This is a genomic window from Streptomyces sp. NPDC037013, assembly GCF_055607265.1.
Genome location: NZ_JBVJRV010000002.1, coordinates 109,767 through 222,013, shown reverse-complemented (window position 1 = coordinate 222,013; position 112,247 = coordinate 109,767). Strand labels below are relative to the sequence as shown.

104 protein-coding genes, 4 tRNA genes and 2 pseudogenes (2 of these 110 cut by a window edge) are annotated in these 112,247 nt (G+C 70.0%); 24 read left to right on the top strand and 86 right to left on the bottom strand.

The features are described 5' to 3' along the window. From rpmC to ACZ7DY_RS06020, 25 genes are all read right to left on the bottom strand, one after another. Positions 1–187, bottom strand: the 5' portion of a protein-coding gene (rpmC, locus tag ACZ7DY_RS06140; protein WP_006347226.1) for a 50S ribosomal protein L29. Its footprint begins 38 nt before the window's first position; only the first 187 of its 225 coding nucleotides appear in the window; the start codon lies at positions 185–187; the stop codon falls past the left edge of the window. Continuing rightward, on the bottom strand, positions 187–606 hold the full coding sequence (gene rplP, locus ACZ7DY_RS06135; RefSeq protein ID WP_055698227.1) for a 50S ribosomal protein L16: 420 nt from the start codon (positions 604–606) through the stop codon (positions 187–189). Before rplP ends, rpmC begins: the two co-directional genes overlap by 1 nt. A 5-nt stretch (positions 607–611) precedes the next feature. Then, a complete protein-coding gene (gene rpsC, locus ACZ7DY_RS06130) occupies positions 612–1,445 on the bottom strand; it encodes a 30S ribosomal protein S3 (protein WP_055564829.1) in 834 nt (277 codons plus the stop codon). Further along, positions 1,445–1,792 carry a 50S ribosomal protein L22 gene (gene rplV, locus ACZ7DY_RS06125; RefSeq protein ID WP_004571827.1) on the bottom strand — a complete coding sequence of 116 codons (348 nt, stop codon included), beginning with the start codon at positions 1,790–1,792 and terminating at the stop codon, positions 1,445–1,447. The genes rpsC and rplV overlap by 1 nt, the downstream gene beginning before the upstream one ends. A gap of 41 nt (positions 1,793–1,833) precedes the next feature. Beyond that, positions 1,834–2,115: a 30S ribosomal protein S19 gene (gene rpsS / locus ACZ7DY_RS06120; protein ID WP_030782571.1), complete on the bottom strand. Its 282-nt coding sequence runs from the start codon at positions 2,113–2,115 to the stop codon at positions 1,834–1,836. 12 nt (positions 2,116–2,127) lie between these two features. Beyond that, positions 2,128–2,964 (bottom strand): 50S ribosomal protein L2, encoded by an 837-nt coding sequence (rplB, locus tag ACZ7DY_RS06115; RefSeq protein WP_355803847.1) that lies wholly within the window; start codon positions 2,962–2,964, stop codon positions 2,128–2,130. A 39-nt stretch (positions 2,965–3,003) separates the two neighbouring features. Next, positions 3,004–3,423, bottom strand: a complete 420-nt coding sequence (gene rplW / locus ACZ7DY_RS06110; protein ID WP_055564827.1) for a 50S ribosomal protein L23 — start codon at positions 3,421–3,423, stop codon at positions 3,004–3,006. Continuing rightward, entirely contained in the window at positions 3,423–4,076 is a 654-nt protein-coding gene (rplD, locus tag ACZ7DY_RS06105; protein ID WP_150171088.1) for a 50S ribosomal protein L4, read from the bottom strand. Before rplD ends, rplW begins: the two co-directional genes overlap by 1 nt. Before the next feature lie 8 nt (positions 4,077–4,084). Then, complete coding sequence (gene rplC / locus ACZ7DY_RS06100; RefSeq protein WP_030782583.1) at positions 4,085–4,729, bottom strand: 50S ribosomal protein L3; 645 nt, start codon at positions 4,727–4,729, stop codon at positions 4,085–4,087. Between the two features lie 14 nt (positions 4,730–4,743). Beyond that, a complete protein-coding gene (rpsJ, locus tag ACZ7DY_RS06095) occupies positions 4,744–5,052 on the bottom strand; it encodes a 30S ribosomal protein S10 (RefSeq protein ID WP_003948644.1) in 309 nt (102 codons plus the stop codon). Positions 5,053–5,602: 550 nt separating this feature from the next. Further along, positions 5,603–6,796: an elongation factor Tu gene (tuf, locus tag ACZ7DY_RS06090; RefSeq protein ID WP_471132334.1), complete on the bottom strand. Its 1,194-nt coding sequence runs from the start codon at positions 6,794–6,796 to the stop codon at positions 5,603–5,605. A gap of 142 nt (positions 6,797–6,938) precedes the next feature. Further along, positions 6,939–9,065, bottom strand: coding sequence for an elongation factor G (fusA, locus tag ACZ7DY_RS06085; protein ID WP_471130712.1), 2,127 nt, complete (start codon positions 9,063–9,065; stop codon positions 6,939–6,941). Positions 9,066–9,104: 39 nt separating this feature from the next. Then, positions 9,105–9,575 carry a 30S ribosomal protein S7 gene (gene rpsG / locus ACZ7DY_RS06080; RefSeq protein WP_003974303.1) on the bottom strand — a complete coding sequence of 157 codons (471 nt, stop codon included), beginning with the start codon at positions 9,573–9,575 and terminating at the stop codon, positions 9,105–9,107. Positions 9,576–9,577: 2 nt separating this feature from the next. Further along, the gene (gene rpsL / locus ACZ7DY_RS06075) at positions 9,578–9,949 is read right to left on the bottom strand and encodes a 30S ribosomal protein S12 (RefSeq protein ID WP_003948652.1); all 372 of its coding nucleotides are present in this window, start codon (positions 9,947–9,949) and stop codon (positions 9,578–9,580) included. 541 nt (positions 9,950–10,490) lie between these two features. Continuing rightward, positions 10,491–14,405 carry a DNA-directed RNA polymerase subunit beta' gene (locus ACZ7DY_RS06070; RefSeq protein ID WP_471130711.1) on the bottom strand — a complete coding sequence of 1,305 codons (3,915 nt, stop codon included), beginning with the start codon at positions 14,403–14,405 and terminating at the stop codon, positions 10,491–10,493. Between the two features lie 98 nt (positions 14,406–14,503). Then, the gene (gene rpoB / locus ACZ7DY_RS06065) at positions 14,504–17,989 is read right to left on the bottom strand and encodes a DNA-directed RNA polymerase subunit beta (protein WP_471130708.1); all 3,486 of its coding nucleotides are present in this window, start codon (positions 17,987–17,989) and stop codon (positions 14,504–14,506) included. A gap of 589 nt (positions 17,990–18,578) precedes the next feature. Continuing rightward, on the bottom strand, positions 18,579–18,962 hold the full coding sequence (gene rplL / locus ACZ7DY_RS06060) for a 50S ribosomal protein L7/L12 (protein ID WP_471130705.1): 384 nt from the start codon (positions 18,960–18,962) through the stop codon (positions 18,579–18,581). Between the two features lie 108 nt (positions 18,963–19,070). Further along, positions 19,071–19,601 carry a 50S ribosomal protein L10 gene (gene rplJ / locus ACZ7DY_RS06055; RefSeq protein ID WP_150216777.1) on the bottom strand — a complete coding sequence of 177 codons (531 nt, stop codon included), beginning with the start codon at positions 19,599–19,601 and terminating at the stop codon, positions 19,071–19,073. A gap of 260 nt (positions 19,602–19,861) precedes the next feature. After that, positions 19,862–20,704 (bottom strand): SCO4651 family lipoprotein, encoded by an 843-nt coding sequence (locus ACZ7DY_RS06050; RefSeq protein WP_471132332.1) that lies wholly within the window; start codon positions 20,702–20,704, stop codon positions 19,862–19,864. A 124-nt stretch (positions 20,705–20,828) separates the two neighbouring features. Beyond that, positions 20,829–21,725 carry an SCO4651 family lipoprotein gene (locus tag ACZ7DY_RS06045; protein WP_471130702.1) on the bottom strand — a complete coding sequence of 299 codons (897 nt, stop codon included), beginning with the start codon at positions 21,723–21,725 and terminating at the stop codon, positions 20,829–20,831. A 157-nt stretch (positions 21,726–21,882) separates the two neighbouring features. Further along, positions 21,883–22,605 carry a 50S ribosomal protein L1 gene (rplA, locus tag ACZ7DY_RS06040; RefSeq protein WP_471130699.1) on the bottom strand — a complete coding sequence of 241 codons (723 nt, stop codon included), beginning with the start codon at positions 22,603–22,605 and terminating at the stop codon, positions 21,883–21,885. A 112-nt stretch (positions 22,606–22,717) separates the two neighbouring features. Next, a complete protein-coding gene (gene rplK, locus ACZ7DY_RS06035) occupies positions 22,718–23,152 on the bottom strand; it encodes a 50S ribosomal protein L11 (RefSeq protein WP_471130696.1) in 435 nt (144 codons plus the stop codon). A gap of 178 nt (positions 23,153–23,330) precedes the next feature. Next, positions 23,331–24,236, bottom strand: a complete 906-nt coding sequence (gene nusG, locus ACZ7DY_RS06030; RefSeq protein ID WP_471130694.1) for a transcription termination/antitermination protein NusG — start codon at positions 24,234–24,236, stop codon at positions 23,331–23,333. A 77-nt stretch (positions 24,237–24,313) separates the two neighbouring features. Beyond that, entirely contained in the window at positions 24,314–24,592 is a 279-nt protein-coding gene (secE, locus tag ACZ7DY_RS06025; protein WP_355803875.1) for a preprotein translocase subunit SecE, read from the bottom strand. Positions 24,593–24,699: 107 nt separating this feature from the next. Beyond that, positions 24,700–24,772: transfer RNA gene (locus ACZ7DY_RS06020), tRNA-Trp, on the bottom strand. Positions 24,773–24,953: 181 nt separating this feature from the next. Here ACZ7DY_RS06020 and ACZ7DY_RS06015 point away from each other — a divergent pair. Together ACZ7DY_RS06015 and ACZ7DY_RS06010 are read left to right on the top strand one after the other, a co-directional pair. Further along, a complete protein-coding gene (locus ACZ7DY_RS06015; RefSeq protein WP_471130691.1) occupies positions 24,954–26,180 on the top strand; it encodes a pyridoxal phosphate-dependent aminotransferase in 1,227 nt (408 codons plus the stop codon). Positions 26,181–26,322: 142 nt separating this feature from the next. Then, a complete protein-coding gene (locus tag ACZ7DY_RS06010) occupies positions 26,323–27,342 on the top strand; it encodes an adenosine deaminase (protein WP_471130689.1) in 1,020 nt (339 codons plus the stop codon). 16 nt (positions 27,343–27,358) lie between these two features. Here the strand turns inward: ACZ7DY_RS06010 and ACZ7DY_RS06005 are convergent, their stop codons facing one another. After that, positions 27,359–27,955, bottom strand: a complete 597-nt coding sequence (locus tag ACZ7DY_RS06005) for a TetR/AcrR family transcriptional regulator (RefSeq protein WP_471130687.1) — start codon at positions 27,953–27,955, stop codon at positions 27,359–27,361. An 84-nt stretch (positions 27,956–28,039) separates the two neighbouring features. Here ACZ7DY_RS06005 and ACZ7DY_RS06000 point away from each other — a divergent pair, with 84 nt between their 5' ends. Continuing rightward, positions 28,040–28,678: an NAD(P)-dependent oxidoreductase gene (locus ACZ7DY_RS06000; protein WP_471130685.1), complete on the top strand. Its 639-nt coding sequence runs from the start codon at positions 28,040–28,042 to the stop codon at positions 28,676–28,678. A 21-nt stretch (positions 28,679–28,699) separates the two neighbouring features. Here ACZ7DY_RS06000 and ACZ7DY_RS05995 read toward each other — a convergent pair. The 8 genes and pseudogenes from ACZ7DY_RS05995 to ACZ7DY_RS05960 form a co-directional block, all read right to left on the bottom strand. Then, positions 28,700–29,770, bottom strand: a pseudogene (locus ACZ7DY_RS05995) (UDP-N-acetylmuramate dehydrogenase); the annotation flags it as partial. A gap of 58 nt (positions 29,771–29,828) precedes the next feature. After that, positions 29,829–31,310, bottom strand: a complete 1,482-nt coding sequence (locus ACZ7DY_RS05990; RefSeq protein WP_471130682.1) for a DHA2 family efflux MFS transporter permease subunit — start codon at positions 31,308–31,310, stop codon at positions 29,829–29,831. Positions 31,311–31,486: 176 nt separating this feature from the next. Beyond that, a complete protein-coding gene (locus ACZ7DY_RS05985) occupies positions 31,487–32,047 on the bottom strand; it encodes a TetR/AcrR family transcriptional regulator (protein WP_471130679.1) in 561 nt (186 codons plus the stop codon). Positions 32,048–32,202: 155 nt separating this feature from the next. Continuing rightward, the gene (locus ACZ7DY_RS05980) at positions 32,203–32,631 is read right to left on the bottom strand and encodes a MaoC family dehydratase (protein WP_471130676.1); all 429 of its coding nucleotides are present in this window, start codon (positions 32,629–32,631) and stop codon (positions 32,203–32,205) included. Positions 32,632–32,635: 4 nt separating this feature from the next. Next, positions 32,636–33,100, bottom strand: a complete 465-nt coding sequence (locus tag ACZ7DY_RS05975) for an FAS1-like dehydratase domain-containing protein (protein WP_471130674.1) — start codon at positions 33,098–33,100, stop codon at positions 32,636–32,638. A gap of 86 nt (positions 33,101–33,186) precedes the next feature. Beyond that, positions 33,187–33,351 carry a 50S ribosomal protein L33 gene (gene rpmG / locus ACZ7DY_RS05970; RefSeq protein ID WP_004571794.1) on the bottom strand — a complete coding sequence of 55 codons (165 nt, stop codon included), beginning with the start codon at positions 33,349–33,351 and terminating at the stop codon, positions 33,187–33,189. Positions 33,352–33,440: 89 nt separating this feature from the next. Next, positions 33,441–33,513, bottom strand: a tRNA-Met gene (locus ACZ7DY_RS05965). A 47-nt stretch (positions 33,514–33,560) separates the two neighbouring features. After that, positions 33,561–33,633: transfer RNA gene (locus ACZ7DY_RS05960), tRNA-Thr, on the bottom strand. A gap of 242 nt (positions 33,634–33,875) precedes the next feature. On the opposite strand from ACZ7DY_RS05960, the gene ACZ7DY_RS05955 reads away from it, so the two are divergent. Both ACZ7DY_RS05955 and ACZ7DY_RS05950 read left to right on the top strand, forming a co-directional pair. Next, positions 33,876–35,234 (top strand): amidohydrolase family protein, encoded by a 1,359-nt coding sequence (locus ACZ7DY_RS05955; RefSeq protein ID WP_471130673.1) that lies wholly within the window; start codon positions 33,876–33,878, stop codon positions 35,232–35,234. 159 nt (positions 35,235–35,393) lie between these two features. Next, positions 35,394–36,050 (top strand): SDR family oxidoreductase, encoded by a 657-nt coding sequence (locus tag ACZ7DY_RS05950; protein ID WP_471130671.1) that lies wholly within the window; start codon positions 35,394–35,396, stop codon positions 36,048–36,050. 7 nt (positions 36,051–36,057) lie between these two features. Here ACZ7DY_RS05950 and ACZ7DY_RS05945 read toward each other — a convergent pair whose 3' ends face one another. Beyond that, entirely contained in the window at positions 36,058–36,270 is a 213-nt protein-coding gene (locus ACZ7DY_RS05945; protein ID WP_471130669.1) for a hypothetical protein, read from the bottom strand. Between the two features lie 167 nt (positions 36,271–36,437). Between ACZ7DY_RS05945 and ACZ7DY_RS05940 the strand changes: the two genes are divergently transcribed. Continuing rightward, on the top strand, positions 36,438–36,983 hold the full coding sequence (locus ACZ7DY_RS05940) for a hypothetical protein (RefSeq protein WP_471130667.1): 546 nt from the start codon (positions 36,438–36,440) through the stop codon (positions 36,981–36,983). Positions 36,984–37,082: 99 nt separating this feature from the next. Here the strand turns inward: ACZ7DY_RS05940 and ACZ7DY_RS05935 are convergent. Continuing rightward, a tRNA-Tyr gene (locus tag ACZ7DY_RS05935) sits at positions 37,083–37,164 on the bottom strand. Positions 37,165–37,360: 196 nt separating this feature from the next. On the opposite strand from ACZ7DY_RS05935, the gene ACZ7DY_RS05930 reads away from it, so the two are divergent. Then, entirely contained in the window at positions 37,361–37,849 is a 489-nt protein-coding gene (locus ACZ7DY_RS05930; RefSeq protein ID WP_358577341.1) for a YajQ family cyclic di-GMP-binding protein, read from the top strand. 129 nt (positions 37,850–37,978) lie between these two features. On the opposite strand, the gene ACZ7DY_RS05925 is transcribed toward ACZ7DY_RS05930, so the two are convergent. The 14 genes from ACZ7DY_RS05925 to ACZ7DY_RS05860 all read right to left on the bottom strand — a co-directional run bounded on the left by ACZ7DY_RS05925 (position 37,979) and on the right by ACZ7DY_RS05860 (position 50,870). After that, positions 37,979–38,245 carry a GlsB/YeaQ/YmgE family stress response membrane protein gene (locus tag ACZ7DY_RS05925; RefSeq protein ID WP_471130664.1) on the bottom strand — a complete coding sequence of 89 codons (267 nt, stop codon included), beginning with the start codon at positions 38,243–38,245 and terminating at the stop codon, positions 37,979–37,981. A 147-nt stretch (positions 38,246–38,392) separates the two neighbouring features. Then, positions 38,393–38,929 (bottom strand): SMI1/KNR4 family protein, encoded by a 537-nt coding sequence (locus ACZ7DY_RS05920; protein ID WP_471130661.1) that lies wholly within the window; start codon positions 38,927–38,929, stop codon positions 38,393–38,395. A gap of 74 nt (positions 38,930–39,003) precedes the next feature. Beyond that, complete coding sequence (locus ACZ7DY_RS05915) at positions 39,004–39,399, bottom strand: YccF domain-containing protein (RefSeq protein WP_471130658.1); 396 nt, start codon at positions 39,397–39,399, stop codon at positions 39,004–39,006. Continuing rightward, positions 39,396–40,259, bottom strand: a complete 864-nt coding sequence (gene htpX, locus ACZ7DY_RS05910) for a zinc metalloprotease HtpX (RefSeq protein WP_471130655.1) — start codon at positions 40,257–40,259, stop codon at positions 39,396–39,398. The genes ACZ7DY_RS05915 and htpX overlap by 4 nt, the downstream gene beginning before the upstream one ends. 185 nt (positions 40,260–40,444) lie before the next feature. Then, the gene (locus ACZ7DY_RS05905) at positions 40,445–41,977 is read right to left on the bottom strand and encodes an NADH-quinone oxidoreductase subunit N (RefSeq protein WP_471130653.1); all 1,533 of its coding nucleotides are present in this window, start codon (positions 41,975–41,977) and stop codon (positions 40,445–40,447) included. Further along, positions 41,974–43,653 carry an NADH-quinone oxidoreductase subunit M gene (locus ACZ7DY_RS05900; protein ID WP_471130650.1) on the bottom strand — a complete coding sequence of 560 codons (1,680 nt, stop codon included), beginning with the start codon at positions 43,651–43,653 and terminating at the stop codon, positions 41,974–41,976. Before ACZ7DY_RS05900 ends, ACZ7DY_RS05905 begins: the two co-directional genes overlap by 4 nt. Positions 43,654–43,659: 6 nt before the next feature. Then, entirely contained in the window at positions 43,660–45,669 is a 2,010-nt protein-coding gene (locus ACZ7DY_RS05895; RefSeq protein ID WP_471130648.1) for an NADH-quinone oxidoreductase subunit 5 family protein, read from the bottom strand. Next, a complete protein-coding gene (nuoK, locus tag ACZ7DY_RS05890) occupies positions 45,666–46,103 on the bottom strand; it encodes an NADH-quinone oxidoreductase subunit NuoK (RefSeq protein ID WP_471130645.1) in 438 nt (145 codons plus the stop codon). Before nuoK (ACZ7DY_RS05890) ends, ACZ7DY_RS05895 begins: the two co-directional genes overlap by 4 nt. Further along, positions 46,103–46,678, bottom strand: a complete 576-nt coding sequence (locus ACZ7DY_RS05885) for an NADH-quinone oxidoreductase subunit J family protein (protein WP_471130643.1) — start codon at positions 46,676–46,678, stop codon at positions 46,103–46,105. Before ACZ7DY_RS05885 ends, nuoK (ACZ7DY_RS05890) begins: the two co-directional genes overlap by 1 nt. Continuing rightward, entirely contained in the window at positions 46,675–47,304 is a 630-nt protein-coding gene (locus tag ACZ7DY_RS05880) for a NuoI/complex I 23 kDa subunit family protein (protein WP_471130640.1), read from the bottom strand. The genes ACZ7DY_RS05885 and ACZ7DY_RS05880 overlap by 4 nt, the downstream gene beginning before the upstream one ends. Beyond that, positions 47,304–48,272: a complex I subunit 1/NuoH family protein gene (locus ACZ7DY_RS05875; RefSeq protein WP_471130638.1), complete on the bottom strand. Its 969-nt coding sequence runs from the start codon at positions 48,270–48,272 to the stop codon at positions 47,304–47,306. The genes ACZ7DY_RS05880 and ACZ7DY_RS05875 overlap by 1 nt, the downstream gene beginning before the upstream one ends. Then, complete coding sequence (locus ACZ7DY_RS05870) at positions 48,269–49,873, bottom strand: NADH-quinone oxidoreductase subunit C (protein WP_471130636.1); 1,605 nt, start codon at positions 49,871–49,873, stop codon at positions 48,269–48,271. The genes ACZ7DY_RS05875 and ACZ7DY_RS05870 overlap by 4 nt, the downstream gene beginning before the upstream one ends. After that, positions 49,870–50,490: an NADH-quinone oxidoreductase subunit B gene (locus tag ACZ7DY_RS05865; protein WP_471130634.1), complete on the bottom strand. Its 621-nt coding sequence runs from the start codon at positions 50,488–50,490 to the stop codon at positions 49,870–49,872. The genes ACZ7DY_RS05870 and ACZ7DY_RS05865 overlap by 4 nt, the downstream gene beginning before the upstream one ends. Beyond that, positions 50,481–50,870: an NADH-quinone oxidoreductase subunit A gene (locus ACZ7DY_RS05860; RefSeq protein ID WP_471130631.1), complete on the bottom strand. Its 390-nt coding sequence runs from the start codon at positions 50,868–50,870 to the stop codon at positions 50,481–50,483. The genes ACZ7DY_RS05865 and ACZ7DY_RS05860 overlap by 10 nt, the downstream gene beginning before the upstream one ends. A gap of 253 nt (positions 50,871–51,123) precedes the next feature. On the opposite strand from ACZ7DY_RS05860, the gene ACZ7DY_RS05855 reads away from it, so the two are divergent. The 5 genes from ACZ7DY_RS05855 to ACZ7DY_RS05835 all read left to right on the top strand — a co-directional run bounded on the left by ACZ7DY_RS05855 (position 51,124) and on the right by ACZ7DY_RS05835 (position 58,131). Next, entirely contained in the window at positions 51,124–52,347 is a 1,224-nt protein-coding gene (locus ACZ7DY_RS05855) for a sensor histidine kinase (protein ID WP_471130627.1), read from the top strand. 196 nt (positions 52,348–52,543) lie between these two features. Then, on the top strand, positions 52,544–53,911 hold the full coding sequence (locus tag ACZ7DY_RS05850; protein WP_471130625.1) for a sensor histidine kinase: 1,368 nt from the start codon (positions 52,544–52,546) through the stop codon (positions 53,909–53,911). Positions 53,912–54,139: 228 nt separating this feature from the next. Further along, positions 54,140–54,799, top strand: coding sequence for a response regulator transcription factor (locus ACZ7DY_RS05845; RefSeq protein WP_471132330.1), 660 nt, complete (start codon positions 54,140–54,142; stop codon positions 54,797–54,799). A gap of 316 nt (positions 54,800–55,115) precedes the next feature. Then, a complete protein-coding gene (locus ACZ7DY_RS05840) occupies positions 55,116–57,047 on the top strand; it encodes a 2-oxoacid:acceptor oxidoreductase subunit alpha (RefSeq protein WP_471130622.1) in 1,932 nt (643 codons plus the stop codon). Beyond that, a complete protein-coding gene (locus tag ACZ7DY_RS05835; RefSeq protein ID WP_471130619.1) occupies positions 57,040–58,131 on the top strand; it encodes a 2-oxoacid:ferredoxin oxidoreductase subunit beta in 1,092 nt (363 codons plus the stop codon). Before ACZ7DY_RS05840 ends, ACZ7DY_RS05835 begins: the two co-directional genes overlap by 8 nt. 49 nt (positions 58,132–58,180) lie before the next feature. On the opposite strand, the gene ACZ7DY_RS05830 is transcribed toward ACZ7DY_RS05835, so the two are convergent. Further along, positions 58,181–58,549 carry a winged helix-turn-helix transcriptional regulator gene (locus ACZ7DY_RS05830; protein WP_471130617.1) on the bottom strand — a complete coding sequence of 123 codons (369 nt, stop codon included), beginning with the start codon at positions 58,547–58,549 and terminating at the stop codon, positions 58,181–58,183. A 100-nt stretch (positions 58,550–58,649) separates the two neighbouring features. Between ACZ7DY_RS05830 and ACZ7DY_RS05825 the strand changes: the two genes are divergently transcribed. The 3 genes from ACZ7DY_RS05825 (at position 58,650) to ACZ7DY_RS05815 (ending at position 61,117) form a co-directional block, all read left to right on the top strand. Next, positions 58,650–59,510 carry an SDR family oxidoreductase gene (locus ACZ7DY_RS05825; protein WP_471130614.1) on the top strand — a complete coding sequence of 287 codons (861 nt, stop codon included), beginning with the start codon at positions 58,650–58,652 and terminating at the stop codon, positions 59,508–59,510. Between the two features lie 199 nt (positions 59,511–59,709). After that, positions 59,710–60,618, top strand: a complete 909-nt coding sequence (gene rarD, locus ACZ7DY_RS05820) for an EamA family transporter RarD (protein WP_471132328.1) — start codon at positions 59,710–59,712, stop codon at positions 60,616–60,618. 46 nt (positions 60,619–60,664) lie between these two features. Continuing rightward, positions 60,665–61,117, top strand: coding sequence for a VOC family protein (locus ACZ7DY_RS05815; protein WP_471130612.1), 453 nt, complete (start codon positions 60,665–60,667; stop codon positions 61,115–61,117). Positions 61,118–61,133: 16 nt separating this feature from the next. On the opposite strand, the gene ACZ7DY_RS05810 is transcribed toward ACZ7DY_RS05815, so the two are convergent. After that, positions 61,134–61,829 (bottom strand): TetR/AcrR family transcriptional regulator, encoded by a 696-nt coding sequence (locus tag ACZ7DY_RS05810; protein WP_471130610.1) that lies wholly within the window; start codon positions 61,827–61,829, stop codon positions 61,134–61,136. Between the two features lie 89 nt (positions 61,830–61,918). Here ACZ7DY_RS05810 and ACZ7DY_RS05805 point away from each other — a divergent pair, with 89 nt between their 5' ends. The 3 genes from ACZ7DY_RS05805 (at position 61,919) to ACZ7DY_RS05795 (ending at position 64,710) form a co-directional block, all read left to right on the top strand. Beyond that, on the top strand, positions 61,919–62,836 hold the full coding sequence (locus ACZ7DY_RS05805; RefSeq protein ID WP_471130607.1) for an SDR family oxidoreductase: 918 nt from the start codon (positions 61,919–61,921) through the stop codon (positions 62,834–62,836). Positions 62,837–63,012: 176 nt separating this feature from the next. Beyond that, positions 63,013–63,957 (top strand): M28 family metallopeptidase, encoded by a 945-nt coding sequence (locus tag ACZ7DY_RS05800; RefSeq protein WP_471130604.1) that lies wholly within the window; start codon positions 63,013–63,015, stop codon positions 63,955–63,957. Positions 63,958–64,116: 159 nt separating this feature from the next. Continuing rightward, a complete protein-coding gene (locus ACZ7DY_RS05795) occupies positions 64,117–64,710 on the top strand; it encodes a flavodoxin family protein (protein WP_471130601.1) in 594 nt (197 codons plus the stop codon). Between the two features lie 41 nt (positions 64,711–64,751). On the opposite strand, the gene ACZ7DY_RS05790 is transcribed toward ACZ7DY_RS05795, so the two are convergent. The 4 genes from ACZ7DY_RS05790 to ACZ7DY_RS05775 form a co-directional block, all read right to left on the bottom strand. Beyond that, positions 64,752–65,657, bottom strand: a complete 906-nt coding sequence (locus tag ACZ7DY_RS05790) for an ABC transporter permease (RefSeq protein WP_471130599.1) — start codon at positions 65,655–65,657, stop codon at positions 64,752–64,754. After that, the gene (locus ACZ7DY_RS05785) at positions 65,644–66,594 is read right to left on the bottom strand and encodes an ABC transporter ATP-binding protein (protein ID WP_471132326.1); all 951 of its coding nucleotides are present in this window, start codon (positions 66,592–66,594) and stop codon (positions 65,644–65,646) included. The genes ACZ7DY_RS05790 and ACZ7DY_RS05785 overlap by 14 nt, the downstream gene beginning before the upstream one ends. Positions 66,595–66,774: 180 nt before the next feature. Further along, on the bottom strand, positions 66,775–68,034 hold the full coding sequence (locus tag ACZ7DY_RS05780; RefSeq protein WP_471130596.1) for a LolA family protein: 1,260 nt from the start codon (positions 68,032–68,034) through the stop codon (positions 66,775–66,777). Positions 68,035–68,358: 324 nt separating this feature from the next. Continuing rightward, entirely contained in the window at positions 68,359–69,369 is a 1,011-nt protein-coding gene (locus tag ACZ7DY_RS05775) for a polyprenyl synthetase family protein (RefSeq protein ID WP_471130594.1), read from the bottom strand. Between the two features lie 316 nt (positions 69,370–69,685). Here ACZ7DY_RS05775 and ACZ7DY_RS05770 point away from each other — a divergent pair. Next, a pseudogene (locus ACZ7DY_RS05770) lies at positions 69,686–70,021 on the top strand (peptide MFS transporter); the annotation flags it as partial. A 151-nt stretch (positions 70,022–70,172) separates the two neighbouring features. Beyond that, the gene (locus ACZ7DY_RS05765; RefSeq protein ID WP_471130593.1) at positions 70,173–72,161 is read left to right on the top strand and encodes a CocE/NonD family hydrolase; all 1,989 of its coding nucleotides are present in this window, start codon (positions 70,173–70,175) and stop codon (positions 72,159–72,161) included. A gap of 188 nt (positions 72,162–72,349) precedes the next feature. Here ACZ7DY_RS05765 and ACZ7DY_RS05760 read toward each other — a convergent pair whose 3' ends face one another. Beyond that, positions 72,350–73,171, bottom strand: coding sequence for an HAD family hydrolase (locus ACZ7DY_RS05760; protein ID WP_471130590.1), 822 nt, complete (start codon positions 73,169–73,171; stop codon positions 72,350–72,352). Positions 73,172–73,608: 437 nt separating this feature from the next. Between ACZ7DY_RS05760 and fahA the strand changes: the two genes are divergently transcribed. Then, the gene (gene fahA / locus ACZ7DY_RS05755; protein WP_471130588.1) at positions 73,609–74,922 is read left to right on the top strand and encodes a fumarylacetoacetase; all 1,314 of its coding nucleotides are present in this window, start codon (positions 73,609–73,611) and stop codon (positions 74,920–74,922) included. A gap of 168 nt (positions 74,923–75,090) precedes the next feature. Here fahA and recQ read toward each other — a convergent pair whose 3' ends face one another. From recQ to ACZ7DY_RS05680, 15 genes are all read right to left on the bottom strand, one after another. Then, complete coding sequence (gene recQ, locus ACZ7DY_RS05750; protein WP_471130586.1) at positions 75,091–77,199, bottom strand: DNA helicase RecQ; 2,109 nt, start codon at positions 77,197–77,199, stop codon at positions 75,091–75,093. 177 nt (positions 77,200–77,376) lie between these two features. Next, entirely contained in the window at positions 77,377–79,026 is a 1,650-nt protein-coding gene (gene nuoN, locus ACZ7DY_RS05745) for an NADH-quinone oxidoreductase subunit NuoN (RefSeq protein WP_471130584.1), read from the bottom strand. Beyond that, positions 79,023–80,594 (bottom strand): NADH-quinone oxidoreductase subunit M, encoded by a 1,572-nt coding sequence (locus ACZ7DY_RS05740; RefSeq protein ID WP_471130582.1) that lies wholly within the window; start codon positions 80,592–80,594, stop codon positions 79,023–79,025. The genes nuoN and ACZ7DY_RS05740 overlap by 4 nt, the downstream gene beginning before the upstream one ends. A gap of 5 nt (positions 80,595–80,599) precedes the next feature. After that, entirely contained in the window at positions 80,600–82,546 is a 1,947-nt protein-coding gene (gene nuoL, locus ACZ7DY_RS05735) for an NADH-quinone oxidoreductase subunit L (RefSeq protein WP_471130579.1), read from the bottom strand. A 14-nt stretch (positions 82,547–82,560) separates the two neighbouring features. After that, the gene (gene nuoK / locus ACZ7DY_RS05730; RefSeq protein ID WP_006133113.1) at positions 82,561–82,860 is read right to left on the bottom strand and encodes an NADH-quinone oxidoreductase subunit NuoK; all 300 of its coding nucleotides are present in this window, start codon (positions 82,858–82,860) and stop codon (positions 82,561–82,563) included. Continuing rightward, positions 82,857–83,696 (bottom strand): NADH-quinone oxidoreductase subunit J, encoded by an 840-nt coding sequence (locus ACZ7DY_RS05725; RefSeq protein WP_471130577.1) that lies wholly within the window; start codon positions 83,694–83,696, stop codon positions 82,857–82,859. Before ACZ7DY_RS05725 ends, nuoK (ACZ7DY_RS05730) begins: the two co-directional genes overlap by 4 nt. Beyond that, the gene (gene nuoI, locus ACZ7DY_RS05720) at positions 83,693–84,364 is read right to left on the bottom strand and encodes an NADH-quinone oxidoreductase subunit NuoI (protein ID WP_471130574.1); all 672 of its coding nucleotides are present in this window, start codon (positions 84,362–84,364) and stop codon (positions 83,693–83,695) included. The genes ACZ7DY_RS05725 and nuoI overlap by 4 nt, the downstream gene beginning before the upstream one ends. Next, positions 84,357–85,691, bottom strand: coding sequence for an NADH-quinone oxidoreductase subunit NuoH (nuoH, locus tag ACZ7DY_RS05715; RefSeq protein ID WP_471132323.1), 1,335 nt, complete (start codon positions 85,689–85,691; stop codon positions 84,357–84,359). The genes nuoI and nuoH overlap by 8 nt, the downstream gene beginning before the upstream one ends. A gap of 38 nt (positions 85,692–85,729) precedes the next feature. After that, positions 85,730–88,243: an NADH-quinone oxidoreductase subunit G gene (locus tag ACZ7DY_RS05710; protein ID WP_471130572.1), complete on the bottom strand. Its 2,514-nt coding sequence runs from the start codon at positions 88,241–88,243 to the stop codon at positions 85,730–85,732. Then, a complete protein-coding gene (nuoF, locus tag ACZ7DY_RS05705) occupies positions 88,240–89,601 on the bottom strand; it encodes an NADH-quinone oxidoreductase subunit NuoF (RefSeq protein ID WP_471130569.1) in 1,362 nt (453 codons plus the stop codon). The genes ACZ7DY_RS05710 and nuoF overlap by 4 nt, the downstream gene beginning before the upstream one ends. Beyond that, on the bottom strand, positions 89,601–90,407 hold the full coding sequence (gene nuoE, locus ACZ7DY_RS05700; protein WP_471132320.1) for an NADH-quinone oxidoreductase subunit NuoE: 807 nt from the start codon (positions 90,405–90,407) through the stop codon (positions 89,601–89,603). Before nuoE ends, nuoF begins: the two co-directional genes overlap by 1 nt. A gap of 38 nt (positions 90,408–90,445) precedes the next feature. Beyond that, entirely contained in the window at positions 90,446–91,780 is a 1,335-nt protein-coding gene (locus ACZ7DY_RS05695; RefSeq protein ID WP_471130567.1) for an NADH-quinone oxidoreductase subunit D, read from the bottom strand. Continuing rightward, positions 91,780–92,502 (bottom strand): NADH-quinone oxidoreductase subunit C, encoded by a 723-nt coding sequence (locus tag ACZ7DY_RS05690; RefSeq protein ID WP_471130564.1) that lies wholly within the window; start codon positions 92,500–92,502, stop codon positions 91,780–91,782. The genes ACZ7DY_RS05695 and ACZ7DY_RS05690 overlap by 1 nt, the downstream gene beginning before the upstream one ends. After that, a complete protein-coding gene (locus ACZ7DY_RS05685; RefSeq protein ID WP_471130561.1) occupies positions 92,499–93,053 on the bottom strand; it encodes a NuoB/complex I 20 kDa subunit family protein in 555 nt (184 codons plus the stop codon). The genes ACZ7DY_RS05690 and ACZ7DY_RS05685 overlap by 4 nt, the downstream gene beginning before the upstream one ends. A gap of 21 nt (positions 93,054–93,074) precedes the next feature. Beyond that, positions 93,075–93,434, bottom strand: a complete 360-nt coding sequence (locus tag ACZ7DY_RS05680; protein WP_003992243.1) for an NADH-quinone oxidoreductase subunit A — start codon at positions 93,432–93,434, stop codon at positions 93,075–93,077. 877 nt (positions 93,435–94,311) lie between these two features. On the opposite strand from ACZ7DY_RS05680, the gene ACZ7DY_RS05675 reads away from it, so the two are divergent. After that, entirely contained in the window at positions 94,312–95,133 is an 822-nt protein-coding gene (locus ACZ7DY_RS05675) for a C40 family peptidase (RefSeq protein WP_471130558.1), read from the top strand. 78 nt (positions 95,134–95,211) lie between these two features. On the opposite strand, the gene ACZ7DY_RS05670 is transcribed toward ACZ7DY_RS05675, so the two are convergent. After that, on the bottom strand, positions 95,212–95,541 hold the full coding sequence (locus ACZ7DY_RS05670; protein WP_471130556.1) for a putative quinol monooxygenase: 330 nt from the start codon (positions 95,539–95,541) through the stop codon (positions 95,212–95,214). Between the two features lie 137 nt (positions 95,542–95,678). Next, positions 95,679–96,965 carry a geranylgeranyl reductase family protein gene (locus tag ACZ7DY_RS05665; protein WP_471130553.1) on the bottom strand — a complete coding sequence of 429 codons (1,287 nt, stop codon included), beginning with the start codon at positions 96,963–96,965 and terminating at the stop codon, positions 95,679–95,681. Between the two features lie 97 nt (positions 96,966–97,062). Between ACZ7DY_RS05665 and ACZ7DY_RS05660 the strand changes: the two genes are divergently transcribed. Continuing rightward, positions 97,063–97,614, top strand: coding sequence for a GNAT family N-acetyltransferase (locus tag ACZ7DY_RS05660; protein WP_471130550.1), 552 nt, complete (start codon positions 97,063–97,065; stop codon positions 97,612–97,614). Positions 97,615–97,657: 43 nt separating this feature from the next. On the opposite strand, the gene ACZ7DY_RS05655 is transcribed toward ACZ7DY_RS05660, so the two are convergent. From ACZ7DY_RS05655 to ACZ7DY_RS05630, 6 genes are all read right to left on the bottom strand, one after another. After that, complete coding sequence (locus tag ACZ7DY_RS05655) at positions 97,658–100,162, bottom strand: zinc ribbon domain-containing protein (protein ID WP_471130548.1); 2,505 nt, start codon at positions 100,160–100,162, stop codon at positions 97,658–97,660. A 194-nt stretch (positions 100,163–100,356) separates the two neighbouring features. After that, on the bottom strand, positions 100,357–101,052 hold the full coding sequence (locus ACZ7DY_RS05650) for a demethylmenaquinone methyltransferase (RefSeq protein WP_471130545.1): 696 nt from the start codon (positions 101,050–101,052) through the stop codon (positions 100,357–100,359). 258 nt (positions 101,053–101,310) lie between these two features. Continuing rightward, on the bottom strand, positions 101,311–101,910 hold the full coding sequence (locus ACZ7DY_RS05645; protein ID WP_471130544.1) for an imidazolonepropionase-like domain-containing protein: 600 nt from the start codon (positions 101,908–101,910) through the stop codon (positions 101,311–101,313). Between the two features lie 7 nt (positions 101,911–101,917). Beyond that, positions 101,918–103,117, bottom strand: coding sequence for a cyclic dehypoxanthinyl futalosine synthase (gene mqnC, locus ACZ7DY_RS05640; RefSeq protein ID WP_471130541.1), 1,200 nt, complete (start codon positions 103,115–103,117; stop codon positions 101,918–101,920). A gap of 91 nt (positions 103,118–103,208) precedes the next feature. Continuing rightward, positions 103,209–103,928: a prepilin peptidase gene (locus tag ACZ7DY_RS05635; protein WP_471130539.1), complete on the bottom strand. Its 720-nt coding sequence runs from the start codon at positions 103,926–103,928 to the stop codon at positions 103,209–103,211. Positions 103,929–104,119: 191 nt separating this feature from the next. Next, positions 104,120–107,179 carry a BTAD domain-containing putative transcriptional regulator gene (locus ACZ7DY_RS05630; protein ID WP_471130536.1) on the bottom strand — a complete coding sequence of 1,020 codons (3,060 nt, stop codon included), beginning with the start codon at positions 107,177–107,179 and terminating at the stop codon, positions 104,120–104,122. Positions 107,180–107,464: 285 nt separating this feature from the next. On the opposite strand from ACZ7DY_RS05630, the gene ACZ7DY_RS05625 reads away from it, so the two are divergent. Further along, complete coding sequence (locus ACZ7DY_RS05625; RefSeq protein ID WP_471130533.1) at positions 107,465–107,827, top strand: hypothetical protein; 363 nt, start codon at positions 107,465–107,467, stop codon at positions 107,825–107,827. A 13-nt stretch (positions 107,828–107,840) separates the two neighbouring features. On the opposite strand, the gene ACZ7DY_RS05620 is transcribed toward ACZ7DY_RS05625, so the two are convergent. The 6 genes from ACZ7DY_RS05620 to ACZ7DY_RS05595 form a co-directional block, all read right to left on the bottom strand. Further along, on the bottom strand, positions 107,841–108,563 hold the full coding sequence (locus ACZ7DY_RS05620; RefSeq protein ID WP_471130530.1) for a hypothetical protein: 723 nt from the start codon (positions 108,561–108,563) through the stop codon (positions 107,841–107,843). 27 nt (positions 108,564–108,590) lie between these two features. Further along, entirely contained in the window at positions 108,591–109,190 is a 600-nt protein-coding gene (locus ACZ7DY_RS05615; protein WP_471130528.1) for a hypothetical protein, read from the bottom strand. Between the two features lie 95 nt (positions 109,191–109,285). Then, positions 109,286–110,554 (bottom strand): putative T7SS-secreted protein, encoded by a 1,269-nt coding sequence (locus ACZ7DY_RS05610; RefSeq protein WP_471130525.1) that lies wholly within the window; start codon positions 110,552–110,554, stop codon positions 109,286–109,288. Next, positions 110,551–110,913 (bottom strand): hypothetical protein, encoded by a 363-nt coding sequence (locus tag ACZ7DY_RS05605; RefSeq protein WP_471130523.1) that lies wholly within the window; start codon positions 110,911–110,913, stop codon positions 110,551–110,553. The genes ACZ7DY_RS05610 and ACZ7DY_RS05605 overlap by 4 nt, the downstream gene beginning before the upstream one ends. A 15-nt stretch (positions 110,914–110,928) precedes the next feature. Beyond that, positions 110,929–111,999 carry a hypothetical protein gene (locus ACZ7DY_RS05600; RefSeq protein WP_471132319.1) on the bottom strand — a complete coding sequence of 357 codons (1,071 nt, stop codon included), beginning with the start codon at positions 111,997–111,999 and terminating at the stop codon, positions 110,929–110,931. Continuing rightward, positions 111,987–112,247 carry the 3' end of a hypothetical protein gene (locus tag ACZ7DY_RS05595; RefSeq protein ID WP_471130520.1) on the bottom strand. 399 nt of this gene lie beyond the right edge of the window, so only the last 261 of its 660 coding nucleotides appear in the window; its start codon lies off the right edge, out of view; the stop codon is at positions 111,987–111,989. Before ACZ7DY_RS05595 ends, ACZ7DY_RS05600 begins: the two co-directional genes overlap by 13 nt.

Below are 112,247 nucleotides of genomic sequence, written 5' to 3'. Positions count from 1 at the left end.
CACGCATCAGGGTGTAGATCCGCGCGATGTCCTTACGGACGGCCTTGAGCCGGCCGTGGTTCTCGAGCTGGCCCGTCGCCGCCTGGAAGCGGAGGTTGAACAGCTCTTCCTTGGCCTCGCGAAGCTTGTTGACAAGCTCCTCGTTGCCCAGCTCGCGCAGCTCGGACGCCTTGGTACCGGCCGACATCACGACTCACCTGCCTCGCGCCGGACGATGCGGCACTTCATCGGAAGCTTGTGAGCAGCGCGGGTGAGCGCCTCACGAGCAATCTTCTCGTTCGGGTACGACAGCTCGAACATCACGCGTCCGGGCTTGACGTTGGCGACCCACCACTCCGGCGAACCCTTACCGGAACCCATGCGGGTCTCGGCAGGCTTCTTGGTGAGGGGGCGGTCCGGGTAGATGTTGATCCAGACCTTGCCGCCACGCTTGATGTGACGCGTCATCGCGATACGAGCTGCCTCGATCTGACGGTTCGTCACGTACGCCGGGGTCAGCGCCTGGATGCCGTACTCGCCGAACGCAACCTGCGTGCCACCCTTGGACATACCGCTGCGCTTCGGGTGGTGCTGCTTGCGGTGCTTGACCCTACGGGGGATCAGCATTTCGGTCAGGCCTCCGTTCCGGTGCTCTCAGCAGCCGGAGCAGCGGCGGGCGCCTCGGCCTTGGGGGCCTCGGCGGCCGGAGCCGACTGCTGCGGCTTGCGACCGCGACCGCCACGCTCGCCACCGCGGCCACCACGGGCCGGGCGGTCGTTGCCACCACGGGCCGGGCGGTTGCCGGCGCGGGCAGCGGCGTTCTCGGCGCGGACCTCGGCGATGTTCTTGACGTCGCCCTTGTAGATCCAGACCTTCACGCCGATGCGGCCGAAGGTCGTCTTGGCCTCGAAGAAGCCGTAGTCGACGTTGGCGCGGAGCGTGTGCAGGGGCACGCGGCCCTCGCGGTAGAACTCCGAGCGCGACATCTCGGCGCCGCCGAGACGGCCGCCACACTGGATCTTGATGCCCTTGGCGCCCGCCTTCATCGCCGACTGCATGCTCTTGCGCATGGCACGACGGAAGGAGACGCGGGAGGACAGCTGCTCCGCCACGGCCTGGGCCACGAGCTGAGCGTCGACCTCGGGGTTCTTGACCTCGAGGATGTTCAGCTGGACCTGCTTGCCCGTGAGCTTCTCGAGGTCACCGCGGATGCGGTCGGCCTCGGCGCCACGGCGGCCGATGACGATGCCGGGACGAGCGGTGTGGATGTCCACACGCACGCGGTCACGGGTGCGCTCGATCTCCACCTTCGAGATGCCGGCGCGCTCCATGCCGGACGTCATCATCCGACGGATGGCGACGTCTTCCTTGACGTAGTCCTTGTACAGCTTGTCGGCGTACCAACGCGACTTGAAGTCGGTCGTGACACCGAGCCGGAACCCGTGCGGGTTTACCTTCTGGCCCATTACCGGGTTCCTTCCTTGCTGCTGACGACCACGGTGATGTGGCTGGTCCGCTTACGGATCCGGTAGGCACGGCCCTGGGCACGCGGACGGAACCGCTTCAGGGTCGGGCCCTCATCCACGTACGCCTCGCTGATGACCAGCGAAGAGGCGTCGGTGTGGTCGTAGTTGTGCGCGGCGTTGGCAATGGCGCTGTCCAGCACCTTGCCGACCGGCACGCTCGCGGCCTGCGGGGCGAAACGCAGGACCGCCTGAGCCTCCGTGGCATCCATGCCACGGATGAGGTCCACCACGCGGCGGGCCTTCATGGGCGTGACGCGGATGTACCGCGCCTGGGCCCTGGCTTCCATGGTTGTCCCTTCGGTGTTAGTCATAGTCGTTCCACCCCGCGTTAGCGGCGCTTCGACTTCCGGTCGTCCTTGACGTGGCCGCGGAAGGTGCGAGTCGGCGAGAACTCGCCGAGCTTGTGGCCGACCATCGACTCGGTGACGAACACCGGGATGTGGGTCTTGCCGTTGTGCACCGCGATCGTGTGACCCAGCATGCTGGGAATGATCATCGAGCGACGGGACCAGGTCTTGATGACGTTCTTGGTGCCGGCTTCGTTCTGGGCGTCCACCTTCTTTACGAGGTGGTCGTCGACGAAGGGCCCCTTCTTGAGACTGCGCGGCATCTAAACCCGCTCCTAGCGCTTCTTGTTCGACTTGCGGCGGCGGACGATGTACTTGTTGCTCGCCTTGTTGCGATCACGAGTACGACCCTCCTTCTTGCCCCACGGCGAGACCGGGTGACGACCACCGGAGGTCTTGCCTTCACCACCACCGTGCGGGTGGTCAACCGGGTTCATCACGACACCACGCACGGTCGGGCGGACGCCCTTCCAGCGCATGCGGCCGGCCTTGCCCCAGTTGATGTTCGACTGCTCGGCGTTGCCGACCTCGCCGATGGTGGCGCGGCAGCGCACGTCGACGAGACGGATCTCGCCGGACGGCATACGAAGGTGCGCCATGGCGCCTTCCTTCGCGAGCAGCTGCACGGAGGCACCCGCGGAACGGGCGAACTTCGCGCCGCCGCCGGGCCGCAGCTCGATGGCGTGGAGCGTCGTACCCACCGGGATGTTGCGCAGCGCCATGTTGTTGCCGGGCTTGATGTCGGCACCGGGGCCGCTCTCGATCCGGTCACCCTGCTGCGTGCCGCGCGGGGCGAGGATGTAGCGCTTCTCGCCGTCCGCGTAGTGCAGCAGCGCGATGCGCGCGGTGCGGTTGGGGTCGTACTCGATGTGCGCGACCTTGGCCGGCACGCCGTCCTTGTCGTGACGACGGAAGTCGATCACGCGGAAGGCGCGCTTGTGCCCACCACCCTGGTGGCGAACGGTCACACGACCGGAATTGTTACGGCCGCCCTTGCTGTGCAGCGGGCGAACCAGCGACTTCTCCGGCGTGGACCGCGTTACCTCGACGAAGTCGGCTACGGAGGAGCCACGGCGGCCCGGCGTAGTCGGCTTGTACTTGCGGATTCCCATTTCTCAGTCCTCGTCCGATATTCGGACCAGGGCACTCCGTTAGGAGGCCTGGCCGAAGATGTCGATACGGTCGCCCTCAGCAAGGGTCACGATGGCGCGCTTGGTGTCGGCACGCTTGCCGAACCCGGTGCGCGTGCGCTTCCGCTTGCCCTGACGGTTGATCGTGTTGACGCCGGTGACCTTGACCGAGAAGACCGCCTCGACGGCCTGCTTGATCTGGGTCTTGTTGGCGCCCGGGGCCACGATGAACGTGTACTTGCCCTCGTCGAGCAGCGCGTACGACTTCTCGGAGACGACCGGCTTGACGAGGACGTCGCGCGGGTCCGAGAAGGACTTGCTCAGCGGGGTGGGCTCAACGGCGATCTTGCCCTCGGTCGCGATGCGCTTCGCCTTGGCGACACGCGCGGCCTTGGCGGCCTTCGCAGCCTTGGACGCGATGCTCTGGTGACGGATGGCCATCAGGCTTCGCTCCCTTCGGTGTCAGTGGCCTTCGGGCCGGACACGAAGGACTCGAACGCGGCCTTGGTGAAGACCACGTCGTCCGAGACGAGCACGTCGTACGTGTTCAGCTGGCCCGGCTCCAGGATGTGGACCTGGGGCAGGTTGCGGGCGGAGAGCAGCGACAGCTCGTCCGAGCGCTCGATGACCAGGAGCACGTTCTTGCGCTCGCTGACCTTGCCGAGCAGGCTCTTCGCGGCCTTCGTCGAGATCTCGCCCTCGACCACGCCGGAGACGACGTGGATGCGGGAGTTGCGCGCCCGGTCGGTGAGGGCGTGACGCAGAGCGGCAGCCTTCATCTTCTTGGGAGTGCGCTGGGAGTAGTCACGCGGCACGGGGCCGTGGACGACGCCACCGCCGGCGAACTGCGGCGCACGGGTCGAACCCTGGCGCGCGCGGCCGGTGCCCTTCTGGCGGTACGGCTTCTTGCCGCCACCACGGACTTCACCGCGGGTCTTGGTCTTGTGCGTGCCCTGGCGGGCCGCGGCCAGCTGCGCGACGACGACCTGGTGGATCAGCGGGATGCTGATCTTCTCGACGTCGAAGATCTCCGCGGGGAGCTCGACCGTCCCGGTCTTGTCGCCTGCCGGCGAAAGGATGTCAATGGTGCTCATGGGTTACCTCAGGCCCCCTTGGCCGCGGTACGGACCAGGACGAGGCCGCCGTTCGGACCAGGAACCGCGCCCTTGATGAGCAGCAGGCCCTTCTCCGCGTCAACGGCGTGGACGGTCAGGTTCTGGGTGGTGACCCGCTCGTTGCCCATGCGACCCGCCATGCGCATGCCCTTGAAGACACGGCCGGGGGTGGCACAGCCACCGATGGAACCGGGCTTGCGGTGCACGCGGTGGGCACCGTGGGAGGCCTTGCCACCGTGGAAGTTGTGACGCTTCATCACACCGGCGAAGCCCTTGCCCTTGCTCTTGCCGGTGACGTCGACCTTGATACCGGCCTCGAACGTCTCGGCAGTCAGCTCCTGGCCGAGGGTGTACTCGCTGGCACCAGCGGTACGGATCTCGACGAGGTGGCGACGGGGGGTCACGTCGGCCTTGGCGAAGTGGCCCTTGAGGGGCTTGTTCACCTTGCGCGGGTCGATCTCGCCGAAGGCGATCTGGACCGACTCGTAGCCGTCGCTGTCATTCGTACGGACCTGGGTAACGACGCAGGGCCCGGCCTTGACCACGGTCACCGGGACGACACGGTTGTTCTCGTCCCAGACCTGGGTCATGCCGAGCTTCTCGCCCAGGATGCCCTTGATCTGCTTGGTCATCTTCTTCGCGCCCTTCAGAGCTTGATCTCGATGTCGACGCCGGCCGGAAGGTCCAGGCGCATCAACGAGTCAACGGTCTTGGGGGTGGGGTCGAGGATGTCGATCAGGCGCTTGTGCGTGCGCATCTCGAAGTGCTCGCGCGAGTCCTTGTACTTGTGCGGCGACTTGATGACGCAGTACACGTTCTTCTCAGTGGGCAGCGGCACCGGGCCCGCGACCGACGCACCAGTGCGGGTCACCGTCTCGACGATCTTCTTCGCCGAAGAGTCGATGACCTCGTGGTCGTAGGCCTTGAGCCGGATGCGGATCTTCTGTCCCGCCATGGCTACTTAGTAGTCCTTCGTCTCGAACGCTCTGGCCCCCGGAAGGCCCTTTTTTCTACTTCCTCCGACCCACGCGGTCGGGCGTGTCGCAGTCCCGCTCATACAGATCTCCCGAAGGAATCCCTGCCAGGGGCTGCGGCCCTGAATGACCGCGGGTCCGGGGGAAGAAACCCACCGGGCGCCTGGCCGAGCCACCGCACTGCACTTCCCAAAAGATTCCCGTACGTCCGCCACAGCGCTGCCTGCGGGCCTTGCGACCCTCGACAGATGAGGCGACGAGTACTGTGGGACTCGCTTCCAGTCCTCCCGGCGGGAGGCGCACAGCATCGGCACTCAACCGAGCAACCTGAACAGTGTGCCATACGGGGCGTGCCGAAGGCCAATCGGGGCGAACTGTCAAGCTGCCACGGCCAAGATCGCGTACGCAAAGCCCCCGCCGGCCCTCGCGAAGGAACGCAAAAGGCCCCGCCCACCCGGAGGTGGACGGGGCCCTTCGCTGCGCTCAGTTCAGAGCGACCGGGTTACCCCGATCCGCAAGCAAGTCGGGGACTTACTTGTTGATCTTGGTGACCTGGCCGGCGCCGACGGTCCGGCCACCCTCACGGATGGCGAACTTCAGGCCCTCTTCCATGGCGACGGGCTGGATGAGCTCGACGGTCATCTCGGTGTTGTCGCCCGGCATGACCATCTCGGTGCCCTCGGGGAGGGTCACGACGCCGGTCACGTCGGTGGTGCGGAAGTAGAACTGCGGGCGGTAGTTGTTGAAGAACGGGGTGTGACGGCCACCCTCGTCCTTCGACAGGATGTAGGCCTGGGCCTCGAACTCGGTGTGCGGCGTGACCGAACCGGGCTTGATGATGACCTGGCCGCGCTCGACGTCCTCGCGCTTGATGCCACGGAGGAGCAGACCGACGTTCTCACCGGCCTGGCCCTCGTCGAGCAGCTTGCGGAACATCTCGATGCCGGTGACCGTGGTGGTGGTCTTCTCGGTCTTGATGCCGATGATGTCGACGGTCTCGTTGACCTTCAGGACACCACGCTCGATACGACCGGTGACGACCGTGCCACGACCGGTGATCGTGAAGACGTCCTCGATCGGCATGAGGAACGGCTTGTCGACGTCGCGCTCCGGCTCCGGGATGGCGGAGTCGACGGCGGCCATGAGCTCGAGGACGGACTTGCCCCACTCCTCGTCGCCCTCGAGCGCCTTGAGCGCCGAGACCTTGACGACCGGAACGTCGTCGCCCGGGAACTCGTACTCGGAGAGGAGCTCACGGACCTCGAGCTCGACGAGCTCGAGGATCTCCTCGTCGTCCACCATGTCGGCCTTGTTCAGGGCGACGACGATGTACGGAACGCCGACCTGGCGGGCCAGGAGCACGTGCTCCTTGGTCTGCGGCATCGGGCCGTCGGTGGCGGCGACCACGAGGATGGCGCCGTCCATCTGCGCGGCACCCGTGATCATGTTCTTGATGTAGTCCGCGTGACCGGGGCAGTCGACGTGGGCGTAGTGACGCGCCTCGGTCTGGTACTCGACGTGCGCGATCGAGATCGTGATACCGCGCTGGCGCTCCTCGGGAGCCTTGTCGATCTGGTCGAAGGCCGAGGCCTCGTTCAGGTCGGGGTACGCGTCGTGCAGCACCTTGGTAATGGCGGCCGTGAGGGTCGTCTTACCGTGGTCAATGTGACCGATGGTGCCGATGTTGACGTGCGGCTTAGTCCGCTCGAACTTCGCCTTCGCCACTGGGTCCTCCTGGGAGTGGTTCTGTACGCCTTGCTTCATCGGCGCCAGGTGATCTTTGCTGGTATGCCAGCCGCCGGGGTTCTTGCCTTGGGGGTCGAACCCCGGCGGATGGTGTCAAGCCTAAAGCGTGAACTCGGGTGAGTTACTCGCCCTTGGCCTTCGCGATGATCTCCTCGGCGACGTTCCGCGGAACCTCGGCGTAGGAGTCGAACTGCATTGAGTAGCTTGCGCGACCCGACGTCTTGCTGCGGAGGTCTCCGACGTAGCCGAACATCTCCGAGAGGGGCACGAGGCCCTTCACGACGCGAGCGCCGCTGCGCTCCTCCATGGCCTGGATCTGGCCACGGCGGGAGTTGATGTCACCGATGACATCGCCCATGTAGTCCTCGGGCGTGGTGACCTCGACGGCCATCATCGGCTCGAGCAGCACGGGGCTGGCCTTGCGAGCGGCCTCCTTGAAGGCCTGCGAACCGGCGATCTTGAAGGCGAGCTCCGAGGAGTCGACCTCGTGGTAGGCGCCGTCGATGAGCGTGACGCGGACGCCCGTCATCTCGTAGCCGGCCAGGATGCCGAACTGCATGGCCTCCTGAGCACCCGCGTCCACCGAGGGGATGTACTCCTTGGGGATGCGGCCACCGGTGACCTTGTTCACGAACTCGTACGACGCGTCGCCGCCCTCGATGGGCTCGATCGCGATCTGCACCTTCGCGAACTGACCGGTACCACCGGTCTGCTTCTTGTGGGTGAAGTCCACGCGCTCGACGGCCTTGCGGATCGTCTCGCGGTAGGCCACCTGCGGCTTGCCGACGTTCGCCTCGACGCGGAACTCGCGCTTCATGCGGTCGACGAGCACCTCGAGGTGGAGCTCACCCATACCACCGATGATGGTCTGGCCGGTCTCCTCGTCCGAGTGCACGCGGAAGGAGGGGTCCTCCTCCGAGAGACGCTGGATGGCGACACCCAGCTTCTCCTGGTCGCCCTTGGACTTGGGCTCGATGGCGACCTCGATGACCGGCGCCGGGAAGTCCATGGACTCCAGGATGACCGGGTTCTTGTCGTCGGACAGCGTCTCACCGGTGGTGGTCTGCTTCAGGCCCATGACGGCGACGATGTCACCGGCGCCCACCGACTCGATCTCCTCACGCTTGTTCGCGTGCATGCGGTAGATCTTGCCGATGCGCTCCTTCTTGCCCTTGACGGAGTTCAGCACCGCGGTGCCGGAGTCCAGGCGACCGGAGTAGATCCGGACGAAGGTGAGCTTGCCGAGGTGCGGGTCGCTCGCGATCTTGAACGCGAGGGCCGACAGCGGCTCGTCGTCGGACGGCTTGCGCTTGACGACCATCTCCGGGTCCTTGACGTCGTGGCCCTCGATGGCCTCGACGTCCAGGGGGGACGGCAGGTAGCGCACGACCGCGTCGAGCAGGGGCTGGACGCCCTTGTTCTTGAACGCGGTACCGCAGAAGACGGGGGTGACGGTGGTGTCGCCGCCCTTGCCGGAGGCGATGGTGATGCGACGGATCGCCGCGTACAGCTGCTCCTCGGTGGGCTCCTGGCCCTCGAGGTACAGCTCCATCATCTCCTCGTCGTTCTCCGCGACGGCCTCGAGGAGCTTGCCGCGGTACTCCTCGGCAGCCTCGGTGTGCGTGTCGGGGATGTCGACGATGTCGTAGGCCTCGCCCATCTTGGTCTCGGCGGACCAGACGAAGGCCTTCATGGTGACGAGGTCGACGACGCCCTTGAAGTCAGCCTCTGCGCCGATGGGCAGCTGCATGACGAGCGGGGTCGCACCGAGGCGGTCGACGATCATGTCGACACAGCGGTGGAACTCGGCACCGGTGCGGTCGAGCTTGTTGACGAAGCAGATGCGCGGGACGCCGTAGCGGTCCGCCTGACGCCACACGGTCTCGGACTGGGGCTCAACGCCGGCGACGCCGTCGAACACCGTCACGGCACCGTCGAGCACGCGGAGCGAACGCTCCACCTCGACGGTGAAGTCGACGTGGCCCGGGGTGTCGATGATGTTGATGGTGTGGTCGACGTCGTTCAGCGGCCAGTGACAGGTGGTGGCAGCAGAGGTGATCGTGATGCCACGCTCCTGCTCCTGCTCCATCCAGTCCATCGTGGCGGCGCCGTCGTGGACCTCACCGATCTTGTACGAGACACCGGTGTAGAACAGGATCCGCTCGGTGGTCGTCGTCTTGCCCGCGTCGATGTGGGCCATGATGCCGATGTTGCGCACCTTGGCCAGGTCAAGTGAAGTGGTAGCCATGTCGGCTCAGTCTTCTCTCGGTCTCGATGTGGGTAGCGACTACCAGCGGTAGTGCGCGAAGGCCTTGTTGGACTCGGCCATCTTGTGGGTGTCCTCGCGCTTCTTCACAGCGGCACCGAGGCCGTTGGAGGCGTCGAGGAGCTCGTTGAGCAGACGCTCGGTCATGGTCTTCTCGCGACGGGCGCGGGAGTAACCGACGAGCCAGCGCAGGGCGAGCGTGTTCGCACGACCCGGCTTGACCTCGATCGGGACCTGGTAGGTCGCGCCACCGACACGGCGGGACTTGACCTCGAGGGTCGGCTTGATGTTCTCGAGCGCGCGCTTCAGCGTGATGACCGGGTCGTTGCCGGTCTTCTCGCGCAGGCCCTCCATGGCGCCGTACACGATGCGCTCGGCGGTGGAGCGCTTGCCGTTCAGCAGCACCTTGTTGATGAGGGAGGTCACCAGAGGAGAACCGTAGACCGGGTCGATGATGACCGGGCGCTTCGGGGCGGGGCCCTTACGAGGCATTCTTACTTCTCCTTCTTGGCGCCGTAGCGGCTGCGGGCCTGCTTGCGGTTCTTGACACCCTGGGTGTCGAGGGAACCGCGGATGATCTTGTAACGAACACCAGGCAGGTCCTTCACACGGCCACCACGCACGAGCACGATGGAGTGCTCCTGCAGGTTGTGTCCCTCACCCGGAATGTAGGCCGTGACCTCGATCCCAGAGGTCAGACGCACACGCGCGACCTTACGGAGGGCCGAGTTCGGCTTCTTCGGGGTGGTCGTGAACACACGCGTGCAGACGCCACGGCGCTGGGGCGAACCCTCGAGTGCGGGCGTCTTGTTCTTCTCGACCTTGTCCTGCCGGCCCTTGCGGACCAGCTGCTGGATCGTAGGCACTACTTCTCCGGTTTCTGTGTGCCGAATAGTAAAGCTAACCCGGAACATCGCCGACCCACGCGGTCGGGTGTGTCGAATGCTGCAGACTCCCGCCGCAGGGCGGAAAGGAGCGCAGATCACGGTGGCCTTGTTGACGGACTCGCGATGCGGTTGAAGACACGCGCACGAGCCCAGGCACACCCCAGGCACAAGGTCTGAGCGTACCTACCTCATCGAGTCTGGTCAAAACAAATGCGATGGGCCCCGACACGCCGGGCATCTGAATGCATCGGGGACACCGCGGAATGCCTTGATCAATTCGGTGCCGGCCCCGATTCGGGCTCGAAAGCCCAGGTCCCCGGAGCATCCGGGCCCCGCGTACCCCTCCCCCGCACCCCCTACGGCCCCTCAGGGCCGCGACGCGTGCACCACGGGGCACGACCGGGTCCGCGGGACCGGGCCCGGCCCCTCCGGCGCCCTGGACGCCTCCTGCGCCCGCGCCGCCGAAAACGCCGAAGGGCGGCCACCCCGAGAGGTGACCGCCCTTCAACAGACGTAGGCCTTACTGGTTGTACGGCCCGTAGTCGTAGTCCTCCAGCGGGACGGCCTGGCCGGAGCCCGTGCCGAACGGGGAGTAGTCGATGTCGTCGTAGCCGACGGCCGAGTACATCGCGGCCTTGGCCTCTTCGGTCGGCTCGACCCGGATGTTGCGGTAGCGGGAGAGACCCGTACCGGCCGGGATGAGCTTACCGATGATGACGTTCTCCTTGAGGCCGATGAGGCTGTCGGACTTGGCGTTGATCGCCGCATCCGTCAGGACTCGGGTCGTCTCCTGGAAGGAGGCGGCCGACAGCCAGGATTCCGTCGCCAGCGAGGCCTTGGTGATACCCATCAGCTGCGGACGGCCGGAGGCCGGGTGGCCACCTTCCGTCACGACCCGACGGTTCTCGGTCTCGAACTTCGAGCGCTCGACGAGCTCGCCCGGCAGCAGCTCCGCGTCGCCGGACTCGATGATCGTCACGCGGCGCAGCATCTGCCGGATGATGATCTCGATGTGCTTGTCGTGGATCGACACACCCTGCGAGTTGTAGACCTTCTGGACTTCGCCGACCAGGTGGACCTGGACCGCACGCTGACCGAGGATCCGCAGCACGTCGTGCGGGTTGGTGGCACCGAAGGTGAGCTTCTGGCCCACCTCGACGTGGTCACCCTCGCGCACCAGGACCTTGGCACGCTTCGAGATCGGGAACGCCGTCTCGTCGCTGCCGTCGTCCGGGGTGACGACGATCTTCTTGGTCTTCTCGGTCTCCTCGATGCGGACACGGCCCGCGGCCTCGGAGATCGGGGCGACACCCTTCGGCGTACGGGCCTCGAAGAGCTCGACGACACGGGGCAGACCCTGGGTGATGTCGTCACCGGCCACACCACCGGTGTGGAAGGTACGCATCGTCAGCTGGGTACCGGGCTCACCGATGGACTGGGCGGCGATGATGCCGACCGCCTCACCGATGTCGACCAGCTTGCCGGTGGCGAGCGAGCGGCCGTAGCAGAAGGCACAGGTGCCGACCGCGGACTCACAGGTCAGGACCGAGCGGGTCTTGACCTCCTCGACGCCGTTGGCGACCAGGGCGTCGATGAGGACGTCACCGAGGTCGACGTTGGCCGGCGCGATGACCTTGCCGTCGATGACGACGTCCTCGGCCAGCATGCGGGCGTAGACCGAGGTCTCGACGTTCTCCGTCTTGCGGAGCACACCGTCCTCGCCCTTGACCGCGATCTTCAGCTTCAGACCGCGCTCGGTGCCGCAGTCCTCCTCGCGAATGATGACGTCCTGCGAGACGTCGACCAGACGACGGGTGAGGTAACCGGAGTCGGCGGTACGGAGAGCCGTGTCCGCAAGACCCTTACGAGCACCGTGGGTCGAGATGAAGTACTCGAGCACCGAGAGGCCTTCGCGGAACGAAGCCTTGATCGGGCGCGGGATCGTCTCGTTCTTGGCGTTCGACACCAGACCACGCATACCGGCGATCTGGCGCATCTGCATCATGTTTCCTCGGGCACCCGAGTCAACCATCATGAAGATGGGGTTCGTCTTGGGGAAGTTCGCGTTCATCGCCTCGGCGACCTCGTTGGTCGCCTTGGTCCAGATCGCGATGAGCTCCTGCGTGCGCTCGTCCTTGGTGATCAGACCGCGCTCGTACTGCTTCTGGACCTTCTCGTCCTGCTCCTCGTAGCCCTTGACGATGGCCTTCTTGGCCTCGGGCACGACGACGTCGGAGATGGCCACGGTGACGCCGGAACGGGTCGCCCAGTAGAAGCCCGCCGCCTTCAGGTTGTCGAGCGTCGCCGCCACGATGACCTTGGGGTAGCGCTCGGCGAGGTCGTTGACGATCTCGGAGAGCTGCTTCTTGCCGACGGAGTAGTCGACGAAGGGGTAGTCCTCGGGCAGCAGCTCGTTGAAGAGCGCGCGGCCCAGGGTCGTACGCAGCCGGAAGCTGTCGCCCTGCTGGTAGGCGCGCTCGTCACCGAAGTCTTCGCCCTCGGCGCTGGTCGGCGGGGTCCAGCCGCGCGGCGGGATGGTGCCCACCGGGAAGCGGATGTCGACCTTCGCCTGCAGCGAGAGCTCACGGGCGTCGAACGCCATGATCGCCTCGGCCGTGGAGCCGAAGGACCGGCCCTCGCCGATGACCTTGCGCTCCTCCTCGTCCGTGGTGAGGAAGAAGAGACCGAGCACCATGTCCTGGGTCGGCATGGTGACGGGACGACCGTCGGCCGGCTTCAGGATGTTGTTCGAGGACAGCATCAGGATGCGGGCCTCGGCCTGCGCCTCCGCGGAGAGCGGCAGGTGGACGGCCATCTGGTCACCGTCGAAGTCCGCGTTGAACGCGGTGCAGACGAGCGGGTGGATCTGGATGGCCTTGCCCTCGACCAGCTGCGGCTCGAAGGCCTGGATGCCGAGGCGGTGCAGCGTGGGCGCACGGTTCAGCAGAACCGGGTGCTCGGCGATGACCTCTTCGAGGACGTCGTACACGACCGTGCGGCCGCGCTCGACCATCCGCTTGGCGCTCTTGATGTTCTGCGCGTGGTTCAGGTCGACCAGGCGCTTCATCACGAACGGCTTGAAGAGCTCCAGCGCCATGGCCTTCGGCAGACCACACTGGTGCAGCTTCAGCTGCGGACCGACGACGATCACGGAACGCGCGGAGTAGTCCACGCGCTTGCCGAGAAGGTTCTGACGGAAACGACCCTGCTTGCCCTTGAGCATGTCGCTCAGGGACTTCAGCGGGCGGTTGCCGGGACCGGTGACCGGGCGACCACGACGACCGTTGTCGAAGAGGGCGTCCACGGCCTCCTGGAGCATGCGCTTCTCGTTGTTCACGATGATCTCGGGCGCACCGAGGTCGAGAAGGCGCTTCAGGCGGTTGTTGCGGTTGATCACGCGGCGGTACAGGTCGTTCAGGTCGGAGGTCGCGAAGCGGCCACCGTCCAGCTGCACCATCGGACGCAGGTCCGGCGGGATGACCGGCACGCAGTCCAGCACCATGCCCTTGGGGCTGTTGCTGGTCTGCAGGAACGCGGAGACGACCTTGAGGCGCTTGAGCGCACGGGTCTTCTTCTGGCCCTTGCCGGTACGGATGATCTCGCGGAGGCGCTCGGCCTCCTCGTCGAGGTCGAAGGACTCCAGGCGCTTCTGCAGGGCAGCGGCGCCCATGGAGCCGTCGAAGTACGTGCCGAAGCGGTCACGCAGCTCGCGGTAGAGCAGCTCGTCGCCCTCGAGGTCCTGGACCTTGAGGTTCTTGAAGCGGTTCCACACCTCGTCGAGACGGTCGATCTCGCGCTGGGCGCGGTCACGGAGCTGCTTCATCTCGCGCTCGGCGCCTTCGCGCACCTTGCGGCGCACGTCGGCCTTGGCACCCTCGGCCTCGAGCTCGGCCAGGTCGGTCTCGAGCTTCTTGGCGCGGGCCTCCAGGTCGGAGTCGCGACGGTTCTCGATCTGCTGGCGCTCCACGGAGACGTGCGCCTCCAGGGAGGGCAGGTCGCGGGTGCGGCGCTCCTCGTCCACGAACGTGATCATGTACGCCGCGAAGTAGATGACCTTCTCGAGGTCCTTCGGGGCGAGGTCGAGGAGGTAGCCGAGGCGCGACGGGACGCCCTTGAAGTACCAGATGTGGGTGACGGGGGCGGCGAGCTCGATGTGGCCCATCCGCTCACGGCGCACCTTGGCGCGGGTGACCTCTACGCCACAGCGCTCACAGATGATGCCCTTGAAGCGGACACGCTTGTACTTGCCGCAGTAGCACTCCCAGTCCCGGGTCGGACCGAAGATCTTCTCGCAGAAGAGTCCGTCCTTTTCGGGCTTGAGCGTGCGGTAGTTGATGGTCTCCGGCTTCTTGACCTCGCCGTGGGACCACTGTCGGATGTCGTCCGCGGTGGCAAGGCCGATCCGCAGCTCGTCGAAGAAGTTGACGTCGAGCACTTTGTCGTCAATCCCTCTTTCGGGGTCGAGTCTCAATCATGGTCTGTACGGGTCCGGGGCAGGGCCGGGGCCTCACGAGGAGGCCCCGACCAGACCCGTCAGACCTCTTCGACGCTGCTCGGCTCGCGCCGGGACAGGTCGATGCCGAGCTCCTCCGCCGCGCGGAAGACGTCCTCGTCGGTGTCGCGCATCTCGATGGACATGCCGTCCGAGGACAGCACCTCCACATTGAGGCAGAGCGACTGCATTTCCTTGATGAGCACCTTGAAGGACTCGGGAATGCCGGGCTCGGGGATGTTCTCGCCCTTGACGATGGCCTCGTAGACCTTCACGCGGCCGGTCACGTCGTCGGACTTGATCGTCAGGAGCTCCTGAAGGGCGTACGCGGCGCCATAAGCCTCGAGCGCCCACACCTCCATCTCACCGAAGCGCTGACCACCGAACTGCGCCTTACCACCCAGCGGCTGCTGGGTGATCATCGAGTACGGACCGGTCGAACGGGCGTGGAGCTTGTCGTCGACCAGGTGGTGCAGCTTGAGGATGTACATGTACCCGACCGAGATCGGGTCCGGGAACGGCTCGCCGGAGCGGCCGTCGAACAGCTGCGCCTTGCCGGACGGGAGCACCATGCGCTCGCCGTCGCGGTTCGGGATGGTGTGCTGCAGCAGACCCGCGAGCTCGTCCTCACGCGCACCGTCGAAGACGGGGGTGGCGACGTTCGTGCCGGGGTCGACCTTGTCGGCGCCGATGGCCTGGAGGCGCTGCGCCCACTCGTCCGCGAGGCCGGAGACGTCCCAGCCGCGGCTGGCGAGCCAGCCGAGGTGGATCTCCAGGACCTGTCCCGGGTTCATTCGGGACGGGACACCCAGCGGGTTCAGGATGATGTCGACCGGAGTTCCGTCCTCGAGGAACGGCATGTCCTCGATCGGAAGGATCTTCGAGATGACGCCCTTGTTGCCGTGACGGCCGGCGAGCTTGTCACCGTCGGTGATCTTGCGCTTCTGCGCCACGTAGACGCGGACCAGCTGGTTCACGCCCGGCGGCAGCTCGTCGCCCTCTTCGCGGTCGAAGACGCGGACGCCGATGACCTTGCCGATCTCACCGTGCGGCACCTTCAGGGAGGTGTCACGGACCTCGCGCGCCTTCTCGCCGAAGATCGCGCGGAGCAGGCGCTCCTCCGGCGTCAGCTCGGTCTCACCCTTGGGCGTGACCTTGCCGACGAGGATGTCGCCGGCGACGACCTCGGCACCGATACGGATGATGCCGCGCTCGTCGAGGTCGGCGAGGACCTCCTCGGAGACGTTCGGGATGTCCCGGGTGATCTCCTCCGGGCCGAGCTTGGTGTCACGGGCGTCGACCTCGTGCTCCTCGATGTGGATCGAGGAGAGGACGTCGTCCTGCACGAGGCGCTGCGACAGGATGATCGCGTCCTCGTAGTTGTGACCCTCCCACGGCATGAACGCCACGAGCAGGTTCTTGCCGAGGGCCATCTCGCCCTCTTCGGTCGCGGGACCGTCGGCCAGGACCTGGCCCTCGATCACGCGGGCGCCCTCGTCGACGACAACCTTCTGGTTGACCGAGGTGCCCTGGTTCGACCGGGAGAACTTGGCGATGCGGTACGTGGTGTACGTGCCGTCGTCGTTGGTGACCGTGACGTAGTCCGCGGAGACCTCCTGGACCACACCCGCCTTCTCGGCCTTGATCACGTCACCGGCGTCGACCGCGCAGCGGTACTCCATGCCGGTGCCGACGAGGGGAGCCTCGGCGGTGATCAGGGGCACGGCCTGACGCATCATGTTCGCGCCCATGAGGGCACGGTTGGCGTCGTCGTGCTCGAGGAAGGGGATCATCGCGGTCGCGACCGACACCATCTGGCGCGGCGAGACGTCCATGTAGTCGACGTCCGTGCCGGGCACGTAGTCGATCTCTCCGCCACGGCGGCGGATCAGGACGCGGGCCTCGGCGAAGTGGAGGTCGTCCGTCAGCGGCGCGTTGGCCTGCGCGATGACGAAGCGGTCCTCCTCGTCGGCGGTCAGGTAGTCGACGTCGTCGGTGACCTGGCCCTCGACGACCTTGCGGTACGGCGTCTCGACGAAGCCGAACGCGTTGACGCGGCCGTACGAGGCGAGCGAACCGATCAGACCGATGTTCGGGCCTTCGGGCGTCTCAATGGGGCACATGCGGCCGTAGTGAGACGGGTGCACGTCACGGACCTCGAAGCCGGCCCGCTCACGGGAGAGACCACCCGGGCCAAGCGCCGACAGACGGCGCTTGTGGGTGAGACCCGACAGCGGGTTGTTCTGGTCCATGAACTGCGACAGCTGCGAGGTGCCGAAGAATTCCTTGATCGACGCCACGACCGGGCGAATGTTGATCAGGGTCTGCGGCGTGATCGCCTCGACGTCCTGGGTCGTCATGCGCTCGCGGACGACGCGCTCCATACGAGCCAGACCCGTGCGGACCTGGTTCTGGATGAGCTCGCCGACGTTGCGCAGACGACGGTTGCCGAAGTGGTCGATGTCGTCGGTCTCGACGACGATCGACGTGCCGCTGTCACCGACGGTCTCGGTCTCACCGGCGTGCAGCTTCACCAGGTACTTGATCGAGGCGATGATGTCCTCGACCGTGAGGATGCCCGCGTCGAGCGGAGCGTCCGCACCCAGCTTCTTGTTGACCTTGTAGCGGCCGACCTTGGCGAGGTCGTAGCGCTTGGGGTTGAAGTAGAGGTTCTCGAGCAGCGTCTGAGCGGCCTCACGGGTCGGCGGCTCGCCCGGACGGAGCTTGCGGTAGATGTCGAGCAGCGCGTCGTCCTGGCCCTGGGTGTGGTCCTTCTCCAGGGTGGCGCGCATGGACTCGTACTCGCCGAACTCCTCGAGGATCTGCTCGGTCGTCCAACCGAGAGCCTTGAGCAGAACGGTGACCGACTGCTTGCGCTTGCGGTCGATGCGGACACCGACCATGTCGCGCTTGTCGATCTCCATCTCCAGCCAGGCACCCCGGGACGGGATGATCTTGGCGGAGAAGATGTCCTTGTCGGACGTCTTGTCGATCGAGGAATCGAAGTAGACGCCGGGGGAACGGACGAGCTGCGACACGACGACACGCTCGGTGCCGTTGATGACGAAGGTGCCCTTGTTGGTCATGAGCGGGAAGTCGCCCATGAAGACCGTCTGAGACTTGATCTCACCGGTCTCGTTGTTGGTGAACTCGGCGGTGACGAAGAGCGGGGCGGCGAACGTGAAGTCGCGCTCCTTGCACTCGTCGATCGAGTTCTTCGGAGGCTCGAAACGGTGGTCGCGGAACGTCAGGGACATCGACCCGGAGAAGTCCTCGATCGGGGAGATCTCCTCGAAGATCTCCTCCAGACCGGACTTGGTGGGGACGTCCTGTCCGCTTTCAAGAGCCGCCTCGACACGAGCCTTCCACGCGTCGTTGCCGAGCAGCCAGTCAAAGCTCTCGGTCTGCAGCGCAAGAAGGTTCGGAACCTCGAGGGGCTCCTTGATCTTTGCAAAGGAGATGCGCAGCGGGGCGGTGCTGGCGCCGTTGTTCGTATTCGCGGTCGAGGCAGTGCGCGAGGCGGCCAAGAGGGGGTCCTTCCGAGGGCTCGGACTCACTACGCGCGTACCGGTCCCAGGCTGGACGCAGAGACAGACATCCCTGGTCAGGGAAGAGTCGGTCCACTGTGCTCAAGCATGGGCATGCCCCTGGTGACGGGCAGGAGGCAGCTAACAGGCAGCGCAAAGGGTCAGTGTAGCCACTCGGCCCACTGATGTCCAGTGCGGGTTTTTGAAGACCCTCGTTGTTCTCAACCCCTGCTGCAAGCCACGCCCTCGATGCACATCGATACTGCCCTCTTCGTCACCGATCCATGCCTCGGATCCGGATCGTTGTGACGACGCGTCCTGAGAATTGCGCGCTGCGTGCGGTTCGTCAAGGCCCCCCTGCCCCGACTTCTGCCCCGACGTCGCTCTGCGATCGTCACCGTCACGGGCCGTTCCGAGGGCACAACGAAGATCACCATACTCGCCGGGACCGACATCGCAAGGCACCCGTCGCACGAGTGCCCTGGAACGCCGAAAGGCGACCACCCAGATGGGTGATCGCCCTTGGCGGCCCGTGCGTTACAGCGTTTCCGCCACACGTACGGGAAAGAGAGTCAGACGACTCGTGAGGTCACTTGACCTCGACGGAGGCGCCGGCGCCCTCGAGGGCCTCCTTGGCCTTGTCCGCGGCGTCCTTGGCGACCTTCTCGAGGACCGGCTTCGGGGTGCCGTCGACGAGGTCCTTGGCCTCCTTCAGGCCCAGCGAGGTCAGCTCACGCACGACCTTGATGACCTGGATCTTCTTGTCGCCGGCACCCGTGAGGATGACGTCGAACTCGTCCTGCTCGGCCTCGGCCTCGGCGGCCGGGGCACCCGGGCCGGCGACGGCGACGGCGGCCGGGGCGGCGGCGGTGACGTCGAACTTCTCCTCGAAGGCCTTCACGAACTCGGAGAGCTCGATGAGGGTCATCTCTTCGAACTGCGCGAGCAGGTCGTCCTGGGACAGCTTCGCCATGATGGCGTCCTTCCACTAATTCGGCTGGTGCCGTGTGTACATGGAGGCGGGCGTACGTTGGGCCCGCGTCGACCGTCGCCTCAGGCGGCGATCAGTGTGCGAGCCGAATTACTCGGCACCGCCCTGCTCGGCCTTCTTGGCACGAAGCGCCTCCGCGGTGCGGACGAACTTCGAGGGAAGCGCCTGGAAGAGCGCGGCAGCCTGCGACTGCTTGCCCTTCATGGCGCCCGCCAGCTTGGCGAGCAGAACCTCGCGGGACTCGAGGTCCGCGAGCTTCTTGAACTCATCGGCGGACAGCGCCTTGCCATCAAGGACACCGCCCTTGATGACGAGGTTCGGGTTGTCCTTGGCGAAGTCACGAAGACCCTTCGCCGACTCCACCGGGTCACCGGTGACGAAGGCAACCGCCGTCGGACCCGTGAACAGGTCGTCCAGCGTGTTGATCCCGGCCTCGTTGGCCGCAATCTTGGTCAGCGTGTTCTTCACCACGGCGTACTCGGAGTTTTCACCGAGGGAACGGCGCAGCTGCTTGAGCTGGGCCACGGTGAGACCCCGGTACTCGGTCAGCACGGCGGCGTTCGAGCTGCGGAACTTGTCCGTGAGCTCGGCTACCGCGGCAGCCTTGTCGGGCGTCGGCATAGAGCGTCGGCCTCCTTCCGGGTGATGAGGACCGCTCAGAAGGGGCCGACAAAACGAAACGCCCCGGCGCAGGCGCACGGGGCGTGAGCTCTACCGGATCGCATGCGATCCAGGAGCACATCCACAGTCACCTGCGCGGGTCGTCCGCCGTTTCAGCGGATCCTTCGGCCACTGCACCCTCGAGTGAGAACACAGCAACGACCAGCGGTCTTTGGCTTCTGTGGAAGAGTACGCGAACGGGTCCGCGTCGAGCAAATCGGTCAGCCCTGCATGCCCTGCATCTCCTTGGCGAGGTCCATGACCTGGCTCTTCGGCGGGGCGGCGACCTTCACCGGCTTGTTGTAGTCGAGGAAGGTGATGGTCATGTCCATGGGGCCCTTGTCGCCCTTGCCGCGGGCGCGGAACTGCTTGGTGTGGTCCTCGCCGTCGACCCACAGGTCCATCGTGAGCTTCTCGATGCCCATGTCCTCGTACTGCTTGATGCTCTTCTCGTGGCGCTTCCTGGTCGCCGCGTCCTCGTTCTTGCCGAGCTCGCGGATCCGGTCCAGCGTGACCGTGCCCGTGTAGCGGGTGGTCTCGACGCCGCCGACGGACTCGGTGCCGACCTTCTTGAGGTCCTTGGAGCCGGTCAGGAGGGTGGACTGGTCGGCCGGGTTGTTGTCGGCCTGGGCGGAGACCGAGGAGGCGGAGCCCTTGCCGCCCTGCTTCTCCAGCGTCTTGGCGTCGAACTTGATCCAGCTCTTGCCGTCCATCTCCTTGGCGGCTTCCTTGCCGCCGCCGAGGTAGACCGCGCCGTCGACGTAGCGCAGCTCCACCTTGTCCGGGCCCTGGTCGGGCGCGGAGACCTTCATCTGCATGGCGAGCGGCTTGGTGCTCATCGCCGCCTCGGCCCGGACGCGCCCGTCCTCCGGGACGCTGCCCTTCATGCGGAAGGTGAACGACGTGAGGTCCTCGGTCTTCTCCGCGGCCTTCTTGACGGCGGCCGCCGGCGACATGTCCTCCCCCGCCTCGTCGGCCTTCTCCGACCCGCAGGCGACCGCGCCGCCGGCGAGCAGCGCGGCCGCCAGCACGACACTCGCGGTTCTCTTGCGTCCCGTACGCACGGAAATACTCATGACCCCACCCCTAGGAACATTTGATCCAATTATTGCGGTGGGCTGAGATTACCCGAAGGTACGTCGCCCTTTCCCCCGGGTTGTACGGCGGCGGGGGCCGCGCCACCGGGGATTACAGGGACGACTGCCTGTTCAGGAGGTCCTTGAAGCTCATGGTGTCCGAGGCCGGGGGCTTCTCGACGGAGAGCGGGGTTCCGTAGTCGCTGTAGTAGGCGGTCTGGGAGAACGCGCCGTTCTTCGTGTCGGCCTTCTCGGTCTTCTTGACCAGGAGGTCGTCGCCGTCGACCCAGATGTCGATCTTCTCGGTGCTGATGCCGGCCTGCTCGAACTGCTTGCGCAGCTCGGACATCTGGCCCGAGTCCAGGTCCGTGCTCTTGGCGGTGAAGTCCGCCATGTCGACCTTGCCGGAGTAGTGGGTCGCCTGCTTCCCGCGGACCTTCTCCTCGCCGACGCGCTTCACGTCGCCGGAGGCGAGCAGCATCTTCACCGACTGGTTCGGCGTGGAGTTCTGCATCTGGTCCTGGAAGGCCTTGCCCGCGGCGCCGCTCATCTCGGCCAGCATGTCGTAGTCGTACTCGAGCCAGTGCTTGCCGCCGCCCGCCTGCTGGGCGAACTTGTCGCCCATGTTGGCGTAGAAGCCGTTCTTCAGGTAGCGGTAGTCGAGCTTCGACTGGCCGAGCTGGGCCATCTGCTGGGCCTGCGTGCCGCCGGTGAAGGTCACCGTGACGTTGCCGGTGATGCCGTCCGACCAGCCCATGACGCCCGACGACTTCATGGAGGCCGCGGTGCCCATGGTGGTGGAGGCGTCGATGCGGGCCGTGTCGGCCTTGTCGGTGGACTTCTGGACGCTGCGCAGGGCGGCGATGGGGCTGACGTTGATCCCGCCCTTGTCCTTGCCGGCCTTGTCGGAGGAGCCGCCCGAGTCGCCCGAACCGCAGGCCGTGAGGCCGGTCAGCGCGGCGACCACCGCTATGGAGAGACCTGTGCGGCGCATGGTCGTGCTGTTCATGTCATCCCACCCCTTGGCATTCATGGAGCCTGCACGCTAGCGCAAGCCTCTGACACGCGTTTCCGAAAGCGTCGTACACAAACAGGACGGGCCCCGCACCTCGAAAGGTTGCGGGGCCCGTCCACAGGACGCGTACGCGACGCGGCTGCCGTCAATTTCAGACGGCGGCCGGGTCCTCCTCGACGAGGAGGTTGCGGGTGCGGTTCGAGTCCAGCGGAATGCCGGGGCCCATCGTGGTGGTGATGGCGGCCTTCTTGATGTAGCGACCCTTGGCGGCCGACGGCTTCAGACGGAGGATCTCCTCCAGGGCCGCGGCGTAGTTCTCCACCAGCTTGGTGTCGTCGAAGGACACCTTGCCGATGATGAAGTGCAGGTTCGAGTGCTTGTCGACGCGGAACTCGATCTTGCCGCCCTTGATGTCGTTGACAGCCTTCACGACGTCGGGGGTCACGGTGCCGGTCTTCGGGTTCGGCATCAGACCACGCGGACCGAGCACGCGGCCGAGGCGGCCGACCTTGCCCATGAGGTCCGGAGTGGCGACGACGGCGTCGAAGTCCAGGCGGCCCTTCGCGACCTCGTCGATGAGCTCGTCGGAGCCGACGATGTCGGCGCCGGCGGCTTCCGCGGCCGCAGCACGGTCACCGGTCGCGAAGACCAGGACCCGGGCGGTCTTGCCGGTGCCGTGCGGGAGGTTCACGGTGCCGCGGACCATCTGGTCGGCCTTGCGCGGGTCGACACCCAGACGCATGGCGACCTCGACGGTGCCGTCGAACTTGGTCGAGGAGGTCTCCTTGGCGAGACGGACGGCCTCGAGCGGGGCGTACAGCTTCTCCCGGTCGATCTTGGCGTCCGCAGCGCGGAGAGTCTTGCTGCGCTTCACTACTGCTCCTGTGCGGTTACATCACGCGGCTCTGCCGCGTGACAGGTATGGAGTTGTGGTTCGGGCCAGCGCTTGGCCCTACCACGGAGAAAGGTCAGACGGGGGGAGGAACTCAGCCCTCGACCGTGATGCCCATGGAACGGGCGGTGCCGGCGATGATCTTCGACGCGGCGTCCAGGTCGTTGGCGTTGAGGTCTTCCATCTTGGTCTGCGCGATCTCACGGATCTGCGCCTGGGTGACCTTGGCGACCTTGGTCTTGTGGGGCTCGCCGGAGCCCTTCTCGACACCAGCGGCCTTCAGGATCATCTTGGCGGCCGGCGGCGTCTTGGTGATGAAGGTGAAGGAGCGGTCCTCGTAGACCGTGATCTCCACCGGGATCACCCAGCCACGCTGCGACTCGGTCGCGGCGTTGTAGGCCTTGCAGAACTCCATGATGTTGACGCCGTGCTGGCCCAGCGCGGGGCCGACCGGCGGGGCCGGGTTGGCGGCACCAGCCTGGATCTGGAGCTTGATGAGCCCCGTGACCTTCTTCTTCTTGGGAGGCATTGCTCTCTCCGGGTCCTAGTGAGAGTTTTCAGCCGACCATCCGGTCATCCGGATGGAGGCATACCGCACAACGATAACGGGTATAGACGTGCGGCTAAAAACCGAGCAGGTCAGACCGGCTTTGGCAGCCTGTCTGACCTGGTCGGAGGCGTGTGTTCCAGAGGAGCCAGAACTGGGTCTAGTTCTTCTGGATCTGGTCGAAGCTGAGCTCGACCGGGGTCTCACGGCCGAAGATCTCGACGAGGCCCTTGACCTTCTTCGAGTCGGCGTTGATCTCGTTGATCGTCGCCTGCAGCGTCGCGAACGGGCCGTCGGTGACGGTGACCGAGTCGCCGACCTCGAAGTCCAGGACCTGGACCTCGACCTTGCGCTGCGGAGCGGGCTTGCCCTCGGCCTCGGCGGCCTCACGGGCGGCCTTCTCCTCGGCCTCGGGGGCGAGCATCTTGACGATCTCGTCCAGGGTCAGCGGGTACGGGTCGTAGGCGTTGCCCACGAAACCGGTGACACCGGGGGTGTTGCGGACGACGCCCCAGGACTCGTTGGTCAGGTCCATGCGCACCAGCACGTAGCCGGGGAGCTTGTTCTGACGGATCGTCTTGCGCTCGCCGTTCTTGATCTGGGCGACCTCTTCCTGCGGCACCTCGGCCTGGAAGATGAAGTCCTCGACGTTCAGCGAGACGGCGCGCTGCTCGAGGTTGGTCTTCACGCGGTTCTCGTAACCGGCGTAGGTGTGGATGACGTACCACTCGCCGGGGAGGGTGCGGAGCTCCTCGCGCAGGGCGACGATCGGGTCGACCGGCTCGGCCTCCTCCTCGGGCGCCTCGTCCTCGTCGGCGGCGTCGACATCGGCCACGACGTCCTCGTCGGCGACCTCGGCGACGGCGGACTCGTCCTCGTCGGACTCGGCGACAGCCTCGGCGTCGCCCTCCAGGTGGATGGCGGCCTCTTCGGCGGGCTCGCCCGCGACGGCGTCGGCAGCCTCGGCCTGATCCGGCTCCTCGGCGTCCGCCGCCTCGACGATGTCGAGCTCGTCCTCAGCGGACTCGACCGACTCGATGGCGTCGTTCAGGTTCGGGTCAGACACGGTGGCTGCTTCTTCCTGGATACATGGGGTGGAACACGCGAATAGGGGCGCCGGGTACGGCGCCCTTCGCTCTCGGCTCAGCCGAAGATGTACTTGACGGCGTGGCTGAAGCCATAGTCAATCACGGTCACGAGACCGATCATGATGACGACGAAGACAATCACCACGGTGGTGTAAGTCGTGAGCTGACTGCGAGTCGGCCAGACGACCTTGCGGAGCTCCGCGATGATCTGGCGGTAGAAGAGCGCGAGACGGCCGAAGGGGCCCTTCTTGCCGCGCTTGCCGCCCTTGCGGGCCTTCTTGGACTCCGGCGCCTCGGCATCAGGCTTGTCGATGGAGCCCACGGCGTCCGTCACTCGTCCTCACCTGATTCCGGGTCGTGGCCGTGCCGCGCCCGGTTGAGCCGCACGGCGGTGCATTGCAGTACGTACATGCGCACACATCCTGGCGAAGGAGTGTGTAGCAGGGCCGGAGGGACTTGAACCCCCAACCGCTGGTTTTGGAGACCAGTGCTCTACCAATTGAGCTACGACCCTTTGATTTCCCCCAACCTACCGCATCCGCCCATGTGCACGGAGTGCGTCGAGAGGGTGCGGCCGGTGAGGGCCAACGAGCAGTGAGTGTACGTGCTCCACGGCGCTCCGTCGAACAGAAAGGGTTCCGATGGTCTTGGAAACCCGCGCGCCGGGGCCTTCGGGGGTCTGGAACGATGGGGACATGAGCGCTGCAACTTCTCCGACCGAGCGCCGGGTGTCCGCGCGCATCGGCGCGATCTCCGAGTCCGCCACCCTCGCCGTCGACGCCAAGGCCAAGGCCCTCAAGGCCGCGGGCCGGCCGGTGATCGGCTTCGGTGCGGGCGAGCCCGACTTCCCGACGCCGGACTACATCGTCGAAGCGGCCGTCGAGGCCTGCAAGAACCCGAAGTTCCACCGCTACACGCCGGCCGGGGGCCTGCCCGAGCTCAAGGCCGCCATCGCCGCGAAGACCCTGCGCGACTCGGGGTACGAGGTCGACGCGTCGCAGATCCTGGTGACCAACGGCGGCAAGCAGGCCATCTACGAGGCGTTCGCCGCGATCCTCGACCCGGGCGACGAGGTCATCGTCCCGGCCCCCTACTGGACGACGTACCCGGAGTCGATCCGGCTGGCCGGCGGTGTCCCGGTGCCGGTCGTCGCCGACGAGACCACCGGCTACCGCGTCTCCGTGGAGCAGCTGGAGGCCGCCCGCACCGAGCGGACGAAGATGGTGCTCTTCGTCTCGCCGTCGAACCCGACGGGCGCCGTCTACAGCGAGGCCGACGCGGAGGCCGTCGGCCGCTGGGCCGTCGAGAACGGCCTGTGGGTCATGACCGACGAGATCTACGAACACCTCGTCTACGGAGACGCGAAGTTCACCTCGCTCCCCGCGATCCTTCCCCAGCTGCGCGACAAGTGCGTCGTGGTCAACGGCGTCGCCAAGACGTACGCGATGACGGGCTGGCGGGTCGGCTGGATCATCGGTCCGAAGGACGTCGTGAAGGCCGCGACGAACCTCCAGTCGCACGCCACGTCCAATGTCTCCAACGTCGCCCAGGCCGCTGCGCTCGCGGCCGTCTCCGGCGACCTGACCGCCGTCGACGCGATGCGTGAGGCCTTCGACCGGCGCCGCAGGACCATCGTGCGGATGCTCAACGACATCGAGGGCGTGGTCTGCCCCGAGCCCGAGGGCGCCTTCTACGCCTACCCCTCGGTGAAGGGGCTCATCGGCAAGGAGATCCGCGGCAAGCGCCCGCAGGACTCGGTCGAGCTCGCCGCGCTGATCCTCGAGGAGGCCGAGGTCGCCGTGGTGCCGGGCGAGGCCTTCGGGACGCCGGGTTACCTGCGTCTTTCGTACGCGCTCGGCGACGAGGACCTCGTCGAGGGCGTCTCGCGGATCCAGAAGCTGCTCGCCGACGCCCGCGCCTGAGGCTCCCGGCCCGAGCGGTGCTCCACGCGTGCGTGCGGGCCGTCCCTCCTTGCGGAGGGGCGGCCCGTTTCTTCGTTCGGAGAAGGTCCCGAACGGGGAAAGCGGCTACCGGGACGCCCGGTGCGTACGGCAAGATCCTGGAATGGAGCGTGTACGAGACGTAAGAGAGCTTCCGAAGGCCCATCTGCACCTGCACTTCACCGGGTCGATGCGGCCCGCCACCCTGCTCGAACTCGCCGACAAGTACGGGGTGCGGCTGCCCGAGGCGCTGACCGGCGCCGAGCCGCCGAAGCTGCGCGCCACGGACGAGCGGGGCTGGTTCCGCTTCCAGCGGCTCTACGACGCCGCCCGCTCCTGTCTGCGTGAGCCCGAGGACATCCGGCGCCTGGTGCGCGAGGCCGCCGAGGAGGACATCCGGGACGGGTCGGGGTGGCTGGAGATCCAGGTCGACCCGACCTCCTACGCGCCGCGTCTCGGCGGGCTCATCCCGGCGCTGGAAATCATCCTGGACGCCGTCGAGAGCGCCTCGCGCGAGACCGGCCTCGGCATGCGCGTCCTGGTCGCCGCCAACCGCATGAAGCACCCGCTGGACGCCCGTACGCTGGCGCGGCTCGCGGTGCGGTACGCGGACCGGGGCATCGTCGGCTTCGGGCTCTCCAACGACGAGCGGCGCGGCATGGCCCGGGACTTCGACCGGGCCTTCGCCATCGCGCGCGACGGCGGCCTGCTGGCGGCGCCGCACGGCGGCGAGCTGGCCGGGCCCGCGTCGGTGCGGGACTGTCTGGACGACCTGGCCGCTGCGCGCATCGGGCACGGGGTGCGGGCGGCGGAGGACCCGCGTCTTTTGAAGCGGCTCGCGGACCGGGGCGTGACCTGTGAGGTCTGCCCGGCCTCCAATGTGGCCCTCGGCGTCTACGGGAAGCCCGAGGACGTGCCCCTGCGGACGCTCTTCGAGGCCGGCGTGCCGATGGCGCTCGGCGCGGACGATCCGCTGCTCTTCGGGTCGCGGCTGGCCGCCCAGTACGAGATCGCGCGCGTGCACCACGCTTTCACCGACGCCGAACTGGCCGAGCTGGCGCGGCAGTCGGTGCGTGGTTCGGCCGCGCCCGTGGAGGTGCGGGAGAAGCTGCTGGCCGGGGTGGACGCGTGGCTGGCCGGCTGAGACCGCCCCCTTCGGGTCAGCCGATTCCCTTGAGGAGGGTGTGGGCGAGGGCGGCGGCGAACTCGTCGACGGGCTGCGGGGGGCGCTTGCCGGCCTTGGCGTCGTAGGCGAAGGCGCGCTGCGCGCAGGCGCCCATGAGCAGCGAGGCGGCCGCGAAGGTGTCGGCGTCGGCGGCGATCCGCCCGGCGTCCCGTTCGGCGCGCAGGTAGGCGTCGAGGGCCTCGATGGGCATGTGGGGGCCCGTGCCCATCTCGCGCATGGAGTCCTCGTGGCGGCGCTTCAGCTCGGTCTCGGCGTACAGGGAGGCGGCGATCGGGAAGCTCTCCGCATAGAAGCCGCTGGCCAGGCGGGCGATCTCGGTGAGGTTCTCCACCACGTCGCGCTCCCCGGGCTTCTCCAGGAGGTCGTTCAGGAGGGGGCCGAGCCGGGGCAGCCTCTCCTCGAGGACGCTCACGAACAGCTCTTCCTTGCTCGCGAAGTGCTTGTAGAGCGCGGCTTCGGAGCAGCCCGCCGCCTTGGCGATCTCCTTCGTGGTGGCCCGGGCCAGACCGCGGGTGGACATGATGGCGTGGGCCGCGTCGAGGATGCGGGCCCGGGTGGGCTTCTGCTGCATGAGTCTTCCGACCTCTCTTGACGGGGGGTGAGTGTGTACTCACCCTAGGGGTGAGTGAATACTTACCCACCTGAGAGGTGTGCAATGAAGCTCACGGTGTTCGGCGCGACCGGCGGCATCGGCCGGGAGATCGTCCGGCAGGCGCTCACGGCAGGGCACGAGGTCACGGCGGTGGTACGTGATCCCGCGCGGCTCACGGTGACGGGCAAGGGCCTGGAGGTGTTCCGGGCCGATGTGCGGGATCCGCAGGCGCTGCGTCCGGCGGTCGCGGGGCGTGACGCGGTCCTGTCCGGTCTCGGGGCGCGCAACCGCGCGGACGCGGCCAAGGGCGTCGCCACCCGGCTGACGCGCTCCCTGCTGCGGGCGCTGGACGCGGAGGGCACGCGCCGGCTGATCGTCGTGAGCGCGGGCCCGGTGGGACCGCAGCCGGCGGACTCGCCGCTCCTGGACCGCGCCATGATGGCCGTGGTCGGTGCGGTCCTGAAGGACGTCTACACCGACCTGACGGCCATGGAGGCCGAGCTGGCCGCCGGTGCGACGGACTGGACGTCGGTGCGGCCCCCGAAGCTGCTGGACAAGCCCCTCACCGGCACGTATCGCACGGTGGTGGGCGGCTTCCCGCGCGCGGGGCGCACGATAGGGCGTGCGGACGTGGCGCACGCGATGCTCGGCATGATCGACGACGGCGCCACCGTGAAGCAGGGGGTGGGCGTGGCCTACTGAGGGGCCGGCCGCCGCTCGGGGCTACAGGCCGACGCCCACCATCACCGGTTCGTTGACCAGGGTGACGCCGAAGGCGTCCCGCACTCCGGCGACGACCTCACGGGCCAGCTCCAGCAGGTCCTCGGTGGTCGCGCCGCCGCGGTTGGTCAGCGCGAGGGTGTGCTTGGTGGAGATGCGGGCCCGACCCTCTCCGTAGCCCTTGGTGTAGCCCGCCTTGTCGATGAGCCAGGCCGCGGAGGTCTTCACCCGGCCGTCGCCCGTCGGGAAGCCGGGCGGGGTGACGTCGGGGCCGAGGCGGTCCGCCGCGCGCGCGTGGAAGGCGGTGAACTCCGCCTCGGTGAGGATCGGGTTGGTGAAGAACGACCCGGCCGACCAGCTGTCGTGGTCCTCGGGGTCGAGCACCATCCCCTTGCCGGCGCGGAGCTTCAGGACGGTCTCGCGGGCCGCCGCGGCGGGGACCCGGTCGCCGGCCTCGACGCCGAGCGTGCGCGCCGTCTCCGGATACTTGATCGGGGCGCTCATCCCCTGCGCGTCCTCGAGCTCGAAGCGGACCCGCAGCACCACGAAACGGTCGGGCTCGGCCTTGAAGCGACTGTGGCGGTACGAGAAGTCGCACTCGGCGTTCGGAATCGACACCGTTTCGTGCGTCTTCCGGTCGTACGCGATCACCTCCGTGATCGTCGACGAGACCTCCTGGCCGTACGCCCCCACGTTCTGGATCGGCGTCGCGCCCGCGGAGCCGGGGATCCCGGCGAGGCACTCGATGCCCGCGAGACCGGCCTCGACGGTCCGCGCCACGGCGTCCGTCCAGGTCTCCCCGGCCGCCAGCTCGAGCCGCGTGCCGTCGAGCGCGAAGCCCCGGGTGGCGATGCGCAGGGCGGTGCCGTCGAACCCCTTGTCGCCGATGACCAGGTTCGAACCGCCGCCGATGAGCAGCAGCGGGGTGCCGGAGTCGTCGGCCTCGCGGACGGCCGCGATCACCTCGGCATCGGTCGTCGCGGTGATCAGACGGGTCGCGGGGCCGCCGAGCCGGAAGGTGGTCAGCGGGGCGAGCGGGGCATCGTGGAGTTCCTGCACGTGCCCAAGGGTACGAGAACGGCCCCGCCGCTCGGGGCAGGGCCGTTCTCGTACCGTCGCCGGGGACGGCGGCTCAGGCGTCGACCAGGTTCTTCCGGGGCGCCGACGCGGGCGCCGCGGGCCCTGCGGACGGCGTCCGGCGGGCGGGGATGACGAGCGCCGCCACCGCCGCGAGGGCCACCACCGCGGCACCCACCCACAGCGCGGGCGAGAGGCCGTCCACGAACTCCTGGCCGGACCCGTATCCGCCCTGCGCCGAGAAGATCGAGGACATCACGGCGATGCCGAGGGCGCCGCCCACTTCGCGCAGCGCGTTGTTGGCGCCGGAGGCGATGCCCTGCTCGTGCGGGCGGACGCTGGACATCACCAGGTTGGAGGCGGGGGCGAAGTACAGGGCCATGCCGATGCCGCTGATGATCAGGGCGGGCAGCTGTGCGGTGTACGAGACGTCGGGGGCCACCACGGCGGCGTACCAGCCAAGACCCACGGCCTGGAGGAAGAGTCCGGCGGCGACGACCGGCCGGCCGCCGATCCGGTCGGAGAGGTAGCCCGCGATCGGTGAGACGAGCATGGGCATGCCGGTCCAGGGCAGCATCCGCAGCCCGGCCTCGGTGGGCGAGTAGCCGAGGACGATCTGCATGTACTGGCTGAGCAGGAAGATCGAGCCGAACATCCCGAGGAACATCAGCAGGCTCGCGGTGTTGATGCCGGAGAACGCACGGCTGCGGAAGAGGCGCATCGGCAGCATCGGCGCCCTGCCGCGGATCCCGTGGCGGACGAATCCGGCGAGGAGCGCGGCGCCCGCGATCAGGCCGCCGAGCACGGTGGCGCTGGTCCAGCCGTCGATCGGCCCGCGGATCAGGGAGTACACGATCCCGAAGAGTCCCCCGCTGGCGAGCAGGGTGCCGGCGATGTCCAGGCGCGCTCCGGAGCCGTACGACTCGTTGAGCCGGAGGCGGGCGAGCGGCAGCAGCACCAGGCCCAGCGGGACGTTCAGCCAGAAGATCCACTGCCAGGAGACGTGCTCGGTGAGGCTGCCACCGATCAGCGGGCCGCTGGCGACCGCGAGTCCGTTGACGGCTCCCCATATGCCGTACGCGGTGCCGCGCTTGGCCGCGGGCACGGCGGCGGTGAGCAGGGTGAGCGTGAGCGGCATCATGATCGCCGCGCCGACGCCCTGCACCGCGCGGGCGGCGACCAGCGCCGCCAGCCCCGGGGCGAGGGCCGCGGCGGCCGAGGCGCCCGTGAAGACCGTGAGGCCGACGGTGAACAGGCGCCGCCGTCCGAACCGGTCGCCCAGGGCCGCGCCGAACATCAGGAGCACGGCGAAGGTGAGGGTGTAGGCGCTCACCGTCCATTCGAGGTCGTGCAGTGCGCCGCCGAGGTCCTCGCGGATGGAGGGCAGGGCGGTGGTGACGACGAGGTTGTCGAGCGCCGCCATGAATCCGGCGACGCTGGTGATGACGAGGGCCCAGACCGCTCCCCCGCGCGGCGCTCCGTGCTCCGGCTCGGCTTCTTGTGACGTGGCTTCCGGTGACGTCGCTTCCCGTGACATCGCTTCCCCTAAGGTTAGTTATTGATGACTAACTTTCGCGGGTACAAAAACGCGCACCCCCGTGACACACGTGCCTCACCGCTTCGACGTGCGGCGTCTCGCCGCCTTGCCCCCGCGCCCACCCGGGCGCTGTTTCCTCATGTGCTGCATATACGGCGTGTACAGCATGTATGGCCTCACCGCGGCTTGGGCTGGGCCGCTTCGTAGAAGCCGGTCCACACCCGGTGGTCGGGCTGGAAACCCAGCGAGACCAGGACATTGATCAACATCCCGTACGCCAGGAACGTGGTCGTCACATCCACATCCACCCCCAGCGCCAGGTTCACCGTGTCGTACAACTCCATCCAGGCGGCCCGCAGCGCCGCGCCCAGCTCCCCGTCACCGCTCGCGTCCGCGGCGGCCGCGGCAACGTACATCTGCATCTGCATGAGCAGCTTGTCCGGGTCGTCGGCGATCAGCGCCTGGTAGGCCTCGCCCATGGCGTGCTCGGCCTCCTCCCCCGCCAGCCCCTCGGAGGCCGCCCGGAAGACTTCGGTCGTCTCCTGGCAGCACCGCTCGGCGGCGGCGAGGAACATGGCCCTCTTGTCCGGGAAGAGGCGGAAGAGGTAAGGCTGCGAGACACCGACCCGCTTGGCGATCGCCTCGGTGGAGGTGCCCTTGTAACCACCGCGGGCGAACTCGACCATCGCCGCGCGGATGACGCTTTCGCGCCGCTCCCCTGCGCTCATCCTGACCATGCGAGTAAGTTAGTGGCCAATCACTAAGCAGTCAAGAGAGGTGTCTACGTAGGTGCGCGTAAGGGGCGCCCCCCATGGTGGGGCGCCCCTTACGCATGTCACATCAGGCGGTCAGGCCGGCCGCGCGGCCGCGAGGTCATCCCGCAGGCCGACACTCAGGCCAGCTGCACGACCGCCCGGGACATGCCGAGGACCTTCTGGTCGCCGCTCTTGGCGAGGAGGTCGACCCGCACGCGACGGTCGTCGAGCTTGGCCGCGACCTTGGCGCCGACCTCGATGGTGGCCCCCTTGTCGTCGTTCGGGACGACGACGGGCTTGGTGAAGCGCACGCCGTACTCGACGATCGCCCCCGGGTCGCCCAGCCAGTCGGTCACGACGCGGATCGCCTCGGCCATGGTGAACATGCCGTGGGCGATGACGTCGGGGAGGCCGACCTCGACCGCGAACTTCTCGTTCCAGTGGATCGGGTTGAAGTCACCGGAAGCACCGGCGTACCGCACGAGCGTGGCGCGCGTCACGGGGAAGGTCTGGGCCGGCAGCTCGGTGCCGACCTCGACGTCGTCGTAGGAAATCTTCGCCGTCATCGCCTCAGGCCTCCTTCGCCGCGGGCTCCGCCGCACGCGCGACGAGCTTGATCCAGGCGGTCACGACGTGCTCGCCGGCCTCGTCGTGGACCTCGCCGCGGATGTCCAGGATGTCGTTGCCCGCGAGGGACTTGACCGACTCGATGGTCGAGCTGACCGTCAGGCGGTCGCCCGCGCGCACCGGGCGGGTGTAGGCGAACTTCTGGTCGCCGTGCACGACGCGGCTGTAGTCCAGGCCCAGCTGCGGGTCCTGGATGACCAGTCCGGCCGCCTTGAAAGTGATCGCGAACACAAAAGTCGGCGGGGCGATCACATCGGGGTGGCCGAGCGCCTTCGCGGCCGCCGGGTCGGTGTACGCGGGATGGGCGTCCCCCACCGCCTCGGCGAACTCACGGATCTTCTCCCGGCCGACCTCATAAGGATCAGTGGGGGGATAGGACCGCCCCACGAAGGACTGGTCGAGCGCCATGGGCTCGGCACCTCCTGCGGTTGGTTTCTCAAACGACACGAGGCCGCCCCCAACAAACGGGGACGGCCTCGTGTACGAGCCTGTTTTTAGCGCGTTTCGCGGTGCGCAGTGTGCGCGTTGCAGCGCGGGCAGTGCTTCTTCATCTCAAGACGGTCCGGGTCATTACGCCGGTTCTTCTTGGTGATGTAGTTCCGCTCCTTGCACTCCACGCAGGCCAGCGTGATCTTCGGGCGGACGTCGGTGGCAGCCACGTGAGTGCTCCTTGGACGGACGGATGGACGGATGAACGCAAAAAATAGTAGCCGATCGAAGGACCGACCCCACAATCGGCTACCAGGAGTAGCGGTGACCGGACTTGAACCGGTGACACAGCGATTATGAGCCGCTTGCTCTACCGACTGAGCTACACCGCTGCGATGCCGGATCTCCCCGCCCGAAGGCGAGGATCACTCGACATCAGAGCCCCAATGCGGAATCGAACCGCAGACCTTCTCCTTACCATGGAGACGCTCTACCGACTGAGCTATTGGGGCGAGCGATGAAGACATTACACGGTTGGTCGCCGATCGCCCAAATCCGTTTCACCGCCGCCCTCCCGGGGCAACGGGACGGCCGTCCCAGAGCTCCCTGACCGCCCCATCCGTGCACTCGCACCACACCGGTACGACTATTCCGCTCCTCCTCGAAGGAGGGCTTTCGCCGTCCTAGGCTCGGCACACGCTGCGTGATCTTGACGCCTCGACGACTGCAGCCGCCCCCGAGCCCCAGGAGCGCGATGCCCGACAGCCAGCCGCAGCAGCCCCACTCCTCCGGCGCCTCCGGCCCCTCCGATTCCGGCCCCGCGGACGACTCCGGGGCTCTGTTGCTCTGTGGCGCCCGGCTCACCGACGGCCGGACCGTGGACGTCCGTCTCGGCGGCGGCCGCATCGAGGCGGTCGGCACGGTCGGCAGCCTCTCCACGCACGCCGCGCGCGTGGACCTCGGCGGCTACCTCCTGCTGCCCGCGGCGGCGGAGCCGCACGCGCACGGCGACACGGCGCTGTCGGCGGACACTCCGGGTCCGGTCTCGTACGACGTCCCTGACGTGCAGCGCAGGGCCACGGAGGCGGCGCTGCTCCAGCTCGGGCACGGTGCCACGGCGCTGCGGTCGCACGTGCGGATCGGGGACGTGCAGGGGCTCGGGCCGATGGAGGCGGTGCTGCAGGCGCGGCGTTCGCTGCGGGGTCTGGTGGACCTGACGGCGGTCGCCGTGCCACGGCTGCTGACCGGTGTGGCGGGCGCCGACGGGCTCGCGATGCTGCGGGACGCGGTGAAAATGGGCGCCTCCGTAGTGGGCGGTTGTCCTGATCTCGACCCCGATCCGACCGGGTACGCGGAGACGGTCCTCGAACTCGCCGCGGAGCACGGCTGCCCCGTCGACCTGCACACGGAGGGTGACGATCCGGCGCGGCTCGGGCGCCTCGCCGCGATGGCGGGCGGGGTGCGCGCCGGTGTGACCATCGGGCCTTGCGCGGGCCTCGGACGGCTGCCCGCGGACGTGGCCTCGCGCGCCGCCGAGCAGTTGGCCGCGGCCGGGGTGACGGTGGTCTGCCTGCCCCAGGGCGGGTGCGGCAGCGCGGACCGGCGCGGGGCGGCTCCCGTGCGGCTGCTGCGGGCGGCGGGGGTGCGGGTCGCCGCGGGCAGCGGGGCGATGCGGGACGTGTCGAACCCGGTGGGGCGCGGAGACCCGCTGGAGGCCGCGTACCTGCTGGCCTCGCGGTGCAGGCTGCGGCCCGAGGACGCGTTCGCCGCGGTGAGCGGGGTGGCCCGCACGGCCATGGGGCTGCCCGAGGTGCGGGTGGAGGCGGGCTTCCCCGCCGAGCTGCTCGCGGTGCGCGGCGACCGGCTCGCGGGGGCGCTGTCGCTCGCGTACAGCCGGATCGTGGTCCACCGGGGGCGTGTGGTGGCGCGGACCAGCGCGGTGCGCGAGTACTGCGACTCGGCCGCCGCGGTGGCGCTGGACCTGCCGCGGCAGGGACGGTCGGCGGGACCGGGCGGGGGGCGGGCGCCGAGGGGGGACGGGGCGAGGAGTGACGGGGCGAAGGGCGATGAGGCGAAGAGGGACGAGGCGCAGGGGGACGAACCGTCGTCCTGAGGTTCTGGGGTGCCGGAGGGTGGCCTCGCTCTGCGGGCGCCCACCACCCGGCACACGCGCGTGCCGGGTGGTGGGCGCGCCAGCCACGCGGAGGGGGGACTTCCGGCCCCCAGGGCGCGTGTTGAGCGCACGCGTCCACCCTGTCGTACGGTCGGGAGTATGCGCATTGTCATCGCTGGTGGTCATGGTCAGATCGCGCTGCGGCTGGAGCGTCTGCTCGCCGCGCGCGGTGACGAGGTCGCGGGGCTGATCCGCAGCGCCGGGCAGGAAGCCGATCTGCGCGAGGCGGGCGCCGAACCCGTGCTGTGCGACCTGGAGTCGGCCTCGGTCGACGAGGTGGCCGGGCACCTGCGGGGCGCCGACGCGGCCGTCTTCGCGGCGGGCGCGGGGCCGGGCAGCGGCGTCGAACGCAAGAGCACCGTGGACCGGGGCGCTGCCGTGCTGTTCGCGGACGCGGCGGAGCTGGCCGGGGTGCGGCGCTACATCGTCGTGTCGTCGATGGGCGCCGACCCGTCGCACCAGGGCGACGAGATCTTCGACGCCTATCTGCGCGCCAAGGGCGAGGCGGACGCGAACGTACGCGCGCGTACCGCCCTGGACTGGACGATCCTGCGCCCCGGGATGCTGACGGACGACGCGGGCACCGGTCTCGTACGCCTGGAGGCCTCGACGGGGCGCGGGCCGGTCCCCCGGGACGATGTCGCCGCGGTCCTCGCGGAGCTCGTGGAGACGCCGGCGACGGCCGGGCTGACGCTGGAACTGGTCAGCGGGTCCGTGCCGGTCTCGGTGGCGGTCAAGTCCGTCGCGGGGAACTGAGGGGCACTCAGAACAGCGGGAGCTGACCGGGAAGGTCCGGGACGACGTAGCCGTCCAGGGCGGGCTGCGCGGCGCCCAGCTGGGCCTGGCTGCGGGAGCCGGGGCAGGAGACCAGGTCGCCGGTGGCGCGCGGGCCCGGCGGGTCGTGACGGGCGAACCGCCCGCCGACGACGGCGATCTCGCGGCGGCACACCGGGCAGTTTCTGCGACGGGACGACATGGGTCCATTCTGTGCCCACGGCCCCCCGCGGACGCAGCGGACGCAGCGGACCGCGCGCAACACCCCACCGTGTGCCGGGCTTTCCCCCTGGCGCGGCGAAGCTCGGCGGGACATGATCGGGCCGGGACACGGTCGGTCCCGGCCGGTCGTTCGGGGGGTGGGATCCTGTGACGCTGCTGGAGCAACTGCCCGCCCTGGCGGGCGTCGTGGTGGGCACGGTCGGCTCGTACGCCGTGCAGAGCCTGACGGAGCACCGTCGATGGAGGCGCCAGCGCGACGAGCGGTGGGACGAGAAGCGCTTCGAGACGTACGGCCGTTACGCCAACGCCCTCAAGGCCCAGCTGCGCGTCGCACAGCGCATCGGCGCCGCCCTCGGCTTCTCGGACGTCACCGACCCGCTGGAACCGGCCCAGGGCCTGCCCCTGCTCGCCGACGCGGAGTCGCACCGTGCCACCGAGTGGGAGTCGGTCCTGCTGGTCGGGGACGCGGCGACGATCGCGGCGGCCCGGCGCTGGCACGAGGCGATCTGGACCATCGAGCTGCTCATCCGGGAGGGGCCGGTGGATCCGGAGATGTGGAGGCGGGCCCACCGGCTGGCCAGCGCGGCCCGCGACGCCTTCTACGAGAGCGCCCGGGGCGACCTGGGCATCGGCGGGGCTCCCCCGCCGCCGGGCCAGTGGCCGAGGGAGTGGCGGGCCGAGCTAACGGGCTGAGAAAACGCTGCGTCCCAGGCCCCCTCGAAGCCCCCGCCCCACACGAAGAAACCCCCGGTGACCTGCGTAAACGCAGGTCACCGGGGGTTTCCCTCAGCGTGGCGGCGCCAGGATTCGAACCTGGGAAGGCTGAGCCGGCAGATTTACAGTCTGCTCCCTTTGGCCGCTCGGGCACACCGCCGGGTTTGCTGCCTGGCCCCGCTTTCGCGGTGCTCCGTGGCAACGACGTAAACGATACCTGATGCACAGGGGTGCTTCGCCACCCGATTGAGCGGCACCCCGCGCGGGGGCGGTGGCTAGGCTTTGCGGATGCGGCCAGCGTCAGTCGGCCGTGTATCCGCTGAGTACGCATACCCCGATACAAGGAGCCACAGGACATGGCCGACTCCAGTTTCGACATCGTCTCGAAGGTCGAGCGGCAGGAGGTCGACAACGCCCTCAACCAGGCCGCCAAGGAGATCTCGCAGCGTTACGACTTCAAGGGCACGGGTGCCTCGATCTCGTGGTCCGGCGAGAAGATCCTGATGGAGGCAAGCGGCGAGGAGCGGGTCAAGGCGATCCTCGATGTCTTCCAGTCCAAGCTGGTCAAGCGAGGCATCTCGCTGAAGTCGCTGGACGCGGGCGAGCCCCAGCTGTCCGGCAAGGAGTACAAGATCTTCGCCTCGATCGAGGAGGGCATCTCCCAGGAGAACGCGAAGAAGGTCGCCAAGATCATCCGCGATGAGGGCCCCAAGGGCGTCAAGGCGCAGGTCCAGGGCGACGAGCTGCGGGTCAGCTCGAAGAGCCGGGACGACCTGCAGGCCGTGCAGGCGCTGCTCAAGGGGCAGGACTTCGACTTCGCGCTGCAGTTCGTGAACTACCGGTAGTTCGCTGTCGTACGACGGTGAAGGGCGGGCGCCCCCGGGTGGGGTGCCCGCCCTCGCCGCTGTCCGGGGGGGCGAGAGCGGCTGTGCGGGGCCGTGAGAGCGGCGAGGGCGTGCCCTGGGAGCCGTGGCTCAGCGGCGGGAGTGCCCGAAGAGGATGCGGTAGGCGATGAGCAGGACGAGCGAGCCGCCGATGGCCGCCGCCCAGGTGGCGCCGTCGTAGAAGTCGTCGGCGATCGGGCGGTCGAGGCAGCGGGCGGATATCCAGCCGCCGACGAAGGCGCCCGCGATGCCGATGACGGTCGTGCCGATGAAGCCGCCCGGGTCGCGGCCGGGCAGCAGCAGTTTGGCGACGGCTCCGGCCAGGAGCCCCAGTACGATCCAGCTGATGATGCCCATGCGGTGACCTGCCCTTTCTGGCGCTGCGAGCTCTGTGCGCCGAGCTCTGTGCGCCGCTGTCCTTGAGGACGTCGTCCGGCGCGGGCGCGGTTGCGGTGATCCGCTCGGTGCGGCGCATGACACAGCGCGGGGCACCGCGGGGAGGGTTCACGCGCGCGTGCGCTCGCCCTGCCAGGCCGGCAGGTCCACGTCGTCGTTCTCCTCCTCGTACCACCCCGTGCCGTCGAGCCAGGCCGTGAGCCATGTCGTGAGGTCCGGGGAGTCGATGAACCAGGCGTGCCGCGGATCGCCGCCGTTCGGCTCGTAGAGCAGGACCTGGGCGTCGTCGGTGCGGCAGTCCACGCACGCGTACATCGCGCAGCCCCAGTGGGATATCGGCAACACCCCTGCGGGCCAGCCCCATTCGGAGTCGCGCATCGCGTGGTACTCCTCGACGACCGCCGGCTCGCCGCCGGAGGACTTGCCTTCGAGGAGGGGCAACAGGCCGTACTCCGGGCCGAATCCGCCGTCCCCTATGCGGGTGTACAGCGCGGCGAGCAGCGGCGGCAGGCTGAAGCCCAGGGAGAGCTCCGCCCGGGCCAGGGTGCCCGCGTCCACCGGGGCGGGCAGAGAGTCCCAGCCCCAGGGGCGGGTGGCGCGTGCCTCGGTGGCGACGCGGTCCAGCAACTGCTCGGTCTCGGTCATGAGTTCATGGTGGACCACGGCACTGACAATCCCGCCCGGGTGCCGGACGGGCCCGGGGAGAGGCGGCAGGCGGGTTAGTAGCGCGCGGCGAACGGCTGGTCCGTGCGGACGATCTCGCGGCCGAGCGGCAGCAGGGAGACCGGGATCAGCTTGAAGTTGGCGATGCCCAGGGGGATGCCGATGATCGTGACGCAGAGCAGGAAGCCCGTGACGATGTGGCCGATCGCCAGCCACCAGCCCGCGAGGACGAGCCACAGCACGTTGCCGACGCAGGACGGGGCGCCGGCGTCGCGGCGCTCGACCGTGGTGTAGCCGAAGGGCCACAGGGCATAGCGGCCGATGCGGAAGCTGGCGAGGCCGAACGGGATGCCGATGATCGTGACGCAGAGGAGCACGCCGGCGACGAGATACGCCAGGAACATCCAGAAGCCGCAGAGGACGAGCCATATGACGTTGAGGATTGTCTTCACCGGTGACGACCTGCCATCTGCTCGAGTCGGGCGATGCGCTCCGCCATGGGCGGATGCGTGGAGAACATCTTGGACATTCCCTGCCCCGGGCGGAACGGGTTGGCGATCATCATGTGACTCGCCGTCTCGAGACGGGGCTCGGGCGGCAGCGGCAACTGCTGTGTCCCTGCGTCGAGTTTACGCAGGGCGCTCGCGAGAGCCAGGGGGTCACCCGTGAGCTGCGCTCCGGATGCGTCGGCCTCGTACTCCCTGGAGCGGCTGATGGCGAGCTGGATGATGGAGGCGGCCACCGGGCCGAGCAGCATGATCAGGAGCATGCCGAAGATGCCGGGGCCGTCGTTGTCGTTCGACCGGCCGACCGGGATCAGCCAGGCGAAGTTGACCAGGAACATGATCACCGAGGCGAGGGCGCCGGCGACCGAGGAGATCAGGATGTCGCGGTTGTAGACATGGCTCAGCTCGTGGCCGATGACGCCGCGCAGCTCGCGTTCGTCGAGCAGGCGCAGGATGCCGTCTGTGCAGCACACCGCGGCGTTGCGCGGGTTGCGGCCGGTGGCGAACGCGTTCGGCGCCTCGGTGGGCGAGATGTACAGCCGTGGCATGGGCTGGCGGGCCTGGGTGGAGAGCTCGCGGACCATGCGGTACAGCTGGGGTGCCTCGAATTCGCTCACCGGGCGGGCCCGCATGGCGCGCAGGGCGAGCTTGTCGCTGTTCCAGTACGCGTACGCGTTGGTGCCGATCGCCACGAAGAGCGCGACGATCAGGCCCGTACGCCCGAAGAAACTGCCGATCACGAGGATGAGCGCGGACAGCCCCCCGAGGAGTACGGCGGTCTTCAACCCGTTGTGCCGGCGGTGCACGGTACGCCCTCCTGGTGGTGCGTGGGGGAACCCTCTGCTGACTGGTGCTTCCACTGTTCAGTGGACCCTCCCGTACTGGTCAACGCCAGGCGGGGAGCACTAGTTCCCTTGTGCACGCAGGAGCGGGTGTAGGCCGCGCGGGTGACGGCGGGCCGCGCGGCCCGGCACGCCCCTCCGGGGGCGCGTCAGAACAGGCCGGTGTCCGAGAACCTCAGGACCAGCTGGGGCGCTCCGGAGAGGGCCACGCCGAGGACCGCCGTCAGCGCGATGGCCGCGGTGAGCGGGGCCGGGACGCGGTGTGCGACCGGTTCGCCCTCGGGGGCGCGGAACAGCAGCGCGGTCCACTGGAGGTAGTAGTAGAGGGCGATCACGACGTTCACGGCCATCACCACGGCGAGCCAGCCGAGGCCCGCGTCGACCGCGGCGGAGAAGACCGTGACCTTCGCGAAGAGGCCGATGATGCCGGGCGGCAGGCCCGCAAGGCAGAGCAGGAAGAAGCCCAGGACCAGCGCGGCCAGCGGGCTGCGCGCGTACAGGCCCCGGTAGTCGCTGACCCGGTTCAGGCGCCGGGCGCGGCCGACGAGCGCGGCGACGGCGAAGGCGCCCAGGTTCACCGCGCCGTACATCAGGGCGTACGCGACGGTGGAGCCGACGGCCTTCTCGGCGGCGGCCTCGTTGTCGGCGTATCCGGCCGCGGCGATCGGCACCAGGAGGTAGCCGGCCTGGCCGACGGAGGACCAGGCGAGGAGCCGGACCGCGCTGTACGCGCGCGTGGTCCGCTGCCGCAGGGCGGCGACGTTGCCCGCGGTCATGGTGAGCGCGGCCAGGACGGCGAGCGCGGGCCCCCAGACGTCCGCGTACGAGGGGAAGGCGACGACGGTGACGAGGATGAGGCCCGAGAACCCGACGGCCTTTCCCACGACGGAGAGGTAGGCGGCGACGGGCAGCGGCGCGCCCACGTAGGTGTCGGGCACCCAGAAGTGGAACGGGACGGCCGCCACCTTGAAGGCAAAGCCGACGAGGGTGAGGGCGACGCCGGTCTGGGCGAGGGTGTGCAGCTGTCCGTCGACGTCCTGGAGCTTGGTGGCGACCTCGGTGAGGTGCAGCGTGCCGGTGGACGCGTACACGAAGCTGACGCCCATGAGGCTCACCGCGGTCGCGGTGACCGAGGAGAGGAAGAATTTCAGGGCCGCTTCGGAGGAGCGCTTGTCGCCGCGCTTCAGGCCGACGAGCGCGAACGCCGGGAGGGAGGCGACCTCGAGGGCGACGATGAGGGTCGCGAGGTCGCGCGAGGCGGGCAGCAGGGCGGCGCCCGCCGCGGAGGAGAGCAGCAGGAACCAGTACTCCCCCGCGGGCAGTTCGTCCCCGGAGTCCTTGAGCGTGCCCATCGAGAGCAGGGCGGCGAGCAGCGCGCCGCCGAGGACGAGCAGCTGGATGACGAGGGTGAAGCGGTCGGCGGTGTAGCTGCACGCGTGCGTGCCGCCGCCGGTCAGGCAGAACGTGGAGCGGTCGTCGTCCAGGAGGGGCAGCAGGCAGAGCGCGGCCGCGGCCAGGCCCGCCACGGAGATCCAGCCGAGGACCGCCTTCTTGCCCGCCCCCACGAAGAGGTCGGCGACGAGTACGACGAGGCCGACGACCGCCGCGATGGTCGGCGGCGCGATCGCCAGCCAGTCGACGGACTGGACGAGGCTTGCGGCGCTTTCGGCGGCCACGGTCACGACTTGCCTCCAGTGAGGAGCTTCTGCACGGCCGGGTCGGTCAGGCCGAGGAGAGCCGCGGGCCAGAGTCCGGCGAGAACGGTGAGGGCGACGAGCGGCGTCCAGGCGGCGAACTCGTAACCGTGGACGTCGGCGAGCGCCTTGGGGGCGGACGCGTCGGCGGGTGCCGCGGGGGTGGGTCCGTCGGCGAGCGCCTTGGGCACGGATTCGTCGGTGAGCGGGCCTGGCACGGATTCGTCGGTGGTGGCCGGCGGCTTCGGCATCGGGCCCATGCAGACCCGGCGTACGACGACGAGCATGTACGCGGCGGTGAGCAGGGTGCCGAAGGCGGCGATCGCCATGAAGGTGAGGAAGGCGGGGCGGCTCAGGTCGTCGGCGGGGTCGAACGCGCCGAACAGCGCGAGCATTTCGCCCCAGAACCCGGCGAGGCCGGGCAGGCCCAGCGAGGCGACGGCGCCGAAGGCGATGAGGCCGCCGAGGCGCGGCGCCCTGCCGTAGAGCGCCAGGCCGGACCCTTGCGCGAGGGTGTCGAGGTCGGTCGTGCCCGTGCGGTCCTTCACCGCGCCGACGAGGAAGAACAGCAGGCCGGTGATGAGGCCGTGGGCGATGTTGGCGAACAGCGCGCCGTTGACGCCGGTCGGGCTCATCGTCGCGATGCCGAGCAGCACGAACCCCATGTGGCCGACGGACGAGTACGCGATGAGGCGCTTGAGGTCGCCCTTCGCGCCCTGCCTGGCGAGTGCGAGGCAGGCCAGGGACCCGTAGATGATGCCGACGACCGCGAAGGCCGCGAGGTAGGGAGCGAACTCCCGCATCCCGTCCGGGGCGATGGGCAGGACGATCCGGACGAACCCGTACGTACCCATCTTCAGCAGGACGCCGGCCAGCAGGACCGAGCCGACGGTCGGCGCGGCGGTGTGGGCGTCCGGCAGCCAGCTGTGCAGCGGCCACATCGGCGTCTTGACCGCGAGCCCGATCCCGATCGCCAGAACGGCGATGACCTGCACGGATGCGGTCAGGCCCCGGCCGTTGTCAGTGGCGAGTGCCACCATGTCGAATGTGCCGGACTTGAGTCCGATCAAGAGGAGGCCGAGCAGCATCACGACGGAGCCGAGCAGCGTGTAGAGGATGAACTTCCAGGCGGACGCGGTCCGTTGTGCACCGCCCCAGCGGGCGATGAGGAAGTACATCGGGATGAGCACCATCTCGAACGCCAGGAAGAACAGCAGCAGATCGAGGACGGCGAAGGTCGCGAGGGTGCCGGACTCGAGCACGAGGATCAGCGCGACGAATGCCTTGGGGGACGGGCCCTTCGGCATCTTGAAGTAGGAGTGGAGCGCGCAGAGGAAGGTCAGCAGCGCGGTCAGGACCAGAAGGGGGAGCGAGATGCCGTCGATGCCGAGATGGATGCGCACGTCGAGTGCGGGGATCCAGCTGATATCGGTCGTGGCCTGCATCTTCGACGGCTGGTCGTGGTCGAAGCCGAGCGCGAGGACGATCGCGGCGAGCAGGGTCGCGCCCGTCACGATGACGCCGTGCCGCAGCACCGCCTGGTCGGGTGAGTTCCCCTTCAGTCCGGGCGGGGCCGGCAGGAGGGCGGCCACGGCGCCGATGAGCGGGCCGACGACGATCAACGCCAGAAGAAACTGCATCACGGACTCACTGATACCGATCACGGCTGCTCACGCTCCGGCGGTGGCGACGAGGACGGCGGCGACGGCCAGGACGACCGTGCCTGCGAGCAGCGCGCTCAGATAGGTCTGGACGTTGCCGGTCTGCGCGCGGCGGACGGCCGCGCCCAGCCAGCGGGGCACCGCGCCCGCGCCGCGTACGTACGTCTCGACGACCTCGCGGTCGAGGAAGCGGACGAGACCCGCCGCGGCCCGGACGGGACGCACGAACAGGGCGGCGTAGACGGTGTCGAGGTGGAAGCCGACGGCAGCGTGCCGGTGCAGGGGGCCGAGCAGCAGCCGGCCGGGGTCCGCCGGGTCCGGGGCCGACGCGACGTTCCCGTACGCGGGGGCGTGGGACGCGATCGCCTCCGCCTCGACCAGTCCGGCGTCGCCACCCGTGTCCGCGGCGACCGCGCCCATCGGGACCCGGGCGGTGAGCGCCGTGGTGTGCCGCCACGCGCCGTAGGTGACCAGGCCGCCGACGAGCGCGAGGCCGGTCCCGAGGACCGAGGTGGTGAAGGTCGGCGTGAGCGAGTGGCCGTCGAACCAGTCCGGCAGGACGCCGACGGCGAGTCCGAAGGCGAGCGAGGGGACGGCGAGCACCCAGAGCACGGCCGTCATGGTGACGGGCTGCCTGCCGTGGTCGGGGGCCTCGGCGCCCGTTCCGTTGAAGGCGAGGAGCCACAGGCGCGTCGCGTAGGCGGCGGTGAGGAGGGCGGTGAGCAGACCGGCGACGAGGACGATCCAGCCCGCCGCGGCCGGCACGGACTCCGCGTGGCCCGTGGCCGTGTGCTCGGCGGCGCCGAGCACCGCCTCCTTGGAGAAGAAGCCGCTGAACGGCGGGATCGCGGCGAGCGCGAGGAGCGCCACGGTCATCGTCCAGTAGGCGTCGGGGATGCGGTCGCGCAGGCCCTTCATGCGGGACATGGCGGCCAGCGAGTTGGTGCCGGCGGCGTGGATGATCACGCCGGCCGCGAGGAACAGCAGCGCCTTGAAGGCGCCGTGCGACAGGAGGTGGAAGACGGCGGCCCCGCGGTCGCCGACGGCGAGGGCGCCGGTCATGTAGCCGAGCTGGCCGATCGTCGAGTACGCGAGGACGCGCTTGATGTCGTCCTGGGCGAGCGCGGCGAGGGCTGAGCCGGCCATCGTGACGGCGGCCATGACAGCGAGGACGACCAGGGCCGCACCGGAGGCGGCGAAGACGGGAAGGAGCCGGGCCACGAAGTAGACACCGGCGGCGACCATCGTCGCGGCGTGGATCAGCGCGGAGACCGGCGTGGGGCCGGCCATCGCGTCGGGCAGCCAGGTGTGCAGCGGGAACTGCGCGGACTTGCCCGCCACGCCCGCGAGCAGCAGCAGGGCGATCAGCGTCGGGTGGTCGAGACCGCCGTCCGCGACCTTCGCGAGGATCGTCGTGATGCGGAAGGAGCCGGTGTCGGCGGCGAGCGCGAACAGGCCGATCAGGAAGGGGACATCGCCGAGCTTGGTGACGAGGAACGCCTTCAGGGAGGCGGCGCGCGCCTCGGGCGTCTCCCAGTAGTGGCCGACGAGGAAGTACGAGCAGATGCCCATGACCTCCCAGCCGACCAGCAGCACCATCAGGTCGCCGGAGTAGACGACGAGCAGCATCGCGGAGGTGAAGAGGGAGACGAGAGCGGCGTACGAGGGGTAGCGCGGGTCCTCGCGGAGGTAGCCCGTCGAGTAGATCTGCACGCAGGAGGCGACGACGCCGACCAGGACGGCGACGAGGGCGGCGAAGCCGTCGATGTGCAGGGCGAGTTCGATGGGGACCGAGCCGGTCGGGGTGAGTTCGGTGGCGGCGTCGAGGGAGGCCTGGCCGCCACCGGTGCCACCGCCCTGGCGGACGGCCACGGTGACGGCGAGCAGCAGAGCCGTCAGCGTGGGCAGCACCGCGAGGGGCCGTACGAGACCGGGGACGCGGCGGCCGAGCAGGAGGCCCGCGGCCGCGCCCAGGAACGGCAGGAGGGGGACGAGGACGGCGAGGGTGGTCGTGGTCACGCGGTGGCCTCAGCCTTCTGCGACTTCTGAGACGTCTGGGGCCGGTGGGCCGCGCCGGGCTCGTCGGCGGCAGCGCCCTCGGCGTCGTCTCCGCCGGGGCCGTCGGGGCCGGTTCCGTCGGGGCCTTCGGCGGTGTCGCGGAGGTCGTCGACGGCGGAGCTGCCGCGGTTGCGGTAGACGGCCAGGACGATCGCGAGGCCGATGCCGATCTCGGCGGCGGCGATGGCGATGGTGAAGAGGGTCAGGGCCTGGCCGGCGTGGAGGGGGTCGCGGAGCCAGACGTCGAAGGCGACCAGGTTGAGGTTGACGGCGTTGAGCATCAGCTCGACGGACATCAGGACCAGGATCGCGTTGCGGCGGGCGAGCACTCCGTAGAGGCCGACGCAGAAGAGGAGGACGGCGAGTACGGCGGGATAGGCGAGATGGAGGTGCATCAGCGGTTCTCCTCCCGGTCCTGGGCGGCCCGGTCCTGGGCGGTGTTCTTGCGGGACAGGACGATCGCGCCGACGAGGGCGGCGAGCAGGAGGACGGAGAGCGCCTCGAAGGGGAGCACCCAGTGCCGGAAGAGGATCGATCCGGTCACGTCGGTGGAGCCCTGGGCGGCGCCGTCCAGGTCGATCACCGTGGTGCGGAAGGCGTCCACGACGACCCAGACCAGGGCGGCGGCAGCGGCGAGGGCCACCGCGAGCGCGACCGGCCGGTTGCCCGAGTCGGCGTCCGGGGAGCGGCCGATGGGCGCCCTGGTCAGCATCAGCCCGAAGAGGAGGAGGACGACCACGGAACCGACGTAGATGAGGACCTGCACCCAGGCGATGAACTCGGCGGTCAGCAGGAGGTACTCGACGGCGAGCCCGCCGAGCGCCACGACCAGCCACAGCGCGGCGTGCACCAGCTGCCTGGTGGTGACGGTGATGACGGCCGCGCCGAGCGTGACGAGCCCGACGAGCAGGAAGGCGATCTCGACGCCGGTCGGGGAGAGGAAGCCGGCCGTCGCGGCGGCGCTGGTCACGACTGGCCGCCCTTCGCCTCGGGCCCGGCGGCCGGCGGCTCGGGAGTGGTGGCCGGGGGCCGGGGAGTGGTGGCCGGGGGCTCCGGAGGGACGGCGGCTGCCTCGGCGGCGGCCAGCTTCTCCGCGGTCTTGCGGGCGGCGGCGAGTTCCTTCGGGTCCTCGGCGCCGGCGTCCAGGGCGGGCGGGGCAGGGACCGTCCACATCCACTCGCGGAGCTTGTCGCGCTCGTGGGTGAGTTCATGGATGTCGGTCTCGGCGTACTCGAACTCCGGGGACCAGAACAGCGCGTCGAAGGGGCAGACCTCGATGCAGATGCCGCAGTACATGCAGAGGGCGAAGTCGATGGCGAAGCGGTCGAGGACGTTCCGGCTGCGCTCGCGGCCGCCGGGGGCGGCGGGCGGGACCGTCTCCTTGTGGGAGTCGATGTAGATGCACCAGTCGGGGCACTCGCGGGCGCACAGCATGCAGACCGTGCAGTTCTCCTCGAAGAGACCGATGACGCCCCGGGTGCGGGGCGGCAGTTCGGGCTGGTGCTCCGGGTACTGCTCGGTGACGGTCTTCTTCGTCATCGTGCGGAGGGTGACGGCGAGGCCCTTGGCGAGGCCTGACCCTGGGACCGGGGGCATCAGTTGATCGCCACCTTCACGATTCCGGTGAGCGCGATCTGCGCGAGGGCGAGCGGGACGAGGAGGGTCCAGGAGAGCTTCTGGAGCTGGTCCTCGCGGAGACGGGGGTAGGACACGCGCAGCCAGATGACGACGAAGGCGAGGACGGCCGTCTTGAGCAGGGTCCAGACCCAGCCGAGACCGTCGGCCCCCCACGGACCGTGCCAGCCGCCCAGGAACAGGACGGTGGTCAGGCCGCACAGGACGACGATTCCGGCGTACTCGGCGAGGAGGAAGAGGGCGAAGCGCAGCCCGGTGTACTCGGTGTAGGCGCCGAAGATGATCTCGGAGTCGGCGACCGGCATGTCGAAGGGCGGGCGCTGGAGTTCGGCGAGCCCCGCGACGAAGAACACGAGCGCGCCGACGATCTGCCAGGGCAGCCACCACCACTCGAAGGCGTCGACGATGCCGGGCAGCGAAACCGTGCCGGCGGCCATGGCGACCGAGGCGGCGGCGAGCAGCATCGGGAGTTCGTACGCGAGGAGCTGGGCGGCGGTGCGGAGGCCGCCGAGGAGGGAGAACTTGTTGGCACTGGCCCAGCCGGCCATGAGCGAGCCGAGTACGCCGATGCCCATCACGGCGAGCACGAAGAAGATCCCCGCGTCGACGACCTCGCCGACCGCGCCCTCGCCGGGGCCGACCGGGATCGCGATCAGGACCAGGAGGTACGGCAGGAGGGCGACCGCGGGGGCCAGCTGGAAGACGCGCCGGTCGGCCTCGGCCGGGACGACGTCTTCCTTCTGGGCGAACTTCACGCCGTCGGCGACGAGTTGAGCCCAGCCGTGGAACCCACCCGCGTGCATGGGGCCGAGGCGGCCCTGCATGTGGGCCATCACCTTGTGCTCGCTCTGGCCGACGACGAGGGGTAGGACCAGGAAGACGGCGAAGACGATGACGAGGCGCAGGGCGACGTCGAGGGCGTCGTTCACTCGGTGCCTCCTGGGCGTTCGCCGTTTTCGGGGGTCTTGGGGGGCGGGGGTGCCTGGGTAACGTCGGCGGCCTCCGCCTGCGGGTCTGCCTGTCCGTCCCCTTCCGGCTGTCGCTTCTCTTCCGGGGTGTCGAATGCGGGGCGGGCGTGGTGCCACGGGGCGTCGGAGCTGCGCCGAGGCGTCGGCTTGGCGGGCTTCGCCGCCGGGGCAGCCTTGGGCGCGCCTCCGGTCGCGCCTTCAGGCGCCGTTTCGGTTGCCCCCTCGGGCGCAACCCGAGGCTTCGCCTCCGAACCGGCCTGAGGAGTCACTTCCGGTCCGGCCTGGGCCTTCGCTTCCGGTCCGGTCTGAGGCTGCGCCTCCGGTTCGCCCTGAGCCTTCGCCCCCGATCCACCCTGAGGCTCCGCCTCCGCGGCCGTCCGCTGGGATGCGGAGCCCTGGGTCACGCTTCGGGAGCGTCTCGGGGGGCGGCCCGTTGCGGGGGCGGGGGTACCCGGCGGGGCGGGAGTCGTCGGGGGGGCGGGGGGCTCGGTCGTCGTGTCCGGGGCAGGCGTCCGCTGGGATGCCGAGCCCTGGCCCGCCGTGCCGGGTGTCGTGTCCGGGGCTGGCGCCGACTGGGATGCGGAGCCCTCGCTCGCCGTGCGAGTGCGGCGGGCCGGGCGCTCACCGGACGCCGCCGCGGTGTCCGGGGCGGGCGTCCGCTGGGACGCGGGGCCCAGGCCCGCCGTGCCGGGTGTCGTGTCCGGGGCTGGCGCCGACTGGGATGCGGAGCCCTCGCTCGCCGTGCGAGTGCGGCGGGCCGGGCGCTCACCGGACGCCGCCGCGGTGTCCGGGGCGGGCGTCCGCTGGGATGCGGAGCCCTCGCCCGCCGTGGTCGATGTCGCATCCGGGGCAGACGTCGGCTGGGATACGGAGCCCTCGCCCGCCGTGCGGGTGCGGCGGGCCGGCCGGTCGCCGGACGTCGCCGCCGCGCGGGCCGCGCCGCGGGTGGGGGTCGCCGTGCGGCCCGCGCCGCGGGCGGGGCGGGCCGGGGCCGCGGGGAGCTGTCCCTTGAGGGGGCCCCATTCGTTCGGGTCGGGGACGCCGGGGGGCAGCATCTGGCGGCGTTTCGGGCCGCCGTGCTCGGACTCCCCCGGCTCCTTGGCGCCGGGCCACGCCTTCGCGACGCGGGCCGCGAGCACGAAGTCCTTGCGGAGGGGGTGGCCCTCGAAGTTCTCGGGCAGGAGCAGCGGGGTCAGCCCGGGGTGCCCCTCGAAGGTCACGCCGAACATCTCGTGCGTCTCGCGCTCGTGCCAGGCCGCGCCCGCGTAGACGTCGACGGCGGAGGCAAGCACCGGTGCCTCGTGCGCGACGGTCGTGCGGAGCATGAGCCGGCGTACGGGCGAGAGCGCCACGACGTGGGCGCAGATCCGAAAGCCCGTGCCCGGCTCGTCGACCGCGCTGAGCCAGTCGAAGTACGTGCAGGCCAGCGTGGTGCGGGCGGTTTCGAGGGCGGTGGTCCACGTGGCGGCGGGGACGTCGACGGTGAGTACGTCGTACGACTCCTCGGCCGTCGCCTCCGCGCCGAAGAGCTCCTCGACGGGGCTCGGCAGCCAGCCGGTCACCGCTCCCCCTCTCCCCCGCCCGGAGCCGACCCCGGAGTCGGGGCCTGGACCAGGCCGCTGCGCAGTGCGGCCGTCGAGGGCCGCGCGCCGTTCCCGTACCGCTCGCCCAGCGACTCGCGCGCGATCTTCTCCTGGAGCTTGAGGATGCCCTGGAGCAGCGCCTCGGGCCGGGGCGGGCACCCGGGGACGTACACGTCGACGGGGATGATCTGGTCGACGCCCTTGGTGACGGAGTACGAGTCCCAGTACGGGCCGCCGCAGTTCGAGCAGGCGCCGAAGGAGATGACGTACTTCGGCTCGGGCATCTGTTCGTAGAGGCGCTTCACCGCGGGCGCCATCTTGTCCGTGACCGTGCCGGAGACGACCATGAGGTCGGCCTGGCGCGGGCCCGGCGCGAAGGGGATGACGCCGAGCCGGATGAAGTCGTGGCGCGCCATGGACGCGGCGATGAACTCGATGGCGCAGCAGGCGAGGCCGAAGTTGAAGACCCAGAGCGAGTAGCGGCGGCCCCAGTTGAGGACCACCTTCATCGGCTCGGGGGCGAGGCGGGAGAGCACGCCAAGCCTCTTCGGCTCCGGAAGGTCCACGGGTTCGGGGGGCACGGCACTCACGTCCATGTAAGGACGCCCTTCTTGTATGCGTACAGCAGGCCCACGGCGAGGAAGCCGAGGAAGATGAACATCTCCACGAGCGTCGTCGCGCCGTAGCCGCGCGCGGCGAAGACCGTCGCCCAGGGGAAGAGGAAGATCGAGTCGACGGCGAAGATCACGTAGAGGAACGCGTAGACGTAGTAGCGGACCTGGGTGTGGGCCCAGCCCTCGCCGACCGGGTCGACGCCGCACTCGTACGTCAGAAGTTTCTCGGGGGTCGGCACCACCGGGCGCAGCAGGCGCCCCGCGCCGAAGGCCACGGCGACGAACAGCACGCCCACGACGGCGAGCAGCCCGACGACGGAGTACGACTGGTGGTAGCCGGCCGCGACGCTCGTCACGTGCACGTCAGTCCCTCACTCCCTGACCGTCCTTGACCTGGCCGTCCCCGGCCGGGCCGTCCTTGACCTGACCGTTCGACGATCTGTACGCACGGGAGTCTAGGGCCTGCTAAAGGTTCGGTAAGCAGAGCGTCACGCATCCGTCAGGGCACGGCGCCGTGCCGCGGAGCCGGTGAGGCGGCGAGGTGGGGTTATCCCCCGGGTGCCGGGGCGGCCGCCCTCATGGCGCCGCGGCGCCGGGCCGGGCACTCTGGCGCGTATGACCGCACGCACCATGCCTTCGCACGACGACCGGCCGCCGCCCGCGCGTTTCGCCTACGACCGGCACACCTGGAAGGAGATCGCCCACCTCCTGGTGAACCTGCCGCTGGGGATCGTCGGCTTCGTCTACGCGGTGTCCGTCCTTGCGGTGGGCGCCGGCCTGACGGTGACGGTGGTCGGCTTTCCGGTGCTCGCGCTGGGGCTCCTCGGCGCGCGCCTCCTCGGCAGGGCCGAACGGGCGCGGGCCCGGAAGCTGCTCGGCGTGCATGTGGACGAGCCGAGCCCGATGCCGGGCCACCGCGGGCAGAATTTCTTCGGCCGGGTGTGGGCGAGCCTGAAGGACCCGGTGGGCTGGCGCACCATGCTGTACGCCTTCATCCGGCTGCCCTGGGGCGTGCTCACCTTCGCCGTCACGGTGACGGGGCTCTTCGTGCTCTGGCCGGTGCTGCCGTTCATCGCGCGGCTGCTCACCAACGCCGACCGGGCGATGGTGCGCGGACTGCTCTCCCCCTCCGACGAGTTGGAACGGCGCATCGCCGAACTGGAGTCCGACCGCGGGGTGGTCGTGGACACCGCCGCCGCCGACCTGCGCCGCATCGAACGCGACCTGCACGACGGCGCCCAGGCCCGCCTCGTCGCCCTCGCCATGGGTCTCGGTCTCGCCAAGGAGAAGCTCCTGGAGGACCCGGACGCCGCGGCCTCGATGGTCGACGAGGCGCACGGCGAGGTGAAGCTCGCCCTCCAGGAGCTGCGCGACCTGGCCCGCGGCATCCACCCCGCCGTCCTCACCGACCGCGGCCTGAACGCCGCGCTCTCCTCGGTCGCCTCGCGCTGCACGGTGCCGGTGAAGGTGACCGCCGACCTGCCGACGCGCCCGGCGGCCGCCATCGAGGGCATCGCGTACTTCACCGTCTCCGAGCTGCTGCAGAACATCAGCAAGCACAGCGGCGCCAAGTCGGCCTCGGTCGAGGTGTGGCGGTCGGAGGACCGGCTGCTGATCCAGGTGTGGGACGACGGGCGCGGCGGGGCGCGGCTCGACGGCGGCACGGGCATGGCGGGGCTCGCGGACCGGCTCGGCGCGGTGGACGGCCTCTTCGTGATCGACTCGCCGGTGGGCGGTCCCACGACGGTCACGGCGGAGCTGCCGTGGCGGGACCGCTCGGCGGACGGCGCGTCCGGCTCCCCCTCCCGGCCTGCCGCCGGCCCCCTCCCCCGGAGGTAGGGAAAACCCCCGGTCGAAGACGCCGACCCACTCCATGGTCCGGATCCGCCGCACCGGCGAGTCTTGAACCACGGCAACCAGAGGGCGTCGAGCGCCGACGGCGGCGGGACGCGACAGACGACCAGCGACCAGCGACCAGTCGGCAAGCGACACACGGCGAGCCACGCCACCGACGCGAAAACGGAAACGGACAGCGATGGCCACGGACACGGATTACGGACAGGGGTACGGGTACATGGACCGGCCGGATTTCCGGGGTACGGACGTCGAGGAGCGGCGGCGGCACCGCCTGCCCGCCGCACTGCGCGCCCCGTTCGAGGCCCGCACGTGGCGGGAGTTCGCCTACACGATGCTGAACCTGCCCATCGGCATCACGTCCTTCGTCTTCGCCGTCGTCTCGCTCTCGCTCGGCGTGGGGCTGCTGATCACCTTCATCGGCATCCCGGTGCTCGCGGCCGGCCTGGCCGGCTGCCGCGGCATCGGCGCCCTGGAGCGGACGCGGGCGCGCGGGCTGCTCGGTCTCGATGTCGCGGCGCCGGAGCGGCTGCGCCCCGAGAGCGGCGGTCTGCTGGCCCTCATGGGGGCCATGCTGAAGAGCGGTGCCTCCTGGCGGCACCTGCTGTACTCGCTGCTGATGCTGCCGTGGTCGCTCTTCTCGTTCACGGTGGGCATCGTGTTCTGGGCGTACGGCTGGGCGATGCTCACGTACCCGCTGTGGTTCTGGCTCTTCCCCATGTACGGCGGCCAGGACGGCATCCAGCTCTACGCCGACGACGGCCACCGCATCTACCTCGACAACCCCTTCGAGATCGGGCTCACCGCGGCGACCGGCCTGCTCATCACGTTGGCCACGCCGTGGATCCTGCGGGCGCTCACGACGGTGGACCGGGTGATGGTGTACGGGCTGCTCGGCCCTTCGCGGCTCGCGACCCGCGTGGTCGAGCTGGAGTCGGACCGGGGCATCGTCGTCGACACCGCCGCCGCCGACCTGCGCCGCATCGAACGCGACCTGCACGACGGCGCCCAGGCCCGCCTCGTCGCCCTCGCCATGGACCTGGGGCTCGCGAAGGAGAAGCTGGCCGAGGACCCGCAGGCCGCGGCGCGCATGGTGGACGAGGCGCACGGCGAGGTGAAGGTGGCCCTCCAGGAGCTGCGCGACCTGGCCCGCGGCATCCACCCCGCCGTCCTCACCGACCGCGGTCTCGACGCCGCCCTCTCCTCGCTGGCCGCGCGCTGCACGGTGCCGGTCCAGGTCGAGGTGGACCTGTCGAGCCGCCCGGCGGCGGCCATCGAGGGCATCGCGTACTTCACGGTCTCCGAGCTGCTGCAGAACATCAGCAAGCACAGCGGTGCCCGGGCCGCGGGCGTCGACGTCTGGCGGGCCGAGGACCGGCTGATGCTCCAGGTCACCGACGACGGCAGGGGCGGTGCCGACGTCTCGGCCGGCTCCGGCCTGGCCGGGCTCGCCGAGCGGCTCGGCGCGGTCGACGGGATCCTGGTCGTCGACTCGCCGGCGGGCGGCCCGACGACGGTCACGGCGGAACTGCCGTGGCGCAAGGCCTGACCGTCCCGGCCCCACACCCCGGACCGGCCTCCTAGCAGCACCTCCCGCGCGCGACAACCCCCAATAACCCCCGCAACAGTCTCGGGGGCAGACCGGTGGCCGGCCGTGGATCGCGCGATACTGAGGTGCCGGGTGTTCGGCCGACGGACGTCGTCGGTCCTGCCCGGGCCGTGCGAGCGCGCGGGGGGAACAGAAAAGTGCCGGGGGGCCAGAAAAGTGGAGGACAAAGTGCGGGTGGTCATCGCCGAGGATTCAGTGCTGCTTCGGGAGGGCCTGACCCGGCTGCTGACCGACCGCGGGCACGACGTGGTCGCCGGAGTGGGGGACGCGGAGGCGCTGATCAAGACGATCACCGACCTCGCGGCGCAGGACTCGCTGCCGGACGTGGTCGTCGCCGACGTGCGGATGCCGCCGACCCACACCGACGAGGGCGTGCGCGCCGCGGTGTATCTCCGTCATCAGCACCCGGACCTCGGGGTCCTGGTCCTTTCGCAGTACGTGGAGGAGCAGTACGCCACCGAGCTGCTCGCCGGGTCGAGCCGGGGCGTGGGCTATCTGCTCAAGGACCGGGTCGCCGAGGTGCGGGAGTTCGTGGACGCGGTGGTGCGGGTCGCGGAGGGCGGCACGGCGCTCGACCCCGAGGTCGTGGCGCAGCTCCTTGGGCGCAGCCGTAAACAGGACGTGCTCGCGGGGCTGACCCCGCGCGAACGCGAGGTGCTCGGCCTGATGGCCGAGGGCCGGACGAACTCGGCGGTCGCCCGCCAGCTCGTGGTGAGCGACGGCGCCGTGGAGAAGCACGTGAGCAACATCTTCATGAAGCTCGGCCTGGCTCAGAGTGACGGGGATCACCGCCGGGTGCTCGCGGTCCTCACCTACCTCAACTCCTGATCGACTGACACCCTGTCAGACAGCGCCCGGGGATGAGGGTCCCGCAACAGCGGGATCAGGGGCGATCACCGAGCGTCACGACCGACCATGTGCGGCCAGAGGCAAGTCCTAGAACCAAAGGATGAGCGGGGAGCATCATCCAGGAAGGGCCGGGGGCGAGGCAAACCATGGCAAATCAGTGCAACACGGTGTCTCATAAGTGCATCCACCATGCGAACAACCCCAGGAAGGCGCCCCTTACAGACGTAGGGTGGACCTTGGGATCGTCGGCCGTCCCGGCGATTCCGCTCAGTCGCCTCGAGGGAGGTCCAGTTCAGTGACCAGCCAGGTCAGTAGCCAAGCCGAGCAGGCCGACGGAGCAGTCGTCGGGGAGCAACGCAAGCCTGCGGGTGACAAAGATGTGCGCCGTCTGGACCGGGTGATCATCCGTTTCGCGGGTGACTCCGGTGACGGGATGCAGCTCACGGGTGACCGCTTCACCTCGGAGACGGCGTCCTTCGGCAACGACCTGTCGACGCTGCCGAACTTCCCCGCCGAGATCCGGGCGCCCGCCGGGACACTCCCGGGCGTGTCCTCCTTTCAGCTGCACTTCGCCGACCACGACATCCTGACGCCGGGCGACGCGCCGAACGTGCTGGTGGCGATGAACCCGGCGGCGCTGAAGGCGAACATCGGCGACGTGCCGCGCGGCGCCGAGGTCATCGTCAACACCGACGAGTTCTCCAAGCGCGCGATGCAGAAGGTGGGTTACGCCACCTCGCCGCTTGAGGACGGCTCCCTGGACGGCTACAGCGTGCACCCGGTGCCGCTGACCACGCTGACCGTGGAGGCCCTGAAGGACTTCGACCTCTCGCGCAAGGACGCGGGCCGCAGCAAGAACATGTTCGCGCTCGGCCTGCTCTCCTGGATGTACCACCGGCCGACCGAGGGGACCGAGAAGTTCCTGCGGACCAAGTTCGCCAAGCGTCCGGAGATCGCCGAGGCGAACATCGCGGCGTTCCACGCCGGCTGGAACTTCGGCGAGACCACCGAGGACTTCGCGGTCTCCTACGAAGTGGCCCCCGCCTCCCAGGCGTTCACGGCGGGCACCTACCGGAACATCTCGGGGAACCTGGCGCTCTCGTACGGCCTGATCGCGGCGGGGCGCCAGGCCGACCTGCCGCTGTACCTGGGCTCGTACCCCATCACCCCGGCCTCGGACATCCTGCACGAGCTGTCCCGGCACAAGAACTTCGGCGTGCGTACCTTCCAGGCCGAGGACGAGATCGCGGGCATCGGCGCGGCGCTGGGCGCGGCGTTCGGCGGGTCCCTCGCGGTGACGACGACGTCCGGCCCGGGCGTGGCGCTGAAGTCGGAGACCATCGGCCTGGCCGTCAGCCTCGAACTGCCGCTCCTGATCGTCGACATCCAGCGCGGCGGCCCGAGCACGGGCCTGCCGACCAAGACCGAGCAGGCGGACCTGCTCCAGGCGATGTACGGGCGCAACGGCGAGGCGCCGGTCCCGATCGTGGCGCCGAGGACACCGGCCGACTGTTTCGACGCGGCCCTTGAGGCGGCCCGGATCGCGGTGACGTACCGGACGCCGGTGTTCCTGCTCTCCGACGGCTATCTGGCCAACGGCTCGGAGCCCTGGCGCATCCCCGAGGTGGACGAACTGCCCGACCTGCGGGTCCAGTTCGCCTCCGGACCCAACCACACCGAGGCCGACGGCACCGAGGCCTTCTGGCCGTACAAGCGCGACCCGCAGACGCTGGCCCGCCCCTGGGCGATCCCGGGCACCCCGGGCCTCGAGCACCGCATCGGCGGCATCGAGAAGCAGGACGGCACGGGCAACATCTCCTACGACCCGGCCAACCACGACTTCATGGTCCGCACCCGGCAGGCCAAGGTCGACGGCATCGAGGTGCCCGACCTGGAGGTCGACGACGTGACCGGCGACGCCGACACGCTCGTCCTCGGGTGGGGTTCGACGTACGGCCCGATCACGGCGGCGGTCCGCCGGCTGCGCACCGCGGGCGAGTCCATCGCGCAGGCCCATCTGCGCCACCTCAACCCGTTCCCGCGGAATCTGGGCGAGGTCCTCGCGCGTTACGACAAGGTGGTGATCCCCGAGATGAACCTCGGCCAGCTCGCCACGCTGGTCCGCGCGAAGTATCTCGTGGACGCCGTCTCGTACAACCAGGTCAACGGAATGCCGTTCAAGGCCGAGCAGCTCGCCACGGCTCTCAAGGAGGCCATCGATGGCTGACACGAAAGCGGCCGGACCCACGGGGGCCAAAAGCACGATCGAGGCGCTCTCCCTCGTGCCCAAGGCCGAGGCCCAGCAGTCCATGAAGGACTTCAAGTCCGACCAGGAGGTGCGCTGGTGCCCCGGCTGCGGTGACTACGCCGTGCTGGCCGCCGTGCAGGGCTTCATGCCCGAGCTGGGTCTGGCGAAGGAGAACATCGTCTTCGTCTCGGGCATCGGCTGCTCCTCCCGCTTCCCGTACTACATGAACACCTACGGGATGCACTCCATCCACGGGCGCGCCCCGGCCATCGCCACCGGACTCGCCTCCTCGCGGCGGGACCTGAGCGTGTGGGTGGTGACCGGGGACGGCGACGCCCTGTCGATCGGCGGCAACCACCTCATCCACGCCCTGCGCCGCAACGTGAACCTGAAGATCCTGCTGTTCAACAACCGGATCTACGGCCTCACCAAGGGGCAGTACAGCCCGACCTCCGAGGTCGGCAAGATCACCAAGTCGACGCCGATGGGCTCCCTGGACGCCCCCTTCAATCCGGTCTCGCTGGCGATCGGCGCCGAGGCGTCGTTCGTGGCCCGGACGGTGGACTCCGACCGCAAGCACCTCACCTCGGTGCTGCGCGCGGCGGCCGACCACCCCGGCACCGCGCTGGTGGAGATCTACCAGAACTGCAACATCTTCAACGACGGCGCCTTCGAGGTCCTGAAGGACAAGCAGCAGGCCGAGGAGGCGGTGATCCGTCTGGAGCACGGGGAGCCGATCCGCTTCGGTGCCGAGGGGGCGAAGGGCGTCGTGCGCGACGCGGCGACGGGTGACCTCAAGGTCGTCGCCGTCACGCCGGAGAACGAGTCCGACATCCTGGTCCACGACGCGCACTCCACGTCGCCGACCACGGCGTTCGCGCTCTCCCGGCTCGCCGACCCGGACACCCTGCACCACACCCCGATCGGCGTCTTCCGCGACGTCGAACGCCCGGTCTACGACACGCTCATGGCCGACCAGCTCGACAGCGCCATCGAGAGGGACGGCAAGGGCGACCTCGCCGCGCTCCTCGCGGGCAAGGACACCTGGACGGTCGTCGGCTAAGACAGACCCCGGCCCGTCCCGCCGCGCCCCGAGGCCCGGTCCTGAGCGTTCAGGACCGGGCCTCGTCGTATGCCCGGCGGGCCTCCCGCACGTCGTCCATGCGCCGCTCCGTCCACGTCGCGAGGGCCCTGACCTGTCCGGCGGCCTCGCGGCCGAGCGGAGTGAGGGAGTAGTCGACGCGGGGCGGGATGACCGGCTTGGCGTCGCGGTGCACCAGGCCGTCGCGCTCCAGGGTCTGCAGGGTCTGGGCCAGCGACTTCTCGCTGACGCGGCCGATGTGGCGGCGCAGCTCGCTGAACCGGTACGAGCGCTCCTCCAGGGCGATCAGGACGAGGACGCCCCACCGGCTCGTGACGTGCTCAAGGACGAGGCGGTGCGGACACATCTCCTCGCGGGTGGCCCAGTCGCTTACGTCCATGCCAGTACCTTACTTCAAAGTGGGTACTTACGGAAAGTTAGCGCCGGACCTAGGGTGAGTGGCAGATCAGTCACAACGTCCCGAATCGGAGATTTCACCCATGAGCATCGTCGTCACCGGAGCCACCGGAAACCTGGGCCGCCTCGTGATCGAGGGACTGCTGGCCGCCCGCGTCCCCGCCGCGCAGATCGCCGCCGTCGTCCGCGACAAGGAGCGGGCCGCCGGCCTCGCCGAGCGCGGCATCGAGCTGCGGATCGCCGACTACGACGCCCCCGAGACCCTGCGCGGCGCCTTCGCCGCCGGGGACCGCGTCCTGCTGATCTCCGGCAGCGAGGTCGGGCGGCGGGTGCCGCAGCACGGCGCGGTGGTCGACGCCGCGCGCGAGGCGGGCGTCGCGCTCCTCGCGTACACGAGCGTCCTCGGCGGGCCCGACGCCGACTTCGAGCTGGCGGCCGAGCACAAGGTGACCGAGCGGCTGATCCTCGACTCCGGCCTGCCGTACACCTTTCTGCGCAACGGCTGGTACCACGAGAACTACACCGAGCACCTCGCCCCGGTCCTGGAGCACGGCGCCGTCATCGCCTCGGCCGGCGAGGGCCGGGTCGCCTCCGCCGCGCGCGCCGACTACGCCGCGGCCGCCGTGGCCGTCCTGACCGGCGAGGGCCACGAGGGCAGGGCCTACGAGCTGAGCGGCGACGTCGCGTGGAGCTTCGCCGAGTACGCCGCCGAGGTCGCGGCGCGCAGCGGCAAGGACATCTCGTACGCGAACGTCCCCGCCGAGCGGCACCTCGCCGTGCTGACCGGCGCGGGGGTGCCGGAGCCGATGGCGGCGGTCCTCGTCGACGTGGACGCGGCCATCGCGCGGGGACGCCTCGCGGGGACCTCCGGCGAGCTGGCCCGGCTCATCGGGCGGCCCACGACGCCGCTCGCCGACGCGGTCTCCTCGGCGCTCGGCCGCTGACCGCCCCACGCGGACGCCCACGCCGATGTCATGAGCGTCTCCCGGTGACAGGCATGACAGGCGGGGGTTTCCGGCGCTACCTTCTGGGAAGCAGCGTGGGGCTGCCGTGCACCGAGGAGGGGCCGTGGAGAGCGGAGCAGCCGGGAAGTCCGGGAGCGAGCAGCGCGTCGGGCTGCTGAACGGCTTTGCCGCCTACGGGATGTGGGGACTCGTCCCCCTCTTCTGGCCGCTCCTCAAACCGGCCGGCGCCGTCGAGATCCTCGCCCACCGCATGGTCTGGTCCCTCGCCGTGGTGGGCGTCGCGCTGCTCTTCATCCGGCGCTGGGACTGGGCGCGCGCGTTGCTGCGCCAGCCGCGCAGGCTCGGCCTGGTGGCCGTCGCCGCGGCGGTCATCACGGTCAACTGGGGCGTCTACATCTGGTCCGTGAACTCCGGTCACGTCGTCGAGGCGTCCCTCGGCTACTTCATCAACCCGCTGGTCACCATCGCCATGGGCGTCCTGCTCCTGGGCGAGCGGCTGCGTCCCGTGCAGTGGGCGGCGGTCGGCATCGGCCTCGCGGCCGTGCTCGTCCTCGCCTTCGGGTACGGCAGGCCGCCGTGGATCTCGCTCTGCCTCGCCTTCACCTTCGCCACGTACGGCCTGGTCAAGAAGAAGGTCAACCTCGGGGGCCTGGAGTCGCTCGCCGCCGAGACCGCCGTGCAGTTCCTGCCGGCCCTCGGCTATCTGATCTGGCTCGCCTCGCGGGGCGACATCGTGTTCGGCACGCGGGGAGCCGGGCACGCGGCGCTGCTCGCGGCCACCGGGGTGGTCACCGCCGCGCCCCTGGTCTGCTTCGGGGCCGCGGCGATCCGGGTGCCGCTCTCCACCCTGGGGCTGCTGCAGTACCTGGCGCCGGTCTTCCAGTTCGTGCTCGGCATCCTGTACTTCCACGAGGCGATGCCGCCCAAGCGGTGGGCGGGCTTCGCCCTCGTGTGGCTGGCGCTCTCGCTGCTGACCTGGGACGCGCTGCGCACGGCGCGGCGGAACGCGGCACGGATCGCCGCGGCACGGCGGGCGGCCGACGCCGCGCCCACGACGCCGCGGGACGAGCCGGAACCGGCCCTTTAGCCCGCTCCACGCACGCTCCGGCTCGTCACCGCTATAACTGGTCCCCATGACCACCCTGCACTGGAAGCTCGTCATCGACGCCCGCGACCCGCACGCCCAAGCGGTCTTCTGGGCCGAGACGCTGGGGTACGAGGTCGAGGACAACAGCACGCTCATCGAGCGCCTCCTCGGGCTCGGCGCGGCGCCGGAGGCCGCGACCGTCGAGTTCCGCGGCCGCCGCGCCTGGCGCGACCTGATCGCCGTACGGCACCCCGAGGACCCCTTCGACGAGCAGAGCGGCACCGGCCTGGGCCGCCGCATCCTCTTCCAGCGCGTGCCCGAGGCCAAGACCGGCAAGAACCGCCTCCACCTCGACGTACACACCGAGCCGGGCACCCGGGACACCGAGGTGACCCGGCTCGCCGCACTGGGCGCCACCGTGGCCCGGCACGTCAAGGAGCCGGGCGGCGAATGGATGATCATGACGGACCCGGAGGGCAACGAGTTCTGCGTCCACTAGAGGACGCTTGCCTCAGTCATCCGCGGGGCGCATCGACCTCGGGTTGGTGTCGAGTCCGCAGGCCGGTGGCGGTCACGGATGCCGTGCGGCGGACCAGTTCGGTGAAGTTTGGGCGCATGGCCGCCAGTTCGGGGTCGGAGGCGTAGACCGCGAGCATCGCGTCCGTGGGGCGGCTGCACTGCCAGGCGGTCATGGCCATCAGCAGCGTCGTCTCCGCCAGGGCGGCGGCACCCTCGGGGCCGAGTTCGGGGAGGTGGCGCAGGATGAGCTGGACCAGGGTCCGCAGGGACGCACGGGCGGCGCGTTTGTGGCGGATGCCGGTCTCGGTGGAGATGTTGTGCTCCAGTACCGCGCCCTGCGCGCTGAGCAGCTCGCACAGGACGGGCCGCCGCGCCATCGAGGTGGCGAGCAGGTCGGCGAGAGCGTCTTCGCGTTCTCGCACGGTGCCCCGGCCGTCCGCCCGTGCCCGGTCCAGCTCGGTGACCCAGTCCCGGATCTCGGTGTCGAGCAGGTCGAGCAGCACCGCTTCGCGTGATTCGAAATAGCGGAGCACGTTCGCCTTGGCCAGGCCGACGCGGCGGCTCAGTTCGTTCAGGCTCAGCTTCGCGACCGGCATCTCGGTCAGCATCGCGGCCGCGGTGGCCAGGATCTGGCGACGCCGCTGGGTGCGCTGCTCGTCGGTGCGGGCTCGTTGGAAGGTCACGGCCCTCATATTACAAACCGGCGGTACTTTGATTAGGTACCGCCGGTCCGTTACGGTTGACAGGACAAGATACCGGCGGTCCGTAATGGAGTTTCCTCATGTATCAGGTTCCTGACCTGCACGGAAAGCTCGCCGTGGTGACCGGCGCGAACAGCGGCACCGGCAAGGAGGCCGCCAAGCGGCTGGCCGGCGCCGGGGCCCACGTCCTCCTCGCGGTGCGCACCCCGGCCAAGGGCGAGCAGGCCCGCGCCTACATCCTCGCCGCGCACCCCGGCGCCCGGGCGGAGGTCCGCCGCCTGGACCTGGCCGACCTGACGTCGGTGCGCGAGTTCACCGACGGCCTGGCCGCCGACGGCAGGCCGGTGGACCTGTTGCTGAACAACGCCGGCGTCATGAACGTGCCCCGGCGCACGGAGACGGCCGACGGCTTCGAGCTGCAGCTGGCCAGCAACTTCCTCGGCCCGTTCGCCCTCACCGTCCGGCTTTTGCCCCTGCTCCTGGCCGCACCCGCCCCACGGGTGGCCACGATGAGCAGCGGCACCGCCAGCAGGGCCCGCATCGACTTCGACGACCTGCAGTCCAGCCGCGACTACAGCCCCACCCGGGCCTACGCCCAGTCCAAGCTCGCCGACCTGCTGATGATGGTCCATCTCGCCGAGCTCGCCACGCGGCACTCGTGGCCCCTGCTTTCGGCCGGCGCCCACCCCGGCTACACCCGCACCAACCTGATGACCTCCGGCCCCACCCTGAACGGCGGCCGTCCCGGCCTGCTCGAATCGCTCCTGTACAAGATCGTGCCGTCTCAGGGTCCTGAGCAGGGCGCAGAACCCTTGCTGTACGCGGCCACCAGCCCCCGTGCCACCGCCGGCGGTTACTACGGCCCGCGCTGGTCGATGGTCGGCCCGACCAGGACCATCGCCCTGCCGCGCAGCGCCCGGGACAAGACCGGCGCGGCACGCCTGTGGACCGAGGCCGAACGCCTCACCGGGGCCTTCGCCCCCGTACAACACCGCTGATCCACGCCGCCGGCGTGGCCGTGCACGCTATGCGGAACTCCCCGACCGCTGTGCGGTCTTGACGCCACACGTGTCTCCCGAGCACCATCAGGCACCTCGAACTCGCGCCTGAACGACACGAGTTCGTATCCCCACCCCCCACAGGACAACAGAACACGGAAACCGGAGCCCCCCACATGCGTCTCTCCGTTCCCGGACGTGCCGTCGCGGCCGCCGCCGTGGCCGTCGCCGGACTGCTCACCACCTCCGCGATATCCACCGCGGCGCCCGCCCCGAAGGCGGCCGCCGCCCCCGACATATCCGTCGCCGCCGTCAAGGCCCACCTCGCCGACCTGCAGTCCGTCGCGGACGCCAACGGCGGCGACCGCGCCCACGGCAGCGCCGGCTACAAGGCCTCCGTCGACCAGATCAAGAGCAAGCTGGACGCCGCCGGATTCACCACCTCCGTCCAGGAGTTCACCGCGGGCGGCAAGACCGGCTACAACCTCGTCGCCGACTGGCCGGGCGGCGACGAGAGCCAGGTCGTCATGGCGGGCGCCCACCTCGACAGCGTCTCCGAGGGTCCCGGCATCAACGACAACGGCTCAGGGTCCGCCGCCGTCCTGGAGACCGCGCTCACCGTCGCCCGCGAGCGGTACAAGCCCACCAAGCACCTGCGGTTCGGCTGGTGGGGCGCCGAGGAGATCGGCCTCGTCGGCTCCTCGCACTACGTGGACGGCCTGGCGGGCGCCGACCGTTCGAAGATCAGCGGCTATCTGAACTTCGACATGATCGGCTCCCCGAACGCGGGCTACTTCGTCTACGACGACGACCCCGCCATCGAGAAGACCTTCAAGGACTACTACGCCGGCCTGGACATCGCCACGGAACCGGACGACGAGGGCGACGGCCGCTCGGACCACGCTCCGTTCCAGCAGGCGGGCATCCCGGTCGGCGGCGTCTTCAGCGGCGCGGAGACCACCAAGTCGGCCCAGCAGGCGCAGAAGTGGGGCGGCACGGCCGGCGAGGCGTTCGACAAGTGCTACCACTCGGCCTGCGACACGAAGGCGAACATCGACGACACCGCCCTGGACCGCAACAGCGACGCGATCGCGTACGCGGTGTGGGCGCTGTCGTCCTGATCCCGGAGCAGTCGCCCTGATCCTCGGAGCAGTCGTCCTGACTCCCTGAGCGGGGCCCAGGACCCGGGAAAGACCCCTGGACGCGGATGCATGCGCGTGCATATAGTGCACGCGCAAGCATTCGTCGTACGCAATCGCCAGTGACCCCGGGGGGATCCCATGGCCCGCTCGTTCCTCTTCGTCCTCGGCAGCGCCCGTCCCGAGGGCAACACCGAGCTCCTCGCCCGCAAGGCCGCCGAGCAGCTCCCCCCGGACGTCGAGCAGCGGTGGATCGACCTGTCCGAGCTGCCGCTGCCCGACTTCCGGGACGCGCGGCACGACGAGACCGGCCCCCGGGCACGGCCGCGTCCCGTCGGCACCAACGAGGCGGTCCTCCTGGACGCCACCCTCGCCGCCACGGACATCGTCATCGCGTCGCCGCTGTACTGGTACTCGGTCTCGGCCACCGTCAAGCGCTACCTCGACTACTGGGACGCCTGGCTGGAGACGCCGGAGATCTCCTTCAAGGAGACCCTGAAGGGCCGCACCCTGTGGGGCGTCACCGCGCTCGCCCACCGCGAGGAGGAGGTCGCGGAGCCGCTGATCGGTACCTTGCGCAACACGGCCGCCTTCTTCCCCATGCGCTTCGGCGGGGTCCTGCTCGGCAACGGCACCCGGCCCGGCCAGGTCCTCGCGGACTCCGAGGCGCTGGTGCGCGCCAAGTCGTTCTTCGCCCAGGAGCCGGCGCTCGCCCGCTACCCGTACGACAACTGACCGCGGGCCGGCCGGCGGGGACCGGCCGGGGACGGCGGCGGCTACGCCATGATGTCCTTCGCCCCGAACCGCGCCCACGCCGCCGAGCCGAACACCGCCGCGTACAGCCCCTGCATCTGCAGGTTCTTGACGATGTCGTCCCAGTAGACCGGCTCGCGCATCAGGTCGGCGAAGGACAGCCAGTAGTGCGAGAAGAAGTACGGGTGCAGGGCGTGCAGCTGCGGGATCTGGTCAAGGATCTGCACGGTGATCAGCAGGCCGACGGTCGTCGCCATCGCCGCGATGCCGCTGCCGGTCAGCGTCGACACGAAAAGACCGAGCGCCGCCACGCCGATCAGTGAGACGGCGACGACGAGGGCGATCAGCAGGGCTCTCAGCAGCCCTTCGCCGAAGCCGATACGGGTACCGGAGATCGTCGTGACCTCGCCGAGCGGGAAGAGCAGCGCGCCGGTCGCGAGCGCGGACGCGGCGACGACCAGGGTCGCGACCAGGCAGAACGTCAGCGTGGTCGCGTACTTGGCGAGGAGCAGCCGGGTCCTTCCCGCGGGCGCGACCAGGAGGTAGCGCAGCGTGCCCGCGCTCGCCTCGCCCGCCACCGCGTCGCCCGCGACGACGCCGATCGCCATCGGCAGGAAGAACGGCAGCGTCGCGCCGAGCGCGGTGAAGACCAGGAACAGGCCGTTGTTGGTGACCTGCGCGATGAACGCGGGGCCGCCCTCGTCGCCGCCCCCGCCGATGGTGGAGCCGTCGCTGGTCTCGATCTTGACGGCGATGCCGACGAGGACCGGCACGGCGGCGAGCACCGCGAGCAGCGCGAGGGTCCGCCAGCGGCGGAAGGTGATCGTCAGCTCGCTGCGGAAGAGCCCGAGGGTCCAGCTCCACCGGGGTGCCCGCGCACCGTCCGCCCCGGCCGGCCCGGCGGCGTCCGTGGCCTCAGCCCGCGACATCGAAGCCCTCCCCCGTCAGCGCCACGAACGCGTCCTCCAGCGAGGCCCGTTCGAGCCCGAAGCCGCGGACGCGGACGCCCGCACCGACCAACGCGGCGTTCAGGTCGGACAGTTCCACGTCCCGGCCGGCGGCGTCCTGGCCCGGCGGGTCGCCCGTCACGCGGTCCTCCGCCACCACGAGATCCGTCACGCCCTGCTCCTTGAGGACCCGGGCGGCCTCGCCCGGGTCCGGTGTCGTCACGACGAGTCTGCCGCGGGCGCCCGCGGCCAGTTCGGCGACGGGCCCCTGGGTGATCAGGCGGCCCCGGGTCATCACGGCTGCGTGCGTGCAGACCTGCTCGATCTCGTCGAGGAGGTGCGAGGAGAGGAAGACCGTGGTGCCCTCCGCCGCCAACTCCCTGACCAGCGTGCGGATCTCGCGCATGCCCTGTGGGTCGAGTCCGTTGGTCGGCTCGTCGAGGACGAGGAGCCGACGCGGCTGGAGCAGGGCGGCGGCGAGCCCCAGGCGCTGCTTCATGCCGAGGGAGTACGCCTTCGCCTTCTTTCCGGCGGCGGCGGTGAGCCCGACCCGGTCGAGGGCGGCCTCGGCGCGCGCCCGCCGGGTCCGCGGATCGGCGTTCGGGTCGGCGGAGTCGTACCGCAGGAGGTTGTCGCGGCCCGACAGGAAGCCGTAGAGGGCGGGGCCCTCGATCAGCGCGCCCACGTGCGGGAGCACGGTGCGGGCGGCGCGGGGCATGGGGTGGCCGAGGACCCGGGCGCGGCCGGAGGTGGGCTCGATGAGCCCCATCAACATGCGGATCGTCGTCGTCTTGCCCGAGCCGTTCGGGCCGAGGAACCCGAAGACGCTGCCTTCGGGGACGGTGAGGTCGAGCCGGTCGACGGCGAGGTGTTTCCCGTAGCGCTTGGTGAGCGCGTGGGTCTCGATGACATGGGCCACCGGAGCGGCCTGTGCCGCGGGGGACGCCTCCCCCTGTGAACCGCCGTTGCCCACCGGCACGTTGTCCTCCCGTCGTCACCGCTGCCGCCGTCGCGGCCGTCGCCGTCGTCGTACGAGACGAAGGGAGGGTGCCTGTCCGGCACCCTCCATCCGCCGTACCCCTGACCCGTAGGTGTCCCGTCAGTGCGCCTCGTCGGCCGCCTTCACCAGCGCGTCCTTCGTGACCGCGCCCACGTAGACCTTGCCGTCGTCGGTGACGAGGGCGTTGATCAGGCGGGTCGAGAAGACCGTGCCGGAGCCGAACGCGCCGTCGACCCGGTCGCCCAGCGAGTCGAGCAGCTTCTGCGCGTCCTGCGGGACGTCACCGGAGCCGGCCGTCGGCAGCCCCTGGCCGCCGGGCAGCTTCAGCTCGGCGATGGAGTTCCAGCCCTTGCCGATGACCTTCGGTTCGTCGATGCCGCCCCCGCCGAACCCCTTGTCGCCCTTCTCCCTGAGGTCGCGGCCCGGAGCGGCGTGCTCGTCGGCCTCGGTGACCTTCGTGCCCTTGGGCGGCGTGAAGTCGAAGGTGGACGCGGACGGCTTGCCGAAGTCGACCTTGGTGAAACCCGCGTCGACGACGGCCGCGCCGCCGGAGGACGGGGTGAGGGTGAACTTGAGCGGCGTACCGGTCTCGCCGTCGACGGCGACCGTGATCTGGCCGACCGTCGAGCCGGCCTGCTTCGGCTTGATGACCAGGCGGTAGGCGTCGCGGCCCGCGACCTGCGCGGTGCCGTCGACCTTCACGGACGTGGTGTCGTCGACCGACGCGAGGGCCTGCTCGGCGAACTCCTTGGGGGTGGTCGGAAGCTCGCCCCGCAGCTCCTTCGGCACGTCCTCGCCGCCCTTGCCGTGCTTCTTCGACGCGGCGTCCGCGTCCTTCGCGTGGTAGGCCTCGTTCGACGCGCTGTCGTACGCCCACACGTCGTCGCCGCGGCGGATCAGGCTGTACTCGGAGGCGTCCTCCAGGACGGACACCTTCTGCCTGTCGGGGCCGTCGGCCGCGACGCGCAGCGTGTGCGTACCGGTCGCCAGCTCCATCAGCTTGCCCTTGGGGTCGGCGGCCGATCCGCCGTCCTCGCCGTCGCCGCCCCGGTCCGCGCCGCCGCCACCGCCGAAGCCGCCCGTCATGCCGCCGAACGACGGCAGGCCGAGATCCGTGCTGATCTTGACGTTTCCGGAGAGCTGCTGCGTGTCCGACGCGGCGATCTTCTCGATGAGCTCCTGGGCGGTGACCTTCGGCAGGTCCGGGTCGCCCGAGGTGGCGAGGGCCGGTACGAGCCCGATGGTCGCCGCCGCCACTCCCGCCACCGCGATCGGGACGGCGTAACGGGCCGCCTTGCGGCGGCCGACGCGCGGCTCCTCGGCCTCGCTGATGTCCTTCTGCGGTTCGTACGGTGCCATTGTCTGCCTTACCTCCGTGGTCGGCGGCGGCCTTCCCTGTACGTGCCTGCGTCCACCCTGTGCCGCCATTCTCACCCGAATTGGTCAGGAGTGGGGGTTCCCTTGTGCCCTCCATCCGACCAAATCGGCCGCCGAGAAGCGTCAGACCCCGGGCGCAACTCCACGTACTGCCCTGGGATGAGACGCGGCGGCGTTTCCTCCCCCGTCCAGTAGGGGACGGACCCCGGCGATCGACCGGCCCACACCCGGCCCGGGCAGAGAAAAACGGTCATGTGATCCCTGTCACATGACCGTTCGCCGTCCCCGGGGGCCCCGGGTCCGGTCTCAGCCCGCCCGGTGCACCACCAGGTCGCAGAGCTCCACCAGCGACGCCTTCGCCTCGCCCTCCGGGAGCGGGGTCAGCGCGGCCCGCGCGCTCTCCGCGTAGCCGACCGTGTCCCGGCGGGCGTGCTCCAGGGCGGGGTGCTCGCGCAGCCGGGCCAGCGCCTCGGCGTGCCGGGCGTCGTCGGTCAGGTCGGAGTCGAGCAGCTCGCACAGGGCGATGTCCTCGGCGAGGCCGAGCCGCGCCGCCCGCTCGCGCAGGCGCAGCACGGGCAGCGTGGGGATGCCCTCGCGCAGGTCCGTGCCGGGCGTCTTGCCGGACTCGTGCGAGTCGGACGCGATGTCGAGGACGTCGTCGGCGAGCTGGAAGGCGACGCCGAGCCGCTCCCCGTACTGCGTGAGCACGTTCACCACGGACTCGTCGGCGCCCGACATCATCGCGCCGAACCGGCAGGCCACGGCGACCAGCGAGCCCGTCTTGCCGCGGAGCACGTCGAGGTAGTGGTCGACCGGGTCACGGCCCTCGGAGGGCCCCGCGGTCTCCAGGATCTGGCCTGTGACCAGGCGTTCGAAGGCCTCCGCCTGGATGCGGACGGCCTCCGGGCCGAGGTCGGCCAGGATGTACGAGGCGCGGGCGAAGAGGAAGTCGCCGGTCAGGACGGCGACGGAGTTCCCCCAGCGCTGGTTGGCGCTGTCGACGCCGCGGCGCACCTCGGCGTCGTCCATGACGTCGTCGTGGTACAGCGTCGCGAGGTGGGTCAGCTCCACGACCACGGCGGACGGCACGACGCCCGGCGCGTACGGGTCGCCGAACTGGGCAGCGAGCATCACGAGCAGCGGACGGAAACGCTTCCCCCCGGCGCGGACGAGGTGCTGGGCGGCCTCCGTGATGAAGGGCACCTCGCTCTTGGTGGCGTCGAGCAGTCCCTCCTCGACAGCCGCCAACCCGACCTGGACATCGGCTTCGAGAGCCTGGTCCCGCACGCTCAGCCCGAAAGGCCCGACGACGGTCACGAGAGGTTCTCCTGTCTGCTGACGATCACATGGCCAACTCGGTCGATCATTGGATCTCGGTCGATGACACGGGTTTGTCGATGTGTCGCTGCCATCACTCAAGTCAGCGTATCCGGTCGACTTTCGATCACGGCGAGCACCTGCCCGCCCGTCGCACGCCACCGACCTGGTCGGCGCGGCGCGGGCGGCCCCTGAACCGCTCCGGCACGCCAGGCCGCGCGGCGCACCGGACTCACCGGTATGTTCTTGATCAGCCCATACGACCGGGAAGCCCGACCTGGTGCCACATGAACCGTAACGACCGGGAGCAGCCTCTTTGTCCCGTACTACGGCCGAGTACGAGCCGCCAGCCGAACCGACCGGTGACCCGCCACCGGGCGACGGCCACGCCCTCTTCGGGCAGCCGCGCGGCCTGGGCATGGTGGCGGGGACGGCCGCGTCGGTCTCGGCGGCCTACGGCACGCTGGTCCATCTGGTCTCCGTGGCCGGCGGCCGGCTCGCCGACCGCATGCCCGGCTCCTGCCGCGCGGTGCTGTGGGGCGGCGCCCTCATCGCCTGCGGCCACTACGCGATGGCGGTGCCGACGGCGACGATGACGCGGGTGGGGCTCGGCCTGTTTCCAGGCCTACTCGACGATGATCCTGCCGGCCTCCACCAACGCCGCCGCGGTCTGGGCCCGCCTCCGCCGCCGGCCGCACGCCTCCAACAAGATCGCCTTCGGCGTGGTCTCGCGGGCATCGCCGTGATCGCTCTCGCCCCGTGGCTGCGCCGCACCATGCACCCCGTCCACCGAGGTTCCACTCATGCAGATCCGTGACTCCTTTCCGTACGAGACGACCCGCGACGACATCCGCATCCCCCTCGCCGACGGGACGAAGCTCTACGCGCGCGTGTGGCGCCCGGTCACCGACGAACCCGTCCCCGTGCTCCTCGAGTACCTCCCCCACCGCCTCAGCGACTGGACGGCGCCGCGCGATTTCCAGCGCCACCCCTGGTACGCGGGCCACGGCTACGCCTCCGTGCGCGTCGACGTCCGCGGCCACGGCAACAGCGAGGGCCTGCCCACCGACGAGTACTCCGCGCAGGAGCTCGCCGACGGTATCGAGGTGGTGAACTGGCTGGCCGCGCAGGAGTGGTCGAGCGGCAAGGTCGGCATGTTCGGCATCTCCTGGGGCGGCTTCAACTCCCTGCAGATCGCGACGCTCGCCCCCGAACCGCTCAAGGCCGTCGTCACGGTCTGCTCCGCCGACGACCGCTACGACAACGACGTGCACTACATGGGCGGCTCCGTGCTCGCCGTCGACATGCACGCGTGGGCGGCGACGATGCTGGCGTTCGTCTCGCGCCCGCCGGACCCGCACTTCGTGGGCGACGCGTGGCGCGACATGTGGCTGACCCGCCTCGACGCCGTCGAGCCCTTCATCCACACCTGGCTCGACCACCAGACCCGCGACGACTACTGGCGGCACGGCAGTGTCGGCGAGGACTACTCCGCGATCGGCGCCGCGGTGCTCGCGGTCGGCGGCTGGCACGACCCGTACCGCGACACGGTGCTGCGCCTGGTCGAGCATCTCCCGGGCGAGGTACGGGGGTTGATCGGCCCCTGGTCGCACCAGTACCCGGACCGGGGGCTGCTGCCCGGGCCCGCGATCGGCTTCCTCCAGGAGACCCTGCGCTGGTGGGACCAGCACCTGAAGGGCATCGACACCGGCGTGCTGGCCGAGCCGAAGCTGCGCTCCTGGATCAGCGACTCGCACCCGCCGGCGACCGTCTACGCGGAGCTCGGCGGCGGCTGGGTGGGTGACCCGTCCTGGCCCTCCCCGAACGTCACGCCCGTCCCCCACGCCCTCCAGGGCACCCCCGTCGTCGTCCGCTCGCCGCAGCACACGGGCCTGGACGCGGGCCGCTTCTTCCCCTTCGGCAACGACGCCGACCTGCCGCCGGACCAGCGGGACGAGGACGCGAAGTCGGCGTGCTTCGAGTTCGAGGTGCCCGCCGAGGTACGCATCCTGGGGCGCCCCAGGGTGACGCTGCGGCTGCGCATGGACGTGCCGTACGGGCAGGCGATCGCCCGCCTCTGCGACGTCGCACCGGACGGCTCCTCCACCCTGGTCACCCGGGGCGTGCTGAACCTCTCCGCCCGGCACGGCAGGGACCGCGCGGACGCCTGGCCGCTCGGCGCCACCGAGGACGTCACCTTCGAGCTCAACGGCATCGGCCACACCTTCCCGCCCGGCCACCGCATCCGGCTCGCGGTCTCCTCGGCGTACTGGCCCTGGATCTGGCCGCAGGCGGATTCGGTCGGCTTCACCCTCGAACCGGTGGGCAGTTCGCTGGAACTGCCCGTGCGCGAGGGCGACCTGGATCCCTCGATCACGTTCGGGCCGCCGGAGCAGTCGGAGCCGCTGGGCGTGGTGTATCCGGCGACGCTGGACGAGGAGCGCCCCGAGCGCCTCGTCGTACGCGATGTCGCCAAGGGCGAGTGGCGCCTCGAGGTCGATCCGCGGTACGGCGGCGCGCGCGTGTACCCCGACGGCCTGGAGTTCACCGAGGACGCCCTGGAGACATACACGATCCAGGAGGACGACCCGCTGAGCGCCCGCACGCGCTCGGACTGGACGATCCGCCTGCACCGGCCCGAACTCGGCTGGGACGTGAGCGTCCGAACGCGCTCGGAGATCACCTGTGACGCGGCGGACTTCATCACCTCGGACGAGTTGGTGTGCCGGGACGGCGAGGAGGTCGTCTTCCACCGCACCTGGGAGAAACGGATCCGGCGGACCGCCGGTTAGGGCGTGTCCGCGAAGTCGCGTCGTTCGCCCGAAGGGCGTGGCCCGCGGTGTCTGGGCCCGCGGCGTCTGGTGCGGGCGATCGCAAGGCGGCGGCTCGCCCTCGTACCGGACGTACTCGGGCGGGCCCGACAACGCGGCGAGCGCGCGTGCCAGGCGTCGCGGGCCAGACGCGACTTCGCGGACACGCCCTAGGGCCAGGCCCTGCCCCGCAGGAAGCGTTCGAGGACGACGGCGACGCCGTCGTCCTCGTTCGAGAGAGCCAACTCGTCGGCCACCGCTTTGAGTTCGCCGTGCGCGTTGGCCATGGCCACCCCGTGCGCCGCCCACAGGAACATGGGGATGTCATTGGGCATGTCCCCGAAGGCGACCGTGTCCGCGGCGGTCAGGCCGAGCCGCTCGGCGGCCAGCGCGAGCCCCGTCGCCTTGGTCACCCCGCACGGCTGGAGCTCCACCGTGCCGGGGCCCGACATGGTCACCGTCGCGAGCGAGCCCGCCGCGTCCCGCGCCACCGCCGCCAACTCGTCGTCCGCCAGCGCCGGATGGCGCAGCAGCACCTTGCTGATGGGCTCCTCCCACAGCACCTCCCGGTGCGGCACCCGCACGGCGGGGAGGGTGGGGTGCGGCATCTCGTACCCCGGCTCGATGAGCGTGAGGCCGTCCACGCCGTCCTGGTCCACCGCCGCGTAGACCTGCCCCACCTCCGCCTCGATCTTGCCGAGCGCGGTCTCGCCCAACTCCCGGTCCAGCGTGACCGACCACACCATCCGGTCCGCCCCCGCGTCGTACAGCTGCGCGCCCTGACCGCAGACGGCCAGGCCGTCGTAGCCGAGCGCGTCGAAGAGCGGCCGCACCCGGGGCGCCGGGCGGCCCGTCACCACCAGATGCCGGGCGCCCCGCTCGCCCGCGGCGGCCAGCGCCCGCCGCGACCGGTCCGAGACCGTGTCGTCGCCGCGCAGCAGCGTCCCGTCCAGGTCAGTGGCGATGAGTGCATATGCGAGGGGAGCGGCCATGATCCAGAGAATACGGATCCTGGGCCCGGCCGGAAGCTGCTTGGCACGGTGCGTGTGGGGCCGGGGGTCACGGCGCCGGACGTGAGGCACCGGCGCCGGGGCGGCGCGGGACCTGAGCTCTGCCCCGGAGGCCCCAAAGCTCCGCCATAGAGTGGAATTTGGCATTCCGAAACCTTGGTCCGAGGGCGACAGACGTTCCAAGACGTACTCGTTCGGTGACCGCGGAGGCCCTTCTCCCGACCCTCCGGCGCGCGGCCCATAACTTTGTTCGCGCTGTAGCTGCACCGGGGGGTGCCGGTGTCGGGCCCGCTCAGCCGTGCGAGCCGGCCGCCTCCGCAGGGCCCATCCGGACAGGACGGACCCTTTGGACACTGCCGCTACCAGGCCCTTCACACGTAACGTGTGGCACACCCCTATGGAAAGCGAGGCAGGTACGCATGTCCGAGCAGACCCCGCTCGACCCGGCCGCCGGTGACTTCACCGACCTCCCCGGAGGCGGCACCACCGGTCACCCCGATGGCGACCCCTTCGGCCTGCCCGAGGGCGACCCCTTCGGACCGCACAACCTCCCCTACGGCGTCTTCTCCCTGCTCGGCGAGGAGGACCATCGCCGCAGGGTCGGGGTACGGCTCGGCTCGTACGTCCTGGACGCGGGCGCCGCGGCCGCCGCGCTCGGCTCCCCCTACGTCTCGCTCCTCGCGAGGCCCACCCTGAACCCGCTGCTCGCCGCGGGCCGCCGGGCCTGGTCCGACGTGCGGCGCGCCCTGACCGCGTGGGTGACGGTGCCGTCCCACCGCGAGGCGGTGCGCCCCCTGCTGCACCCCCTCTCCGACGTGACGCTGCACCTGCCCTTCGAGGTCGCCGACTACGTCGACTTCTACGCGTCGGAGAACCACGCGACCAACCTCGGCAAGATGTTCCGCCCGGACGCGCCGGCCCCGCTCACCCCCAACTGGAAGCACATGCCCATCGGTTACCACGGCCGCTCCGGCACCGTCGTGGTCTCCGGCACGGACGTGGTCCGCCCGACCGGTCAGCGCAAGACGCCCGCCGACACCGCCCCGGTCTTCGGCCCCTCGGTCCGCCTCGACATCGAGGCCGAGGTGGGCTTCGTGGTCGGCGCCCCCTCCACGCACGGAACTCCCGTGCCCCTGGCGGACTTCCGGGAGCACGTCTTCGGGCTCACGCTCCTCAACGACTGGTCCGCGCGCGACATCCAGGCCTGGGAGTACGTGCCGCTCGGCCCGTTCCTCGGCAAGTCCTTCGCCACCTCGGTCTCGGCGTGGATCACCCCGCTGGAGGCGCTGGACGCGGCGCGGGTCAGGCCCCCCGAGCGCACGCACCCGCTCCTGCCCTACCTGGACGACTCCGCCGAGTCCGCGGCGGACGAGCCCGGCGGCTACGACCTGCGCATCACGGTCACCCTCAACGGCCAAGTCATCTCCGAGCCGCCGTTCTCCGGCCTGTACTGGACGGCCGCGCAGCAGCTGGCGCACATGACGGTCAACGGCGCCTCCCTGCGCACCGGTGACCTGTACGGTTCGGGCACGGTGAGCGGCCCTGAGCCCGGCCAGTACGGCTCCCTGATCGAGATCACCTGGAACGGCCGCGACCCCCTCGAACTCCCCGACGGCAAGCGGACGTTCCTGGAGGACGGCGACGAGGTCACCCTCTCGGCCTGGGCCCCGGGCCCGGGCGGCACGAAGGTCGGCCTCGGCGAGGTGACGGGCCGCGTCGTCGCTGCCCGCTGAGTAACGGGGCCTACGGGCCCGCCCGGACTTGTGCGGGTCCGGCTCCCGGCCCGGCTGCCTGCCGGTCCGGGTCCGGGCTCGGCGGGCCCGGGTCCGGCTCCCTGTCGGCCTGGGTCCGGGTCCCTGCCGGTCCGGGCCCAGCTCCCTGCCGGTCCAGGTCCGGGCTCTCTACCAGTCCGGTTCCTCCATGTCCCAGTCCAGGCCCCTGTCATCGGACGGGGCGGAGGACCGGGTCGGGGCGGGGGCTGCGGTCTGGGGCTGGGGCTGGGGCTGCGAGGAGGCCTGGGGCGGCGCGGGTGCCGGCTCGGCCGGGGCGGTCGGCGCCGGGGCGCTGTCGGGGGCCGCCCCCGTGGCCGACAGCTCCGCGACGACGCCGACCACGCCCTCGCCGTACGTCGCGCGCTTCTTCTCGCCCACGCCGCTGATGCCCGCGAGGTCCGCCACGGAGGTGGGCCGCAGGGTCGCGATCTCCCGGAGCGTGGCGTCGTGGAAGATCACGTACGCGGGGACGCCCTGCTCCTTCGCCTGGGCCGCACGCCAGGCGCGCAGCGCCTCGAAGAGCGGCACCGCCTCCTGGGGCAGCTCCGCGACCGCCGCCGCCGACTTCGCCTTGCGCTCGCCCTTGGACGCCCGCGCCGCCGGCGCCCGCTTCGGCTCCTTGCGCAGCCGCACCTCGCGCTCGCGGCCCAGGACGGCGGCGCTCGCCTCGGTGAGCACCAGCGTGCCGTACTCCCCCTCGACCGCGAGCAAACCCTGGGCCAGCAACTGCCGGACCACGCCCCGCCATTCGCCCTCCGCCAGCTCCTCGCCGATGCCGAAGACGGAGAGCTGGTCGTGGTCGAACTGAATGACCTTCGCGGTCTTCTTGCCGAGCAGGATGTCGATGATCTGGCCCGTGCCGAACTTCTGGCCGCGCTCGCGCTGCAGCCGCACCACCGTGGAGAGCACCTTCTGCGCCGCCACCGTGCCGTCCCAGGTCTCGGGCGGGGTGAGGCAGGTGTCGCAGTTCCCGCAGGACTCCGCGGTCGCCTCCTGCCCGAAGTAGGTGAGGAGCTGGGCGCGGCGGCACTGCGCGGTCTCGCAGAGCGCCAGCATCGAGTCCAGGTGCGCGGCGGCCCGGCGCCGGAACGCCTCGTCGCCCTCGCTGCCCTGGATCATCTTGCGCTGCTGGACGACGTCCTGGAGGCCGTACGCCATCCAGGCCGTGGAGGGCAGGCCGTCGCGGCCCGCGCGGCCCGTCTCCTGGTAGTACCCCTCGACCGACTTGGGCAGGTCGAGGTGGGCGACGAAGCGGACGTCGGGCTTGTCGATGCCCATGCCGAAGGCGATCGTGGCGCAGACGACGAGCCCCTCCTCCCGCAGGAAGCGGGACTGGTGGGCGGCGCGCGTGCCGCCGTCCAGACCCGCGTGGTACGGGACGGCCTCGATGCCGTTCTTGCAGAGGAACTCGGCGGTCTTCTCCACCGAATTGCGCGAGAGGCAGTAGACGATGCCGGCGTCGCCCGGGTGCTCCTCCTTCAGGAAGGCGAGGAGCTGCTTCTTCGGCTCGGCCTTCGGCACGATGCGGTACTGGATGTTCGGCCGGTCGAAGCTGGCCACGAAGTGCTTGGCGTCGGGCATGCCGAGCCGCTGCGTGATCTCCCGGTGCGTGGCGTGCGTGGCCGTGGCCGTCAGGGCGATCCGCGGCACGTCGGGCCAGCGCTCCCCGAGCAGGGAGAGCGCCAGGTAGTCGGGGCGGAAGTCGTGGCCCCACTGCGCCACGCAGTGCGCCTCGTCGATGGCGAAGACGGAGATCTTGGCCCGCGAGAGGAGGTCCAGGGTGGCGTCGAGGCGCAGCCGCTCCGGGGCGAGATAGAGCACGTCGAGCTCGCCCGCGAGGAACTCCGCCTCCATCACGCGCCGCTCGTCGAAGTCCTGCGTGGAGTTGATGAACCCGGCCCGGACGCCGAGCGCCCGCAGGGCGTCCACCTGGTCCTGCATGAGGGCGATGAGGGGCGAGATCACGACGCCCGTGCCCGGCCTGACCAGGGCGGGGATCTGATAGCAGAGGGATTTGCCGCCGCCGGTCGGCATCAGGACGACGGCGTCACCGCCACCCACCACGTGGTCGATGACGGCTTCCTGCTCGCCGCGGAAGGCGTCGTACCCGAAGACGCGGTGGAGCGTGCGCAGGGCGTCGCTCTCCGTCACACCTCCGCCCACGCCGCCGGTCGTGCCACCGGTCGTGCCGCCGGCCGCCGCGCCCGGCACCGATGCCGGCGCCGTCACCTCACTCATGTCTCTGGTCCCATCCATCGCCCTGTCCCCCGCCGTACGCGCCGCCTCAGCCACTGCCTCGACCACTGCCTCCACGATAGGGCTCCCCACCGACACCCCGGACAGTTATCCACAGGCCGCCGCCCGGCACCCCTTCTCGGGATGCCGGGCGGCAACACTTGTGCGAAAAGAAATCGGCTACCGGACGAAGACCCCCGCCTGGTTCGCCAGATCCAGGAAGTACTGCGGGGCCACGCCGAGGACCAGCGTCACCGCGACGCCCACGCCGATCGCCGTCATCGTCAGCGGCGAGGGCACGGCGACCGTGGGGCCGTCCGCCTTCGGCTCGCTGAAGAACATCAGCACGATCACGCGGATGTAGAAGAACGCGGCGATCGCCGACGACAGCACACCGACCACGACCAGCGCGCCTGCGCCGCCCTCGGCCGCCGCCTTGAAGACCGCGAACTTCCCGGCGAACCCGGAGGTCAGCGGGATGCCGGCGAAGGCGAGCAGGAAGACCGCGAAGACCGCGGCGACCAGCGGCGACCTGCGGCCGAGCCCCGCCCACTTCGACAGGTGCGTGGCCTCGCCGCCCGCGTCCCGCACCAGCGTGACGACGGCGAACGCGCCGATGGTCACGAAGGAGTAGGCCGCCAGATAGAAGAGGACGGAGGAGATGCCGTCCGGGGTGGTGGCGATCACACCGGCGAGGATGAAGCCGGCGTGCGCGATCGACGAGTACGCGAGGAGCCGCTTGATGTCGGTCTGGGTGATCGCGATAATCGCGCCGCCCAGCATCGTGATGATCGCGATGCCCCACATCACCGGCCGCCAGTCCCAGCGCAGGCCCGGCAGGACCACGTAGAGGAGGCGCAGGAGCGCGCCGAACGCGGCCACCTTCGTCGCCGCCGCCATGAAGCCGGTGACCGGCGTCGGGGCGCCCTGGTACACGTCCGGGGTCCACATGTGGAAGGGGACCGCGCCCACCTTGAAGAGCAGCCCCATGACCACCATCGCGACGCCGATCAGGAGCAGCGCGTCGTTGCCCATGGTGTCGGCGAGCGCCGGGTCCACGCTCTTCACGTTGCCCTCGACGACGTCGGCGATCGTCGCGTACGACACGGAGCCCGCGTACCCGTACAGGAGCGCGATGCCGAAGAGCGTGAACGCCGAGGCGAAGGCGCCGAGCAGGAAGTACTTGACGGCGGCTTCCTGCGACATCAGGCGCTTGCGGCGGGCGAGCGCGCAGAGCAGGTACAGCGGCAGGGAGAAGACCTCCAGCGCGATGAAGAGCGTCAGGAGGTCGTTGGCCGCGGGGAAGACGAGCATGCCGCCGATGGCGAAGAGCGCCAGCGGGAACACCTCGGTCGTGGCGAACCCGGCCTTGGTGGCCGCCTGTTCGCTCTCGCTGCCCGGCACCGACCCGGCCTGCGCCACGAACGAGTCGACGCGGTTTCCGTGCGCCACCGGGTCGAGGCGGCGCTCCGCGAAGGTGAAGATCGCGACGATCCCGGTGAGCAGGATGGTGCCCTGCAGGAAGAGGGCGGGGCCGTCGACCGCGATCGCGCCCATCGCCGCGACCTGGGCCTTGGTGGTGCCGAAGCCGCGGGCCGCGAGCCCGACGACCGCGGCGAAGGCGGCGGCCAGGGCGACCACGGAGACGAACAGCTGGGCGTAGTAACGGGACTTGCGCGGGACGAAGGCCTCGATGAGCACTCCGATGACGGCCGCGCCGATGACGATCAACGTCGGCGACAGCTGCCCGTACTCGATGTTGGGTGCGTCGATCTTGTCGATGGGATCGGCCGCGGTTGTCCACAGGCTGTGGACGGCTGATGCGCTCACTTGGCCGCCTCCACCTCGGGCTTGGGGTCCTTCTTCTGGACGTCGGACATCGTGTGCTTGACCGCCGGGTTCACCAGGTCGGTGAGCGGCTTCGGGTAGACACCGAGGCCGATCAGGAGCGCGATCAGCGGGGCCACGACGACCAGTTCACGCACCCGCAGGTCGGGCATGGCGGAGACCTCCGCCTTCACCGGGCCCGTCATCGTCCGCTGGTAGAGGACGAGGGTGTACAGCGCGGCGAGCACGATGCCGACGGTCGCGATGATCCCCACCACGGGGTAGCGCGCGAACGCGCCGACCAGGACGAGGAATTCACTCACGAAGGGCGCGAGCCCGGGGAGCGACAGGGTCGCCAGGCCGCCGACGAGGAAGGTGCCCGCGAGTACCGGGGCGACCTTCTGCACGCCTCCGTAGTCCGCGATGAGCCGCGAGCCGCGCCGCGAGATCAGGAAGCCGGCCACCAGCATCAGGGCGGCGGTCGAGATGCCGTGGTTGACCATGTAGAGCGTCGCGCCGGACTGGCCCTGAGAGGTCATCGCGAAGATGCCGAGGATGATGAAGCCGAAGTGCGAGATCGACGCGTACGCCACCAGGCGCTTGATGTCGCGCTGGCCGACCGCGAGCAGCGCGCCGTAGATGATGCTGATCAGGGCGAGGACGAGGACGACCGGCGTCGCCCAGTCGCTCGCCTCGGGGAAGAGCCCGAGGCAGAACCGCAGCATCGCGAAGGTGCCGACCTTGTCGACCACGGCGGTGATCAGCACGGCGACCGGGGCGGTGGACTCCCCCATCGCGTTCGGCAGCCAGGTGTGCAGCGGCCACAGCGGCGCTTTCACCGCGAAGGCGAAGAAGAAGCCGAGGAAGAGCCACCGCTCGGTGTTGGTCGCCATGTCGAGCGTGCCGTCGGCGCGGGCCTCGGTGATCTCCTGGAGCGAGAAGTTCCCCGCCACCACGTAGAGACCGATGACCGCGGCGAGCATGATGAGGCCGCCGACGAGGTTGTAGAGGAGGAACTTCACGGCCGCGTACGACCGCTGGGCCGAGGCGTTCTCGTCGCTGCCCGCGTGGGCGCGGTCCCCGAAGCCGCCGATGAGGAAGTACATCGGGATGAGCATGGCTTCGAAGAAGATGTAGAAGACGAAGACGTCGGTCGCCTCGAAGGAGATGATCACCATCGCCTCGACGGCCAGGATCAGGGCGAAGAAGCCCTGGGTCGGCCGCCAGCGGGACGACTTCGTCTCCAGGGGGTCCGCGTCGTGCCAGCCCGCCAGGATGATGAAGGGCATCAGGAGGGCGGTGAGCGCGACGAGCGCGACGGCGATGCCGTCGACCCCGAGCTCGTACCGCACCCCGAAGTCCGCGATCCAGGCGTGCGATTCGGTCAGTTGATAACGGTCTCCGTCCGGGTCGAACCGTACGAGCACGGCGACCGCGAGGCCGAGCGTGGCGAGCGAGACGAGCAGCGCCAGCCACTTGGCGGCGGACCGCCGGGCGGCCGGGACGGCCGCCGTGGCGATCGCGCCGACCGCGGGCAGGACCGCCGTCGCTGTCAGGAGGGGAAAGGACATCGGTATCAGACCGCCCTCATCAGCAGGGTCGCGGCGATGAGTACCGCAGCGCCGCCGAACATCGAGACCGCGTAGGAGCGGGCGTAGCCGTTCTGCAGTGTGCGCAGCCGGCCGGAGAGGCCGCCGACCGAGGCCGCCGTGCCGTTGACGACTCCGTCGACCAGGGTGTGGTCGACGTAGACCAGGGACCGCGTGAGGTGCTCGCCGCCACGGACCAGGACGACGTGGTTGAAGTCGTCCTGGAGGAGGTCGCGGCGGGCGGCCCGGGTGAGCAGCGAGCCGCGCGGGGCGACGACCGGGACGGGCCGGCGGCCGTACTGGACGTAGGCGAGAGCGACGCCGATGACGAGGACCACCATGGTGGCGCCCGTGACGGCGGCCGCGCTCAGCGGCGAGTCACCGTGGTCGTGGTGGGTGACCGGCTCCAGCCAGTGCATGAAGCGGTCGCCGATGCTGAAGAATCCGCCCGCGAAGACAGAGCCGAAGGCGAGCACGATCATCGGGATCGTCATGGACTTCGGGGACTCGTGCGGGTGCGGCTCCTCGTGCTCGCCGCGGTGCTCCGCGGCGGGCTCGACGTCCGGCTGGTCCGGGGAGGCGGTCGGGCGGTTGCGCCACCGCTCCTCTCCGAAGAAGGTCATGAGCATCACGCGGGTCATGTAGTACGCGGTGATGGCCGCGCCCAGGAGCGCCACCGAGCCGAGGATCCAGCCCTGTGTGCCGCCCTTGGCGAACGCCGCCTCGATGATCTTGTCCTTGGAGAAGAAGCCGGACAGACCGGGGAAGCCGATGATCGCGAGGTAGCCGAGGCCGAAGGTGACGAAGGTGACCGGCATGTACTTCCGGAGGCCGCCGTACTTCCTCATGTCGACCTCGTCGTTCATGCCGTGCATGACCGAGCCGGCGCCGAGGAAGAGCCCGGCCTTGAAGAAGCCGTGCGTCACCAGGTGCATGATCGCGAAGACATAGCCGATGGGGCCGAGGCCCGCGGCCAGGATCATGTACCCGATCTGGGACATCGTCGAGCCCGCGAGGGCCTTCTTGATGTCGTCCTTGGCGCAACCGACGATCGCACCGAACAGGAGCGTGACCGCTCCGACGACGGTGACGGCGAGCTGCGCGTCCGGCGCGGCGTTGAAGATCTCGCCGGAGCGGACGATCAGATACACGCCCGCGGTCACCATGGTGGCGGCGTGGATCAGGGCCGAGACCGGGGTCGGGCCCTCCATCGCGTCGCCCAGCCAGGACTGCAGCGGCACCTGCGCGGACTTGCCGCACGCGGCGAGCAGCAGCATCAGGCCGATGGCGGTGAGCTTGCCCTCGCTCGTATCGCCCGTCGCCTCGAGGACCGGCCCGAAGGCGAAGGTCCCGAAGGTGGTGAACATCAGCATGATGGCGATCGAAAGGCCCACGTCGCCGACCCGGTTGACCAGGAAGGCCTTCTTCGCGGCGGTGGCCGCGCTGGGCTTGTGCTGCCAGAAGCCGATCAGGAGGTACGAGGCGAGACCGACGCCCTCCCACCCGACGTACAGCAGCAGGTAGTTGTCGGCGAGGACGAGGAGGAGCATCGCCGCGAGGAAGAGGTTCAGGTAGCCGAAGAAGCGGCGGCGCCGCTCGTCGTGCTCCATGTACCCGATGGAGTAGATGTGGATCAGGGTGCCCACACCGGAGATGAGCAGGACGAACGTCATCGACAGCTGGTCCAGCTGGAAGGCGACGTCCGCCTGGAACCCCTCCACGGGGACCCAGCTGAACAGGTGCTGCGACAGCGAGCGCTCCTCGGCGCCCTTGCCCAGCATGTCGGTGAACAGCACGACGCCGACGACGAACGAAGCGGCCGCGAGCAGCGTGCCGAGCCAGTGGCCCACGCGGTCCAGGGCCCGCCCGCCGCACAGCAGGACGGCCGCTCCGAGCAGAGGCGCCGCGACGAGCAGCGCGATCAGATTCTCCACTTTTCAGCGACCCCTTACAGCTTCATCAGGCTGGCGTCGTCGACCGAGGCCGAGTGGCGGGAACGGAACAGCGACACGATGATCGCGAGCCCGACCACGACCTCCGCGGCGGCGACGACCATCGTGAAGAACGCGATGATCTGGCCGTCGAGGTTGCCGTGCAGCCGGGAGAAGGCCACGAACGCGAGGTTGCAGGCGTTGAGCATGAGCTCGACGCACATGAACACCACGATCGCGTTCCGCCTGATGAGCACACCGGTCGCGCCGATCGTGAACAACAGCGCGGCGAGATACAGGTAGTTGACGGGGTTCACTTGGACGCCTCCTCGGTCCGCCCGGCATCGGTGCGGCGCAGGTCGGTCCGGGCCAGGCGGTCGGTGGAGCGCTGCTCCAGCGCCCGCAGGTCGTCCAGCGCCTCGCTCGACACGTCGCGGATCTGGCCGCGCTCACGGAGCGTCTGGTTGACCGTGAGCTCCGACGGGGTGCCGTCGGGGAGCAGGCCCGCGATGTCCACGGCGTTGTGCCGGGCGTACACGCCGGGGGCGGGCAGCGGCGGCAGGTGCTTGCCCGCGCGCACGCGCTCCTCGGACCGCTCGCGCTGGGTCTTGGCGCGCTCGGTGCGCTCGCGGTGGGTGAGCACCATCGCGCCGACCGTGGCCGTGATGAGCAGGGCGCCGGTGATCTCGAAGGCGAAGACGTACTTCGTGAAGATGAGTCGGGCGAGGCCCTCCACATTGCCGCCGGAGTTCGCCTTGCCGAGGCCGTTGAACTCCTTGACCGAGGCGTTCCCGATGCCCGCGAAGAGCAGCACCGCGAAGCCGAGCCCGCACAGGAGGGCGAGCCAGCGCTGGCCCTTGATGGTCTCGGTCAGGGAGTCGGCGGCGGAGACGCCGACGAGCATGACCACGAAGAGGAAGAGCATCATGATCGCGCCGGTGTAGACGACGATCTGGACGATGCCCAGGAAGTACGCGCCGTTCGCCAGGTAGAACACCGCAAGGATGATCATGGTCCCGGCGAGGCAGAGCGCGCTGTGCACGGCCTTCTTCATGAGGATGGTGCACAGGGCGCCGATCACCGCGACCGTGCCGAGCACCCAGAACTGGAACGCCTCACCGGTGGAGGTGGAGTAGGCGGCGAGCTGCGTCATCGGCCGATCACCTGCTCCGACGCCGGCTCGCCGTCCCCGAAGTCCGAGGCACCCTCCTGCGGCGTCTCCCCCTTGGAGACGGCGACCTGGGGCACCGTCCCCGGCGCCGCCTCGGTCACCAGGCCGCGGTAGTAATCCTGCTCGTCCATGCCCGGGTAGATGGCGTGCGGCGAGTCGACCATGCCCTCATCGAGGCCGGCGAGCAGCTGCTCCTTGGTGTAGATGAGGTTCGCGCGGCTGCTGTCGGCCAGCTCGAATTCGTTCGTCATCGTCAACGCGCGCGTGGGGCACGCCTCGATGCACAGGCCGCACAGGATGCAGCGGGCGTAGTTGATCTGGTAGACGCGGCCGTACCGCTCGCCCGGGGAGTACCTCTCCTCGTCGGTGTTGTCGGCGCCCTCCACATAGATGGCGTCCGCGGGACAGGCCCAGGCGCAGAGCTCACAGCCGACGCACTTCTCCAGGCCGTCCGGATGGCGGTTCAGCTGGTGCCGGCCGTGGAAGCGGGGAGCGGTGGTCTTCTGCTGCTCCGGATACTGCTCGGTCAGCCGCTTCTTGAACATGGCCTTGAAGGTCACGCCGAAGCCCGCGACGGGGTTCTGGAACCCCTGCTTCGATTGGTTCGACTCGTGGGACTCCTGGTGCGGATCCTGGTTCGACTCAGCCATCGGACGCCTCCTTTCCCTCAGTTCGGGTTCCGTCACTTTGAGTATCCGGGCCACCACTGACAATCAGCTCCCGCTCATGGCGCGGACGCCGGCGCGGGACGGGTGGCAGGCTCTGCCCGGGCAGCGGCGGCACGGGATATCCGCCCGCCATCGGGTCGAAGGCGACCGGCTCCTCCTCGGCCGCGGCTGCCTTCTCACGCTTGTCGCGGAAGATGTCCACGACCACGGAGAGCAACAGCAGCGCGATGACTCCCCCGCCGACGTAGAGGGCGATCGAGGCGAAGTCGTAGTCCTCGTTCCGCATGGCCCGGACGGTGGCGACGAGCATCAGCCAGACCACCGAGACCGGGATCAGGACCTTCCAGCCGAGCTTCATCAACTGGTCGTAGCGGACGCGGGGCAGCGAACCGCGCAGCCAGATGAAGAAGAACAGCAGCACCTGGACCTTGATCACGAACCAGAGCATCGGCCACCAGCCGTGGTTCGCGCCCTCCCAGAACGTGCTGACCGGGTACGGGGCCCGCCAGCCGCCCAGGAAGAGCGTGGTCGAGACCGCCGAGACGGTGACCATGTTGACGTACTCGGCGAGCATGAACATCGCGAACTTGATGGAGGAGTACTCGGTGTTGAAGCCGCCGACGAGGTCGCCCTCGGACTCCGGCATGTCGAACGGCGCGCGGTTGGTCTCGCCGACCATCGTGATGATGTAGATGATGAACGAGACGGGCAGCAGCAGCACGTACCAGCGGTCCGCCTGCGCCTCCACGATCGCCGACGTCGACATCGACCCGGAGTAGAGGAAGACCGACGCGAAGGCGGCGCCCATGGCGATCTCGTAGGAGATCATCTGCGCGCAGGAGCGCAGACCACCGAGGAGCGGATACGTCGATCCGGAGCTCCAGCCCGCGAGGACGATGCCGTAGATGCCGACGGAGGCGACCGCGAGGATGTAGAGCATCGCGATCGGCAGGTCGGTGAGTTGCATCGTGGTGCGGTGACCGAAGATCGAGACCTCGTTGCCCGCGGGCCCGAAGGGGATCACCGCGATCGCCATGAAGGCCGGGATCGCGGCGACGATCGGGGCGAGGACGTAGACCACCTTGTCCGCGCGCTTGACGATCACGTCTTCCTTGAGCATCAGCTTGACGCCGTCGGCGAGAGACTGCAGCAGTCCCCAGGGGCCGTTGCGGTTGGGGCCGATGCGCAGCTGCATCCAGGCGACGACCTTGCGCTCCCACACGATGGCGAGGAGGACCGTCACCATCAGGAACGCGAAGCAGAAGACCGCCTTGACGGCGACCAGCCACCACGGGTCGCGGCCGAACATGGACAGGTCCTCCGCCGCAAGCGGTACCAGCGTGTGCGTCACGACGTCACCTCCGGGGCCTCGGTGGGCTCCGGCAGGACCGCCGGGCCGATGCGGACGAGTTCGCCGGGGCGCGCGCCGGTGTCGGACGTGACGCCTCCCCCGGTCGAGTTCAGCGGCAGCCAGACCACGCGGTCGGGCATCTGCGTGATCTGGAGCGGCAGTTCGGTCGTCCCCGCCGGGCCGCTGACGGCGAGCACGTCGCCGTCCTTCACGCCCGCCTCGGCCGCGGTCGCCGCCGACACGCGCGCGTGGGCCGCGTGCCGGGTGCCGGCCAGCGCCTCGTCGCCGTCCTGGAGGCGGCCCTGGTCGAGCAGCAGCCGGTGTCCGGCGAGCACGGCTTCGCCGGCGGCGGGCCGCGGCGGCTGCGCGCCGGTCTCCAGGGGCGCCGTCGCGTGCGGCCCGTCCCAGCCGCCGAGCCGGTCCAGCTCGCGGCGGAGCGTCACCAGGTCGGGCAGGCCGAGGTGGATGTCGCCCGCGTCGGCCAGCATGTGCAGCACGCGCGCGTCGGTGGGCGCCAGCCTGCGCGTCATCTGGTCCGGCTTGAGCGCGGCGTCGAACATCCGCGCCCTGCCCTCCCAGTTGAGGAAGGTGCCCGGCTTCTCCGCGACCGCGGCCACCGGCAGCACCACGTCCGCGCGCTCCGTCACCTCGCTGGGCCGCAGCTCGAGCGAGACGAGGAAGCCGACCTCGTCGAGCGCCGCACGCGCGCGTGCCGGATCGGGCAGGTCGGCTACTTCGACGCCCGCCACCAGAAGGGCACCGAGTTCGCCGGTCGCGGCGGCCTCGATGATCTGGCCGGTGTCGCGGCCGTAGCGGTGCGGGAGTTCGGCGACGCCCCAGGCGGCCGCGACCTCGTCCCGCGCGCGCGGGTCGGTGGCCGGACGTCCGCCCGGCAGCAGCGACGGCAGCGCGCCCACCTCGACGGCGGCCCGCTCACCCGCCCGGCGCGGGATCCACACCAGCTGGGCGCCGGTCGCCGTGGCGGCGCGCACGGCGGCGGTGAGGGCGCCGGGCACGGCCGCGAGCCGCTCGCCGACGACGATGACGGAGCCCGCGGCGCGCAGCGCATCGGACGCCTCGGTCCCCGGCCCCTCCAGGCCCACGCCCGCGGCGAGCGCGTCCAGCCACTCGGTCTCGGTGCCGGGCGCCGCGGGCAGCAGCGTGCCGCCCGCCTTCGCCAGGCCGCGGGTCGCGAACGGCGCGAGGGAGAAGGTGCGCTGGCCGTGCTTGCGCCAGGCCTTGCGCAGCCGCAGGAAGACGCCGGGCGCCTCCTCCTCGGACTCGAATCCGGCGAGCAGTACGGCGGGCGCCTTCTCCAGGAGGGCGTACGTGACGCCGCTCCCGTCGAGGTCCCGGCCCCGGCCCGCCACCCGGGCCGCGAGGAAGTCGGCCTCCTCGCTGCTGTGCACCCGCGCGCGGAAGTCGATGTCGTTCGTGTCGAGCGCCACGCGCGCGTACTTGCTGTACGCGTAGGCGTCCTCCACGGTGAGGCGGCCGCCGACCAGGACCCCGGCCCGGCCGCGCGCCGCGGCGAGACCGGTGGCCGCGGCCTCCAGGGCCTCGGGCCAGCTCGCCGGCTCCAGCTCACCCGAGGACGCGTCGCGCACCAGGGGCGTGGTCAGCCGGTCCGGGCGCTGCGCGTACCGGAAGCCGAAGCGCCCCTTGTCGCACATCCACTCTTCGTTGACCTCGGGGTCGTCCGCCGCGAGCCGCCGCATGACCTTGCCGCGCCGGTGGTCCGTACGCGTCGCGCAGCCGCCCGAGCAGTGCTCGCACACCGAGGGCGAGGAGACCAGGTCGAAGGGGCGGGAGCGGAAGCGGTACGCCGCCGAGGTCAGCGCCCCGACCGGGCAGATCTGGATGGTGTTCCCGGAGAAGTACGACTCGAACGGGTCGCCCTCGCCGGTGCCGACCTGCTGGAGCGCGCCCCGCTCGATCAGCTCGATCATCGGGTCGCCGGCGATCTGGTTGGAGAACCGGGTGCAGCGCGCGCAGAGCACACACCGCTCGCGGTCGAGCAGCACCTGTGTGGAGATCGGCACCGGCTTCTCGTACGTCCGCTTCCTGCCCTCGAAGCGGGTGTCCGTGTCGCCGACCTGCATCGCCTGGTTCTGCAGCGGGCACTCGCCGCCCTTGTCGCAGACGGGGCAGTCCAGCGGGTGGTTGATGAGCAGCAGCTCCATCACGCCGCGCTGTGACTTCTCCGCGACGGGCGAGGTCAGCTGCGACTTCACGACCATGCCGTCGGTGCAGGTGATCGTGCAGGACGCCATCGGCTTGCGCTGGCCCTCCACCTCCACGATGCACTGGCGGCAGGCGCCCGCGGGGTCGAGCAGCGGGTGGTCGCAGAACCGCGGGATCTCGATGCCCAGGAGCTCGGCGGCGCGGATCACCAGCGTCCCCTTGGGGACGCTGATCTCGATGCCGTCGATGGTCAGCGAGACGAGGTCCTCGGGCGGAACGGCCGGCTCCCCGCCCCCGGAGGGAGCGCTGTTCGTGGTCACTGTCATGCGTTCACCTGCGCGTTTTCAGTGGGCCTGTCGGCCCAGAGAGTCGACTTGGCCGGGTCGAAGGGGCAGCCCTTGCCGGTGATGTGCTGCTCGTACTCCTCGCGGAAGTACTTCAGTGAGGAGAAGATCGGCGAGGCCGCGCCGTCGCCCAGGGCGCAGAAGGACTTGCCGTTGATGTTGTCGGCGATGTCGTTCAGCTTGTCGAGGTCGGCCATGACGCCCTTGCCGGCCTCGATGTCGCGGAGCAACTGCACCAGCCAGTAGGTCCCTTCGCGGCAGGGCGTGCACTTGCCGCAGGACTCGTGGGCGTAGAACTCCGTCCAGCGGGTCACGGCCCGCACCACGCACGTGGTCTCGTCGAAGCACTGCAACGCCTTCGTGCCGAGCATCGATCCGGCGGCGCCGACGCCCTCGTAGTCGAGCGGGACGTCGAGGTGCTCGTCGGTGAACATCGGCGTCGAGGAGCCGCCGGGCGTCCAGAACTTGAGCCGGTGCCCGGCCCGCATGCCACCGCTCATGTCGAGCAGCTGGCGCAGCGTGATGCCGAGCGGCGCCTCGTACTGGCCGGGGCTGGTGACGTGGCCGCTCAGCGAGTAGAGCGTGAAGCCGGGCGACTTCTCGCTGCCCATCGACTTGAACCACTCTTTTCCGCGCTGGAGGATCGCGGGAACGGATGCGATGGACTCGACGTTGTTCACCACAGTGGGGCATGCGTAGAGGCCCGCGACGGCAGGGAAAGGGGGACGCAGTCGCGGCTGGCCACGGCGGCCTTCCAGTGAGTCGAGCAGCGCGGTCTCCTCACCGCAGATGTACGCGCCCGCGCCCGCGTGCACGGTGAGCTCAAGATCGAGTCCGCTGCCCAGCACGTTCTTGCCGAGGTAGCCCGCCGCATAGGCCTCGCGGACGGCCTCGTGCAGGCGACGCAGCACGGGGACGACCTCGCCCCGCAGGTAGATGAAGGCATGCGACGACCGGATCGCGTAGCAGGCGATCACGATCCCCTCGATGAGGGAATGCGGGTTCGCGAAGAGGAGCGGGATGTCCTTGCAGGTCCCCGGCTCCGACTCGTCGGCGTTGACAACAAGATAGTGCGGCTTGCCGTCTCCCTGCGGGATGAACTGCCACTTCATCCCGGTGGGGAAGCCCGCGCCGCCGCGGCCCCGCAGACCCGCGTCCTTCACGTACGCGATGAGGTCGTCGGGCTCCATGGCGAGCGCCTTGCGCAGGCCCTCGTATCCGTCGTGCCGCCGGTAGGTCTCCAGCGTCCAGGACTTGTCCTCGTCCCAGAAGGCCGAAAGGACCGGTGCGAGCAGCTTCTCCGGGCTGGTCTCGTTGTTGATCTCGGCTGCCAAGGTCATCACTCCCCCTCCTCGGCGGTCGGTCCTGCCGGGTGCGCCGGGTCGGATGCCGAGGTCTGCTGCGGTGCGTCGTGCGAGCTGAGGTGCTCGGGAGGCGTCTCGTCCTGCGGGCCGCCCGCGCGCGGGTGGACCACGCGCGGCTGCGGCAGTTCGCCCTTGGCCAGGCGCAGGCCGATCAGTGAGGCGGGGCCCGCGCCGCCGGTCGCCTCGACGGCGCCGGGCCGCTCGTCGGGGAAGCCCGCGAGGATCCGGGCGGTCTCCTTGTACGTGCAGATCGGCGCCCCGCGGGTGGGCGCGACCGGTGCGCCCGCGCGCAGGTCGTCGACGAGCCGCTTGGCGGACTCGGGGGTCTGGTTGTCGAAGAACTCCCAGTTGACCATCACCACGGGGGCGAAGTCGCAGGCGGCGTTGCACTCGATGTGCTCAAGGGTGATCTTGCCGTCCTCGGTGGTCTCGTCGTTGCCGACACCGAGGTGCTGCTTGAGCTCTTCGAAGATCGCGTCGCCGCCCATGACGGCGCAGAGCGTGTTGGTGCAGACGCCGACCTGGTAGTCGCCCGACGGCTTGCGCCGGTACATCGTGTAGAAGGTCGCGACGGCCGTGACCTCCGCCGTGGTCAGGCCCAGCATGTCGGCGCAGAACTGCATGCCCGTGCGCGTGACATGGCCCTCCTCGGACTGCACGAGGTGCAGCAGGGGCAGGAGCGCGGACCGGGACCCGGGGTAGCGGGCGATGATGTCCTTGGCGTCCGTCTCCAGCCGGGCCCGCACGTCGGCGGGGTAGTCGGGGGCGGGGAGTTGGGGCATGCCCAGGCTGACGCCCGTGCCCTGCTCAGGGGTGCTGGTCACCGGTCGACGCCTCCCATCACGGGGTCGATGGACGCGACGGCGACGATGACGTCGGCGACCTGGCCGCCCTCGCACATCGCCGCCATGGCCTGCAGGTTGGTGAAGGACGGGTCGCGGAAGTGGACCCGGTAGGGGCGGGTGCCCCCGTCGGAGACGACGTGCACGCCGAGTTCGCCCTTGGGCGACTCGACCGCGGTGTACGTCTGCCCGGGCGGCACCCGGAATCCTTCGGTCACCAGCTTGAAGTGGTGGATGAGGGACTCCATCGAGGTGCCCATGATCTTCTTGATGTGGTCGAGCGAGTTGCCGAGGCCGTCCGGGCCGAGGGCCAGCTGGGCGGGCCAGGCGATCTTCTTGTCCTCGACCATGACCGGGCCGGGGGCGAGCCGGTCCACGCACTGCTCGATGATGCGCAGCGACTGCCGCATCTCCTCGACGCGGATCAGGAAGCGCCCGTAGGAGTCGCAGGTGTCGGCGGTCGGCACGTCGAACTCGTAGTTCTCGTAACCGCAGTAGGGCTGCGACTTGCGCAGGTCGTGCGGGAGTCCGGCGGACCGCAGGACCGGGCCCGTGGCGCCGAGCGCCATGCAGCCGGCGAGGTCGAGGTAGCCGACGTCCTGCATGCGCGCCTTGAAGATGGGGTTCCCGGTGGCGAGCTTGTCGTACTCGGGAATGTTCTTCTTCATCTTCTTCACGAACTCGCGCAGTTGGTCGACCGTGCCGGGCGGCAGGTCCTGGGCGAGTCCGCCGGGCCTGATGTACGCGTGGTTCATCCGCAGGCCGGTGATGAGTTCGAAGAGGTCGAGAACGAGTTCACGATCCCGGAAGCCGTAGATCATGATCGTCGTGGCGCCGAGCTCCATGCCGCCGGTGGCGATGCACACCAGGTGGGAGGAGAGGCGGTTGAGCTCCATGAGGAGCACGCGGATGACGGAGGCGCGGTCGGGGATCTGGTCCTCGATGCCGAGGAGCTTCTCGACCCCGAGGCAGTACGCCGCCTCGTTGAAGAACGGCGTCAGGTAGTCCATGCGCGTGACGAACGTCGTGCCCTGCGTCCACGTGCGGAATTCGAGGTTCTTCTCGATGCCGGTGTGCAGGTAGCCGATGCCGCAGCGGGCCTCGGAGACGGTCTCGCCCTCGATCTCCAGGATGAGGCGGAGCACGCCGTGCGTGGACGGGTGCTGCGGGCCCATGTTGACGATGATGCGCTCGTCGTCGGCCCTGGCCGCGGACCGGACCACCTCGTCCCAGTCGCCGCCGGTGACCGTATATACGGTCCCCTCGGTCGTCTCGCGGGGGGAAGCGTGGGATGTTCCCTGAGTGGCAGACATCAGCTGTACGACCTCCGCTGGTCCGGAGCCGGGATCTGGGCGCCCTTGTATTCGACGGGGATGCCGCCGAGGGGGTAGTCCTTGCGCTGCGGGAAGCCCTGCCAGTCGTCCGGCATCATGATCCGCGTGAGCGCCGGGTGGCCGTCGAAGACGAGACCGAAGAAGTCGTACGTCTCGCGCTCGTGCCAGTCGTTGGTGGGATAGACCTCCACCAGCGAGGGGATGTGCGGATCGGCTTCGGGGACGGCCACTTCGAGCCGGATCAGCCGGTTGTGGGTGATCGAGCGCAGGTGGTAGACGGCGTGCAGCTCGCGGCCCTTGTCGCCAGGCAGGTGCACCCCGCTGACGCCGGTGCAGAGCTCGAAGCGCAGGGCCGGGTCGTCGCGCAGGGTCTTGGCGACGCGGACCAGGTGTTCGCGCGCGATGTGGAAGGTGATCTCACCGCGGTCGACGACCGTCTTCTCGATCGCGTTCTCCGGGACGAGGCCCTGTTCCTCGAGGGCCCCCTCCAGTTCGTCCGCCGTCTCGTCGAACCAGCCGCCGTAGGGGCGCGCGGAGGCGCCGGGCAGGGTGATGGTCCGTACGAGCCCTCCGTAGCCGGAGGTGTCCCCGCCGTCTCCGGCGCCGAACATGCCCCTGCGGACGCCGATGACCTCGCCGGCCTCGTCGCGGGGGGCCGGTACGCCGTTGCCGTTCGGGTGCTCGTCGTGCGCGTCGCTCACCGCAGCAGCCCCTTCATCTCAATGGTGGGGAGCGCCTTGAGGGCCGCCTCCTCCGCCTCACGGGCCGCTTCTTCCGCGTTCACGCCGAGCTTGGTGTTCTGGATCTTCTCGTGGAGCTTGAGAATCGCGTCCATCAGCATCTCGGGGCGGGGCGGACAGCCGGGCAAATAGATGTCGACCGGGACAATGTGATCCACACCCTGGACAATCGCGTAATTGTTGAACATTCCGCCCGAGGACGCGCAAACCCCCATGGAAATGACCCACTTGGGATTGGGCATCTGGTCATAGACCTGCCGCAGCACCGGCGCCATCTTCTGGCTCACCCGACCGGCCACGATCATCAGATCCGCCTGTCGCGGCGAGCCGCGGAAGACCTCCATGCCGAAACGGGCCAGGTCGTACCGCCCGGCCCCGGTCGTCATCATCTCGATGGCGCAGCAGGCGAGGCCGAACGTGGCGGGAAAGACGGAGGACTTCCGCATCCAGCCCGCGGCCTGCTCGACGGTGGTCAGCAGAAATCCGCTCGGCAGTTTCTCTTCGAGTCCCATGCTCTTTGACCCCTCAGACCCTTAGTCCCATTCCAGGCCGCCGCGACGCCATACGTACGCGTAGGCGACAAAGACGGTGAGCACGAAGAGCAGCATCTCCACGAGCCCGAAAATCCCCAGCGCGTCGAAGGTGACGGCCCAGGGATAGAGGAAGACGATCTCGATGTCGAAGACGATGAAGAGCATCGCCGTCAGGTAGTACTTGATGGGGAATCGCCCGCCGCCTGCCGGCGTCGGTGTCGGCTCGATGCCGCACTCATAGGCCTCTAGCTTCGCGCGGTTGTACCGCTTTGGACCGATAAGCGTGGCCATGACCACGGAGAAGATCGCAAAGCCTGCCCCGAGGGCTCCCAGCACGAGGATGGGCGCATAGGCGTTCACGCTCCTCGCTCCTCTCAGTCGGCACTGACTGTTGGCGGTTGCGTCGGACCCGCGCCCCGATTCCCACCGAAGATCGCTTACATGTGAAGCAGGTCACAAGCCCAACTGCCCCGCATCTTATGCCCGCCGGTCTGTGATCTGCGACACGGGGTGCGTCAACGGCTTTGTGATCTCCACCACCTGACGAAGGATCATGAAGTCGGATGAGCGGTGATCTTCATACGCGAAGCGCCTGAGTGATCACTAGAGGTGACATCTCAGCGCGTCACCGCTGGTCGAAGAGGTGTCGCCCTATCAAGCGGTGGCACCTGCAAGCAAATTGGCGCTGGACGCGAACCCTTGATAGAGGGGCCGCGTTCACACTTTGGCGGCAGGGGTGTGGACGGATGTGGACGCGTGCGCCGATTCACGAGCGCCCGCCGGGCCGGGTCACCGGCGCTCGCGCCCTCGCCCTCCACCCCCGACCCACCCCGCGCGCGGCGGTCACCCCCCACGCACGTGACCGTCGCGCCCCGCCTCCCCCACGACTTCGACACTCCGCCCCCTCAAGTCGCGCCGGAAAAGCGCGGGAGATCTCAGGGATGTCTCGGCGAGATCTCAGGGAGATCCCCGAGGGCATCACCATGTGACCTGCGCCACAAGCGCCACGTCCCGAATAAGCCGGGCTTGGCCAACGGACTCAACGGGTGGTAGACCGCGGGCAATTCGGACGTATCACAGAAAACCCATGATCACAGGCGTGATCGGCGGTGTCCGCATTGCCCGTTACGGCGTCAATAAAGAGCGACACGCCCGGGATTCACGGCCTCACCGCACAACTGTGGCGCAGCACACGTTTCTTGAAGGGAACCGTGAGTCCCTGATAGCGGTTGTTCTCATGTCCCACACCGCTCACATACCCAGCCACCGGAAGCCCCGTCGCAGCGCCTCGAAGATTGCCCTGCGCGCCGGAGTTGCCGGTGGCGTCCTCAGCACCCTGGCAGTGGCCGCGGCGGCCGGTACGGCGAACGCGGCCGAGCCGGTGACCGAGACCATCGAGATGCCCACGCTCACCACCGATCTGTCCGCCCAGATCGCGCAGTCGGCGGCCGCCACCCAGCAGGCCGCGGACACCTACGAGTCGCGCGCCGAGCAGGACGCGGCCGCCGCCAAGGCCGCCAAGCAGGCCAAGGAAGACCAGGCCAAGGCCGAGAAGAAGGCCGAGGCCGAGCGCAAGGCCAAGGCGGCCGCCGCCAAGAAGGCCGAGGAGGAGCGCGCCTCGCGCGCCAGCGAGCGCACCTCGCTCTCCACCCAGTCCGCCGGCTCCTCCACCGCCTCCACCGCGGACGCCCCGGCCCCGGCCGGCGGCAGCGTCGGCACGGTCATCAGCTTCCTGAAGGCCCAGCTCGGTGACGCCTACGTGATGGGTGCCTCGGGCCCCAACGCCTGGGACTGCTCCAGCCTCGTGCAGGCCGCGTTCAAGCAGGCGGGCGTGGACCTCCCGCGCGTCTCGCAGGACCAGTCGACGATGGGCACCGAGGTCGGCACCTCGAACCTCCAGGTCGGCGACATCCTGTACTGGGGCGGCAAGGGCTCCGCGTACCACGTCGGTGTGTACATCGGTAACGGCCAGTACCTGGACGCCGCCAACCCCGGCAAGGGCGTTGTCATCCAGGACCTGTCGGGTTACCCGGCCTCGGGCGCCGTGCGCGTCCTCTGACGGCCTCTTAGAGACACGACCGAGGGCCGGAACCCCCCTGGTGGGGTTCCGGCCCTCGGCATGCGCTGAGGCGGCCTCTCAGGCGTTCTTCGGGGACAGCTCCGCCATCTGCGACCAACCGCTGCCCTCGATCTCGGTGTTCACGATCTGGGGCACCGTGGCGATGAGCCCGCTCATCGTCTCCAGGCCGGCCTTGAAGTGGTCGGAGTTGACGTGCGCGGCGCCCGCGTCCCCGTCGGCGAAGGCCTCGAGGAGCACGAACTGGTGGGGGTCCTCGACGGAGCGGGACCACTCGAAGAAGAGGTTGCCCGGCTCCGCGCGCGTGGCGGCGGTGAAGGCCGCGGTCCGCTCGATCCAGCTGTCGCTGTACTCGGGGCGGACGGTGAACTTGACGGCGATGAAAATCATGGGACCAGCCTGCCTCTAAGGCGGCGGGTGGGGCAAACCGGGCATCACGGCTTCGGCCGTGGCCGGAACCCCCTGCGAGACGGAGCCCGGCGCACGGCGGGAAGGCGCCCCGGGCACGGCCCGCGGCGCCCCGGCCCTCACGCCTTCGGGGCCACCTTGCTCAGCCCGTTGATGATGCGGTCCATCGCGTCGCCACCCGTCGGGTCCGTCAGGTTCGCCAGCATCTTCAGCGTGAACCGCATCAGCATCGGGTGGGTCAGGCCGCGCTGCGCCGCGATCTTCATGACCTTCGGGTTGCCGATGAGCTTCACGAAGGCGCGGCCCAGCGTGTAGTAGCCGCCGTAGGTCTCCTTGAGCGTCTTCGGGTAGTTCTGCAGTGCCAGTTCGCGCTGGGCGGGGGTGGCACGCGCGTGTGCCTGCACGATGACGTCGGCCGCGATCTGCCCGGACTCCATGGCGTACGCGATGCCCTCGCCGTTGAAGGGGTTCACCAGGCCGCCCGCGTCGCCGACGAGCAGCAGGCCCTTGGTGTAGTGCGGCTGACGGTTGAACGCCATCGGCAGGGCGGCGCCGCGGATCGGCATCGTCATGTTCTCCGGGGTGTACCCCCAGTCCTCCGGCATCGAGGCGCACCAGGCCTTGAGGACCTCGCGCCAGTCCAGCTCCCGGAACGCCTTCGAGGAGTTGAGGATGCCGAGGCCGACGTTGGAGGTGCCGTCGCCCATGCCGAAGATCCAGCCGTAGCCGGGCAGCAGCCGGTCCTCGCCGGGGCCGCGGCGGTCCCACAGCTCGAGCCAGGACTCCAGGTAGTCGTCGTCGTGGCGGGGCGAGGTGAAGTACGTGCGCACCGCGACGCCCATCGGGCGGTCCTCGCGGCGGTGCAGGCCCATGGCCAGCGAGATCCGCGAGGAGTTGCCGTCGGCCGCGACGACGAGCGGGGCGTGGAAGGTGACCGGGGTCTTCTCCTCGCCCATCTTGGCGTGCACGCCCGTGATGCGGCCGGTCCGGTCGTCGATGACCGGCTCGCCCACATTGCAGCGCTCGTACAGGCGTGCGCCCGCCTTCTGCGCCTGCCGGGCGAGCTGCTCGTCGAAGTCGTCGCGCTTGCGCACCAGACCGTAGTCCGGGAAAGAGGCGAGTTCCGGCCAGTCCAGCTGGAGCCGCACCCCGCCGCCGATGATGCGCAGGCCCTTGTTCCGCAGCCAGCCCGCCTCTTCGGAGATGTCGATGCCCATGGACACCAGCTGCTTGGTGGCGCGGGGGGTGAGCCCGTCGCCGCACACCTTCTCGCGGGGGAACGCGGTCTTCTCCAGGAGAAGTACGTCGAGGCCCGCCTTGGCCAGGTAGTACGCCGTCGTCGACCCGGCGGGACCGGCTCCGACGACGATGACGTCCGCGGTGTGTTCGGAGAGGGGCTCGGTCACGGCGGGTTCTCCCCAAGGCTCGAAATCTGTGTGCCGACCGGCACGGGATATGGGCAGTCTATGAGGCGGTACTGATCAGCCAGCCGAAGGGCCACACGTGACCGAGCAGACCGATACCCTGCCCGCACCGCACCTCCCCGACGTGCGGTTGCGCGTCCCCACCCACGAGGACGCGTTCGTCTGGCACCGGCTCTTCGACGACCCCGAGGTCATGAGGTTCTTCGGCGGTTCCTCCGCCGAACCCTCGATGTACGAGGAGCTGACCGCCCGGCAGCGCAGACACGACGCCGAACTGGGCTACTGCCTGTGGACGCTGCTCGACGCGGCCGGCGAGCCGATCGGCTTCACCGGCGCCCAGCCCTGGCCCCGGGAGTGGGGGCCCACCGGCGAGATCGAGATCGGCTGGCGGCTCGCCCGCGCGGCCTGGGGCAAGGGGTACGCGTCGGCCGCCGCGCGGGCCACCGTCGAGCGGCTGCGCGCCGCGGGCGTACCGGGCGTGGTGGCGATCGTCGACTCCGAGAACGAGCGCTCCGCCGCGGTGTGCCGGCGCCTGGGCATGGAGCTCGCCGAGTCGTACACCACTCCCCCGCGGATACCGGGCGACGAGACGTCGCGGCGCGTCGCCCACTGCTTCCGGCTGACGCTGTGACCGGTCGGCGGCGGGCGGCCGGACCGCCGTCCGCCCGCCGCCATCAGCCGGTGAGCCGCCAGGTGTTCAGCGCGGTCCGGTGCGTCTTCACGCCCTCGTCCGCGGACCAGAAGTCCTCGCGCCAGGACAGCTGGATCGCGTACTCCGTGCCGTTCTCCGCGATGTAGCTCTGGTTGACGGCGTGGATCGTGCGGCCCGCGTCGTCGGTGTACGTGTACTCCCAGAACGCCCCGTCGCGTCCCTCGAAGGTGTTCTTCTGCAGCCGGACCCGGTGGTAGTCGGACTTGTCCGGGGCGGCCTTGGTGTGCCTCTCGATGTTCTTGAAGTTCTCGTACGAGGTGTAGGGCGCGTCCGTGACGACGCCGACGAGGAATGCCTCCCGTCCGACGGGACCCGCATAGGTGATCTGGCCGGGATGCTCGGGGTTGACGGACTGCCGGGACCACCCCGCGGGCACCGCGAACGAGAAGCCCTCCTGGTCCGTCACCCGCTCGGATCCCGCCGGGACCCCCGAGGTGCCGGTGGCGCCCGGCTCCTCGTCGTTCCCCGACTCCGCGCTCGGCGACGGTGACGGCGACGTCAACGGGCTCGGGGTGGCGCTCGGCTCCTCGGACCGGCTGACCGCCGGCCTGTCGTCCTTGCCCGCGCCGTCCGTCTTGTCGTCGCCGTTGTCCTGCCAGAGCAGGATGCCGGCCGTCGCACCGCCGCCGACGACGAGCGCCGCGGAGAGGGTGGCGACCCAGACCCCGGCCCGCCCACGGGTCTTGGCGGCGGGCGGCTGCTGCCCGATGTGGACGGCGTGCGGGTCGTACGCGGGGACGGGGCCCTGGGGGTGGGGGTGGGGGTAGGCGTACGCGGGGGTGGGGGTGGCTGTGGGTGTCCCTGTGGGGGGCGTGGTTGCGGCGGGCTGGGCGAGGTCGGTGGACGGCGCGGTCGGGGGAACGGCGGGCGGCCCGTACGCGGGTGCCGGAACGGCGGCGCTGTGGCCCACCATCTGCAGCAGATACGGTGCGACCAGCGCGGCCGGGGCGATCCACAACAGCCCGAACAGCAGCATCTCCGGGATCCCGATGCCGAGCTCCACGCCGCCGCGGCCCCCGGCACCGGAACCGCCGAATCCCGAACTCCCGTCGAGCGCCCGGCCGGACAGCTCGACGCCGAGACCGCTGAAGCCGGCGAGCAGCAGCACGAGTCCGAAGAAGACACCGGCGGCCAGCAGCGCCTCACCCCGGCTCGCGCAGCGCCGCGCGGCGAGCACGCCGAGGGTCAGCGCGCAGACCAGGCCGAGCGCCAACGCGCCCACGATGGCCCAGTCGTTGGTGACGTCGCCCAGTTCGGAGAGGCCGAAGGAGCCGCTCTGGTGCCCGCTCCCGTACAGGGAGCTGCTGCCGTTCACGGATGCCTTCGCGTCCGCGCCCCAGCCGATGCCGAGCGCCGTGACGGCGAGGTTCGGCAGGACGAGCAGCGCGACCAGGAGCGGGGAGATGTCGGACTCGTCGAGGTCGGTGACGTCGGCCAGATCGTCGACCTGGGCGAGGCTGATGAAGGCGATGACCGAGCAGAGCACGAGGACGACGGCGAGGGCGCGCAGCGCGGTGCCCGCGGCCCGGATGAAGGACTGCGCGCCGGGGCGGGCGGCCACCCACGGCGCCAGGTCGGGCCGGTGCAACACCCCGCAGGAGACGGCGAGTCCGAGCACCAGCGCACCCAGCGCGGCGAGCACCGGCGACGACGAGAGTTCGATGCCCTCGATCTCGGGCTGCGCGAAGAGGGCGAGGGCGAGGACGCCCGCGGTCACGAGCAGAGTGACCCGGACGGCGGCCTCGAGACCGGGGGTGCGGCCGCCCTGGGCGGCGCCCCGTGCCGCGAGGCGGTTGCGCAGCACCCGTACGCCGATGAAGAGGGCCAGGATCCACAGCACGGTCACGGTGAGCGGCACGAGATGCAGGGAGGCCGAACCTTCGAGCGCGGAACCGGAGGACGAGTCCGAGCCCAGGCCGAGGCCGGAGTCCGAACCGAGCCCCAGGCTGCCGTCGGAGTCGCCGAAGGACGGACGCTCCTCACGGCCCGTCAACTCGAAGCCCCCGCCCACCGCTTGGAGCAGCATCGCGAGCGCGATCCGCATCCGGTCGGTGAAGCCGACGGCGGCGTCGTCGCCCTGCCCGTACGCCGGGATCGCCAGCGCGACGGCGCCGATCAGCAGCAGGGCGACCGGCCACAGCGCGGCCTGCGCGGCACCGGCCCAGTCCCCGCGGAACGTACGACCGAAGAAGGCGGCGACGGGTGAGGGGGTGGCGGGGCCCGGCGTGGCCGCGGGCGCGGGGGTGTGGGCGGGCGGGGGCGGCGGCGCGGGTGCCGCGGGAACGGCCGCTGCGGGGGCGGTGGTTGGGGCGGGCGGGGCCTCTGGCGCTGCCGGGGCCGAGGGGGCCGTCTCGGGTGGGGTGTCCGAGGGGGCCGACGTCTCCGTCGGACGTTCCTTGCCGCACTTCATGCAGAAGCGGGCCTCTTCCGGAGCGGGAGCCCCGCAGTGTGGGCAGTACGACGCCATCGAATCGCTCCGTCAGTCCAGGAGTTCACCAGCAACAGGACCGACCCGTAAGAACCACATAAGGTTGTGGTCGGGTCGTTACAACGGACACATCTTGCCCGCTGGCCGGTTCCCGTCGGCACGGGATACCCGTTCTCGACTGAAGCGTTACGTGACGGTGAGGCGTTACGTGACGGCGGCCCGCCGCCCTCGGCTCAGGCCTGCTTGAAACCGCGGTGCAGCGCCACGACGCCGCCCGTGAGGTTGCGCCACGCCACCTTCGACCAGCCGGCGCCACGCAGCCGTGCGGCGAGCGCGGGCTGGTCCGGCCAGGAGCGGATCGACTCGGCGAGATAGACGTACGCGTCCGGGTTCGAGGACACCGCGCGGGCGACCGGCGGCAGCGCGCGCATCAGGTACTCCTCGTAGACCGTCCGGAACGGGCCCCACGTGGCGTGCGAGAACTCGCAGATCACGACTCGTCCGCCGGGCCTCGTCACGCGGTACAGCTCGCGCAGCGCGGCGTCCGTGTCCTGGATGTTGCGCAGCCCGAAGGAGATGGTGACGGCGTCGAAGGTGTCGTCCTTGAACGGCAGCTTCGTCCCGTCGCCCGCCGTGAACGGCATCCAGGGGTGGCGCCGCTTGCCGACCCGCAGCATGCCGAGGGAGAAGTCGCAGGGCACGACGTACGCGCCGGCCTGCGCGAACGGCTGCGAGGAGGTGGCGGTGCCGGCGGCGAGGTCGAGGACCTTCTGCGCGGGGCGGGCGTCGACCGCCTTGGCGACCTCCTTGCGCCAGAGGCGGGCCTGGCCGAGGGAGAGCACGTCGTTGGTCAGGTCGTACCGTTCCGCCACGTCGTCGAACATCGTGGCGACTTCGTGCGGCTGCTTGTCCAAGGAGGCTCGGGTCACCCGGCCATTGTGTCAGGCCGGTCTTCTCTCTTGACGTCGGCCCGCTCCGCCTGCGGCGGGCTCTTCGCGCAGTTCCCCGCGCCCCTTATCGGGCCGTCGTTCACCTGCGGGCGCGTCGTGGCTGGTCGCGCCGTTCCCCGCGCCCCCAATCGCCTGCGGCGGGCTCCATGCGCAGTTCCCCGCGCCCCTTGAAAGGCCCGTCGTTCGCCTGCGGGCGCGTCGTGGTTGGTCGCGCAGTTCCCCGCGCCCCTTGTCGGGTCAGCGGGCGCGGTATACCAGGCGGCCTGCCAGGACCGTGGCCACGCAGGTGGTCGGGCCTCGGTGGACCAGGTCTGCTCGGTCGGTGACGTCGAAGATCGCGAAGCGGGCCGGGGAGCCTGGTGTGGGTGGGGGGAGGAGGATCAAGGGGGTCGGGGAGAAGGACGGCGGGCCGGGGAGGCGGGGCGGGCGTTGGCCCACGGCCAGGCCCGCCCTGCGGACCGCATCCAGGACGGGGCGGGCGCGGAGTTCGCCCGCCACCGCCACCGTGCCGTGGGCGAACAGGCGCTGGACACCCCGGCGGGCGCTGGCGCCCAGCCGGGACGGGTCCCTGCGGAAGAGAGCCGCCGCGCGTTCGCCGCCGATGGGCTCCGTGCCGAGGTGGTCCGCCTCGCGCGGGTCCGGGTGGTACGTGGCCTCCAGCAGCTCGGGACCGTACGGGTTGAGCAGGCCCGGCGTGAGGATGCTGGGCCAGCGCCGGACGCGGGCGGCGGGGTGCGCGGCGGCCAGCTCCTCGTAGGGGCCGACGGCGGCGACGGTCGCCCCGTCGACCAGGACCGCCCCCTCGGGCGAGCCTTCGGCGACGTGCAGTGTCAGCAAGGCGCGCTCAGTTCGTGGCGAGGAGCTTCAGCTCCGGGTGGGCCGTGCCGCCCTCGATCGCCGTGGAGGAGATGTGGGAGGCGACGCGGTCGTCGACCGGGTCGTTCGCCGGGTCGTCGTGCACGACGAGGTGCTCATACGTGGTGGCGCGCTGGGCCGGGACGCGGTCCGCCGTACGGATCATCTCGATCATCTCGCGCAGGTTGGAGCGGTGCTTGGCACCGGCCGACGAGACGACGTTCTCCTCCAGCATCACCGAGCCGAGGTCGTCCGCGCCGTAGTGCAGGGTCAGCTGGCCGGCCTCCTTGCCGGTGGTCAGCCAGGAGCCCTGGATGTGGGCGACGTTGTCGAGGAAGATCCGCGCGATGGCGATCATGCGGATGTACTCGAAGATCGTCGCCTGCGTGCGGCCCTTGAGGTGGTTGTTCTCGGGCTGGTACGTGTACGGGATGAAGGCGCGGAAGCCGCCCGTGCGGTCCTGCACGTCGCGGATCATGCGCAGGTGCTCGATGCGCTCGGCGTTGGTCTCGCCGGTGCCCATGAGCATCGTGGAGGTCGACTCGACGCCCAGGTTGTGGGCGGTCTCCATGATCTCGAGCCAGCGCTCGCCCGACTCCTTGAGCGGGGCGATGGCCTTGCGCGGGCGCTCGGGGAGCAGTTCGGCGCCGGCGCCCGCGAAGGAGTCGAGGCCCGCCGCGTTGATGCGCTGGATCGCCTCCTCGACAGAGACCTTGGAGATGCGGGCCATGTGCTCGACCTCGGAGGCGCCGAGGGAGTGGATGACCAGCTGCGGGAAGTTCTTCTTGATCGCCGCGAAGTGCTCTTCGTAGTACTCGACGCCGTAGTCCGGGTGGTGGCCGCCCTGGAACATCACCTGGGTGCCGCCGAGCTCCACGGTCTCCGCGCAGCGGCGCAGGATGTCGTCGAGGTCGCGGCTCCACCCCTTCTTGGTGTCCTTGGGGGCGGCGTAGAAGGCGCAGAACTTGCACGCCGTCACGCAGACGTTCGTGTAGTTGATGTTCCGCTCGATGATGTACGTCGCGATGTGCTCCGTGCCCGCGTAACGGCGGCGGCGGATGGCGTCGGCGGCGGCGCCGAGGGCGTGCAGCGGGGCGTCGCGGTAGAGGTCGAGCGCCTCTTCGGGGGTGATCCGCCCACCTGCGGCGGCACGGTCGAGGACGGACTGAAGGTCGGCCTTCTCGGTCACCGGGGCGTCCCTTTCGTAAGGGTTGTGGACGGACTCCCAGCCAGCGTACGCCAGCGTCATCGGCCGTCCGACGTGGGCGTCCGACGTGGGCTCAAGCCGCGTAGCCGCCCAGGAGGAGTCCCACGAGAGCGCCCGAGATCAGGAAGGGCCCGAAGGGGATCGCCGTCTTGCGGCCGGCCCGGCGGGCGATCACCAGCCCCGCCCCGTAGAGCGAGGCCAGCAGGAACCCGGCGAAGGTCCCCAGCAGCAGCACCCCCCACCCGTACCAGCCGAGCACGGCCCCCAGGGACAGGGCCAGCTTCACGTCGCCGAACCCCATGCCGTCGGGGTTGATGAGGAAGAGCACGAAGTACGCGCCGGCCAGCGCGAGCGCCCCGTACAGCGCGCCGAGCCAGGAACCGCCCTGCTCGGGCAGGAGCGTCACCGCCGCGAGCAGCGCGAGCGTGGCACCGGCGAGCGGCAGCGTGAGGACGTCGGGCAGCCGGTGCACGGTGAAGTCGACGACGGCGAGCAGCACGCCGAAGGGGACGAGCACCAGCCAGGCGCCCAGCTCCGGCCGGGTGCCGGTGGTGACGGCGACGGCGGCGCAGACCAGGGCGGTGACGATCACCACGCCCGCGGTCGAGGGCCCGTACCCGCCGCCCTGCCGGCAGCGGGCGAGCCCGACCCACGAGGAGAGGGGCTGCCCCGCGGGGGTCTCGGCACGCCAGTCCTCCTCGGGCGGTACGGAGAGCCGGTACGCGGCGCGCGGCACGAAGAGCCCGGCGAGGGCGCCCCAGAGGGCGGCACCGAGGGCGAGGATCAGCTCCAAGGGACTCCTCCGTGACTCCGTGGGTCGGCGCCGGGGGCCGGTACGGGCCTGGCGGGGTGGGTGTGGGGGCGAAGGGTGGGGTGGGGGGACGGTCCTCCGGGGGCGGCACGGGGTGCCGGGGCGGCCGGGGACGACCAGCCGGCCCCGGTCCCGGCCCCGGCGTCGGCCCCGGCGTCGGACACGTAGAGGCGCTAACCGGCCGCCGAGACCCCGTTGCGCCAGGTCGGCAGCAGCTCGTCGAGCAGCGCCTCCGTGCGGGGCGGCAGCCCGCGCGCCCCGCTCCGGGCGACCAGGTCGGCGGCGACGCGCTGGAGCCTCGCCGGGTCCTCGGTGGCGTGCGTGGCGCGGAGCAGCTCGTTCCAGAGCCGTTCGTCGCCGGGCGCGGAGCCGAGCGCCGCGTCGAGCGCCTCGATCGCCTTCTCCGCCCGCCCCTTCTCCAGGTGGAACTCGGAGAGCGCGAGGCCGATGTCGGCGACGAGCAGCGGCAGCTGGGCGTCGACGATCTCGTGCGTGAGCCAGCCGTACCGGTCCCGCGGCCGGTCGGCGAGCAGCGGCCCGCGGACCAGGACCAGCGCATCAGTGAGCATCCGGCCGCGCACGGCCCGGTTGCCCGCGCCGCGCCCCTGCGTCGCCTCGTGGTAGAGCGAGCGCAGTACGTCCAGGTCGGAGACGACGGACTTGGCGAGCGTGAGCCGGCCGGTCCGGTCGGCGCGCAGCCGGGGCGCCCCGTCGGGGTCGGTGCCCAGCCACTCGCGGAGCCGCTCGATGAGCGCGTCCCGCACGTCGTCGGTGACGCCGCGCGGCCAGAGCGCGGAGGCGAGCACCCGGGGGTGCACTCCCTCGCGGTGCATGAGCAGCAGCGCGAGCGCCTCGTGCATCAGCGGGCTGCGCTCGCCGTCCGGGGTCTCCAGGCCGATGATCTCGTACGTACCGACGAGGCGGGCGTAGACCGCGGGCCGCCCCTGCTCGGTGACGTCGACGAGGAACGGCGGCGCGGCGCCCGCGGGGCCGGCCCCCGGACCGGTCGGAGGGGTGCCCGAACCCTCGGGGTCGGCGTCCGTGAAGAGCTGGACGACGGCCCGCTGCTGGGCCTCGGGCAGTGACTGCGCGGCCAGTTCGAGTCCGAGCAGCGGCGCGAGCAGCTTGCCGTCCCGGGTGATCTCCATCTCCCAGGCGGCGCCGGGCAGCTCCCCGGACTCCGTACCGACGAGGTAGCCGATCCCGAGCCGGCTCGCGTCGGCGGCGAGTTCGGCGAGCTTGACGGCGTCCTCGCCGCTCGGTTCGGCGGCCAGCAGGACGAGGTGCGGGGCCCAACGGGTGTGCTGGGCGGGGCCGGTGCGGCCGGTGAGCACGGAGTCGTGTCCGGCGGCGCCGAGCGCGCCGCGCCGCTGCCGCGTCTCGGCCTCCATGGTCTCGATGAGGGCCTCGACGTCCTCCAGGTGACGCAGCCGGTTGGGCGCCAGCGGGGTGAGGTCCTGGCCGAAGCCGACGACGGTGATGGTCATGCGGTCGGACCAGCCGTTGGTGGCGAGTTCCGCGGCGACCGAGGCGAAGACGGCGGCGCGGTCGGCCTCGGCGCCGCTCAGCGAGACGATGCCGGGCACCGACTCCAGGTTGAGGAGCAGCCGCGAGTCGTCCAGGGTGCCGAGGCTGACCAGGCCGGGGTAGGGCGCGGCGGTGTCCACCTCCTCGTACCTCTCGGCGTCGGTGCGCGCCAGCACCCAGAACGTCTGGTCCTGCCCCAACTGCCAGGGAGCGGGCGGCCGTCCGGCGGGCTGGGCGAGCTGGAGGTGCAGGTCGCCGTTGGTCAGCCAGGCGGCGTACACGGTCGGCAGGGCCCGGTTCTCCTCGGCGAGCGAGGCGGCGAGGCCGCGCAGCGACAGATCGAGGAGGCGTACGCCCTCGGGGTCGGCGCCCACGAGCAGGGCGTCCTGCGCGTCGGCGGCGGCACCGGTCGGCGTCGGCGGCTGCATGCCACCGCGCCCGCCGACCGCGCCCATGGCCGACTGCCACAGGGCGTGCCGGCGACGGCGGCCGAGCGCGCCGAGCAGACCCGCGGCGAGCAGGGGCGCGCCGAGCAGGGCCTCGGGCAGCCCGAAGTCGAAGCCCTCGGAGTGGCTTGAGGGGTGCGCAGAGGCCTCGGGGTTCGCGGGGGTCTCGGCGGCCGGGGCCTGCGGCATGGCGGGCTTCTCGGGGGCGCCGGGGCGCTGTTCGGGCAGGACGATGTGGGCGGTGTCGCGGTCGACGGAGCCGGTACCGGTTCCCGTACCGGTGCCGGTGTCGGCGCCACCTTGGTCGCCCTGCTGGCCGCCGGCGCCACCGGCATCACCGGTCCTGGAGTAATCGGAGATCTGCTCCTGGACGTCCTCGGAGACCTTGGGCGCCTCGTCGGGCATCTCGACGAGCTCGCCGCCGTGCGCGTCCGCGGGCATCTCCATGATCCAGCCGGGCCGGATCAGGCTCGCCTCGGAGAGCCGCGAACCGTCGGGCTGCTCGCGGTCCTTGTTGAGCTGGTAGATCTCCTTGTACCGGCGGCCGTCGCCCAGGTGCCGTTCCGCGATCTCCCACAGGGAGTCGTGGTGGCGCCCCTCGGGCGGCTGGATCCGGTAGTACTTCGTGTCCCCGTCCTTGTGCCCGGCCCCGCCGCCCACGTGCGCGGCGGCCTGCTCGGCCTGCTCGGCGAGGGCGCTCGCGGCACCGGCGGCCTGCTGCTGCTCCTGGCCGAAGAGCCCCGGCGTCTGCTGGGCGGAGGCGGCCGAAGCGGGCTTCTGGTTCCCCTCCAGGGACTGCCCGAACTGGGAGAGCCCCGGCGCGAAGCTGGCCGCGGTGGCGCCGACGAGCAGGACCGCGGCGACCAGTTGCCGCGCGAGCATCTGGCTGCCGCCCGCGCCCGGCACCCGGCTCGGGATGCCGACTCCGGAGAGCGCGGCCTTTATCTCCACGAGCACACAGGCGGTGAACTGCGCCCAGGCGAACCAGACGACGACGGTCAGCACATTCACGAACGTGCTGACGGTGATCTCCTGCTGGAGCCAGTCCAGCGAGGGCGCGCCACCCGGCAACGGCCATCCCACGAAGACGACGAGGGCCCCGGGCACCCCGACGAGCAGCACGGCCAGCGCGACGAAGGCGAAGAAGGCCTTGACGAAGTCCCCGAGGGTGCGCCGGCGCCCGGGCAGCGGCTGCGGCGTACGGTTCCGCGGTGCCTGCGGGTTCGGCGGGCTCGTCGAGCGTGAAGTGGTGCGCGCCATGGCGGGTGTCCTGGTGTCCTGTGGGGAGGAGTGGATGGGAAGAGGGGGTCGGGTGAGCCTATCGGGGTGATGGTACGGAAGGGGCCGGAGGTCAGACAGGCCCGCACACCAAGACCCCGCCCGCTTCCTGCCGCCCCACCCCATAGGCCCGATTCCCACCCGGACCACTCACGGCCCCGGCCATTCCCCCGACCCTCAAGAATCGTTCGATTACGCTCATCCCGACGTCGACTTCGACATCGACTTCGATTCGGCAGGACGAGTCGACCTGGGAGGGACACGCACATGGGCGGCAAGGGCAAGAGCGACCTCACGATCCCCCTCACGGACCTGGAGGACTACGGCAGCCGGCTGCGCTCCATCAAGAACCGCATGAACCGCACGAAGAAGACCTTCGAGTCCTACGAGGACGACTTGGGCGACGGCCGCATATACGACGCGCTGGACGACTTCGAGTCCAACTGGGAGGACGGCCGCGAGGACATCGGCCAGCAACTGGACCAGCTCGCGGACCTGTCCGACGCGGTGGTCCGCGAGTTCAAGAAGCTGGACGACGACCTCACCAAGAAGGTGAACGACGCGGTAAAGGTGGACGAAAAGGGCGGCAAGGGCAGCAAGAGCGAAAAGGGATCCGGAAAGTCCAAGTAGCCGCTGTACCGGTTCACTTCGCCTGCCCGTGAACGCCCGCGAGTGTCGCGCCGTCGCCCAACGGATTCTCGAAGCTGACCAACTCCACGAAATGCCTGAGCAGTCGCCGGTAGGCGTCTCGCCGGTGCAGCGCCGTGGTACCCAGCGTGAAGACCGCGATCCGCCTGCCGTCGGGGTGCGGCAGATGAGCGTGAACCTGGAGAAGAGGCGACTGGGCGAGAGGACTGCCGAGGAGGCGAGACGGGACCCGCGGCGTCCGCACGGTTTCGCCGAGTGTGACGGGGTCGCACGAGACGCCCTGGTCGACGTACTCGACGTTCGCGTACGGAAGCCCGCCGGGGGCGAGCACGGCGGTCCGGGCGGCGGTGACCGCCGGCGGGGCGGTGGCGATGTCCTGCCAGACGAGGGTGAGGAGCGAGAGCAGCGGCGGCTTGTCGGCTCCAAGCCGCGCACGCCCGTCCGACCCGTCTGGGCACTCCACGTCATCGCGATGCAGACCGATCGAACAGTAGGCGGCACCCACGGCGCACATCGCCTCCAACAACTGCTGCGCTGAGGCAAGTTGCCCCAGAAGAAGCTGCCGGTGCCCCTCGTCGGGAGCGGAGTCCAGGAGCGGGGCGAGGGCGGCACCGGGAGCGTCGAAGGGCACGGCGGTGAAACCCGGAGGCTCGGCGAACCAGATGTCGGCGTGGGGGTTCTTGGCCGAGTCGTGGACGGTGAAGGAGGGGGTTGTCATGCCAGTTCGCGTCTTCCCGGTACGAGATCAGGGGCGGGCGGGGCGGACGCCGACGCGCCGACCGCGCTCGATGTCCTCGGGGGTGGCGCCCCACTCCTCGAACCCGTGCCGGCCGTCTGCCGGCCCCAGCCGCTGGTCGAGTACGTGCAGTCGCCGGGGCGCACGGCCGTCAGCGGTGGGAGCGGCAAGGAGACCGATGAAACGGGGGTCGCCGGCAAACCACACCACTTCGATCTGTGCCTTCAGCTCGGGCTCGGCCCGGGGAGCCATTCGCCGACTCCACCACTCCGTACGCATGTGCTGACCGAACACCATCGGCATGCGCCGATCGGGGTGGGCCGGATTTCGCAGTTCGAACCACCCGTACTGCTTTCCGAGCACGCCGGGGTACTGGGTCAGCCCGTTCGGCGTGTCCCGCAGCACCTGCCACGGATACGTCCGCAGGATGCGCCGCATTCGCAGCGCCGTCGGAAAGTAGAGCACCTGGATCAGGATCCGGTACGAGGCATAGGCCAGGAACGGGACGAACAAGAACGAGAAGCCCGGAGACAGAAAGACGACCAGCACGGCCAGCAAGCCGAACCAGGTGCCGATCCAGCCGACGAGGCCGAACACGTTCATGGCCATGTGAAGCAGCCAGGCATTACGGGTCGGGGAGTGTGTCCAGGCAGTGGGGCAGTCAGTGGGGTTCATCAGGCACTCTTTCCGGCGCTGAGGGGAGATCAGGGGAGAACATGGCGAGCAAGGTCCACGATTGCCGCACTGTCCACGCCGAGTCGGGCACCATCGATTCCCGCCACAGCGCCGTCCTTGATGCCGTCGTCGTCCGCATCCACAAGACTGCTCACCAGACCGAAGCCGGCGGTACCCACACCGACGGAGCTCGACGTGACCGTCACGGTTGCGGCAGCCTTGCCGGGGTCTCTGGCACCGCGCACCAGGTAACTGATCAGGGGGTTGTCCAGGCGGGAGATGCTCTGCGCCTGCTCCAGGGTGTGGCTACCGGTAGCTGCCAGTCTCTGTCCGAGGCTGACGGCCCCGCCCCCCGTGCGCACGGCATTCGCCGCTGATCGCGTCCCTAGGCCCACGGCTCCCAGCCCCGGAAGAGCACCCACGGAATCGCCGCCGACGGTGACAGCATTGCTCCAGAAGTCGGTGTCCAACTCGCCTTTGGTGAACCCGTCCTTCAGCGAAGCCCACATCTCTGCGTCCTGGGACAGCCGCAACCCCGCCGCCCCCGCGCTCAACGCCGAGGACGCCAGCAGCAGCACGGCCACCAGCACCGGTCCGAGCGGTCCCGCGAGGATGAGTGCCACGAGGCCGACGACGCCGGCGACAGCCGCGAGGATGTCGGGCAGGTTCTCCGTGACCCAGTCCAGCGCCTTGTCGAAGCAGCCCGGTTCGTGCGGCGCCAGCCGGTCCGTCGCGTCGCGGATCTTGCGTGCCCTGTACGCGGCCTTCTCCTCGTGCTCGTACGCGAGGTCCCGCGCCCTGCCCAGGATCCGGTCCAGCGCCGCCTGCGCCTCCTCCACCCGCCCGTCCGCTCGCGCCGCCGCCTTCTTCCCTTCGCCCGGGTGGCCGCCTTCCGTGCGCGCGGCGTCCGCTCTGTCCTGTGCCCGTTCCAGGGCCTCCCGTGCTGTCTTCGCCTCGCCGTTCAGGCGTTTCGCCCGGTCCTGGAATGCAGCGAGTTCGTCGTGCCAACGGTTCAGGTGCCGGGCGGCCTTGGAAATCGAATGGGCCGCGTTGCTCAGGTCCTTGGGCAGGCGGCCGTCCTCCAATTGCTCCCGGAAGGCGACCGCCGCGTCACCCTCCCAGTAACTGCCGTCCATGAGCTTCGATACGACGCCGTGGGTGTCATCGAGGACCTTGGCGCAGCGGACGAGTTTTTTGTGCAGCGCCTTCACGGTGTCGGGGTCGCCGGGGACCGGGTTGAAGCCGAGGCCGGGGTAGTCGGCGTCGGGGTCCTTCTCGAGGCCGGGCGTGTACGTCACCTCCTGTTCCCGCCTCCGTCGCCGCTGACGCCGCCGGCCTCGCGCCGGGCCTTCTTCTCCGCCTTGTTCCGGGCCTTCTTCATGGCCTCCTCCAGCGCCATGTCGACCTCGCGGTAACTGTCCTTGCTCTTGCCGATGATTTCCGCCAGGTCTTCGGTCTGTTTGCCGATCTGCTCCGTGCCGTACTTCCACTCGTCCTGGAATTCTTCGCAGGCCCTGTCGAGATCATCGGTGCCGAGCCCGGTCGTGGTGGCGTCATTCAAGGCCTTGCGGAGGCCTTTCAGGGAGTCAGTCGATGTGTCGAGCAGTTTCATGAAACGGGAGAGCTCGTCGTCATCGACCTTGAGCTTGCCGGCCATTCCCACCTCCGGATGTCAGCGGTTGACGGCCTGGATCTCCTGGACATGCACGTCCTGTGCCACGCCGAACCGCCCATCGGGCAGCTGCGACCCGGCGTTCCCCGTGCCGGACCAATGGATCTTCCAGGTGACCGTGGCGGTGAGCCGGTAGGCGCCGTCGGAGGCCCGCAGGTACGTCACGCCGCACGGTGGTGTGCCGCCGCCGGCTCCCCTGCGGTACGGCGTTCCGATGTGCCCGTCCACGAGGGGACACTCACCGGATGCCGGGTACAGCTCGGCATCCGGTGTCCCCGGTTCGATCCTCATCGAGCCGGGCTCGGCCGTGGTGGTCGCCTCGATGCCGAGTCCGGGGACGGAGGCCGTGACCGAGACCGGTCTGAGCGTGGCCTTCCCCAGCCATGCCCACGTCGGCAGGTTCACCGTCGACGTTTTCTCTGGCCTCAACTCGACCCTCGTACCGGGAACCCGGATCCGGGCGTAGGCGAGCTGCGCGAGGATCTCCGGCGTGACCGCCTGCGGGGCGTCAGCGGGCGGCGGGGCTCCTTTGGCCACCCAGAAGGGGAGTTTGTCGCAGTCCTGCGCCTCCGGGTCCGCCTCTCGCCCTTCGGTGACGAAAGCCCCCCACCACGTCCCGTTCTCCGCCTTGTCCTTGTTGAAGTCCCTTTCGGAGTCGCCGCCCTTGTCGAGGTAGCGACGTTGCGTCTTCTTGTCCCAGCCTGCGGACGTGGACGTCCCCATCCACTGTTGCCGCATGTAGCCCTCAAGGGATGTCGGGGTGTACTTGGGGGCGTAATAGCAAGCAGGAGGAGTCCACGACGTGGCGGCTGAAGAGACGGGGCCGGCAGAGCTGCCGCGGGCGTTCCCGGAGACGTCGTAGACGATTGCTCCGGCCGACGCGGAGAGGATGCGGCCGTCGGCTGCCCCGGTGACGTCGGCATGACTCACTGCTGACGGCATGCCACCGAATGAGCTTCCTCCTTGCGGAGGGGCCTGGTCGGCGCAGGCGCCCAGCGAGGCGCATGCCCAGACGGTTCCTGCCACCCCGGCGGTCGCGGCAGTGCGCAGCACGCGGCTCACGGCCGGCAACTCGCGGCACCACGCGAGGAAGCCACCTTCATGAGCTCCCACACCCCGCGCTCGTTCTTCCTGACCTGCGCGCTGTAGGCGACGTAGCTGTTCCTGCTCGCCTTCGTGCGCTTGATCTCGCCCGTCTCGGCGTCCTTGCCGAAGCCCTTGCTCTCATCGGCGCAGTAACCGATCGCCGCGTCGTCCCGCGATTTGACCTTCACTTTCCGGTTGAAATACCGCACCGTCCCGGTGACCGTCCAGCCTGA

Bases quoted from the DNA above. Each gene is read 5' to 3' on its own strand.
- rpsG (WP_003974303.1), bottom strand. From the start codon at position 9,575: ATGCCTCGTAAGGGCCCCGCCCCGAAGCGCCCGGTCATCATCGACCCG.
- ACZ7DY_RS05615 (WP_471130528.1), bottom strand. From the start codon at position 109,190: ATGGCCATGAACGTGTTCGGCCTCGTCGGCTGGATCGGCACCTGGTTC.
- ACZ7DY_RS05815 (WP_471130612.1), top strand. From the start codon at position 60,665: ATGACCACCCTGCACTGGAAGCTCGTCATCGACGCCCGCGACCCGCAC.
- ACZ7DY_RS06010 (WP_471130689.1), top strand. From the start codon at position 26,323: ATGGAGCGTGTACGAGACGTAAGAGAGCTTCCGAAGGCCCATCTGCAC.
- ACZ7DY_RS05925 (WP_471130664.1), bottom strand. From the start codon at position 38,245: ATGGGCATCATCAGCTGGATCGTACTGGGGCTCCTGGCCGGAGCCGTC.
- ACZ7DY_RS05930 (WP_358577341.1), top strand. From the start codon at position 37,361: ATGGCCGACTCCAGTTTCGACATCGTCTCGAAGGTCGAGCGGCAGGAG.
- fusA (WP_471130712.1), bottom strand. From the start codon at position 9,065: ATGGCTACCACTTCACTTGACCTGGCCAAGGTGCGCAACATCGGCATC.
- nuoF (WP_471130569.1), bottom strand. From the start codon at position 89,601: ATGACCTTGGCAGCCGAGATCAACAACGAGACCAGCCCGGAGAAGCTG.
- ACZ7DY_RS05945 (WP_471130669.1), bottom strand. From the start codon at position 36,270: ATGTCGTCCCGTCGCAGAAACTGCCCGGTGTGCCGCCGCGAGATCGCC.
- ACZ7DY_RS05805 (WP_471130607.1), top strand. From the start codon at position 61,919: ATGTATCAGGTTCCTGACCTGCACGGAAAGCTCGCCGTGGTGACCGGC.
- rplK (WP_471130696.1), bottom strand. From the start codon at position 23,152: ATGCCTCCCAAGAAGAAGAAGGTCACGGGGCTCATCAAGCTCCAGATC.
- ACZ7DY_RS05920 (WP_471130661.1), bottom strand. From the start codon at position 38,929: ATGACCGAGACCGAGCAGTTGCTGGACCGCGTCGCCACCGAGGCACGC.
- ACZ7DY_RS06000 (WP_471130685.1), top strand. From the start codon at position 28,040: ATGAAGCTCACGGTGTTCGGCGCGACCGGCGGCATCGGCCGGGAGATC.
- rpsC (WP_055564829.1), bottom strand. From the start codon at position 1,445: ATGGGCCAGAAGGTAAACCCGCACGGGTTCCGGCTCGGTGTCACGACC.
- rpsS (WP_030782571.1), bottom strand. From the start codon at position 2,115: ATGCCGCGCAGTCTCAAGAAGGGGCCCTTCGTCGACGACCACCTCGTA.
- nuoI (WP_471130574.1), bottom strand. From the start codon at position 84,364: ATGGCTGAGTCGAACCAGGATCCGCACCAGGAGTCCCACGAGTCGAAC.
- ACZ7DY_RS05740 (WP_471130582.1), bottom strand. From the start codon at position 80,594: ATGTCCTTTCCCCTCCTGACAGCGACGGCGGTCCTGCCCGCGGTCGGC.
- ACZ7DY_RS05835 (WP_471130619.1), top strand. From the start codon at position 57,040: ATGGCTGACACGAAAGCGGCCGGACCCACGGGGGCCAAAAGCACGATC.
- ACZ7DY_RS05625 (WP_471130533.1), top strand. From the start codon at position 107,465: ATGGGCGGCAAGGGCAAGAGCGACCTCACGATCCCCCTCACGGACCTG.
- ACZ7DY_RS05790 (WP_471130599.1), bottom strand. From the start codon at position 65,657: ATGTCGCGGGCTGAGGCCACGGACGCCGCCGGGCCGGCCGGGGCGGAC.
- rplW (WP_055564827.1), bottom strand. From the start codon at position 3,423: ATGGCCATCCGTCACCAGAGCATCGCGTCCAAGGCTGCGAAGGCCGCC.
- ACZ7DY_RS05865 (WP_471130634.1), bottom strand. From the start codon at position 50,490: ATGGACGTGAGTGCCGTGCCCCCCGAACCCGTGGACCTTCCGGAGCCG.
- ACZ7DY_RS05990 (WP_471130682.1), bottom strand. From the start codon at position 31,310: ATGTCACGGGAAGCGACGTCACCGGAAGCCACGTCACAAGAAGCCGAG.
- ACZ7DY_RS05630 (WP_471130536.1), bottom strand. From the start codon at position 107,179: ATGGCGCGCACCACTTCACGCTCGACGAGCCCGCCGAACCCGCAGGCA.
- rplV (WP_004571827.1), bottom strand. From the start codon at position 1,792: ATGGAAGCCAGGGCCCAGGCGCGGTACATCCGCGTCACGCCCATGAAG.
- ACZ7DY_RS05950 (WP_471130671.1), top strand. From the start codon at position 35,394: ATGCGCATTGTCATCGCTGGTGGTCATGGTCAGATCGCGCTGCGGCTG.
- ACZ7DY_RS05765 (WP_471130593.1), top strand. From the start codon at position 70,173: ATGCAGATCCGTGACTCCTTTCCGTACGAGACGACCCGCGACGACATC.
- rplB (WP_355803847.1), bottom strand. From the start codon at position 2,964: ATGGGAATCCGCAAGTACAAGCCGACTACGCCGGGCCGCCGTGGCTCC.
- rplC (WP_030782583.1), bottom strand. From the start codon at position 4,729: ATGACCAAGCAGATCAAGGGCATCCTGGGCGAGAAGCTCGGCATGACC.
- ACZ7DY_RS05795 (WP_471130601.1), top strand. From the start codon at position 64,117: ATGGCCCGCTCGTTCCTCTTCGTCCTCGGCAGCGCCCGTCCCGAGGGC.
- ACZ7DY_RS05985 (WP_471130679.1), bottom strand. From the start codon at position 32,047: ATGGTCAGGATGAGCGCAGGGGAGCGGCGCGAAAGCGTCATCCGCGCG.
- ACZ7DY_RS05975 (WP_471130674.1), bottom strand. From the start codon at position 33,100: ATGGCGCTCGACCAGTCCTTCGTGGGGCGGTCCTATCCCCCCACTGAT.
- rpsJ (WP_003948644.1), bottom strand. From the start codon at position 5,052: ATGGCGGGACAGAAGATCCGCATCCGGCTCAAGGCCTACGACCACGAG.
- ACZ7DY_RS05710 (WP_471130572.1), bottom strand. From the start codon at position 88,243: ATGACAGTGACCACGAACAGCGCTCCCTCCGGGGGCGGGGAGCCGGCC.
- ACZ7DY_RS05670 (WP_471130556.1), bottom strand. From the start codon at position 95,541: ATGATTTTCATCGCCGTCAAGTTCACCGTCCGCCCCGAGTACAGCGAC.
- ACZ7DY_RS05850 (WP_471130625.1), top strand. From the start codon at position 52,544: ATGGCCACGGACACGGATTACGGACAGGGGTACGGGTACATGGACCGG.
- ACZ7DY_RS05620 (WP_471130530.1), bottom strand. From the start codon at position 108,563: ATGACAACCCCCTCCTTCACCGTCCACGACTCGGCCAAGAACCCCCAC.
- ACZ7DY_RS05685 (WP_471130561.1), bottom strand. From the start codon at position 93,053: ATGGGACTCGAAGAGAAACTGCCGAGCGGATTTCTGCTGACCACCGTC.
- ACZ7DY_RS05605 (WP_471130523.1), bottom strand. From the start codon at position 110,913: ATGGCCGGCAAGCTCAAGGTCGATGACGACGAGCTCTCCCGTTTCATG.
- rplJ (WP_150216777.1), bottom strand. From the start codon at position 19,601: ATGCCGACGCCCGACAAGGCTGCCGCGGTAGCCGAGCTCACGGACAAG.
- ACZ7DY_RS05955 (WP_471130673.1), top strand. From the start codon at position 33,876: ATGCCCGACAGCCAGCCGCAGCAGCCCCACTCCTCCGGCGCCTCCGGC.
- ACZ7DY_RS05675 (WP_471130558.1), top strand. From the start codon at position 94,312: ATGTCCCACACCGCTCACATACCCAGCCACCGGAAGCCCCGTCGCAGC.
- nuoE (WP_471132320.1), bottom strand. From the start codon at position 90,407: ATGCCCCAACTCCCCGCCCCCGACTACCCCGCCGACGTGCGGGCCCGG.
- ACZ7DY_RS06045 (WP_471130702.1), bottom strand. From the start codon at position 21,725: ATGAACAGCACGACCATGCGCCGCACAGGTCTCTCCATAGCGGTGGTC.
- ACZ7DY_RS05725 (WP_471130577.1), bottom strand. From the start codon at position 83,696: ATGACGCAGCTCGCCGCCTACTCCACCTCCACCGGTGAGGCGTTCCAG.
- ACZ7DY_RS06005 (WP_471130687.1), bottom strand. From the start codon at position 27,955: ATGCAGCAGAAGCCCACCCGGGCCCGCATCCTCGACGCGGCCCACGCC.
- ACZ7DY_RS05780 (WP_471130596.1), bottom strand. From the start codon at position 68,034: ATGGCACCGTACGAACCGCAGAAGGACATCAGCGAGGCCGAGGAGCCG.
- ACZ7DY_RS05760 (WP_471130590.1), bottom strand. From the start codon at position 73,171: ATGGCCGCTCCCCTCGCATATGCACTCATCGCCACTGACCTGGACGGG.
- ACZ7DY_RS05855 (WP_471130627.1), top strand. From the start codon at position 51,124: ATGACCGCACGCACCATGCCTTCGCACGACGACCGGCCGCCGCCCGCG.
- ACZ7DY_RS05810 (WP_471130610.1), bottom strand. From the start codon at position 61,829: ATGAGGGCCGTGACCTTCCAACGAGCCCGCACCGACGAGCAGCGCACC.
- ACZ7DY_RS05655 (WP_471130548.1), bottom strand. From the start codon at position 100,162: ATGGCGTCGTACTGCCCACACTGCGGGGCTCCCGCTCCGGAAGAGGCC.
- ACZ7DY_RS05880 (WP_471130640.1), bottom strand. From the start codon at position 47,304: ATGCCCCCGGTCCCAGGGTCAGGCCTCGCCAAGGGCCTCGCCGTCACC.
- fahA (WP_471130588.1), top strand. From the start codon at position 73,609: ATGTCCGAGCAGACCCCGCTCGACCCGGCCGCCGGTGACTTCACCGAC.
- ACZ7DY_RS05830 (WP_471130617.1), bottom strand. From the start codon at position 58,549: ATGGACGTAAGCGACTGGGCCACCCGCGAGGAGATGTGTCCGCACCGC.
- ACZ7DY_RS05825 (WP_471130614.1), top strand. From the start codon at position 58,650: ATGAGCATCGTCGTCACCGGAGCCACCGGAAACCTGGGCCGCCTCGTG.
- rplP (WP_055698227.1), bottom strand. From the start codon at position 606: ATGCTGATCCCCCGTAGGGTCAAGCACCGCAAGCAGCACCACCCGAAG.
- ACZ7DY_RS05980 (WP_471130676.1), bottom strand. From the start codon at position 32,631: ATGACGGCGAAGATTTCCTACGACGACGTCGAGGTCGGCACCGAGCTG.
- nuoK (WP_471130645.1), bottom strand. From the start codon at position 46,103: ATGCACCTCCATCTCGCCTATCCCGCCGTACTCGCCGTCCTCCTCTTC.
- rplD (WP_150171088.1), bottom strand. From the start codon at position 4,076: ATGAGCACCATTGACATCCTTTCGCCGGCAGGCGACAAGACCGGGACG.
- rarD (WP_471132328.1), top strand. From the start codon at position 59,710: ATGTGGGGACTCGTCCCCCTCTTCTGGCCGCTCCTCAAACCGGCCGGC.
- ACZ7DY_RS06015 (WP_471130691.1), top strand. From the start codon at position 24,954: ATGAGCGCTGCAACTTCTCCGACCGAGCGCCGGGTGTCCGCGCGCATC.
- nuoH (WP_471132323.1), bottom strand. From the start codon at position 85,691: ATGTTCGGCCGCGACCCGTGGTGGCTGGTCGCCGTCAAGGCGGTCTTC.
- rplL (WP_471130705.1), bottom strand. From the start codon at position 18,962: ATGGCGAAGCTGTCCCAGGACGACCTGCTCGCGCAGTTCGAAGAGATG.
- ACZ7DY_RS05800 (WP_471130604.1), top strand. From the start codon at position 63,013: ATGCGTCTCTCCGTTCCCGGACGTGCCGTCGCGGCCGCCGCCGTGGCC.
- ACZ7DY_RS05695 (WP_471130567.1), bottom strand. From the start codon at position 91,780: ATGTCTGCCACTCAGGGAACATCCCACGCTTCCCCCCGCGAGACGACC.
- recQ (WP_471130586.1), bottom strand. From the start codon at position 77,199: ATGAGTGAGGTGACGGCGCCGGCATCGGTGCCGGGCGCGGCGGCCGGC.